Here is a 115,343-nt window from a genome sequence, read left to right on the forward strand (position 1 = left end):
GCATCAAGCGTTTGACTTCAAAGAAAAGGCCCCAGTCCTGAATGATAAAGGCGTCGGCGCCTAAGGCTGCGCAGCGGCGGATAAGCTCAAGCACATCGCCCATCTCTTCGTCTTTAATGGCGATATTAACCGTGACGTATACACGTGTGCCGGCGAGATGCGCCATACGGCAAGCTGCCTCAAAGGTATCATCGGTAAAGTTGTCGGCTTTGCGACGGGCGTTGAATTCACCCATGCCGCAATAGATGGCGTCGGCGCCCGCGGCGACGGCTGCCGCAAAGGGCTCCGGTCCGCCTGCAGGGGCAAGCAGCTCAGGGTAGGTGGGGGCTGTGAGGTGTGTGCCGCGCGGGGCGGAATTCATGGTTGCCATGCAGCTCTTTTCACTTGAATTTGTACAGTGAAGTATACCGTTTTGCGCTACTTGGGCGTATTATCCCAAGGTATCGTCACGAGCAAAAGACAGGAGCGATCATGTCCAAAGAAGCAGTTATCCCCAACAATGCCCCCGCACCTTTGGGACCTTATTCCCCGGCAGTTAAGAGCGGCAACATGCTGTTCCTTTCCGGCCAGCTGGGCATCAACCCCGCAGATGGCAAGCTTCCCGAGACAGCGACCGAGCAGGCCGAGCAGTCGCTGAAGAATATCGAGAACCTGCTGGCCGCTGCCGGAGCTACGACCGACAACGTCGTTAAGACCACGGTCCTTCTGGCCGACATCGCCGATTTCGCTGCGGTGAACGAGGTCTATGCCCAGCACTTCGAGGCTCCCTTCCCGGCCCGCAGCGCTTTCCAGGTTGCTGCGCTGCCTGCTGGCGCCCTTGTCGAGATCGAGGCCATCGCCTCCCTGTAGCAAGAAGGTTACAACGTGAAAAAGGGGCCCGTTGCCAATCGTGTATTTGGCAACGGGCCCCTTTGATGGTATGTGCGCGGCTCAGCCTTTAGCTGCTTGCGCTTTTGGCAAGAGCCTCAGTAAGCGTCATTCTGCCTTTCCAGTTGGGGAATACGTGGCGATAGTAGTCCGTTTGGACAATGTATTTGGCCATGCTGTAACGGTTTCGGACAAGTTCGTTCATGGATGCGATATAGGCATCTTGGTCGTCGAGGGTCACGCCCCTGGCCGGGGTAAAGGTGCCCAGGGATGCCTCATAGGTGCCTGCGCGCGTGATCCAACTGTAGCCGCCGCCATAATCGGCAAAGATCGCGACGTGCATGTCGGTGCTCACGTTGCCGGGGTCGGCGTCGGGGGCCAAAACATCGCGGCCCGATAGCAGGCGCGAATCGTAGTCAAAGCCAAAAAGATTGAGTAGCGTGGGGACGATATCCACGGCGGTGCAGGGGTCGTCGATCTTCACGGGTTCCTTCAGAGAGCTGCACCACAGGATGAGCGTATTCTTGTAGCGCGTGGTCAGGGACTCGTTATCGTTGATACCGGTCATCTCGGCATAGTAGTCCACATCGCTATTTTCGGTCATAGCATACGGGTAGTGGTCGGCGGTGAGCACGATCACGGTGTCTTCGGCGATGCCCGCTTCGTCCAGCTGGCCCAGCAGGTATTCCAACGCGTATTCGAGCTCCTGCTGGGAAGCCTTGTAGGCCAGGACGGTTTCGGAGCCCTTTTCGCCGTTCATGACATCCTTGTTCTTGCGCGACATGTCGTTTACGCTCCAGCTGTAGTTGCAGTGGCCCGAGACGGACATGTAGTAGGTGTGGAACGGCGTGCCGTTGTTCTTGTATGCGTCAATCTGCTGATCGATGGTTGCCTGCATCATTTCGAGGTCGGAGCGGGGCCAAGCATTGGTGGGGAGCTCCAGGCCGTTGCCAATACCGATAAAGTCATAGCCCAGGTTGGGATGGGTGATGTTTCGGCCGTAATAGGTGTAGGTGTTGTTGTGGTAGGCCATGGTGGTGTAGCCGCGCGTTTGGAACTGCCAGCCAAGGCCAAAGGGCATGGCGTTGTCGCCGCTTTCGGCAAAAGCGGTGTTGCCGTTGACCCAGGTGGGAATGATGCCACACATGGCCGCGAATTCGCCACCGGTGGTCGACTGGGTCCAGTTGGGCTGGTAGTAGTTGTTAAAGACAAATCCGTTATGCGAGAGCTTGTAGAGTGCGGGCGTGCGCTCTTTGTCGATGGTGGCGTAAGAGAAGCCCTCGGCGGTGATGAAGACAAGGTTTTTGTCTTTGAAATATCCGGTGTACTGATTTTGCTGCGTGGGCACCTGTGAAGCAAAATACTGATCCATGGTGCGCAGGGTATCGTCGGTATCGTTGGCGACGAGCGCGTCAAAATCGATATCGAGCGCGTTGGGTTTGTAACTAGTCTGCTTCGTCGCGCCGGAGGCGGAGGCTGCGGGGGCGTCGAACGAAGGCGTCGGCATTCCGAAGATCGAGTATTTAGCCTCAAGGCGCAGCGAGTTTACGAGGCCAAAACGCGGGATGGCGCTATTGGCCGTGTACTCGGTGGTGTAGTACTGGTTGTCATTGCCAAGGTGACATGCGACGACGTTGGCAGACTGCGCAAGCGCGAAGACAATGAGCGAGATGAAGATAAGGACAACGTGCGAGCCTGTTTGCGCGCTTTGGCTATCGGGCACAACGCGGTGACGGAAGACAACTGTCAATATTCCGGGAGCCAGCGCAAGTGGGAAGAACCAAAGATTCTTAAGGATGGCGCCCACCGCTTCACCCATGAAGTCACCGGCAACCTGTCCGCCCATACCAAGCATGTAGGCGATTTGATAGTAGATGCCAAAGAACTTCTGCACGCAGCATTCGGCAATGACGATAACACCAAGGATGAGAAGCGCCGCAGCGACAACGCCGCGCGCGACGGTTTTATGCGGAATGATGGTCGAGACGAGCCAGAGCAAAGAACCCGCGGCGAGGCTGGAGGCGATGATGCGCAGCAGCGCCGGGTCAAAGAAGGGGATGCTGGTATTTGCAATGCGCAGGAGAAGCTCGAGAAAGAGGAAGGCTCCGCTTAAGTAGAGAAGCGGGAGCAAATCGCGCGAGCTGAAAAGCGGAGTTGACGTGGCTGGCGTGGCAGGCGTTCTGCCTTGCTTCCCCGCCGGTTTCCTAGCCGGTTTTTTGGGAGCGGCGTGCTTTGGCGTCGACGTCCTTGCGTGCTGGCTCATGGCTATCTCCCCGTATGGTCAATAATGTGGCTTCGAATGGGGCTGGAACTATAACCTTAGCAGAGCAGCAGAGGTAAATGGGCATGCGTACGCTCGAATGGCGCGCATGTGTCTTAAGCGTTCGCACGATTTTGAAACGAGTTTATTGAGCTTTGGACAGGCGGCCCCGCGCCGCGTGCGGCTGCGGCGCCCGTTCCCGTCTCGGTGCGTGGCCGCGCTCCGTCGACCCTCTCCGCTCCGGCGCGCGGCCGCACCTCGTGCGCCACCGGGGTACCCCTTTCCAAATGAAGCAGAAAACCCCATTTAGATTGCATATCGACCGCGCTAAATGGGATTTCTGCTTCATTTGGAATATAGGGATGGCGAGAGGGTTCGATCCCATGGACGGGTAACAAAAAAGGTCCCAACCGAAGTTGAGACCTTAGACGTTACGAGTGGTGGAGACGAGGGGAATCGAACCCCTGACCTCTTGACTGCCAGTCAAGCGCTCTCCCAGCTGAGCTACGCCCCCAAGCAACAAAAAAGAACTATACGGGAATGTATTTGAACGTGCAAGTACTTTTTGCCAATTCGTTTAATTTTCTGCCGCGTGGCTGAGCATCCCATCGATTTTCATGGAAATGAGGTCGAAGACGGCGTCGCTTGGCTCTCCATTGGTGAGGATGTCGGCCGGTGCCTTGGTAGGTTCGATATAGCGATTGTGCATGGGCTTTACCAATGTTAGGTATTGATCGATGATGCCCTCAAGGCAGCGCCCCCGTTCCGCCACGTCGCGTCGGATTCGACGCAGGATGCGCTCGTCGGCGTCTACCTCGATAAAGATCGTCACATCACAGAGGTCCCGCAGGCGCTTGTCGGCAAGAAAGGGATGCCCTCCACGAGAATCACCGGCCGCAGCTGAACCTCGACGGTCTTATCAAGGCGATTGTGCTGGGAGAAATCGTACACAGGACTTTGGATTGCGTGCCCGCGCTTGAGTTCCTCGAGATGTTTGACGAGCAAATCGGTCTCAAGCGAATTGGGATGATCGTAGTTCATTGCCGCGCGCTGCTTAAAGGCAACGCCGACCTGCTCGCGATAGTAGTTGTCGTAGCGAAGGATCGCTATCTTATTGCCAAAGCGTCCTTCAATTTTGTTGATGAAGGTTGATTTGCCCGAACCCGAGCCGCTGGCGATGCCGATGATATAGGGCTTCATGACGTTTCCTTTTGGGTCTGTGTTGCCTGCGCGTTTGAGCATAGGAGCTCGGCAGTGCTCGCCGGTGTACAAAGTGGGACGTGGTCCTGAGGCGATTTTGTCTGGCTTTAAGACTTGCAGCATGCCGTGCGTTGTTTTGGGCTCCGATGCACGCTAGAGTTGCGCATGGCATTTGTGCAATTCGCGTCGAGAGGGAATGTATGGCCATCAAACTTGTGCTGAGCGATATCGATGGAACGCTTCTTCCGCGGGGGAATGCGGAGGTTGATCGTTGTGTCGTAGAGGCCTTTCATGCCCTGCTCGATGCCGGTCTTGCTGTAGGCCCTGCAAGCGGCCGGGCCCTTCCGGCGATTCTGCCCGCCTTTGCTGGAGACGAGGCATGTGTGGCAACAGCTCTTGCCACGAACGGCATGCAAGTGTATACCGCGGGAAAGCTCGTGCACGAGGAGTATCTTGATCGCGAGGGCTTGGTGCAACTTGCTGCTGCCGTGCGCGAGGTGCCACGCGCCGGTATGATTTGCTTCAAGGGGGCGGAGGTCTTTTTGGTAGAGGGCGAGCGCGATGTCCTCGCTCCCATTTTTCCCTCATATGCAGCTCATATCATGTCCGTGGACGCTGTACCCGATTTTCCTGTGGTTAAGGCAAACGTCTTTGTCGATGCGGGCGTTCGGGGTACGCAGGCGCTTATGGAGCGCCTTGAAGCAGTGATGCCGCGCCTCGGTCTTAATACTCCCATGGCAGGGTTTATGGAATGTGGTGCCGGTGGGGTACAGCAAGGCGACGGGCATCGACATTATCTGCCGTGAATTAGATGTCTCGCTTGATGAGGTTGTCGTATTCGGTGATGCCGACAACGACCTGGAGATGCTCGAGCACGTTCCCAACTCGGTGGCCGTGGCAAATGCTACGCCCCGCGCCGCTGCTGCCGCGCGCTGGCATATCGGATCGGTAGACGAGTTTGCTGTTTCGCAAGCCATGATGGCTATAGCGGCGGGGAAGTGGCCGTTTACCGCATAATACCGAGCGCTGCGGCGAGCGGATGCGAACTCGAGGCCGGCGCCTGGCCGCTCAAAACGGTGCGATTCGCATGGCGGGCGTTCGGGCCGTAGCGACTGCAGGCGCCGCTCGATTTTTCGAGAAACCCTGAAGCGCCTGGCGATGTGTGCAGCCGGGGCAACCAAGGGGCAGCTCAGTATATAATCCAACCCATTGCACTGCCCCCTCGTGAAAGGTCTCGCTCCATGGCAGATGTTTCCACTCCAGAAGAAGACGCGCTGTTCACGCCTCGCGGCCATGTGTCGCCCGTCACGGCCATTCCTCTGGCTCTCCAGCACGTTCTCGCCGCCTTTGCGGCAATCGTCACGCCTGCCATCATCGTGGCATCGGTCTGCGGCTTTTCTGCTGCCGAGGAGGCCCGTATCATCCAGGCGGCTCTCGTGCTCTCTGCGGTGGATACGCTTTTGCAGCAGTTTCCGCTGTTTGGCCGCATTGGATCGGGCCTGCCCATCGTCATGGGCGCGAGCTTTACGTTTGTTCCGGCGTTTCAGGCCATCGGTGTCGAGATGGGCTTTGAGGCCGTACTTGGAGCGCAGCTTGTTGGCGGTCTGCTTGTTGTCGTGTTCGGCCTGGCGTTTCGCCGCCTGCGCTTCTTGTTCCCGCCCGTCGTGATGGGAACCGTCATCTTTGTTATCGGTTTGTCGCTGTGCCCCGTTGCCGTTAAGTCCATGGCTGGCGGACAGGGGAGCGCTGGCTTTGGTGACCTTTCCAATTGGATCGTCGCCATCGCGACCTTTGTCGTTACCTTTGCCGTGGGCAACTACGCGCGTGGCACGCTCAAACTCGGTGGCATTCTTTTGGGCATCCTTTCGGGATTTGTCATCGCTGCCCTTATGGGCATGGTCGATCTTTCCGGTGTGGGCACGGCGGCCTGGTTTGCGCTGCCCACTATCTTGCCGTACAAGATTGTTTTCGACCCCGCTGCTTGTGCCATGATCGGCGTGGTCTCTATCGTCAATGTCGTGCAAGTCATGGGCGAGCTTTCGGCCGTGTCCTCTGCGGGCCTGGACCGCGAGGCAACGGATGCCGAGCTTTCCGGCGGTATGGTTGCAACCGGCGCCGTGGGCGCCGTGGCTGCGCTGTTTGGCACCATTCCCACGGTCACGTACGGCCAGAACGTGGGCATCATTGCCGAGAACAAAGTTGTGAATCGCGTGGTATTCACCATTGCTGCCCTCGTCTTGCTTGCCGGTGGCTTGCTTCCTAAGTTTGCTGCGCTGCTTACGTCTATTCCGCAGCCCGTTATCGGCGGCGCCACCATCGGCGTGTTCGCAACCATTGGCATGAACGGTGTGGTCATGTTCGCGCGCGAGGGGCTTTCCGGCCGCGATTGCACGCTCATGGGTCTGGCGGTTGCTTTTGGCGTCGGTATCGAGCAGTCTGTTGGCGCGCTCGCCGGTGCCGGTTTCCCCGCATGGGTCAATACTGTGTTTGGCACTTCCTCCATTGCTGTGGCGACCGTTGTGGCGGTCATTTTGAATCTTGTACTTCCTCGGGAGGAGAAGGCGTCCGAGTAGCGCTGGCACCGGGCGGATTTAGGCTGCGACCCGCCATTTGCTGCGATGCCTCGCTGCGGCGATGTATCCGGCATTCTGCCCGACGTCGAGCGGCTGGCAGGTGTTCGTGCGCTTTGCAATGGCCGGTGCCGCGCCGTGTGTTTCTCGAGGCCTATCGGGGGTTGGCCGCCGGGAGTCTGCGCGCTTCTCGACGACCGGCGGTTTTTCTTTCGTTCGAGAACGAATGGCGGATCTGCATGCATTCATCTTGCCGTTCGCTCCGAATGATTGGCGGATCTGCATGCGTTCCTCCGTCTTGCCGTTCCGAATGACCGGCGGTTTTTCTTTCGTTCGAGAACGAATGGCGGATCTGCATACGTTTGCGGGAGGGAACCTGCTGAATAGTGTGCGAGTTTCCGCCACTCATTTCGAAAACGTATGAATTTCCGCCACTCATTCGTCGGTAATGTCCTGGATGGATGCCGAGTTGGACAAGGGGAAGATGCCCGGCGGTTCTACAAACGTTTTGAGTCGCCGCGGTGGAATGCCTGGCGGTTCTACATACGTTTTGGGTTGCCGCAGCGGACGACTGGCGGTTTTTCGTTTGTTCTGGACTGGCTGGCAAAATCGCTGGCGGAAGTCCGCGTCTTTTCTAAATGGCTGGCGGAAAACGGTGCATTAAGCGACTGTTTTCCGCCATTTTTTGTTCGAGAAATCGCCATTCATTTGCGATTGTATGTAAAACCGCCATTCATCGGGGGAAGCGGACTCACGCCTCCAGGAGGAGCCCATCGCCTGCACGAGCTGCCGCAGCGCGGCGGGCGGACTCACGTCTGTTGATGTTCACTAAAAAGTGGTCCGAGTGATCATCGGGAAATGAGCACTGTGAGCACGAAAAATTGAGCAGTTTAAGCAAGAGGGCCGAGCTCCGGGGCCCGCGTTTCCTGTCAATTTTTTCGGCTCGCTGACTGAGAAGAGGCGACCTGAGAATCGCTGTTTAAAACGATGGAAGGTTCGCAGCCCGGTTGGGTTTTTCTTGTATCGACTCTATTGCTTATGTTGGATCCAAGACGCTCATCCCGTGTTCCCGCCATCTAACTCGGATTCCGTTCCATGCTCGTGTCCTATCTGTGCCCTATCTTTTGGCTTGGATTTTTCCGCCTGGTTTCATTTTCCGCGTTCAGAGACTGTCACCGGGGGCACCGAGACGGAGAGAATCGCTCAATGGGATTCTTGGAATGCCCGCAAGTTCCATTTTTCTATAGAGACGTTCCGGTACGTTCACGTCTTCCATGGTGAACCTCATGACCGTGAAGCCTGCTAATGAAAGACGCGATTCGCGTTGCCGCTCGCGCATCATGACGTTGAGCGCATGCTGTTCGTCATCTTCTGTCTTGGCTGCGCGGTATTTTTCGAGCCCATCGAGCTCACCGATAACGGGTTTTGGGAGGTGAGGCCAGAGGAAATCGACACGATAGGGGTTCCCTGAATGCTCGGGATCGTCGATTTCAACCTGTAGATCGGGCGTTTTCCATCCGCCTTCGATCATTACGGCGCGCGCTTTCGATTCCCCACCGTTCTCTGATCTTCCGTCGGCGTAGCGAGCAACTCTGAGCGCACATGCTTTGCCGGGTCTGTTTTTTCCGATGCATAGAAACTGGGTGTACAACTGCCTGCTATCCATGCTGTTGTTTCGCAGAAAAGAGTCGGCAACAATCAGTCCTTCCGAGAAACCTCCGCGTGCGGCGCAACAAAAGACCGTTTCTACCTCTGGGGTAGTTTTAAGTCCATTGATGGTGACGACCGAGAGCTGAGACGGACGATAGCGGACCACGCCAGTTGGCGCCTCTCCACAATGATTGGCTGGAGAGGCGATGTGGATTGCGCGAAGCTGCTTTTTCGACACCGCAAGTCCTTGGATGGCAGCGGCGCTAAACGAGCAAAACACCCAATCCGGATGTTTTGCGGCCATACTTCGCAGGACGTGGAGATAGCGTTGCCGATCACCGAGCTTGTTCCAGCAGTCGACAGGCGCGAATACTCCGGGCCGTGGCTCTACGACCTTTTTCTGGTTCATTCGTCTTTTGAGCAGCTGATAGTCGCGCTGCATGGCGGGAGCCAGACATGCCCCGCGCGCGATGGCGTCTTCGAATTGCGCCGCGAGCCGCAGCTCTGCTTTTCTGCTGTTCATGATCGCCCCTCGAGTCTAGAGTTTTTTAAGGAGCATATGCGGTCGTATTCAGCGACTTTCCCCGTTGTCTTCCAAATAGCTGGACGGCTTTTCTGCAATATCTCCCCAAAAACTAACAGCGCTGGTCAATGACCTGTTTTGTGCGATTTGCTCACGGTTGTTTGCTGGGTGTTCGGTTTGCAGCATGGATAAATACAGCTCTTTTACATAAAGACGCATGTCCGAGAGTGAATGCGCGGCGAGCATTTGTGTAAACGCTGGGGCGTCATTCCCCTTTGAGAGCCGATGACGCGTTGTTTGAAGCTGTCCTTTTGCCTGGCATGAAAGAGCGCTTTACGGTTGCTAACAGGGCTTATCTTTCGGAGCGGCGGCTTGTCTCCCGGGTTGTGCTGGATCGCGTGCGGGTCTTAGGTGTGGCTCATCTTTCAAAGTAACGCTTCCGTTGGCCGCCTTAGGGATGTCTGGTCCGGTCGTCATCCATTTGATACAGGGGCTCCTGACGGGTGCCGAGACAGGAGAAGGGGAGGCGACCGGCGGCTTTGAGTGTGTTTTGCGGTTCTTGCAGCAGATGGTTGGCGGATTTTCTTCCGTTTGAGAACGAGCGGCGGATCCGGATGCGTTTTTCTGGCCCTCTACCCCCGAACGGCTGGCGGTTTTTCATTCGTTTTTCGATGATTGGCGGGTCTGTGTACGTTTTAGTGACGAATTTAGCCGGATAGCGAGTGATTCTCCGCCAGCCATTTCGGGAACGTTGGTATTTCCGCCAGTCATTTCCGCCCGGCATCGGAAAAAGCGCGATATCCGCCAGTCATTTCGGAAACGTTAGAATTTCCGCCAGTCATCCAGCGGCGGGGACGGAGCGCAAATAAAAGAGAAAACCGTTTTAGTAGCCGTTTCAGGCAGCAGTTATTGGAGAGGTTTTCAGACAGCCGTTATTGCGTTATTGGAGAGGTTTTTTAGGCAACCGCTTTAGGCAGTCGTTTTAGAGAGCCGTTTGTGCATTGACGGGAAATCGGGCTTCGGACAGAGTTGTGGTAATCGAAAGGAAAGCCGCCGCCTGCTGCTCGCTACCAATCGCCCGCGCCCGATGCGGCACGTTGCGGATATGTGGATTTCACCTGCTTATAAAGCTTTTTGTGGCACAGGCGGTAAAACGCGCGTATAGTAACGACTGTTTTGTCGGCTCCTGTCGAGGTTTCGTCATGCCTGCTTTTAGCCATAAGGGCATGTCGTACGACAGGAGGCATGAGGACAACCCGCAGCTCACGGTTGGTGAGTTACGTGGCCAAGCCCCATGCTTAAAACCCCATGAAGGAGTGAACAATGGCTGAAGAGAAGTACGTCCCGCGTCTCAAGACCAAGTACCAGAACGAAGTCAAGCAGGCTCTGCACGACAAGTTCCAGTACGAGAATGTCATGATGATCCCGAAGTTCGAGAAGATCGTCGTGAACATGGGTGTCGGCGAGGCCGCTACCGATTCCAAGGCAATCGAGGGCGCTGTCCGCGACCTGCGCGCCATCACCGGCCAGCAGCCGATGGTGACCCGTGCTCGTAAGTCCATCGCTACCTTCCACCTGCGTGCCGGTATGCCCATCGGCGCCAAGGTCACCCTGCGCGGCGACCGCATGTGGGAGTTCTTCGATCGTCTGACCTCTGTGGCGATTCCCCGTATCCGCGACTTCCGCGGCATTTCCGCTAAGAGCTTCGACGGCCGTGGCAACTTCTCCATGGGCGTTACCGAGCAGCTCATCTTCCCCGAGATCGACTTCGATTCCGTCGATCATCAGCGTGGTATGGATATCACCATCGTGACGACCGCGAAGACCGACGAAGAGGCCAAGGCCCTTCTCGACGCCTTCGGGTTCCCGTTCAAGAAATAGGTTCATCTGCTCCGATACCGGCGGGCACGTGCAAGACGCGCGTGCCCGCCGCGGAGCGAACAATACTCAATGTGAGGAGGAAATAAGTGGCTAAGACATCGATGATCGTCAAGTGCAGCCGTGAGCCGAAGTTCTCGACGCGCAAGTACAGCCGTTGCCAGCGTTGCGGCCGTCCGCATTCGGTTTACCGCAAGTTCGGCCTGTGCCGTGTCTGCTTCCGTGAGCTTGCACTGAAGGGCGAGCTTCCCGGCATCAAGAAGGCCAGCTGGTAAGTCACTACCAGTGCATGCGGTGTGCAGCCGCAATGCAAGGAAGAACGTGCGAGGTAGGCTCAATCGCTATGGGCGAGGGAGAACCACTGCACGTGTTCATCAAGAACGAAGGAGAATCTGCATGAACGTCACAGACCCGATCGCAGACATGCTTACGCGTATTCGTAACGCGAACTCTGCGAACAAGGCCACGGTCTCCATGCCGAGCAGCAAGAAGCTCGTGGAGATCGCTCGTGTCATCTACGAGGAGGGCTTCATCGAGGGCTACACGGTGGAGGACACCATGCCCCAGAAGACCCTGCACATCACCCTCAAGTACGGTCCCAAGAAGGCTAAGGTCATCAACGGTATCCGCCGTATCTCCAAGCCCGGTCTGCGCAAGTACGCCGGCGTGAAGGACCTCCCCCGCGTCCGCGGTGGTCTTGGTACCGCGATCGTTTCTACCAGCAAGGGCGTTATGACCGACCGCGACTGCCGTGCTAACGGCGTCGGCGGCGAGATCATCGCTTTCGTCTGGTAATTGATTCGGCGAGTAGAAGGAAAAGGAGATCACCGTGTCTCGTATCGGTAATAAGCCTGTCCAGATTCCCGCTGGAGTCGAAGTGGCAGTCAACGGCACTCACGTGTCCGTCAAGGGTCCCAAGGGCACCCTTGAGAATGATTTCTATGAGAAGCTGACCATCGAGGTCGAGGGCGACACCCTGCATGTCTCCCGCCCCGATGACGAGCGTGAGACCCGCGCTATGCACGGCCTCACCCGCGCCCTCATTCACAACATGGTCGTGGGCGTTTCCGAGGGCTACACCAAGGGCCTCGAGCTCGCTGGCGTCGGCTACCGTGTCCAGCTCAAGGGCAAGGACCTCGAGCTGTCCCTCGGTTATTCTCACCCCGTCAACTATGCAGCTCCCGAAGGCATCACCTTCGAGGTGCCCGATAACACGCACATCAACGTTAAGGGCATCAACAAGCAGCAGGTCGGCCAGGTTGCCGCGGAGATCCGCAGCAAGCGCGCCCCCGAGCCTTATAAGGGCAAGGGTATCCACTACGTTGGCGAGCACATCCGTCGTAAGCTCGGCAAGGCCGCTAAGTAGTAGGTCCCACCTAATGCGCAAGTCCGATACCCCGTTAGGTGTCGGCACTGACTTCTAAGGAGTATTCAGCATGAATAAGCATAAGGCGAAGTTGGCGGGTCTCAAGCGTCGTCAGCGTCGTGTTCGCGGTAAGGTCTCGGGCACTGCCGAGCGTCCGCGTCTGCGCGTTACCCGCACCAACGCCAATATCTACGCCCAGATCATCGACGATACCGAGGGTTCCCGTACCCTGGTTTCCGCTTCGACGCTCGAGGCTGAGTTCGAGGGCATGACCACCTCGAACAAGACGGCTGCCGAGAAGGTTGGCGAGCTCGTCGCCAAGCGCGCTCTCGAGGCCGGTATCACTACCGTCGCTTTCGACCGCGGTGGCCGCATCTATCACGGCCGCGTCAAGGCCCTCGCCGACGGCGCTCGCGCCGCTGGTCTCAAGTTCTAGGAGGTTTGTAGCACATGGCTCGTAATCAAAAGCAGCGCGAGGCCTCCGAGTTCGAGGAGCGCGTCGTTTTCATCAACCGTGTTTCCAAGACCGTCAAGGGCGGTCGCCGCATGTCCCTCGTCGCTCTCGTTGTCGTGGGCGATGGCAAGGGCAATGTTGGTCTTGGCATGGGTAAGTCCGCTGAGGTGCCCCTGGCTATCTCCAAGGCTTCCCTGGACGCCAAGAAGAACATGTTCCACGTGCCCGTGACCGAGGATGGTACCATTCCTCACGAGGTCGAGGGTCACTTCGGTGCTGGCCGCATCGTCATCAAGCCCGCTGTCGAGGGTACCGGCGTTATCGCCGGTGGCGCCGTGCGTCCCCTCTTCGAGCTTGCCGGCATCAAGAACGTCCTGTCCAAGTCTCTCGGTACCGACAACGGTCTGAACATCATCAAGGCCGCTTGCGAGGGCCTCAAGGAGCTCTCCGCTCCCGAGGATGTCGCCGCTCGTCGTGGTATCACCGTTTCCGAGATGTTTACCGGGAAGGTGAAGTAGGAATGGCTAACACCATCAAGATTCGTCAGATTCGCAGCACCAACGGCTGCAAGGACGATCAGGTTAAGACCGTTCGCGCCCTCGGTCTTCACAGGATCCGTGAAGAGCGCGAGATCACTGATAACGAGAGCGTTCGCGGTATGCTCTTCAAGGTCAAGCACCTTGTCGAGATTGTAGAGGAGTAGCAATGCAGCTTCACGATCTTACTCCCGCACCGGGCTCTACGCACAAGCGTAAGCGTGTCGGTCGCGGTAATTCTTCCGGTCACGGCACCACTGCCGGTCGCGGTCAGAACGGCCAGGGTTCTCGTTCCGGTGGCACCAAGGGCGCTGGTTTCGAGGGTGGCCAGACCCCGCTCGCGATGCGTCTGCCTAAGCTCCCCGGCTTCCGCAACCCCCGTCGTATCGAGTACAGCCCGATCAACATCTCCGCTCTCGATGCCCGTTTCGAGGACGGCGCTGTGGTCGACGGTGCAGCTCTGAAGGCCGCTGGCCTCATCAAGAGCGAGTTCGAGCCCGTCAAGGTGCTCGGCAACGGCGAGATCAGCAAGAAACTCACGGTCAAGGTCGACAAGGCTTCGGCTTCTGCCAAGGCTAAGATCGAGGCCGCCGGAGGGTCGGTCGAGCTGCCGTGCTAACTGGTCTTAAAAACGCATTCTCTATCAAAGAGCTGCGCGGCAAGATCATTTTCACCATCGCCATGCTTGTGTTGTACCGTCTCGGTGCGCACATTCCCGTGCCCGGTATCCCCTTCCAGGGGATAACGGGCCTTTTCTCGAATACCGGTACCTCGGTGGCTTCGGGTGCTATGGCCCTGCTGAACTTGTTCTCCGGTGGCGCTTTGGCGTACGTGTCGGTGTTCTCTTTGGGCATCATGCCCTACATCACGAGCTCGATCATCCTTCAGATGCTTCAGGCCGTGGTGCCGTCTTTGCACGAGCTTGCTCGTGAGGGCGAGGTCGGTCAGACTAAGATCACCCAGTATTCGCGTTATCTGACGCTTGCTCTCGCGATTCTGAACTCGATCGGTTATCTGTTCCTGTTCAAGAGCTTCGGTATCAGCTTCAACGGCGCCGACGCTCCCGAGATCATTTTCGATATCGTGATCGTGGGCACCCTTGTCGCCGGCGCTATGCTCATCATGTGGATGGGCGAGCTCATCACTCAGCGTGGTATCGGCAACGGCATGAGCCTTATCATCTTCGCCAACATCATGGCGGGCCTGCCCCAGTCGATTTACTCTAGTGTTGAGAACGGAAGCAGCGGCATCCTGATGACCGTTATCGTTTGCGTCGTCATCTTGATCGTCATTCCGCTGATCGTCTACATCGAGCGTGGTCAGCGTCGTATTCCGGTGCAGTATGCCAAGCGCGTTGTCGGTCGTCGTATGATGGGCGGCCAGTCCACGTATCTTCCTATTAAGGTCAATACCGCGGGCGTTATTCCCATCATCTTTGCGAGTGCACTTCTGTACTTCCCGGCGCAGATCGCTGTGTTCTTCCCCGGTGTGGCTTGGATTCAGGTCGTCGCTGGCGCGCTGTCTTCTGGTTGGCTCAATTGGGTGCTTAACGTCGTGCTCATCGTGTTCTTTGCGTACTTCTACACCTCTATGGTGTTCAATCCCGAGGATACTGCCGACAACCTGCAGAAGCAGGGTGGCTTTATCCCTGGCGTGCGCCCGGGTCGCGCTACTGCTGCCTACATCAAGAACGCGCTGTCCAAGATCACCCTGCCTTCTGCCATCTTTTTGGCAATCATCGCCATTGTGCCTTCGATTGTGTTCAGCTTCACCGGCAACACTCTGATCCGTGCTTTTGGCGGTACTTCCATCCTTATTATGGTGGGCGTCGTTCTCGATACCATCGCCAAGGTGGAGAGCCAGATGAAGATGTACGATTACGACGGGTTCTTTAAATAATTCGAGAAGGAGCATCTCATGAATCTCGTACTTTTGGGAGCACCCGGTGCCGGTAAGGGCACGCAGGCTCAGCGTCTTGTTGCCGAGTTTGGCGTGGCTCACATCTCCACGGGCGACTTGCTTCGTGCTGCCGTCAAGGGTGGTACCGAGCTGGGGGTTCAGGCCAAGAAGTACATGGATGCTGGCGAGCTTGTGCCCGACCAGTTGGTGATCGATCTGGTTAAGGAGCGCCTTGCTGCCGACGATGCCCAGAAGGGCTTCATCCTCGATGGCTTCCCGCGCAACACCGCTCAAGCCGTGACGCTCGATTCCGAGCTCGCTGCTATGGGCCGCTCTCTTGACTGTGCCCTGCTTGTGGACGTTCCTGGCGATGTTATCATCGGTCGTCTGTCTTCGCGCCGCACTTGCCGTGACTGCGGCTACACCGGTACCGCTTCCGATACCGTGTGCCCCACCTGCGGTGGCGATATGTATCAGCGCGATGACGATAAGCCCGAGACCATCAAGAACCGTCTCGATGTCTACGAGAAGAACACCAGCCCGCTGGTCGAGTACTATCGTGGACAGAACATCTTGAAGGTCGTTGACGGTGATCGCGATGCCGATGTCGTTTATAACGAGGTCAAGGACGTCCTCGGTCTATGATCAAGATCAAGACCGCAGCACAAATCGAAGAGATGAAAAAGGCTGGAGCGCTATCTAAGATGGCGCTCCGCCATGTTGGAGCCATGGTGCGCCCTGGCGTTTCCACCTTCGAGCTCGATCAGCTGGCAGAACAGATTATCCGTATGCATGGGGGCAAACCTGCCTTCAAGGGATACGGTGGGTTTCCCGGAACCATCTGTGCCTCTGTTAATGATCAGGTGGTTCACGGAATTCCCAATCCCGATGTCATCTTGCGCGATGGCGACATCTTGTCAGTTGACACCGGTGCTGTCGTCGACGGTTGGGTAGGGGATAACGCTTGGACGTTCTATTGTGGAACTCCCTCTGCCGAGGCACAGACCTTGTGCCAGGTTACACGCGACTGCTTGATCGCAGGCATCAAGCAGGCAGTGCCTGGTAACTCCATTGGGGATATCGGCTATGCGATTCAATCGCTTGCCGAGTCTCATGGATTTGGCGTCCTGCGCGATTATGTCGGTCATGGTGTTGGCCGTGACATGCATGAGGAGCCTAACGTTCCCAACTTTGGTAAGAAGGGGAGGGGCGTGCGCCTTCGTGCGGGTATGGTCATTGCCATCGAGCCCATGATCACCTTGGGCTCCAATCACGTTTCCACGGGAGCGGACGGTTGGGTGGTCTCTACTCGCGATCACCTATGTGCCGCCCACTTCGAGAACACCATTGCCATCACAGAAGATGGTCCTGTGGTTCTCACTGCCGACGAGCACGGCGCGTGGTGCAGTCTCCAAGGTGGCTGCATGTAATGTCAATAACGCATTTGTTGTGGAGCGATTACGAATCTTTTACTGCTTCGCCCATTGTGTTATAGAATTCTCAATTGCTGTCGTTTTATAGAGAAAGATGATTGCTTGTGAAGAAGGAAGATGCTATCGAACTCGAGGGTACGGTAACTGAGCCGCTCCCCAACGCCATGTTTCGCGTCGAGCTCGAGAACGGTGCAACGGTTCTGTGCTCTATTTCGGGCAAGATCCGCATGAATTACATCCGTATTCTTCCCGGCGACAAGGTTGTCGTGGAGATTTCCCCGTATGACCTGACGCGCGGGCGTATCACCTATCGCTATAAGTAGCGATAAGCACAAAGTGCATGTCGTCGATCGCAGGAGTGCTCAACCCGCGATCGCGTTTGCATGTGTATCCAGCCTATCGTTTTTAACGCCTGCGGCTGGGCGAGTAGATATAGTACGTTGTAGTTTGAGCACTACCGAGAGGAAGAACGATGAAGGTACGTCCTTCGGTCAAGAAGATGTGCGATAAGTGCAAGATCATCCGACGCCACGGCAAGATTCTCGTTATCTGCGAGAATCCTCGCCACAAGCAGCGTCAGGGCTAAGAGAGGAGACCAACGTTGGCCCGTATTAATGGTGTCGACCTTCCGCGCGAGAAGCGTGTTGAGATCGGTCTGACCTACATCTACGGCATCGGCCGCACTACCGCCACCAAGATCTGCAATGAGTGCAACATCAATGTTGACACCCGTGTGAAGGATCTTACGGAAGACGAAGTCGATGCAATCCGTAAGTACATCGACAACGCCCAGCTCATGGTTGAGGGCGATTTGCGCCGTGAGCGCAACATGAACGTCAAGCGTCTGATGGATATTGGCTGCAACCGCGGCCTCCGTCACCGCAAGGGCCTCCCTGTCCGTGGACAGCGCACCCACACTAACGCTCGTACCCGCAAGGGTCCGAAGCGTCAGATCGGTGCCAAGAAGAAGAAATAAGGGAGACTGACGCATCATGGCTACTGCTAAGAAGAACGTTCGCAGCGCCCGCATCAAGCGCTCTGATCGTAAGAACATCTCTGTTGGACAGGCGCATATCCGCTCCACGTTCAACAACACGATCGTTTCCATCACCGACGCCCAGGGTAATGTCATTGCCTGGAAGTCTGCCGGAACGGTTGGTTTCAAGGGCTCCCGTAAGTCCACCCCGTTCGCTGCTCAGATGGCTGCCGAGGCTTGCGCCAAGATCGCCATGGAGCACGGTATGCACAAGGTTGCCGTCTTCGTTAAGGGCCCTGGTTCTGGCCGCGAGACCGCAATTCGCTCCCTCCAGGCCGCTGGCCTCGAGGTTTCGAGCATCCAGGACAAGACTCCCATCCCGCACAACGGCTGCCGCCCCAAGAAGCGTCGTCGCGTGTAACTGAAAGGATCGATAAACTATGGCAATCGACAGGACTCCGGTTCTCAAGCGCTGCCGTCAGCTCGGGATCGATCCCGCTGAGCTTGGTTACAGCAGCAAGAAGGAATCTATCCGCCAGCCCAAGCGCCGTCGCAAGGAATCCGAGTACGGCATGCAGCTGCGCGAGAAGCAGAAGGTTAAGTTCATCTACGGCGTGCTCGAGAAGCAGTTCCACAGCTACTTCGTCCGTGCTCGTAAGATGAAGGGCGTTACCGGCGAGAACCTGATGATCATTCTCGAGACCCGTCTCGACAATGTTGTTTTCCGTCTGGGCTTTGCCCGCACTCGCAAGGAGGCACGTCAGTCCGTGCGTCACGGTCACTTCACCGTGAACGGCCGTCGTGTTGACATCCCGTCCTATCTCGTCAAGCCCGGCGACGTTGTCGCTGTCGGCGAGAAGTACCGTGATCTCCTTCCCATCAAGGAGGCTCTGATCTCCTCCGAGCGTTTCGAGGTCCCCGGCTGGCTCGAGGTCGATATCGAGAAGCTGTCTGGTAACGTGCTCGCTCTGCCGACGCGTGAGCAGATCAGCGGTGATATCCACGAGCAGCTCATCGTCGAGCTCTACTCTAAGTAGTCCATTCGGGCTGCTGAGGCTGGAGGTAATACATGTCAGAATTCATTAGGCCCCAGGTTCAGGTCGAGGAAATCAACGAAACGTCTGCGCGCGTCTCCGTTGAGCCTCTCGAGCGTGGTTATGGCGATACGCTTGGTAACTCCCTGCGTCGCGTCCTGCTTTCCTCGCTCGAGGGCGCTGCGGTTGAGGCCATCCAGATTGATGGTGCGCAGCATGAGTTCATGACTATCCCCAACATGGTTGAGGATGTCACCGATATCGTCCTGAACGTCAAGGGTCTGGTGTTCCGTTCGCTCGGTACCACCGATGAGGCTACTGCGACCATTTCGGTCGACGGTCCTTGCGAGGTTACCGGTGCAGACTTCTTCATTCCTTCGGAGTTCGAGCTCGTTAACCCCGAGCAGCACATCGCTACCCTCAACGAGGGCGGCCACCTCACGATGAGCATGCGTATCGGCTATGGCCGCGGCTATGTCTCCTATGAGTCGAACAAGCGCGACAGCGATCCCATTGGTGTTATTCATGTCGACTCGCTGTACTCGCCTGTTCACCGTTGCGCCAAGCTCGTTGAGGCTTGCCGCGTGGGTCAGCACACCGACTACGATCGCCTCGTTCTCGAGGTCGAGACCAACGGTGCGCTTTCTCCTCGTGACGCCGTCGTGCAGGCTGCCAATATCATCAACCAGCACATGGCTGCCTTTATGAATTTGGCTGAGACCCCCGAGGAGGAGGAAGAGATTTCGATCTTTGCTCCCGAGCAGACCAGCGACAATGCTGAGCTCGACAAGCAGATCGAGGATCTTGACCTCTCGGTTCGCTCCTACAACTGCCTGAAGCGCGCGAGCATCCACTCCGTGCGTCAGCTGGTGGAGTTCTCCGAGAACGACCTGCTTAACATCCGTAACTTCGGTGTTAAGTCGATCGAGGAAGTCAAGGACAAGCTTGAGTCTATGGGCCTGAGCCTCAAGGCATAGTGCCCTGTTTTTAGAGGAGAAACCAGACAATGCGTCACAACGTCAAGAAAGGCCTTAAGCTCGGCACCGACGCCAGCCACACCAAGGCCATGAAGAAGAGCCTCGCTAAGGCTCTCTTCGAGAACGATCGCATCAAGACCACCGAGACCCGCGCCAAGGCCCTGCGCTCTTTCGCTGAGCCTATCATCACGTGGGCCAAGAAGGGCGACCTGCACTCTCGTCGTCTTGCTATCGCCAAGCTTGGCGATAAGCAGCTTGTGGCTGAGCTCTTTGACAAGGCTGCTCAGGGCATGTGGGCCGACCGTAACGGCGGTTACACGCGCATCATGAAGCTTGGCCGTCGTAAGGGCGACAATGCCGAGATGGTCATCATCGAGATCGTTTCCGAGCCCGTTGCCAAGAAGGCTCCCAAGAAGGCTGCTAAGAAGGCTGCTGCCCCCAAGAAGGTTGAGGCAGAGGTCGAGGAGACCGTCGAGGCTCCCGCAGCTGAGGTCGAAAAGGCCGACGCTGAGTAGCGTCAAAGATCATTTGATCAAATTTAAAAGGGGTGCGCGCATGCGTGCCCCTTTTTTCGTATGATGGGCCGATGTGCCCGCAAGGCGTAAGGATGCCGCGATCGATAGCTGGGGGTGAATATGCTCGAGGTAAGACACGCTGCTGTTTCGCTGGGTGATACCGGTGGGTCTCGTTTTGCTCTGCACGACATCTCGTTGAGCGTTGCTCCCGGTCAGATTGTCTCCTTGGTTGGCTCCAACGGAAGCGGCAAGTCGACCCTTGCTGCATTGATGTGCGCTGTGCGTCTTAGCCATGAGGGTATGGTTGTTGTTGACGGGTTCGATCCCGCTGCGGATGAGCATTCTCGTCTCGAAGTCCGTCGTCTTGTGGGGCTGGTGAGGCAAAACCCCCTTGATCAAATTGTATCGACACTCGTTTTTGATGAGGTTGCTTTTGGTCCGCGCAACCTAGGCTTGCCCGAGCTCCAGGTTCGTCAGCGCGTTATGGAGGCTCTTGAGCAGTGCGGTCTTGCGGGCTTTGAGAGACGCGATACGACGGCACTTTCGGGCGGGGAGCAGCAGCGTTTGGCTCTTGCTGGCGTGCTCGCCATGCATCCGCGTTATTTGGTTCTTGATGAAGCAACTTCGATGCTTGATTCTGCCATTCGATCTTCGTTTCGCACGCTTGTTTTCCAGCTGGCACGGGAGCAGGGTATTGGCGTGGTTCAAATCACCCACGAGCCGCAGGAGGTGCTCTCGAGTGATCGCGTTGTGCTGATGCACGATGGCGAACTTGGCTGGGAAGGCACTCCGCTAGAGCTTTTGCGCCATGAAGGAGATCTTCCGGGCGATCCTCTTCGGGACAGCGGCTTTGTTAGGGCACTGAGAGCCGCTATGCGCCTTGGATTTAAGCCGGGCGCGAGTGTTACACCTAACACCATTAAAGAGTGGCTTATTTTGGCTCTGGAATCCCGTGCGATTCGTAAGACTGACGTTTTGTCTGTGATAGAGGCATGCCGTGCACGTGCTCATTCTTATGAGCGGGGGCCTGCTCCCGAGCAGCCCGGAATCGTGGCAGAGCACATCGTTCATTCTTATGAGCCCGGCAATCCCGTTCTAAATGATGTTAGCCTCGAGGCACCGGCCGGTACGGTCACCCTCCTTGCTGGTGCTTCGGGCGGCGGTAAATCGACGCTTTCGACGATTCTCGCGGGCTTGGTTAAACCTGATTCTGGTGCCGTGAGGATCTGCGGTGCACGCCTGACTCCGGGTGTGTGCGGCATGTCTTTCCAGCGACCCGAAAATCAGCTGTTTCTCAATTCTGCGTATGATGAAATTGCCCTTGCGCCACGTTGCGCGCATCTTGATGCGGCGGATGTGGACAAAGCGGTGCGTCATGCGGCACGCCTTGTTGGTCTTTCCGATGAGCAGCTCGATTTCTACCCTTATGCGCTTTCGGGCGGGCAGCGCCGTCGTGTTGCCATCGCATCCGTTCTATCTATTGGCGCGAAAGGCTATCTTTTTGATGAGCCGACGGCCGGTTTTGATGTTCAAGGCCGACACGACATGCATCGCTTGGTGCGAGAGCTTGCCAATGCGGGGGCGCCGGTTGTTGTGGTGAGCCACGACTTGGAGGAGTGGCTGGCCGTTGCCGACCGCGTGGCGTTGCTTTCTTGCGGCAGCATGCTATGGCAAGGCGATGCTGCAGAGGTGTGTTGCCACTTTGAGCTGTTTGAACGCGCGGGCATAAAAGCGCCCGAAAATGTCGTGCTGGCACAGGCGCTTTCCGATGCCTTGCAAGCTAGTAGCGAAGCGGGGGAGGGCAATGCGCACTAATCCATTGGGCTCTTTTGTTGCCGCCGATACGCCCCTTTCTCGCATCGATGCCCGCGTCAAGCTGCTCTTGCTTCTTGTATTCACCGCGGGAGTTTTTGCCTGCCAGGCGGCATGGGCGATTGTCGTTTGGTTCGCGCTGCTGGCCTTGGCGATGCGTGCCGCGCGCGTCGAGTGGAGATCGCTTGTGCGCGCCGTACGACCGGTGACGGTCATCTTGCTGTTTACTCTTCTAGCAAATGCCTTGGTGTTGGACGGGCACGGCGATATTACGATCGTGGGTCCGCTTGGCATCAGTACCGCTGGCGCGGTACGAGGCGCCTGCGCCGTTTTGCGTATCGTGCTTCTTGCCGGGTTTGCCTGTGCGGTTTCGGCGTCGACCACGCCGCCGGAGATTTCCGATGCATGTGTGCGCCTTTTGCGTCCCCTGGGTGCTGTGGGGGTGTCGGTTGCCGATATCGGCCTTGTTCTTTCTTTGGCGTTGCGCTTTATTCCCATTGTTGCCGAGGAATATGGCCGTATCCAGATGGCCCAGCGCTCGCGAGGGGTTCGCTTTGACGAAGGCGGCCTATTTGAGCGCGTTCGCGTTTGGGCGTCGGTTCTCACGCCGCTGGTTGTGGGCCTCTTTCGTCGGGCGGACAGCCTGGCGGAATCCATGGCGTCGCGCTGTTATGCGAACGGTTCTTCTATAGAGATTCCCGCGCGCAGTTTTTGCCGGAGTGATTGGGCTCTTTTGATTGCTGGTATTGTTGTGACGTGTTCCATGGTGCTTACGGGCATCATGGGCTGGTAGACGACGTTTGGAAAGGAATGCCGTGATGGGTCGGGAAACGCGGGAATTCGATGCCCCCGAGGTGCTTGATGGGACCATCGTCTTGCAGCTGGGCTACGACGGTTCGGGCTACAGCGGATTTGCCGAGCAACCGGGTCAGACGACCGTTGCGGGCGAGATCCGTCGCGCGGTGGAGACCTTTTTGCGTCGCCCAATCGATCTGACCTGTGCCGGCAGAACCGATGCCGGCGTTCATGCCATTAGCCAGTACGTGAGTTTTCCCGCCACGGCGGCGGAGCTCGAGATCACGCGCTCACGTTGGATGCGCGCGCTGGTGGCGCTGTTGCCGCGCGATATCGCCGTGCACGAGGTGTGGCATGCAGCGCCGGGTTTCTCGGCACGTTTTGATGCGCGTTCGCGTACGTATACGTATCGCATTGCTACAGGAGATGCACCGCCGTTGCTCACGCGCAGTGTGACCTGGTGGCACAGGCAGGCGCTGGATGTGGAGGCGATGGATGCGGCTGCTCAACGTATGTTGGGGGAGCGCGATTTCAAGAGCTTTTGCAAAGCGTCTTCTGCCGAGGGCAAGCCGACGCATCGCTGCGTGATCTCTGCGGGGTTTGGTCACGAAAGCAGCTTGGGAGAAGACTGCATCACCTTTACCATTTGCGGAAACGCCTTTTTGCACTCGATGGTCCGAACGATTGTGGGGACCCTTGTTGAGGTGGGCATGCATCGGCGCGAGCCCGAATGGATCGATGAGGTTCTTGCCGCCCGTTCTCGACAGGCGGCTGGCCCCACAGCCCCTGCGCAAGGTCTGTGCTTCATGGCGGTGGAATATGACGAGGGCGTATTGACGCAAGCTGAGTAGGCACGTTGGGTAGTCAGCGGCTCCAAACCGTTCCAGCGTGCTGTCCTACCGTTTAATGGTGTTGTTATTTTGCACATGTGCGGCGCGACGGGGGACAAGGACGGCAACGTGGGTAGAGATGCTACCATCAGATGCAATTGAGGTCTGTATCGGAGGGTCTGCTCTTGGCTCATCGCGAATCAAAACGTCCGCTTGTCTCCGTCGTGATGGTGCTGCATAACGACGCCGATACTGCTGTGCGCGCGATCGAGAGCGTGCTCAACCAGTCGTTTGAGGACTTCGAGCTGGTTGTAGCGGATTGCGCCTCGAGCGATCGGACGCCTTCGATTTGCGAACGTTTTCATGACCGCGATATCCGTGTTGAGTACATCCACCTGGATACCGACAACCTGGCGGTTGGCAACCATACCGCCTTGTGTGCGGCGCGCGGCTCGTACGTTATGATGCTGCGCCCCGGCGACTGGCTGGGCGGCGGGCTCTTGTACGATGTGATGCCTTTTATGCGCGCCAACGATTTGCAGTTGGCCATTCCCACGCAGTCGTTCGATGTCTATTCCGGGCGCAATCACGAGCGCTCTTCGAGCGTTACGACGTTTAACACAATGACGTGGAAGACCGCTGCCGATTTTCATCATGCGGTGGGCGAGCTGCTGATGCTGGGTGTCCTGGACGATCCCTTTGGGATGATCATCGATGCCGATGTTATGCGCTCGTTTGTTCTTTCTCATATGTCTGAAAAACCCCTCGATGTCGTTATCGCCTGCCTTGAGCGCGTGGAACGTGCGGGCGTGTTTGCCGGCCCCAGTTACCATGTGACGAGACAGGTGCCGGCGGCCCTGTCGTTCGATCCAGACCGTTATCCTTCGTGCGAACGTGAGCATACGGAGCTTTTGGATCTGTTTCGTAGCTGGGGTTTCGATCTGGATGCCGAGGAGATGGAACCCGTTTATCGGCGTTACTTGTTCGATGTCATCAGCTGTATTGACAATGCCTGCATTGGCCACAGTTCCGTATCGTCTGTGGAACGAACCCAGCGCGTGCAAGATATGCTTGATGACGAGGCTACGCAGCGTGCGGTACAGAGGATGAGCCATGCCGCTCGCGAATTTGGCTGTATGTACAAGCCGATGGCAAAAAAGAACGCCGCTGCCTGCTGCATGGGCTCGAGGCTACGCGAGGTGGCGCGCATTTCGCATATACCTTTGGGACCCATCGTGCGTTAGCGTCCGCTCATACGTAAATCTGGCGTTACTGACTGGATATATTCGTTTTCTTGCACATTTTGATAAAAGTATGCAGCTATAATCATTCCGTTAAGATGCACCCCTGTGGTGCATTTCTCTTTTCAAAAAAACGGAGAGGACGCGTACAGGCATGGCAAAAAAACGCAATGGGCGCCAGGACGCGATTCGCGACATCGTGCGTAATCGTGATGTCCGCACGCAGCGCATGCTTGTGGATGAACTCAAGGCCGAGGGTTTCGATTGCACACAGGCGACGGTTTCGCGCGATATTGCCGAGATGGGGCTGCGAAAGCTTCCCGAGGGCGTATACGTGCTGGCAGAGGACCTTCATCTGCAGCGCATGGTTTCCGAGCTCGTGGTGGATGTGCATCGCGCGGATAATATGTTGATCGTCAAGGCGCAGCCGGGCACAGCAAATGGCATCGCCGCAGCAATCGATGCTGCCGAGCTGCCCGATGTTTTGGGTTCGCTTGCCGGAAACGACACCATTTTCGTGGTCTCGCAAACAGGGGAGGACTCCCAGCGCCTGGAGGCTCTGCTTCAGAAGTTGAGGTGTGCCAAAAGTTAAGGGATTCCCATCCGGTATCGGGATGTGACAGAGTTTCTGCGAGGGGCGCGGGCGTTGATGCCGGCGCCCCTCATACGTTTGAATGGGTGCGAAGTGCTGTTGCAACGCGCCCACGAGATCAATGCATCGAGCGATAAAAAATCCCCCAGCGATAAAGCTGGGGGATAAAGAAGCTGGCCTTATGAAGTGGTTCCGCCTGTACCGGGGTCTGGCGTAGGAGCCGGGTCCGGAGTAGGCGTTGGCGTGGGATCCGGAGTTGGCGTCGGCGTGGGCTCCGGAGTGGGCGTGGGCTCCGGAGTGGGCGTTGGCGTCGGCTCGGGTGCCTCGCCGCCGCCGGTGCCGTCGCCGCTGGGAGTATCGCCTTCCGTCTCCTCGGGGCTCTGCTCTTCCTCTTCCTCCTCATCCTCTTCGTCGTCTTTCTTGGCGCTGCCGCCAACGAAGGTCCAGGAGGAGTTGTCCTTATAGGAAGGCGTTTCGCCCGTGGGGAATTCCTCGCGAGCAACGCCGGCAAGAACCGTATTCATGAACTTGCGGAAGATGGGCAGGGTGATCTGTGTGTTGTGCCAACGCGTGATGGCGGCGTTGGAGTTGGAGCGGCCTGCCCAGATGGCGACGGAGTACTGCGGAGTGTAGCCGCAGAACCAAATGTCGCTGGTGGTGCCAGCGTCACCGGCGGTACCGGTCTTGCCGGCAACAGGCTGATTGACGGAGAGGGCGCCGGAGCTGCCCGTGCCGCCGCTTTGCATGACGGTCTTAAGTACGTTGGTTACGGCCTGGGCTTCGCCGGTGGTGAGCACCTGGTCGTACTTGTCCTCGTGCTTGTAGAGCGTGGCGCCCGAGCGCGAGGTGATCTCGGTTACGGCAACGGCATTGCGATGCTGCCCGCCCGAGGCGAAGGTCGCATAGGCTTCTGCCATCTCAAGCGGGGTGATGCCTTGTGCCATGGCACCCAGGGTAAGCGAGAGAACGGAAGGATCCATGCCCGCGGCCTCGGTATCGATGCCAAGGTCCTTGCACATGGAGATGATCTTGTCGTTGCCGATAGCGAGGGCCACCTGGGCGTAGCCCGTGTTCGAGGAGACCGCCGTTGCCTGTGCAAGGGTTTTGGTGCCGTAGTTGGTGCCGCCATAGTTTTGCACGGTGTAGCCATCGGCGATTTTCATAGGCGAGGTGCAGTTGAGCGTGATGTTGGGGTTCATACCGTCGTGGATGGCGGCGGCCAGCGTGAGGCCCTTAAAGGTCGAGCCCACTGCGCGGCGCGAGGTGGCATGGTTGATGTGGCTGTCGTTGGCGTAGTAGTCGCGGCCGCCTACCATGGCGCGGATATAACCGGTCTGAGGCTCAATGACGACCATGCCCACGTCGAGCTCGTCGGCGCCGGCGTCAACGAGCTGCTGGACGGCCGCATCCTCTGCTGCCTTCTGAATCGTGGGGTCGATGGTGGTCTTGATGGTCAGACCGCCCTTGAAAAGCACGTCGGTGGAGAACTGCTCCTGAAGCAGGCTGCGCACGTAGTCGACAAAGTAGGGGTAGGCGATGGTGCCCGACTCGCTGATGCCCGAAACGTTGAGTTTGAGCTGCTCGGCCTTGGCGGCATCGGCCTCTTCCTGCGTGATGGTTCCCAGGCGCAGCATGTTGTCGAGAACCTTGTCGCGACGGGCGAGGGCGCCTTCGGGGTTCACCGTGGGATCGAGGTAGGAGGGCGAGTTGGGCAGGCCTACGAGCAGCGCCGCTTCGGCGAGCGAGAGCTCGCTGGCATGCTTGGAGAAGTACATTTCGCTTGCGGCCTCGATACCGTAGGCGCCGTGTCCGTAGTAGATCGTGTTGAGGTACATGGTGAGGATCTCGTCTTTAGAGAAGATCTTCTCCATTTGCAGGGCGATCCAGGCCTCGCGGACCTTACGCTCGATGGTGTTGTCGAACTGCTCCTCAGACAGAATGGTGTTACGCACCAGCTGCTGGGTGATGGTCGACGCGCCTTCGGAGCGACCGGAGAGCTGGCTTAGCACGGCGCGGCCGATGCCGATAAAGTCGACGCCGTTATGCTCGTAGAAGCGCTCGTCCTCAACGTCGACAGTGCCCTTAAGCACGTATTTGCTAATCTGGTCTTTGGTGACGCTGTCACGGTTTTGCACGTAGAGCATCGCGATCTGGTTGTTGTTGGCATCCAAGATCGTGGTGGGCTCGGAGGCAAGGTAGGCGTTGGCGTCGGTATAGTCCGGAAGATCGGACAGCCAACGCGAGACATTGCCCACCATGCCCACGGCAAAGGCGATGCCGCAGATCAACATGAACCCGAAGAACGAGCCCAAGATGATGGGGATGGTATGTGTCTTGGCGCGGGTGCGTGCGTGTCGCTCGCGAGGACCCATGGAGTACCTCCTGTGGATGTGACGGGGCGCGATTGCGCTCCGAGAGCATACGGTCATGCATACTCAAACACATTAGCGCAAAGCGCGTCCATCGTCCTCGTGTATCCTTATTAGTGCTAAATTCCAGACCGACTGCATACCCGGACGCACTGGCGCCGGTATGCCTCGCAAGCGATAGCCAGGTGAACATGAATCGACCCTTACCAGAGCTTTTGGCCCCTGCGGGCTCTATCGATGCGCTCCTTGCGGCTGTTGCCGCGGGTGCCGATGCCGTCTACTGCGGGCTTGGCGCTTTCAACGCCCGCGCGAGTGCGAAAGATATCGAGCCCGTCGAGTTTGCGCGCGCGGTGCGCTTGGCGCATGCGCATGGGGTGCGCGTGTACGTGACATGCAATGTTTACCTGCGCGAACATGAGCTCGTGCCCGCGCTGGACCTTGTGCGTGAGGCCGATGCCGCGGGCGCAGACGCCTTCATTGTCGCCGATGTCGCACAGGTGCGGGCAATCCAGCGCGCCATTCCTCATGCCGAGATTCATCTCTCCACCCAAACGGGGGTCATGTCGCCCGCGGGTGTCGAATACGTGCGTGAGCACTTGGGGGTCGAGCGCATCACGGTCTCGCGCGAGCTCTCCTTGCCCGAAATTGCGAACGTATGCTCTGTCGGCATGCCCATCGAGGTCTTCTGCCACGGAGCCATCTGCATCTGTTATTCGGGCGCGTGCGCGGCGTCCGCTTTGCGAAGGGGGCGCTCGGCAAACCGCGGAGACTGTACGCAGCCGTGTCGCTTTACCTACGATTTGCAGGATGGGAAGGGGAACTCCGTTAACGTGCAGGAGGGGGAGCGCCTACTGTGCCCGCGCGACTACTGCTCGATCGATCATGTGCGCGAGCTTGTGGAGGCAGGTGTTTCGGCCCTCAAGATTGAGGGGCGCATGAAGAATCCCGATTACGTCTTTAACGTGGTGGGGGCCTATCGCCGCGCGCTCGACGCCGTGGGTGCGGGCTCGTGGGACAGCGATGTTGCCGCTGCATGCAAACGCAAGCTGGGCATGTCGTTCAATCGCGGCTTTACCGATGCGTATCTGCGGGGAGCCTCGGGTGCAGAGCTCATGAGTTTCGAACGCGCGTGTAACCAGGGACTGTGTGTGGGAGAGCTCGTCGAGCGCCGGTATGAGGAGGTTTCCGTTCGCCTGTGCGCCGCCGTGCGCGCGGGTGACATGCTTGAGATTCGCTCCACGCCCGGCCCCGACGCTCCGGCAGATGTCCCCAAGCGCTGGCCGCAGGTTCCCTGCCCTGTCGATGCGAAAGCTGGCGAGGTAATCGACGTTCATTGCAAGCGCAAGGTCGAAGTGGGGAGCATCGTCAATCGAATTAGCTCGGTTGAGGTGCTGGAACGCACCGATGCCGCGCTTGCGCGCATGCGCACCGAGTTGGAGTCCTATTCTTCCGATTATGTGCCGGCGCATGTCGGTCGGTGCGTTTCTGAGCCTTTGGGCCTGTCGGTTGAGCCTGCTGTTCCTACCGCTAGGGGCGCCTGCCTTTCCGTGGCGGTCGATACTCCCGTGCGAGCGGCGGCCTTGCTTCACGACGTTCGAGTTGACGAGGTGGCCGTGCGCCAGATGGCTCTTGACGAAGACGCGGATGCATGGGAAGACCTCTTGCCGCGTCTTACCGTCATGCTCGACGAGCCTTCGCGTATGATCGATGAGGCGCGCACGCGCTACCTTTGCCGTCGTGCCCGCAAGGTCATCTGCCGCAATTACGCGCATATGCAGATGGCAAAGGAGGCGGACGTTCCTTTTGATGTGGCCGCTCCGCTTTCGGCGACCAACGGGCAAAGCGCCGCGTGGTTTGGACGGCGCGGTGCGAGCTGCGTTTGGCTGCCCGATGAGCTCTCTTTGGACGAGGCGCGCGAGGCGGTGTGCCGTGCTACTCGCGAGGAAGTGCGCGTTGGCATGCTTGTCTGCGGATATCCGCAACTGATGGTGACTGAGCATTGCCTTCTTACTGCCGAAGGCCCGTGCCCGCATTCCTGCGTCGCGTGCGAGCGGCGTCGGCAGGAACGCTATCTGGTGGAGGCTTCGGGCGCACGCCTGCCGGTTCGCGTGGATGCCCATGGCCGCACGCGCACCTTTGATGCTTGCATGCTCAATCGCACCGAGGATGTCGATACGCTGTTGCGCTTTGGCACGGGCGGATTTGCCATCGATGCCATGCTGCTTGGCGCAGACGAGCTCGAATGCGCCATCGGCACTCTTGCTGCGGCATGTGCCGCTGCCAGCGAGGCGTGAAGCTTGCTCATGTCGGGTAAATGACCTCGCGCAAAGCCTCGGTCTTCGCTACAATCAACGAGTTACCAACAGTAATCAGCACCGCTCTATCGGGGTGAGGGCGCTATAACCATTTAAAGGAGAAGCGATGCTTCCAGTCGACGAACAGATGAAGATCATTACCTCGGGTGCCGCCCAGATTATTCCCGAGGCAGACCTGCGCAAGAAGCTCGAGAAGGGCACGCCGCTCAATATCAAGCTCGGCGTCGACCCTACCTCTCCCGACCTTCACCTGGGCCATGCCGTCCCGCTGCGCAAGATGCGTCAGTTTCAGGACCTGGGCCATCGCGTGACCCTGATCATCGGTAACGGCACCGCAACCATCGGTGACCCGTCGGGCAAGAACACCACGCGTCCGCAGCTTTCGCAGGAGCAGGTTGAGGCCAATGCCGAGACCTACGTCTCCCAGGCGATGAAGATCCTCGACCCCGAGAAGACCACCATCGTTCACAACGGCGACTGGATGTTCCCCATGGGTCTCAAGGAGCTGCTCGCCGTGGCATCCAAGTTCACCGTTGCCCGTATCCTCGAGCGCGATGACTTCACCAAGCGCTATCAGTCTCAGACCCCCATCGCTTTGCACGAGTTCCTCTATCCCGTGATGCAGGCTTACGACTCGGTCATGATTAAGTCCGATGTCGAGATGGGCGGCACCGATCAGCTGTTTAACCTGCTTGCCGGCCGCGAGCTCATGGAGAAGATGGGCATGGAGCCGCAGATCGCGCTCACCATGCCGCTGCTCGAGGGTACCGACGGCGTGCGCAAGATGTCCAAGTCCTATGGCAACTACATCGGCCTGACCGATGAGCCCAAGGATATGTTTGGCAAGACCATGTCCATTCCCGACGAGATGATTGGCAAGTACTACCGTCTGGCCAGCTCCTTGTCTCCCGCTGAGGTCGATAAGATCGACGCCGCCCTTGCCGATGGCTCTGCCGACCCGTACGAGCTCAAGCGCGCCCTTGGCCGCGACCTGTGCGACACCTATCATGGCGACGGCGCGGGCGACGAGGCGCAGGCCGAGTTCGATCGCGTGTTCAAGGAGGGCCAGCTCGCCGACTTCCCCGAGAAGCACGTTGAGCTTACCGTCAACGACGAGGGTATGATCTACCTTGCGGGCCTGCTCAAGGACCTGGGCCTTTCTGCCAGTGCAGGTGCGGCTCGCCGCGACATCGACGGCGGCGGCGTGAAGATTAACGGTAAGACCGTAGCACCCAAGAGCTACAACATCGACCCGTCTGAGCTTAAGGTGGGCGATACCCTCTCCGTGGGCAAGCGCAAGGGCTTCAAGCTGATTTAAGGACGGGCTTGGCTTTTCTTATTTGAGCTGCGACAGCGAAGCGGCGCCACATCGGTGGCGCCGCTTCTTTTTTGCATTGCTGTTGGGTTTTAGGTGTCGCCGCGGCGCTATAGGACGTCGACGTCCGCGGCGGAGCAACGCTCGAGAAAATCGGCGGGCATGTTGCCGTCGGTGACGATGACGTCAAACTGGTCGATATCGCAGATGGCAAACGTCGAGATTTTGCCCAACTTGGTTGAGTCGAGCAGCAAGACCTTCTGTTCTGCCTGCTCGAGGCATGCGCGCTTGAGCTCGGCTTCCTCGTCGGAGCCGCAGGAGAGCCCTGCCGTTTTACTGTATGAGGCGGCGCCGATGAAGACCTGGTCGAAGCGCAGCTTGCGAATCTCGCGGATGGCGCGGCTGCCATGCAAGCACATGTTGCAGCGGTTGAGGGTGCCGCCCGGTACGATCACGTCGACGGTGTCAAAATGGCCGAGCTCCATAACGTTATAGATGCCGCAGGTGAAGACCATGAGGTGCTCGTCGGGTAGCGCGGCGGCGAATTTGGCGAGCGTGCTGCCCGAATCCAAATAGATGGTGGTGTTGGGACGCACGAGCTTTGCTGCCTTTGCCGCGATGGTCGCCTTGGCATCGACATTTTGATTGCGACGCACGTCAAAAAGGCCGTCGGCGCCCACAGCGAACTCGAGCGAGCGTACGCCGCCGTAGACGCGCACGAGCTTGTGCTCACGGTCGAGAGCCTTGATGTCGTTTCGAATGGTCATCTCGGAGACCTCGGGGAAAGCCTCTTTGAGCTGTGCGATGGACACGCTGCTCATCTTGTTGACGAGCTCTACGATGGCACGGCGACGTTCTTTCATGGGATCTCCCGGTTTAGAAACTATAACGATTGATGTTTCTTATTATAGTTTTTACAAAATAAAAGACTCTAATAATCAAATTCTAAAATAGAAATTTGAGAAATTAGCCGTTTAGCGCGGTTTTTCAACCGTTTGCAGAGCCAAGTTTTACAGTTTCTACAATCAAAACTATATATTTCTATAGTCATAGGTGAGCAGAGAGGTGCTCGCGCGGCTGGACCGCGAAAGGGAGGGTGCGGCCGTCCGAAACGAGGCAAAGGAGACTGATCCGTATGCTCGAGCCCATGAAGGACTTGCTGGTGGAGGCAAAGCGCGGTGGCTACGCCGTGCCTGCCCCCAACGTGTTTGACAAAGAGAGTGTCGAGGCGGCGTTTAACGCGGCAGAGGAGCTCGACTCGCCGGTGATTCTTAATGTTGGCTATGCCATGGGCATTGAGGAGACGGGCATGATCGCCAAATACTACGGTACCAAGCATCCGCGTATTCCCTGGGCGCTTAACCTCGATCACGGCGGCCCGTTTGAGCATGTCATCTTGGCTATTCGCTCCGGTTATAGCTCCGTGATGGTCGATCGATCGACGCTTTCGTTCGAGGACAACGTGGCACAGGTTGCCGATGTGGTTCGCATTGCCCATGCCGTGGGCGTCTCCGTTGAGGCGGAACTGGGTCATGTGGGCCAGGGCGTCGAGTACGAGGCGACGCGCGATGCGGGCCTCACGCATCCCGAGGAGGCTGCCGAGTTCGTCGAGCGCACGGGTGTCGATTGTCTTGCCGTGGCGGTGGGCACCTCGCACGGTGTCTACAAGGGCACTCCGCATCTTGAGTTCGACCTGTTGTCAACCTTGGCTAGCGACCTTGAGATTCCGCTTGTGCTCCACGGTGGTTCTGGCACCGGCGACGAGAATCTCCGGCGTGCAGTTAAGACGGGCATCCAGAAGGTCAACCTGTATACAGATCTGGGCGAAGCCTGGCTGCAGGCCCTCAAGCGCGAGATCGCCATTCACGAGGGAACCGCCGAGGAAGTAACCGAGGACGAGTTCAAGAACGCCAAGAAAAAGATCACCCAGCTTATGGAGGATAGCTGCAAGAACGGCTATCAGAAGAGTCTCATGCACTACATGGAGCTCTTTGACTCTGCCGGTCGCATTTAACTCCATTCCCGGAAACCTATCATTTGCCCCACACCTGCGTGCGGCACCGACGACACCATCTTCGATAGAAAAGGGGAAACCATGAAGCCCATCGTTACCGAAACCCGTACCGCTATCATCAACGCTGCTCACGACGCACAGATCGTCGTCCGCCCCATTCACGATTTGGGTGAGCATGATGTACTCATCAAGATCTTGTCCTGCAACCTGTGCACGTCTGAGTACGGCCTGTGGAGTGGCGCTCGCACCAATAAGCCGCTGCCCATGACCTTTGGCCACGAATGGGCAGGCGAGATCATCCAGGTGGGCGAGAGGGTTTCCGGCCTTGCCGTGGGCGACTTCGTGGGTGGCTCCTACACCTTTGACCCGTACTCTACCGAGGCGCTCGAGGGCCGCACCTCCGAGGCGCCCGGCGTGAAACCCTATGACACCCAGTGGCCCGACGGCTACTATGGCCGCTATGACGGCTGTGCCGAGTACCTGGTGCAATCGCAGGAATCCATCTATAAGTTTGAGAACAAGATTCGTCCCTCCGAGGCGGGCTTCCTGGAGCCGCTCGCCACGGTGATCAACGGCATCAAGAAGCTCGATATCAAAAAGGGCGAGACCGTAGTGGTCATCGGCGGCGGCACCATGGGCGTGCTCAATGCGCTTGTCGCCAAGCAAAAGGGCGCTCGCGTGATTGTCTCCGAGCTCATGGAGAAGAAGATCCGCGTGGCAGAGCAGCTTGGCCTCGAAGTTATCGACGGATCCAGGGTCGATCCTGTCGAGGAGGTACGTGCACGTACCGATGGCCGCGGAGCTGACACCGTGATCTTGGCAGTTGCCGCGACGGCAGCAAACAAGCAAGGCTTCGCTATGCTCAAGAAACTGCATGGTAAGGTTTTGATGTTTGCCGCGGGCTATCCCGCACCGGAGGTGGGCGTCGATGCTAACAAGATTCACTACGGCAAGATGCAGATCTTCGGCACCTTCTTGGGCGAGTTTGCAGACTTCAAGGAGTCCTGTCATCTGCTGGGCTCGGGCGAGATCGACGTGTCACCGCTGGTTGATAAGGAGTATCCGTTCGACCAGATTCAACAGGCGTTTGAAAACGCGATCATCCCGGGCGGTTACCGCACGACCGTCGTCATGCAGTAAGGAGGCTATCCCGTGGCACGTTTGTTTTTGACGCCCTCGCGCATTGTATCCGGGCAGGGCGCGCTCGACGATTCGCTCGACATCCTGCGCGGTTTGGGAACCAAGGCTTTTGTGGTGACCGACCCCATGATGGTCAAGCTTGGCAACTGCAAAACGGTAACCGACGCCCTTGAGCGCGCAGGGCTTGGCTTTGAGGTGTTCGACCAGATCACGGGCGAGCCGAGTGACATTATGATCGAGGCGGGAATCGCCGCATTCAAGGCGTCGGGCTGCGATATGTACGTGGGCCTTGGCGGCGGCAGTCCCATCGACGCTATGAAGGCCATTGCCATGATGACCGCTTGCGATGGCGACATCGACGAGCAGATGGGTGTTGCCCTGGATTTTGATCGTCCGCCGCTTGTGGCCATCCCCACTACGGCGGGCACGGGTTCGGAAGCCACGCAGTTCACGATCATCAACAACACGCGTCAGGGCATCAAGATGCTCCTTGCGGGTGCCAAGGTTTTGCCCGACGTTGCCATTGTGGACCCGCAATTCACATGCACGGCGCCGGCGAGCGTCACGGCAAACACAGGTGTTGACGCTTTGTGCCATGCGCTCGAATCGGCTACGTCCAAGAAGATGCAGCCCATGAGCTACACCTTCTCGATAAGTGCCATCAAACGTATCTTGGCACATCTTTACACGTGCTATACCGAGCCCGAAAACGTTGAGGCGCGCACCCAGATGGCCATTGCCGCGACCGAGGCGGGTGTTGCCTTCAACAATGCGAGCGTGACCATCATCCATGGCATGAGTCGACCTATCGGTGCACTCTTCCATGTACCGCACGGCCTCTCCAACGCCATGATTATGCTGGAGTGCCTGCGCTATGTGGTGGACGGTGCCTATCCGCAGTTCGCCGCCGTGGCGCGTGAAGTGGGTGCATCTGTTGCAACAGATGACGAGACGGCAGCAAATGAATTGCTCGATGTCATCGCCGAGCTGCTGCGAAAGCTCAACATCCCCACGCTTGCAAGCTATGGTATCGATGTCGATGAATTCCGTGCTCAGATTCCCAAGATGGCAAAAGACGCTATCGATTCGGGCAGTCCGGCAAATACGATTAAGCCTTTGACGGCTGCCGATCTTGAGACGATTTACGAGCGTTTGATTTCTGCCTAGCGCAGGCCTGACGCCACGCTAACGTTGTCCCCCTTTTTCGCGTGCGCCCGCTTGTGACGATTGTCGCAAGCGGGCGCATTGTAGCTATGGTGCTAATGCGAAATGGGTATGCTGGGCGTGAGAGAAGGTTGTTGCACAGGTTGTTTAGGAGGCCCTGTTCGCATGATCAAACTTATTGCTTCTGACATGGATGGTACGTTGCTCGATGAGCACGGTGAGGTTCCCTCTGAGACGTTTGAGCTTATCGAGGCTCTGCGTGAGAAGGGCGTTCATTTCGCCGCCTCTTCTGGCCGTCGCTATGATCGCTTGTGCACGTTTTTCGAGCCGGTGCGCGAACACATGGATTTCGTGGCATCAAACGGCGCGCAGGTCTACGCGGACGGCCAACTGATCGATCGCGAGGTGTACTCGCATCTCGCTATTCGCGAGCTTGCCCGTGTGATCGAGATGTTCGACAACCTGCACCTGGCGTTGTTCGACCGTACGAAGTCCTTTTTGCTTGACGACGAGAGCAAGTTCGTGCGCGAGGTGGACAAAGACCTTCCCAACGCTGAGCGCATTTGGGACCTGCCCGATCCCGAGGTGAATATCCTTAAGGCATCGATTTTTTGCGATGACGGCAACGTGATGGATAACGCGTACGTGCTTCAGCGCGAGCTGGGCGACAAATTTGTGTTCGCACCTTCCGGCAACGCATGGATCGACGCTCTCCAGCTTGGCGTGACCAAGGCTTCGGGCATCGCTCAGATCATGGATTACTATGGCATCAAGACCGAGGAAGTCATGGCTTTTGGCGACTCCATGAACGACTACGAGATCGTGCGCATGGTGGGCTGCGGTTGCGCTATGGCAAACGGCCGCCCTGCCCTTAAGGCCGTGGCCGACCGCGTGGTGGGCTACAACTACGAGCATGCCGTTCAGGCCGAGATGCGCCGTATTTTGAACGAGCAGAAGTAAGTTTCCGTGCTTGGGCGCGCAAGGTCCCGATGCGCATCGGGGTCTCGCACGGCAGCCTTTGGCAACTTGTTTATTTCTCACTGCAGCTCCGTACGCCGACATCTCTCGACCGCTGCCGAGAGCTATGGGCAGGGCGCACAAAGGGGAATCTCATCTTTCCCGTAGAATCTCATAGCAGCTATGGCAAGTGCGTGAGAGTGGGTGCGACTATGGGATACGTAGACGAGCCAGACTATACGGAGCTCAATCAAATCATCGAGCGGCTTCAGGCCCATATGATGCGCGGTGAATATGCACTTGCGTATCCCGTGGCCTGCGAGGAACTCGCGTGCGCACGCTCTGTCTGTGCGCCGGGGGATGTGCATCTGGCCATTGCTTTGAACGATGCCGCTTCGGTCGAGCGCTATCTTGGCCGCTATGACGATGCTCGCGAGCACTTTATCGAGGCTGGGGAGATCTTACGCGAAGCGTGGGGCGAAACAAATTCCGAGTATGGTACGACGGTCAATAACCTGGCTGGTCTTTACCGTCTCTGCAGAGATTTCGATAAGGCCGAGGAGACGTTCAAGCACGCCCTTACGATCTATCAGGCAAGCTTGCCTGAGGACGACTGGCGCACCATCAGCTGCTACAACAACATCGGCCTGCTCTACCAAGACCAGGGTCGCTATGATGAGGCGCGCGCGTGTCATGAGCGCGCTTTGGCGCTGCTCGAGGGTTCGGCTGCCGGCACCCAGCATCCCAATTCTATTGCAACAACGCTTATGAACCTTGGCGTCTGCCTGTGGCATGCGGGCGATGTCACGCGTGCAAAAGACCTTTTTGAGCGCGGACGCGCTATGACGCTCGAGCTTAACGGCCGCGTCAGCGCCAGTTACGCGAGCGCTCTTAACAACGTGGCGGGATTCCTTGCAGATCAAGGAGAGCCCGAGCATGCGCTTGAGCTTTTTGAGGAGTCGCGCGAAATTGCAGGTGAGCTGTTCGGTACCGAATCGCGCGCCTATACGATAGTCTGTCAAAACATCGAGCGCGTGCGGGGGGACCTGAATGCAAGGTCTTGAGCTGACGCGTGAATATGCCGCCAAGGTGGCTTTGCCCGAGTTGCGTCGCGGCCTGGGAGACGAGGCGTTTTCTCGCATTGCCGTAGGCAGCGTGGGCGACGGATCGGATCGCTTTGGCTTTGACGACGAGGTCTCTCGCGATCACGACTGGGGCGTTTCCCTGTGCGTTTGGGCCCGCGACGGAGAACAGGCGCTCGCCGCCTCCGCCGACCAGATCATGCGCGCGCTTCCCTCGAACTACTGTGGCTATCCCATCTTGGGATTTCATGCCCGGGCTCCTCAAGGGAGGGCTGGTGCATGGACCGTGGCAACTCACTACGCGTACTTTACGGGATGCTCCGAGGGCCCTTGCACGCTTGCCGAGTGGGCACATACGCCCGAGCACGCCCTCGCGGCAGCCACGAACGGGGACGTTTTTTACGATGGGCCGGGCGATTTTTCGCGTATACGCGAGCGCTTGCTTTTGGGATACCCCGATGCCGTGCGACTGCAGCGCATCGCGCAGCGATGCATGGACTTTGCTCAAGCGGGCCAGTACAACCTAGTGCGTGCTGCGGTTCGTGGCGACGAAGCTGGCTGCTGCTTGGCCTATGCGCGTGCCGTCGAGGCCGCATGCCTGCTTGTGCACGAACTGTCGCATCGCTTTTGCCCGTACTACAAATGGGCCCTTACCTCGTGCGAACGCTGTTGCGGAGAGCTGGGCCGTGCGGTTGCGGCGCATCTGCGCGCTGCCGGGTCGTTTACGGGTGCGCTTGGAACTTGCAACGCGCGCGCCCTTCAAAACGAGCTTGACGATGCAGCCGCGCTGATCGTGGCAGAGCTGGCGCGTCAGGAACTTACGGATGATACATCGGTCTTCTTGCTTGACCATGTGAACACCATCAGGACATTGGGCACCGCGGCGGGAATGGCGCCGTGCGCGATGCCGCGCGACTAGAGACGGGAGTGACTATCATGTCCAGAGCAGAACTTATCGACACAATCGTACGCATCGAATGGGAGGACTTCCTGCATGTGAATAACGAAGGTGGTGTTGCGTCTTGTCAGCGGCGCCCCGACACCTTCAAGATCATGCGCACCTCGCTTTTGCAGACCTATTCGGACGAGCTTCTCGAGTCGTATCTCGATGATGTCTCGACCGCTTCGGCAACTGGTCGTTCTTTGATGACCGAGAAGTACGCCTGGATGATGGAAAACACCGACGACACGGCGTTTAAGCAGATCGCCTCTCAGCTTCCGCTTCTTCCGTATGAGGTATGTGAGCGCATCGAGCATATCGTCAAGTTCTTCCTGGTGTGGCAGGCGCAGGCAAATGTTTTGTTCCCGCGCATGGCCGAAGGCGGCCGCCCGCTTCTTTCCGAGGACGACAAGCCTGATTCGACTTCGTTTGAGAGCTACCTGCGCGGCGAGCTCAAGAGCTATTCTGCCCGCACGATCGCGATTTACGAGCGCTATGCAATTTCGTGCTGGCATAACGGCGTAAACCTCGCCATTGCGAACATGGATAACATCGCGCGCCACTACGGTTATGCCAACGCTACCGACGCCGAGCACAACAGCGGCAGGGGGAAGTGAGGCTTCTCGATGTATGCGGCGGTCTGCGGAATGGCTTGTTTCGCGACCGCCGTTTTCTTGCAGGCGCTTATGGGCGGCTGCTGCGACAGCATTTGGACTCCAAATAATTCTGACGAGTGGCGGCTTTTCAATCATTTTTAGATGAGTGGCGGCTTTTAAAGCGTTTTGAGCTCGAATGTGGCACCAGGATGCACAATTATCCGCCACTCGTTCGAAAACGTTTGATTTTCCGCCACACATTTGCGTTTCAAAAGGGGCGCCTGGATCCACGCGTTGTCGTTAGCATGCAGTGATGCAGAAGGCTCCGGCTCGATTTTGCTGAGCCGGGGCTTTTGAGTGCATCTGGGTTTAGAAGGCAGCGGCGCTTACCGTCCGAGCTTTTCCATAATCACTTTGGCAACGCCGTTTCGATCGTTGTAGTCGGCAACCAGGTTTGCGGCCGCGATGTCTTCGGGCTCGGCGTTTTTCATCGCCACGCCGCAGCCCGCCGCTTCGATCATCGAGATGTCGTTGATGTTGTCACCAAAGGCAACCGAATCTGCAACGTCTATGCCCAGGTGTCCGCACAGCCAGGTAAGGGCGCCGCCCTTGGTTGCTGCAGGGTCGGAAAGCTCGATGTTATTGGGCGCGGAGCGTACGATGGCGAGCGTGGGGTCTTGGCTGTAGACGGCTTTGAGCTCGGCGGCATCGCGCTCGTTTTTCCAATAAATGGTAATGCGCTCAAAATCGTCGTGCTCAGCAATGAACTTCTCGCAGGGCTCGTCGTAGGGCGTGCGGTTGCTCTGGAGCGACTCCAAGGTGGAGAGCTCGCCGGCGAACTCGGCAAGGCGATCGTAGCGTGCCCGCTCAGAATAGCAGGCGCCATTGGAAAAGATGTCGAACGTGATATCGCGATAGCCGCGGGCCACCTGGTAGATGTCAAGCACGTGCTGGCGCGTGAGATGCACGGCGTGGATTTGGGCCTGCGTTTGTAGGTCCACAACCGAGGCACCGTTCGATGCCACAACGTAGCGCACGGACGGATGCGCCAAAAGCTCCGCCGGCACGCCGTTGAAGGCACGCGCTGTGCAGGGGACGAATTGCATGCCCGCATCGTGAATCGCGTCGAGCGCAGCCCAGGTTTCGGGCGTGATGCGCTTGTCGGAGGTGAGCAGCGTTCCATCCATATCGGAAAAGAAAATCATGGGATCCTTTCGGAGGGCAAAGCGAAAAGCCTACTGACGTTCGTTGATGGGCAGATAGGTGACGTCATCCAGCACCGATTGATAGCCCGGGCGGATGATGCGATGCGCGCAGAAGAGCTCCTCCATGCGGTGGGCTGCCCAACCTGCCATGCGTGAAACGGCGAACATCGGGGTGAAGAGCGTCTCGGGGATGCCAAGCATTGAGTAGATAAAGCCGGTGTACAGGTCGATGTTGGCGCAGATAGGCTTGGTGATGCCGCAGACATCGCGCATGAGCTGCGGCGCGAGACCCTCGATGCGCTCGATGAGCGCAAACTCATCGCCCAGGCCCTTCTTTTGCGCAAGACTGCGCGCATAGGTGCGGCAGAGCTCGGCACGCGGGTCGGAAAGCGTGTAGACGGCGTGGCCCATGCCGTAGATGAGGCCGGAGCCGTCGAACGCTTCGCGCTTGAGGATGCGCGTGAGGTACGCGGCGAGCTCGTCTTCGTCCTCCCAGTTCGAAACATGCTTGCGAATGTCCTCGTGCATGGCAACGACCTTGGCGTTGGCTCCGCCGTGGCGCGGACCCTTGAGGGAGCCGATCGCGGCGGCATAGGCGGAGTAGGGGTCGGTTGCCGAGGAAGAGAGCACGCGGCAGGCGAACGTCGAGTTGTTGCCGCCGCCGTGCTCGGCGTGCAGCATCATCATGACATCGAGCAACATGGCTTCGTCATGGGTGAAATCGTTTCCGCCGCGCAGGACCTGCAGGACGCTTTCGGCGGTGGAGAGGTCGGGGGAGGGCTGGGGAATCTGCGGCATGCGCCCCTCGCGCTGGGCGACACGTGCCATGTGGGCGAGAGCGGCGATGCGCGGCAGACGCGCGATCATGGACATGGCGACGTCGATCTCGTGTTCCGGCGAAATCTCGTCAGGCTCGGCGTCAAAGCGGTATAGCAGCAAGACGGCACGTGCTAGCGTGTTCATGATGCTTTTGGAGGGCGTGGTGAGCGGGAACTCGTGGATGTAGTCGCCGGAGAGGTGGCGGAATGCGCTCAGACGCTCGCAAAAGCCCGTGAGCTCTTCTTTGCTGGGAAGGGAACCGGTGAGCAGCAGGTAGGCGACTTCCTCGTAGCCAAAGCGGTCTTCTGCTTGGGCGTGATTCACCAGGTCGTCGATGCTGTATCCGCGCAGGCTCAAGCGGCCCTCGTCGGGGACGACGCGACCGTCGATCCGGTTGTAGCCGTGGACGTCGGAGATGCGCGTAAGGCCTGCGACGACGCCGGAGCCGTCGGCATTGCGCAGGCCGCGCTTGACGTTATGCTGCTCGAAGAGCGATTCGTCGTAGGGCGCATTGGGAAAACCGTGGTACAGGCGTTCACTGTCCTCGTCGATCTGGCGGCTTGCCTCGTAGTCGAGCACCAGGCGGCTCAGATAGTCGTCGAAGCGGTAGTAAATCTTTTTAGCGTCATATGCCACGGTTGAGGCTCCTCTCGCAAGGCGCTGTTTAAATGTCGTTGGAATACCGTAGGGCTTAGAGGCGGTACATGAAGTTAAAGACGTCCTCGCGCTGAATGTTCACGGTTACGCCGGAGAGCTCGCCTGCTTGGACCAGTGCTTCTTGCAGGTCGGTGAAGTCGAGCGTGGACTCGGAGCAGTCTGCGAGCATGGTCATGGTGAAGATGTCCTCGAGGATGGACTGCGTGATGTCGCGGATGTCGACGTTGGCCTCGCCCAGCACGCGGGTGACGCCGGCGACGATGCCGGGGCGGTTTTCGCCCAGGACGGTGATGACGATACGGTTGGAGGCGGTCTCGGCCATGAGAGTCCCTTCGACGTGTGCGCAAGGCGCGGCGCCGCGCACAGAGATAACAATACTCACCATTGTAGATGTACCGGCGCGCTTTACGCATGCCATTCACGCGGGTAACACGGCAGAAATCGGAAGGGGGAGAGCGGCTCGTGCCCGGGGCGCGCCGTGCGCGAGTATTGGCATGGTGCTTTTGTGGGCTTGGCGAGCTCGTTGGGGTCTGTGCTATCCTAGGCAGGCTGTCTTGTCTTGGTCGGAAACCAAGACACCCCTAGTTCTGGTCGGAAACCAGGACGCGATTCCAGAGGAGCCCTGCCATGAAGCAAGGAATTCATCCGGAGTACGTCGAGTGCACCGTCCGCTGCAGCTGCGGCAACGTGTTCAAGACCCGCTCCACCAAGCCTGAGATTACCGTCGAGCTCTGCAACGAGTGCCACCCGTTCTACACTGGCCAGCAGAAGTTCGTTGACACCGGTGGACGCGTCCAGCGCTTCGCCGACAAGTTCGGTGGCGCCGCCGCTGCTCAGCTCAAGAAGGCTGAGGAGGCCAAGGCTGCTAAGGCCGCTAAGGCTGCCGAGGCCGAGGCTGCTCGCAAGGCTGCCGCTGAGGCTAAGGCTGCCGAGAAGGCAAAGCGTGCCGAGAAGTTCGCTGCTGAGGCTGCCAAGAAGGCCGCCGAGGCTCCCGCTGAGGCTCCGGTCGACCAGGCCGCTGCTGAGGCCGAGGCCACCGAGGCTGCCGAGTAGCATTTGCTGCTTGTAACAAAGTGCACGTATGAGGGCTGCGATTCTGTGGGTCGCAGCCCTTTTTCTATTTCGAACGGATGATGCCACGGGTCAGATGATCGGCGGCTGATGCACGGTGGCCGACGGTCGGCGGCTGACAGTTGGTGGCTGATGAGTGGCGGTTTTCAAACGTTTTTAAATGAGTGGCGGTTTTTGAAACGTTTTGAGGAGGAAATCGACGAGATTGCGCGTGTTTATCCGCCACTCGATTCAAAATGAGTGATTTACCGCCACTCGTTTTAAGGGAGGCGCGCGTGAGAGCCGGGAACGGTCACCGCTTTGGGACGTCAGGCCGCCGTCTTGGGGTTGAGATAAAGGGGACGTTCTCGATAATAATTAACAAGATGTAATAGTCTGTCCCCATATGTCGGGCGACATCGAACGAAAGGAGCATGCCGTGCAGTACAAGATCCTTGGAGGAACCTTCCCGGTTGTTACGTGCAATCTTGCCGATGGTGAATCGATGATCACCGAGAGCGGCGCCATGGTTTGGATGACCCCCAACATGGAGATGTCTACCACGGGCGGCGGGCTTGGCAAGATGTTTTCAAAGGCCGTTTCGGGTGAAAGCATGTTTCAAAACATCTGGACCGCGCACGGTAGCGCAATGATCACGTTTGGCTCGTGCTTCCCGGGCCGTATCGTTCCGATCGAGATCGGTCCCAACAAAAGCTGGGTTTTGCAGAAGCGCTCGTTCCTTGCTGCCGAAAGCGGCGTTGAGCTGAGCGTTCATTTTAATAGAAAGGCAAAGACCGGCATTTTTGGCGGCGAGGGCTTCGTCATGCAAAAGCTTACGGGCAGCGGCATCGCTTTTGCCGAGATTGACGGCGACCTTGTTGAATATCAGCTTGCCCCGGGGCAGCAGATGATCGTCGATACAGGCAACGTTGCCGGCTTCGAAGAGACGGTCAAAATCGATGCACAAATGGTCAAGGGCGCCAAGAACATTGTCTTTGGCGGCGAGGGCCTGTTCAACACCGTGCTTACGGGCCCGGGCCGTATCTGGTTGCAAACGATGCCCGTCACCAATCTTGCGGCGGCTATCGCGCCGATGGTCTCTAGCGGCAATTAAGGCAATTAAGAATAGACGCGAGGCGAGCCGCTGCGGGTTTGCCTCGCGTTGGCGTCTCGCCTACCGCTTGGGTGCGCGCTCCTTGGCCGAGAGCGTGTCGACATCGATGCGAAAGATCGCGACGCGCGCGAGCGCATCGGGCATGAAGACAGGGGAGGGCATATCGGGCGCCGCGTGCGCCATGATGAGACGAAGGGCCTGCTCCTTTTCTGCCGGATCATCAACCGCAAGCACGATGCCCGACCCCATGATGGAACGATATGAACGCGAGTATGCGCAGGCAAATGTGCCTGTGATGTTGCCACGGTCCTCTTCAAGTTCGATCGCTACGCGAACGCCGCCTTTGCCGCCTGCGAAGAACGCCTCGGCTTTGCGGCCTTCTCGTGCCGAATGCAGGTAGAGTGATAGGCTTTCCGCTCCGTCCTGCTCTTTGTGCCACCGGTAGCCGTAGTTCACGGGAACGACGAACATCCCGTCGTCATCCATGGCGCCAACGTGCAGCACCTGCGCGGAATCTACGATGTCCTTGATTGCGTCGGCGTCGGTTACCTGACGCTTGATGAGCCTCATCGGTCGCATTGTTCCTCCTGGCTTGAGCTCGTCTGCCACGTGCGGCTTTGCATGTGGCTGATCGCCACATGATACGCCTGCGGCATGTTCTATACCGAGCATGGTTTATACGTGGGGGAGCAATATATGACTCTGTCAAGGTGCAAATATGGCTAAAGTAAAATCAACTGTGTATTCATCGAGCTTATTTGGCTCGGTTAAGTAAAGGACACCGTCTATGGGTTTCATGTCTAAGCTGCTCTCGTTTGGCTCCGACAAGGACATTAAGCGCTACGAGAAGATCGTTGAAAAAATCAACGACCTCGAGCCTGATTTCGTCAAGATGACCGACGAGGAGCTGGCGGGCCAAACGGTCAAGTTCCGCGAGCGTTACGAGGCGGGCGAGACGCTTGACGCGCTGCTGCCCGAGGCATTCGCCACCGTTCGCGAGGCTTCCAAGCGCACGCTTGGCATGCGTCATTTCGATGTGCAGCTCATCGGCGCCATGGCGTTGCATGAGGGCATGATCGCCGAGATGAAGACAGGCGAGGGTAAAACGCTTGTCTCCACGCTCGCCGGCTACCTTAACGCCATTCCCGCCAAGGGCGTTCATATCGTTACCGTTAACGATTACCTGGCAAAGCGCGACTCCGAGTGGATGGGCAAGATCTATCGCTTCTTGGGCATGACTGTGGGCCTGCTGCAAAACGGCATGCCGCTCGAGGACAAGCTGCCCGCCTATGCCGCCGATGTCACCTATGGCACCAATTCCGAGTTCGGCTTCGACTATCTGCGCGACAACATGGTGGTACGCGCCGGTCAGCGCGTGCAGCGCGGTCACGCCTACGCCATCGTCGACGAGGTCGACTCCATCCTTATCGATGAGGCGCGTACGCCCCTCATCATCTCGGGCGCTGGCACCAAGTCTGCGAGCACCTACAAGGACTTCGCCCGCGCCGTGCGCGGCCTGGAGCGCGGCGAGGAAGTCCAGCACGATATGCTTGCCTCCGTCGAGCCCCAGGAGGAGACCGGCGATTACGTGATGGACGAGGCCAAGCACACCATCGCGGCTACCGAGCGCGGCTTGAAGAAGATCGAGCAGCGCCTGGGCATCGAGGACATCTACGCCGACCTGTCCGGCCAGCTGGTCAACCACTTGCAGCAGGCGCTCAAGGCCCAGTACATGTTCCATCGCGATAAACAATACGTCGTGCAAAACGGCGAGGTTAAGATCGTCGACGAGTTTACCGGCCGTATCATGGAGGGCCGTCGTTACTCCGAGGGCCTGCACCAGGCTATCGAGGCAAAAGAGGGCGTGCTCGTGCGCGAGGAGAATCAGACGCTCGCCACCATCACCCTGCAAAACTACTTCCGCCTGTACGACAAGCTTTCCGGCATGACCGGTACCGCTTTGACCGAGGATGCCGAGTTCCGCGAAATCTACAAGCTCCCCGTTCAGGTGATCCCTCCCAACAAGCCCGTTATCCGCGTGGACCACGATGACTTGGTCTACCGCACTATCGATGCCAAGTTCAACGCTGTCGCCGACGACGTTGAGGCTCGCCATGCCAAGGGCCAGCCTGTGCTGGTGGGCACCGTTTCCATCGAGAGCTCCGAAAAGCTCTCGCGCCTGCTCGATAGCCGCGGCATCAAGCATGCCATCCTCAACGCCAAGTTCCATGAGCACGAGGCTCACATCGTCGCTCAGGCCGGTCGTTATGGCGCCGTGACCATCGCCACCAACATGGCTGGCCGTGGTACCGACATCCTGCTTGGCGGCAATCCCGACGAGCTCGCGCGCGAGATGCTCGCCAATGCGGGCATCGAGATGGCCGACGCCACGCTCGAGCAGCTCGAGAGCGCGCGTGAGCAGGCCGTTGCCACCTGCAAGGCCGAGCGCGAGCGCGTGCTTGCAGCCGGCGGCCTGACCGTCATTGGCACCGAGCGCCATGAGTCCCGCCGTATCGACAACCAGCTGCGCGGCCGCTCCGGCCGTCAGGGCGATCCGGGCGAGACTCAGTTCTATCTGTCGCTCGAGGACGATCTCATGCGCCTGTTTGGCGGCGACAAGATGGACCGCATCTCCAACATGATGATCTCGGCAGATATGCCCGACGACATGCCTATCCAGCACAAGTTTGTGTCCAAGGCCGTGGAGAGCGCCCAGCGCAAGGTCGAGAATATCAACTTCTCCATGCGTAAAAACGTCCTTGAGTACGACGACGTCATGAATAAGCAGCGCCAGGTTATCTATGCCGAGCGCAACATGGTTCTGGACGGCAAGGACCTCAGCGACCACGTCTCCGATGTCATCAAGGATACCGTGGCCCGCTGCGTGCAGGAATTCTGTGCCACCGATAGCCATGAGGGCGAGCGCGACCTTGAAGGCCTGCACAAGTGGGTCGTAGAACTTACGGGCAACGTGAACGCTCCCCAGTTTGCCGACAGCGCTTATGACGAACTCAACGCCGAAGTGCTGGCGTATGTTCAGAAGTGCTACGACGCCAAGGCCGAGCGCCTGGGCGATGACCTCATGCGTGAGCTCAACTGCCAGGTTATGCTGCGCGTAATCGACACCCGCTGGATGAACTACCTGCAGGAGATGGACTATCTCAAGACTGGCATCGGCCTGCGAGGCTTTGGCCAGCGCGACCCGTTGGTCGAGTACAAGTCCGAGGCCTTCGCTGCCTTCCAGACGCTTGTCGACACCATGTATGAGGATTACCTGCGCACCGTTTTGCGCATCGAGATCAAGAGCGCACCTGAGCCTGCGCACGACGCTCCCGCCGAGCTCGAGGGCGCCCAGTACTCCGGTCCGGGCGAGGTCGATGGCGATGACGCATCTGCAACTGTTCGCCGCGAGGCCGCTGTTCGCGCCCGCACTGCCGTCACGGGCGGCTCCGGCGCTGCCAACTCCTTTGGTCACGTGCAAACCTATCGCAAGGACGAATCGGACGACCCCTATGTCAACGTGGGCCGCAACGAGCCGTGCCCTTGTGGCTCGGGCAAGAAGTTCAAGAACTGTCACGGTAGGAACCGCTAAGTGTCAACCGAAGTCATGACGACCTCGACCGAGGCTCTGGACGCTCTGAATGCGCGTCTGGCCGAGGTCGAGGCCTATCTCCATTTAGATGAGAAGCGCGCCCGCGTGGCAGAGCTTGAGGCAAAAAGCGCCGAGGCTGGTTTTTGGGACAACCCCGATGCCGCCCGAACGCTTATGGCCGAGCTTTCCAGTTGCAAAGAGGACATCCAGGCTGTGGCGGATGCGCGCGAAGGCATCTCCGATGCTCTTGCCGCGCTCGAACTTGCCGACGAGATGGGCGGCGACGAGGAGTTGCTGGCCGAGGCAGCGTCTACCGCGCAGGCCCTTGAACGCAAGATCGACGATATGGAGCTCTCCAGCTGGTTTACCGGCGAGTTTGATCACGGCAATGCGATTCTCACTATCAAGCCCGGCCAGGGTGGTCTTGAGGCGCAGGACTGGACCTTCATGCTCTTTAAGATGTACATGAAGTACTGCGCGCGTCGCGGTTGGAAGGTGACGGTCAACGACTGCCCCGCGGCAGAGGTTATCGGCATCGACCGTGCCACCATCACCGTTGAGGGCAAGAACGCCTTTGGCATGCTGCGTGCCGAGGCGGGCGTGCACCGTTTGGTGCGCATTTCGCCTACGGACGATAAAAAGCGCCGCCAGACTACATTTGCGGGCGTTGAGGTCATCCCGGTGCTGCCCGATGATATCGAGGTCGAGGTCGATCCCGGCGACATCCGCGTGGATGTGTACCACGCGAGTGGCCCTGGTGGCCAGGGCGTCAACACCACCGACTCTGCCGTGCGCGTCACGCATATCCCCACAGGTATTGTGGTCACCTGCCAAAACGAGCGCAGCCAGATACAGAACAAAGCCGCATGTATGCAGATCCTCAAAGCGCGCCTCTACGAGCTGGAGCTTCAAAAGCGCGAAGAGGCTCTCGACGAGATTCGCGGGCCCAAGCATACGATCGGCTTTGGCAATCAGATTCGAAGCTATGTGCTCTATCCGTATCAGATGGTCAAAGACCTGCGTACGGGTGTAGAGACGGGCAACCCCGATGCTGTTTTGGAAGACGGGGACCTAGATCCGTTCATCTTTGGCTACCATCGCTGGGCAACCGGCAATGCCGAGGGTCCGTCTGCAGAGGATACCTTGCTGGACGAATAGCCTACGCTGACGGAAGGGGCGGTGTTCGAGCCGCGCTTCATCCGGTACAATCGAGCCGTTGAAGCCTAAGGGGGCGCACCGCGAACGTTGCGATGCGTCCTTTCTCATGAGGAGGAATAGTGGGGCACCGTTTGGATATCAAGCGCATCATCCAATCGAACTTCGTGCGCGATCTGCCGATGGTCGTGCTCGGCTGCGCTATCGCGGCGTTCGCAACCGACATGTTCATGATTCCCAACGGTCTTGCCGCGGGCGGCGTTACCGGCGTGGCAACGATCATCCAGGAGCTTGGCGCCCGCAATGGCCTGACACTTCCCGTTGGCATGCAGACCATCGTGATTAACGCCGTTCTGCTGCTGGCGGTGGCACGCGCCGGAGGCCTGCTCTACGTTATTCAAACCGTGACGGGATTTGTTTTGCTCGGTGTGTTCACCGACCTCTTTGCGCCTTTTGTCACGCCGCTTGGCGGCGAGGAGCTGATGCTTTCGGCTCTTTGGGGTGCGCTGGCGTGCGGCTTGGGTTACGGCTTGGTGCTGCGCTGCGGCTCCAATACCGGCGGGTCGGATACCATCGGCCAGATCATCTCGCGCAAGACGTCGCTGCCGGTGGGCGCTACCACCATGGTCATCGACGTTACCGTCTGTGCGCTTTCGATTCCCGTGTTCTCGCTCATCAATGCGCTTTACGCTGCGCTCGCCATGGTGCTCATGGGCATCGTAGTCGATGCCGTGGTCGACGGCGGCAACAAGCGCCGCATGGCTTTTGTCATTTCCGATAGCTTTGACGATATCGCGGACGATATCTTGCACGGCTTGGGGCGCGGCTGCACCAAGCTGAGCGCGACGGGCATGTGGAGCGGTAACGACAAGCCAGTGCTCATGGTGATTTTGGAGCGTCGCGAGCTTTCGCCCCTAAAGGCTATTGTGGCTGAGCGCGACCGAGACGCCATCGTCATCATCTCCGATGTCACCGAGGCGTTTGGCGAGGGATTCAAAGAGCTGGGCGTGTAGTGCAGCGGCGGGTGTGCGATGCCCGCCGCTGTTTTTTACATGAGTGAAAAAACGTTTGCGCCCACTGGCCGATTGATAACCCCGTAGCGCAGTTGTGCCTGGCAACGGGAGACGCTTGGTTCATAATGGGGAAGCGTACGTGTCGCTTTGCAAACCAAGACGGCGCGGACGTATTCGTAACCGACGACACAACGTGCGAAAGGAAGGCACCATGAGCGATGAAGAGCTCAAGCACCTTGCCAACGAAGTGAGGAAGGGAATCGTCACCGGTGTCCATGCGGCGAAGTCGGGACATCCCGGCGGCTCGCTTGGAGCTACGGAGATCATGACCTACCTGTATTTCGAGGAGATGAATATCGACCCGGCCAACCCACGCCGTGCCGATCGCGATCGCTTCGTGCTCTCCAAGGGCCACTGCGCGCCCGCCCTCTACGCCGTACTTGCCGAGCGCGGCTTTTTCCCCAAGGAAGACCTGCTTACGCTTCGCCACATTGGCAGTCACCTGCAGGGCCATCCCAACATGAACGATACCCCGGGCGTGGACATGTCCACCGGCTCACTTGGCCAGGGCGTCTCCGCTGCCGTGGGAATGGCACTTGCCGCTCAGCATTGGGGCGATACCTATCGCACCTATGCCCTGTTGGGCGACGGCGAGATTGAGGAGGGCCAGGTGTGGGAGGCCGCTATGTTTGCGGGCAACCACGCGCTCGACAACCTCTGCTTGATCGTCGACCACAACGGCTTGCAGATCGATGGCACCATCGAGGAGGTCAACTCCGCGATGCCCATCGCCGACAAGTTCCGTGCGTTCAAGTTCCATGTGATCGAGGTCGCCGACGGCAATGACTTCGCCCAGCTGCGCGCCGCCTTTGCCGAGGCCCGCGAGACCCACGGCATGCCCACGTGTATCGTGTGCGAAACCACCAAGGGCAAAGGCGTCTCCTTCATGGAGGGTCAGGTTGGCTGGCATGGCAAGGCTCCCAACGACGAACAGTATGCTCAGGCCATGGCCGAGCTCGACGCTCATGACAAGGAGGGCGAATAATGGCAGACGTGAAGAGAATCGCCACTCGCGCGAGCTATGGTGAGGCCCTGGTCGAGCTGGGTGCCGAGCACGACGACTTTGTCGTATTCGATGCCGACCTGGCGGCTGCTACCCAGACGGCAAAGTTCAAGGCGGCCTATCCCGATCGCTTCTTCAACGCCGGCATCGCCGAGTCCAACCTGATGGGCATGGCTGCGGGCGTGGCCACCACCGGCCGCGTTGCCTTTGCGAGCACCTTTGCGATGTTCGCTGCGGGCCGCGCTTTCGAGCAGGTTCGCAACTCCATTGGCTACCCGCATCTCAACGTCAAGATCGGCGCCACGCACGCCGGTATCTCGGTGGGCGAGGACGGAGCTACGCACCAGTGCAACGAGGATATCGCCCTTATGCGCACCATTCCGGGCATGACGGTGGTTGTTCCTGCCGACGATGTCGAGGCAAAGGCGTGCGTACGTGCCGCCTATGAGCTCGATGGCCCTGTCTACATGCGCTTTGGCCGCTTGGCCGCCCCCGTCATCAACGACCCCGAGACCTATGAGTTCAAACTGGGTCGTGGCATCCTTATGCGCGAGGGCTCCGACGTGACTATTGTCGCCTGCGGCCTTATGGTCTCTGCTGCTCTCGAAGCCGCCGAGGCCCTTGCCGAGCGCGGCATCGATGCCGAGGTCATCAACATCCACACCATCAAGCCCATCGACGCCGATATCATTTTGAAGAGCGCCGAGAAGACCGGCCGCGTGGTGACGGTCGAGGAGCACTCCGTGATCGGTGGCCTGGGCGATGCCGCTGCCGACGTCTTGGTCCAAAACCACCCGGTTCCCATGAAGAAGATCGGCGTGGAGGATGTCTTTGGGTACTCCGGTCCCGCGCTCGACCTGCTCCATGAGTTTGGTCTCGATGCTGAGGGCATCATCAAGAAGGTTGCCGCCTTTATGGCGTAACACCCGTTCTCGCTGTCATCGCAAAGCGGTTTTATTGGGCTTCGTTCGTCTTTTTTGGCGAGCGAAGCCTTTTTGATGGCGCACGGTGGCGTGCCTTTCGTGCAAATGACGTTCAAACATATGCCACTTTGATGACGCGCCAAGTGTCTTGCTACAATAGGTGCGCTCATGTAGTTTAAACGCACGACGTAAAGGAGCTTTTGTGGGTAACCACTTCCGTAAGCCCGGAGACGGGCAAGCGGCGCCGAAGGTCGAAGACCCTCGGTTGTCGGTTGTCTCGGCAGACGATATCGTCGCTCCGGAAGACACGGGCTTCGAGCCCGTAACCGATCCCTTTGCATACACTCCTGCACCCGACGTGACCGCTCCGGTGGCCCCGCTCGATATGGCCGATGCCGTCGATGACATCACCATGCCATCTTTGGATGCCGATATGGACCCGCAGGTTACGCAACCCGGACTTCTCAACATCCCTTCACCGACAGATCCCGTTGCCCCGTCTTCCGCGGGTGCCTTCATGACCTCTGCCGGTGCGGTCGATCCCGCATCCACGGATGTTTCCGAGCAAAAGCAGGTTGCCTCGCTTGACGCCGCCCTGCAGAATCCAGACTTTACCTCTGTCTTTGCTCCGCAGGTGGATTCGCGCAAGAAGATGGCCCGCGATGCGGGTGTCGAGCCCGTTATCCTGATGGAGCACCTCACCAAGATCTATGCCGCGCAGCCCAATAAGCCCGCGCTGGACGATGTGAACATCGAGATTTACCCCGGTGAGTTCGTTTTCCTCGTCGGCCACTCCGGCTCCGGCAAGACCACGCTGCTCTCCACCTTGATGCGTGATGTCAAGCCCACGTCCGGCCGCGTGCTCGTGGCCGGCCAGGACCTGATGCGCATCAAGAACCGCAAGGTCCCGTTCCTCCGCCGTCAGATCGGCGCCGTCTTCCAGGACTTTAAGCTTCTGCCCAACAAGACGGCTTACGAGAACGTCGCCTTTGCCCTTGAGTGCATCGGCAAGCCGCGCGGCGTCATTCGCAGCCAGGTTCCCGAGGTGCTGCGTCTTGTTGGCTTGGCAGACCAGATGGACTCCATGCCCGATCAGCTCTCCGGCGGCGAGCAGCAGCGCGTTGCCGTTGCCCGTGCTATGGTCAACCGCCCGCCGCTGTTGATCTGCGACGAGCCTACCGGTAACCTCGACCCCGCTATCTCGCTTGGCATCATGAAGCTGCTCGAGCGCATTAACCGCACGGGTACCACGGTTATCGTGGCCACGCACGACCGCGCCATGGTCGACTCCATGCGCCGTCGCGTCATCGCGCTCGAGGCCGGTCATGTCATTCGCGACCAGGAGAGGGGAGGTTACGGCAACTATGGCGCCTAGCAATCTGGGTTATTCCATCAAGGAGGCCAATAGGCACTTCTTCCGCAACTGGACCACGTCTCTGGGTGCGGTTATCACCATCTTCCTGTCGCTGTTCATCATCGGTCTGTTCATCGTCGGTTCCGCGATGGTCAATGCCGCGATCGGTACGGTGGAGCAGGAAGTTACCATCAACGCGTTTATTTCCGACGACGCCGCCGACGATGATATCAAGGCATTCGAGTCCGAGCTCAAGAGTTGGGATAACGTCAAGAACGTAACCTTCAAGACCAAAGAGGATGCGCTTTCCGACTACAAGAGCAAGGTGTCCAACAACGCCGATGCCACTATGTCGGCGCTCGACGGCGAGAACCCGCTGCCGCGCTCCTTTGTGATCGAGATGGAGGACCCTTCGCAGGTTGCCTCCACCGCCACAAAGATCAAGCAGAGTTCGAGCTTCCGCAAGATCGTTGACGACGAAAACACCGAGGTAGACGATAAAGATGCCGATGTCGAGGCAAGCGTTTTGTATGGTCGGGAGGAGGTTGGCCGTCTGTTCCAGGTGACCAACTACATCCGCATCGCCGCTATTGTGGTCGTGGCGCTCCTCACGTTTATCGCCTTCATCTTTATCAACAACACGATTCGCCTCTCGATCACCGCGCGTCGTCGCGAGATCGCCATCATGCGCCTTGTGGGCGCTTCGAACGGCTTTATCCGTGGGCCGTTTATCACCGAGGGCGTTTTGCAGGCACTGCTGGGCTCTGCACTCGCCATTGGCGTGCTGGAGATTATCCGCAACGTAGGCATTCCCGCGCTGCAAAACAGCGTCAAGTTCCTCACCTTTGCGATTCCTATCCAGATGTTTTTGGCCACCTATGGTGCGCTGCTTCTTGTCGGCGTGGTCATTGGCCTGTTTGGCTCTGCCATCGCTATGAGGCGCTACCTTAAGGTATAGCCCGAGGGCCCAAAGGGGTACACGATAGGGGCGGGTCGCATTGTGCGGCCCGCCCTTTGCTGTTTTTTGTGGATCGATTGGAGGTTCGCCTTGGGGCGTAAACATAAGACGAACGGGCGTCGTTCTTCCGTGCGTTCGCGCCGCGTAGCGGGCCTTTTGGGCACGGTGTGCGTGACGGGCGGCATCGCTACCGTAGAGACTGCCGAGGGCGTGTTCAGACTTACCGAGCGCGGTATGCGCGAGGCCATGCCGGGCGACACCGTAACGGTGAGCTTGCATCGCGGGCCGGGCGGCGAGCGCCGCGCGCAGGTCGAATCGGTGGAGGAACGTTCCCAGACCGTCTTGGTGGGAACCTACCATCAGGCGGGGCCGCTGGGCGTCGTGCGCCCGCTGGACAAACGAGCCAAGCTCGATTTCTTTGTTCCTCCGCGTGACCAGTCGCCTGAGCGCCTGGGCGTGACCGATGGCGACCTTGTCGCCGCGCGGATTGTGAGCTATCCCACGCGCATGGAGTCGGGCGTGGTGACGATCGAGCGGCGCATCGGTGGAGAAGACGCCCCGGATGCCGGCATACAGACTGTCATGGCGCGCTACGACTTGGCCGACGGCTATGCGCCGGCTGCGCTTGCGGAGGCCGAGTCGCTGGAGCTCGATGTCGAATCCGCGTTGCAAGATCCGCTGCGCCGCGATATCCGCAATCGCTTTTTGCTGACGATCGATCCGGTGGATGCGCGCGACTTTGACGACGCCATCTCCGTTGAGCGCACGCCAGCGGGCGGTTGGAAGCTTGGGGTGCATATCGCCGACGTGTCGCATTACGTGCTATGGGAGAGTTCTATCGATCTTGAGGCTCGTATGCGCTCTACCAGTGTTTACCTGGCCGATCGCGTGTTGCCCATGCTGCCCGAGCGTCTTTCGAACGATCTGTGCTCCTTGCGGCCGCACGAGGATCGCCTTGCCTTTACCGTGGATATCGAACTCGATGCGCGCGGGCGCGTGGTATCGAGCCGTGCCTATCCGAGTGTGATTCAGCCGCGCGTGCGCCTTGATTACGATGCAGCCGATTGGTTGCTTCGGGGTGAAGAAGCAGCGAGCGATGAAGGCGAGGCCGAGGATGTCGATTTGGCATGCGCGGAGCGTGCCGAGAGGGCGCGTCGAGACGCTGCTGCCTGTGGGATCGAAATCACTGCGTTTCTTCGCGATGCCGACGAGCTTGCGCGTGCGCGCCAGGGGGTTAGGCGTCGCCGCGGTGCTATCGATTTCGAATCAAGCGAGGTCCATGTGGTCCTTGACGACGAGGGCGTGCCGGAGCGCATCGATGTGCGCCGCCGTACCGCTGCGACGTCGCTTGTGGAAGAGGCCATGCTTCTTGCCAACGAATGCGTGGCAAGAAAGCTGGTGGCGGCTGGGGTGCCTGCGGCGTTTCGCGTGCACGAGGATCCTTCGCCCGACGAGTTGACGGCTGCGGCAGAGGTGCTGATCGAGGCTCAGACGATCGACCGCCAAGAGGCGCTGGGCATCATGACCGGTGACTCCCATGCTATCGAGGGCGTGCTGGAGCGCAGCGCCCAGACCTCTCAGGCCCCTATGGTGAATGCCTTGCTCTTGCGTGCGATGCAGCGAGCTGTGTATCGTCCACACAACCTGGGGCACTATGCCCTGGGCGCCGATGCGTACTGCCACTTCACGAGCCCTATTCGTCGCTATCCCGATCTACTTGTCCATCGTGCCCTTAAGATGCTGCTTGCGCGCGAGCGGCTGGGTGCCCGCGCGGCGCGCGAGCGGGCACCGCGGTTGGTGGGCATGGGTTCTCAAGATATGGAGCACATTTTGCCGGCGCTCTGCCGGGAGGCGTCTTCGCGCGAGCGCATCGCCGACGCTGCCGCGCGCGACTCTCAAAAGGTGAAGGTCGCCCAATACTACGCTCAGCGTGTGGGCGAGCGCATGGCGGCAACCGTTACCTGGATCGACCAGATGGGCGCTTTCGTGCGCGTGGACGAGACCGCGGCTGAAGGCTTGGTGCGTATGAGCGCGCTGGGCGGCAACGAGTGGTGGGAGTTCGATGAGCGTCGCCTTACTCTTACCGGCGCGTCTTCGGGCGAGGTCATCTCGCTTGGTCAGCGGGCAATCGTGGAGGTTGTGGGCGCCGACTGCATGCGAGGCCACCTCAACTTCAAGCTCATACATACCTTGAGCATTTAGGCTACACTGAGAAACCGAACCGAGACTCAGGAGGACATGTGGAAACGCCGATTTCCGAACAAGATATCGAGTACGCCGAGACGTATCTGGCGGCGGGCGACATTTCGACGGCATCGCAGATGCTCGAGCGCTATCTGGAGCTTGTCGAGGATTACATTGCAGAGATGTGCCAGGCCACAGACGAGGTGCAGTACTTTAGCTTCCAGGACTCCTTTGAGCGTCTATGCTATGCGCGCGTTGAGCACGATCCGCGTCGTATCGTTGCGGTGCCTGCTCCGTTTGATCGTCTGTATTCCGATGTGGCATACGTGTGCATTCAGCAGCAAGATTACGAGCGCGCACGCGATGCGCTTGTTCAAGCGGTGCGCTGGAACCCCATGAACTGCAAGTATCGTCTTGATTTGGCCGAGATTTTCCGCGCACTGGGCGATATTCAGGAGTGGGCGGCACTCTCCAACTCTGTGCTCGAGCGCGCCTCGGATGGTCGTGTCGCCGCGCGCGCCTATTCTAATCTGGGTCAGCTCTTTATCGACCAGGACAACGCCGTTGCCGCTTCTGGGTGCGCGCGCCTGGCCGTGCGCTTGGCTCCTGCCGATGCGCGTACGGTAGCGCTGATGGACCGCCTTGCCAAGGAGCATCCCGAGGTTGCCAAGGATTCCGACGACCATGTTTTGGGCGAGCTCTCGATCCAGGGCATTCCCACGAGTCCTTCGGCCGATGTTGCCATCTGCCTGCTCATCTGTGCGTCCGATGCCGCAACGGCGGGGGACCGTGCTCAGGCTGCCGAGTATACGGCACGTGCAAACGGGCTTATTGGCAAGGAGGCTTGCTCCGCGCTGATTAAGATGATTCGCGAGACAGATAACGAGGGTGGCGCCAATGCCCAGTAAGAAGGAGCACAAGCTCATCTCTAAAAACCGCTCGGCGCACCACGAGTATTTTATCGACGAGACCATCGAATGCGGTGTTGAGCTTGCCGGTGCCGAGGTGAAAAGCATTCGCGAGCGCGCCTGCCAGATTACGGACACCTTTGCGATTATCCGTGGGGGAGAGTGCTGGCTTGTGGGCCTGCATATTCACCCGTATAGCAACGGTGGCGTGTGGAACCGCGATCCCGATCGTCGCAAGAAGCTCCTGCTTCATCGTAAAGAGATTGATTACCTGGATGGCAAGCTGCGCAATCGCGGCTATGCGCTTGTTCCACTGGAGCTGTACTTTAACGATTCGGGCCGCGTGAAGCTGCTCCTTGGTCTGGGCCGCGGCAAAAAGCTCTATGACAAGCGCGAAGATATGGCCAAGCGCGATGTGCAGCGGGAGATCGACCGAGCCCTCAAAACACGCCTGCGCGGCTGAGATGCCGCACCTCGGCGCTCAATCGTCGGGCGCCGCACGCAAGGCGTGCGCCCTCCTCTTTCACACCGATCTGCGGCATCTCAGCCGCGCAGGAAGGGCGACGGGGTCGGGCGCAGAATCTTGGCGTCCAATCGTCGCTTACGTACCTTGTGTACGCTGCGCTCCTCTTTCGCGACAACCTGCGGCACCTCAGCCCCGCAGGGGTGCGAATGGGGCAGAGCACCGCACCTCGGTGCTCGGCAATCTGCGGCACCTCGCTCATGTGTAGGGGCGGGCGGTATATCGCTTCAATTGCGGCTTCCTTTGGGAGGCCGTTTCTTTTTGCTCAAGTGGAATAAAAAGGCTTGCATTTAACAAATAGGAATTTATACTATTAATAAATACACAGCCTGTTCTAGGGAGGACATCATGGCTGAAGAGAAGAAGACCTACAAGTTTGTCTGCACCGTTTGCGGCTACGAGGTCGAGGTCGATACGCCCGAGCTGCCGGAGGACTACGTTTGCCCGGTATGCGGCGTGGGCCCCGATCAGTTTGAGCGCGTCGACGAGTAGCATGTGCTAGATACATCATGCGTTTCCCAACGCGGGGCGAGGCCATAGGGTCTCGCCCCGCGTTTGTTTTTTGCGTACGCGTTACGCATATGTTTCGAAACAGCAGGGAAACATCTCCGTAAACCTACCGCCGTAGTATGGAGCCCTCACGCACTACGTGAATGCTGTGTGCGCGTGATAGAGCTAGAAGCTATCGGGGAGGTAAACGATGCAGGAGCAGGGAAATCCCGCTGACCAGCACCATCAGGGACTGTATCGTCCTGAGTTCGAACACGACGCGTGCGGCATTGGCGCGCTCGCTAATCTTCATGGACAAAAGAGCCATCAGATTTTGGACGATGCGCTCTCGGTACTTGTTAATTTGGAGCACCGTGGCGGCACGGGTTTGGAGAAAAACACCGGCGACGGCGCGGGCATCCTCTTTCAGGTGCCGCATCATTTTTTCCGCAAAGAAGCACAGAAGTGCGGCCAGATTCTGCCCGCCGAGGGCGATTACGGCGTTGCCATGCTCTTTTTCCCGCAGGACAAATGCGGTGTTGAAGACGCGCGTCGTGTCTTTGAGGAAGGCTGCGCCGAGGCCGGCGTGCCCTTGCTGTTTTGGCGTCGCGTCCCGGTAGATCCGCATGATCTGGGCGAGACGGCCCGTGCCTGCATGCCTACGATCCTGCAGGCATTTTTGGGTCGCCCCGAGGGCGTTGAGGCCGGTGACGACTTTGAGCGCCGCCTGTACGTTTGCCGACGCACCGTCGAGAAGCGCGCCGATGCCGAGTATTCCCTGAAGGGAAAGATCTTCTACGTTTGCTCCATGAGCTCGCGCACCGTGGTCTACAAGGGCATGCTCGTGGCCACACAGATGCGCCGCTTCTTTATCGACCTCAACGATGCTGCGGTCAAGACGGCGGTGGCCCTTGTCCATTCCCGTTATTCCACCAACACCACGCCCAGTTGGGAACGCGCGCACCCCAACCGCTACATCATCCACAACGGCGAGATCAATACTCTCAAGGGCAACGTCAACTGGATTCGCGCCCGCGAACCAAACCTCTACTCGCCGGTGCTCCAGCACGACCTCGAGCGCGTGCTGCCTATCATTAATCGCGAGGGTTCCGACTCTGCCATTCTCGACAACGTCCTTGAGTTCCTGGTCATGAACGGGCGACTCCTCACGCGCGCTGTTTCCTTGCTGCTGCCCGAGCCGTGGGACCACAACGCGAATCTGTCCGAGGCGCGTCGTGCCTACGACGCCTACCAGTCCATGCTCATGGAGCCTTGGGACGGTCCTGCTGCAATCGCCTTTACCGACGGTCGCATCTTGGGCGCCGCGCTCGATCGCAACGGTCTGCGCCCGGCTCGCTACTATGTGACGCGTGACGACCGCTTCCTGCTCTCCTCCGAGGTGGGCACCATCGAAATCGATCCGGCAAATGTGCTTACGGCGGGCTGCCTGGGCCCGGGCGAGATGCTCGAGGTCGATTTTGCGCAGGGCCGCGTGAAGTACAACGACGAGATTCGCCGTGCTCTTGCCATGCAAAAGCCCTATCGCGACTGGATTGCCGAGGAGACACTCGATGTCGAGGACCTCGATGCCGCCAAGACCGAGGCTCCCTGCGAGGACGCGGATGTTCCCGAGGTCGTACGCATGGCCCGTTTGGGTTACCACTGGGACGATGTCGACGAGGCGGTGCGTCCCATGGCACAGGCTGGCAAGGTGCCCCTGGCTTCCATGGGCATCGATGCGCCGCTTGCGGTGCTCTCCAAGAAGAACCGCTCGTTCTTTGATTACTTCTATCAGCTGTTTGCGCAGGTTACGAACCCGCCGATCGACGCGCTGCGTGAGAGTTTCGTGACCTCCACTAAGCTGTACCTGGGCAACCACGGTAACTTGCTTGAGGATTCCCGCGCTGCCTGCCAGCTGGTGCGCCTGCCGCGTCCGCTGCTGGATAAAGAGCAGTTCGAAGCCATCTGCGCTATTGATCGCGTGGGCTTCAAGACGGCGCGCTTCCGTGCGGTCTATAAGCGCGACGACGCTCCCGGCGCTCTGGCTCGTGCACTCGACAGGCTGGCGCAAGACGTTGAGTCCGCTGTTCGCGATGGCGTGAATATCGTGGTGCTTTCCGACCGCGCTGCTGCAGGCGAGGTGCCCATCCCGTCGCTTTTGGCCACGGGTGCCGTGCACAACCATCTGATCCGCGCCGGTGTTCGCACCTTTGCCGACCTGGTGGTCGAGACGGGCGATGCCCTGTGCGCACACGACTTCGCAACCCTGGTGGGTTACTCCGCAAGCGGCATCTACCCTTATATGGCGCACGATTGCATCCGCGACCTCGCTGTGCGAGGAGACCTGGACGTCTCTGTCGAGGAGGGCATTGCCAACTACAACCGCGCGGTGACGGCGGGCATCGTCTCCATCATGTCCAAGATGGGCATCTCCACGGTGCAGAGCTATCACTCCGCGCAGATCTTCGAGGCTGTAGGCTTTGACGATGCGTTTATCGAGCGCTATTTTGCCGGCACCGTCTCGCGCGTGGGCGGCATGGGCATAGCCGATGTCGAGCGCGAGGAGAACAAACGCTACGACGATGCACTCGCTATCTTGAAGACCGCAGCCCCCGACCAGCTGCCCACCCTTGGTCTTACCAAGTGGCGTCCCGTGGTGGGCGAGGACCATCTTATCGACCCGCAGACCATCTATTTGCTGCAGCGTGCCTGCCAGCGGGGTGATTACGATCTGTTCCAGGAGTACAGCGCTCACGTGCACCGTGCTGGACGAGCTGTTCGTCTGCGCGATTTGCTCGACTTTGACGCGTCCGGCCGCACGCCGGTGGCGCTCGACGAGGTGGAAAGCGCGCGCGACATCGTCCGTCGCTTTAACACCGGCGCCATGAGCTATGGTTCCATCAGCCAAGAGGCACACGAGTGCATGGCCATTGCCATGAACCGTCTGCATGGTCGTTCCAATTCCGGCGAGGGCGGCGAGGATCCGCGCCGCGAGACGCCGCTGCCCAACGGTGACTCCAAGAACTCCGCCATCAAGCAGATTGCTTCGGCGCGCTTTGGCGTGACGAGTCGCTATCTGTGCTCGGCCATCGAGATCCAGATCAAGATGGCTCAGGGCGCCAAGCCCGGCGAGGGCGGTCACCTGCCCGGTAAGAAGGTGTACCCCTGGATCGCCGAGGTGCGTCAGTCCACGCCCGGCATCGGCCTTATCTCACCTCCGCCTCACCACGACATCTACTCCATCGAGGATTTGGCCGAGCTCATCTTCGACCTTAAAAACGCCAACCCGGGCGCGCGCGTATCGGTCAAGCTCTGCTCCGAGGCGGGCGTGGGCACCATCGCCACAGGCGTTGCAAAGGGCGCTGCCAACAAGATCTTGATCTCTGGCCATAACGGCGGCACGGGCGCTGCTCCGCGCGATTCCGTCTGGCATGCTGGCTTGCCGCTCGAGCTCGGTCTTGCCGAGGCTCAGCAGACGCTGCTGCAAAACGGTCTGCGCTCCCGCGTGGTGCTTGAGGCCGACGGCAAGCTCATGGACGGCACCGACGTTGCCGTGGCGTGTCTGCTGGGTGCCGAGGAGTTTGGCTTTGCCACCATGCCGCTCATCACCATGGGCTGTCTCATGCAACGCGACTGCCAGCAGGACACCTGCCCCGCCGGCATCGCTACCCAAAACTGCCGTCTGCGCGGCGGCTTCCGTGGCAAGCCCGAGTACGTTGAGAACTTCATGCTGTTTGTGGCCGAGCAAATGCGCGAGGTCATGGCTCGCCTGGGCTTCCGCACCGTTGAGGAGATGGTGGGTCACCCCGAGTGCCTGCGCCAGGTTGAGGTCGAGGGCAACTGGAAGGCGAACCTGCTGGACCTCTCCGCACTGCTCGCTCCTGGCGAGTGCACCTTTGGTGCCCATATCGAGGGCGCCGATGGTAAGCACTATCTGCCCGAGATGGCTGCCGATTCCGGTCTTGAGCGCGCGCTTGATTCCACGCTTTTCGTGCCACTCACGGCCGACGCCCGCCGTCATCTGCGCCCGATGCACTTCCGCGCCGATATCGCCAACGTCAATCGCTGCGTTGGTACCATCCTTGGTAGCGAGGTGACGCGTGCGCATCCCGAGGGCCTGCCGGAGGGCTCCATCACCATCGACTGCGATGGCTCTGCCGGTCAGAGCTTTGGCGCCTTTTTGCCCGCGGGTATCACGCTCAACGTGCGCGGCGACGCCAACGACTACTTTGGTAAGGGCCTTTCGGGCGGCATCGTCTCGGTGCGTCCCAAGGAGAGTGCGACCTATAAGTTTGACGAGAACATCATCGTGGGCAACGTTGCCTTCTTTGGTGCCACCTCGGGCCGCGGCTTTATCAACGGCCTTGCCGCCCAGCGTTTTGCCGTGCGCAACTCCGGCGCCACCGTGGTGGTGGAGGGCTGCGGCAATCACGGTTGCGAGTACATGACGGGCGGATGCGCCCTGGTGCTTGGCGAGGTGGGACAGAACTTTGCCGCGGGCATGACCGGCGGCGTGGCCTACGTCTTTGACGAGTATGGCACGCTGGTCTCCCGCTGCAACCAGGGAAGCGTGGAGCTCAAGGCCCCGACCGATGCCGAGCTCGAGCAGATCCGTGCGCTCATCGAGGAGCACGTGCGCTACACGGCGAGCCCGCGCGGCATCAAGTTGCTCTACCGTTTCGCTGCTCTTTCGCGCCACTTTGTGAAGGTTATCCCCACCGAGTACGAGCGCGTCTTGCAGATCGTGGCCGACGCCGAGCGTGCGGGTAAGACCCATGCGCAGGCCGAGGAACTTGCATTCGAGATTGTCACGCGCGGTGCCGCCGCACCCGCACCCGCACCCGCCGCATGCCCCGCATGCGCTATGAACCAGAAGGAGGGACGCTAGTTATGGGCAAGCCAGGAGCGTTTCTTGAGCATGATCGCGCCACCCATGCGCTGCGTCCGGTAGACGAGCGCGTGCGCGATTTCGATGAGCTGTATGTCGAGCTGGACGACGAGGCGCGTCGCATCCAGGCGAGTCGCTGCATGATGTGCGGAGTGGCCTTTTGCCAGATGGGCGCTTCGTTTGGTAAGGCGCGTCCTTCGGGCTGCCCGCTGCACAACCTTATCCCTGAGTGGAACGAGTTGGTGTATCGCGGGCGCTGGAAAGAGGCCGCAGAGCGCCTGGCGCTTACAAGTCCGCTGCCGGAGTTTACGAGCCGCGTGTGCCCAGCGCTTTGCGAGGCCGCCTGTAACCTGGGTTCGGTGGACGGCGAGCCCACGACCATTCACGATAACGAGCGTGCCATCTCCGACCATGAGTGGGCGACGGGCGGTCCGCGCCGCTTTGAGCCTGCGGGTGAGGATGCTCCGCTCGTATCCGTGATTGGCTCCGGCCCCGCCGGCCTGGCGACGGCATGGGAGCTTGCACGCCGCGGTGCTCGTGTGCATGTAATCGAGCGCGACGATCGCCCCGGTGGCCTGCTTATGTACGGTATTCCCAACATGAAGCTCAAGAAGGACATCGTGACGCGCCGTTGCGACCTTATGGAAGAGCTGGGTATCGAGTTTGCCTGCGATACCGATGCGGCAGATCCTGCGGTGGCAAAGGAGCTTCTTGAGCAGAGCGATGCTGTAGTTGTTGCCGCGGGTGCTCGTGCGGCGCGCGGCCTCGGCGCCCACAATATCGATGCACCCGGCGTGGTCTACGCGGTCGATTACCTTACGGCGTCCACCAAGGCCGTTCTCGATGGGGGAGAGCCTGCCATTAGCGCCAAGGGTCTTGACGTCATCGTCATCGGCGGTGGCGACACGGGCAACGACTGCGTGGGCACGGCCGTGCGTCAGGGTGCCAAGAGCGTGCGTCAGTTTGAGTTCTTGCCCGCCGCACCCGATAAGCCGCTACCCAACAACGCGTGGCCCGAGTGGCCCAACGTCAAAAAGACCGATTACGGCCAGCAGGAGGCCATCGCTCTTATGGGCGGCGAGATGCGCGAATGGGCTATCGATACGCTTGAAGTCGAGCTTGACGAGGCGGGTGCCGCACGTGCCCTGCGCGTGGTCGATCTGGATTGGAGCCACGGTAAGCCAGAGCGTCTGGATGATACCGAGCGCGAGTATCCCGCGCAGCTCGTGCTCATCGCCTGCGGCTTTACCGGCCCCGAGCACGACGTCTTCGACGCTCTGGACGTCCAGATGGCTACCGAGGGACGTCCCCTGCCCGTGACCGAGCCCGCCACGCATCGGGCGCTCCGCACGGCCGAAGCAACCACTCCTGTCTACGTAGCAGGCGACGCCCGCACCGGCAGCTCCCTTGTAGTCAACGCCATCGCCGACGCCATGGCCTGCGCCGCCGAGGTCGCCACCCGCCTCTCCCTCTAATGTGACAAAAAGTCGACAGGTTTAATTTGTCACATTTTGCCGCGCACGGCTCCAAAACGACCGTTCACGGCCGATTGTTTACGGTCGCCCAGCAGCAAAAAGCCGCCTCGCAGGTTCCAAAGAACATGCGAGGCGGCTTGCTCTGCCTATGCCGCGCGGCGCTACTTGATCACGCGGACGCGATAGATTGCGGGAATCTGCTTCAGGGCCTCGATGGTCGTGGCATCCAGGTGCTCGTCGGTATCGAACATGGTGTAGGCGTTTTCGCCGGCGCTCTCGTTGACCATGCGCTGCACGTTGGCGTTGTCCTTGGCAAGGATGGCCGTGATCTGGCCGATCATATTGGGCACGTTTGCATGCAGGCAGGCAATACGGCTTGCGGCACGCGCCTTGCCCATGCTGCAGGCGGGGTAATTAACGGAGTGGACGATATTGCCGTTCTCCAGGTAATCCTTAAGCTCGGAGATAGCCATATCGGCGCAGTTTGCCTCGGCCTCGCCGGTGCCGGCACCCGAGTGAGTGGTAATAAACGTATTGGGCATCTTGACCGTCTTGGGCGTGGCAAAGTCGCAGGAGAACCAGGAGAGCTTGCCCTCGCGCAGGGCAGCGTCCACGGCGTCCTCATCGATGATGGTCTCGCGCGCGTAGTTGATGAGCACAGCGCCGGGGGCCAGCAGGTCAAGCTGCTCGGTCGAGATCATGCTAATGGTATCGGCCTTGCTGGGTACGTGTACCGTCAGGTAATCGCAGCCACGGCAAAGGTCCTCGAGGGTGCCCACACGCTGAACGCTTTGCGAGAGCGCCCACGCATGCTCAACGGAGATAAACGGGTCGTAGCCATATACGTCCATACCCAGGTCCACGCAGGCGTTGGCCACCTTGGAACCCACGTTGCCCAGGCCAATCACGCCGATGCGCTTGCCCTTGAGCTCACGGCCCACAAAGGCCTTCTTGGCCTTCTCGGCATTGACCAGGATGTTGGGGTCCTCGGCGTTGTCGCGCACCCATTGCATGGACTGCACCACGCCACGGCTGGAAAGGATGAGGGCGGCAAGCACGATCTCCTTCACGGCGTTGGCGTTGGCGCCGGGGGAGTTAAATACCACGACGCCGCGCTTGGCATACTCCTCGATGGGGATATTATTCACACCGGCACCGCAACGAGCGATGGCGCGAATGCCTTCGGGCAGCTCGTAGCCGTGCAGGTCGGTCGAGCGCATGAGGATGGCGTCGGCGTCCTCGGCCTTGTCTACAAACTCGTAGCCGTTGCCAAATTCGACCGCGCCGTCTTTGGTGATGTCGTCGATGGTTTTGATTTTACGCATGGAAGTCTCCTTGTGAGGAACGCCGCGCGTGGCGGCAATGGTGATACAGCTTAAGTGGGCCTGCGTTGTTGCAGGCTACAAAGATCGCGGAGACGGTGCGTGCTCGGCTTCAAACTCGTGCATGTAAGCGGCAAGCGCCTCGACATCTTCCATGGTAACGGCGTTATAGACGCTTGCGCGCATGCCGCCTACCAGGCGATGCCCCTTGATGTTCTCGATGCCGCGCTCGTGCGCGCCGGCAACAAACTGCGCGTTGAGCTCGTCGGAATCGGTGCGGAACGTGACGTTGGCGATGGAGCGGCTGTCCTTTTGCGCCGTGCCATGGAAGATCTGGCTGTTGTCGAGCAAATCGTAAAGCAGGTTTGCCTTTGCCCAGTTGCGCTGCGCCATGGCCTCGAGGCCGCCGGTTTCTTCCACCCAGCGAAAGACCTTGCCGCACACATAGATGCCAAAGGTGTTGGGTGTGTTGAGCATGGAGCCCTTTTGAGCCTGCAGGCGCAGGTCCATGTACTGAGGCGTCTGTGCGAAGGCCGGGCCGTCTTCCAGCAGATCGTCGCGCACGATGATTACCGTGACGCCCGCGGCGCCGGCATTTTTCTGCGCGCCCGCATAGACCAGACCGTAGCGCGAAATGTCGAGCGGCTGCGAAAGAAAGCAGCTCGAGACGTCGGCAAAAAGGGGAGCGTCACCGCACTGGGGCAGCTCGTGGAACATGGTGCCAAAGATAGTGTTGTTTTGGCAGATGTAGACGTAATCAAGGTCGCCTGCGGACGCGCGCTCACGCACGGGGGCAAGCGCGGGGATACGGTCGAAATCGGTGTCTTCGCTTGAGGCGAGCTTGACGGCATCGCCGTACTTCGCGGCCTCTTTCCAGGCCTTCTTGGCAAAGTTACCCGTGACCACGTAACCGGCGCGACCGGTGCGCATGAAGTTCATGGGGATGCCCGCAAACTGCAGCGTGGCGCCGCCCTGCAGGAAGATCACGCGGTAGTTTTGCGGAATATCGAGCAGGCGACGAAGCGAGGCCTCGGCGTCGTCGATGATCTGCTGATACATACTCGACCGGTGGCTCATTTCCAAGACGGACATGCCGCAACCCTGGTAATCGAGCATCTCGTTTGCAATCTGTGTCAAGACGCTCTCGGGAAGCGCGGCGGGGCCGGCCGAGAAGTTGTGCACGCGGGCCATAAAACAAACCTCCAAAAACAGACTCTGAGGTACGGCCACTTTAGCATGCTAATCCGAGTATTTCTCTATGGTTTACGATTCTGTTACATGGCGGGGTGGGACGAGGCCGGCTTTCAAGTGCAAGGGCGCGGGTGGCGGCTCGCGTTTGTTGCTCAACAAGTCCAATTGGTTTTGGGCTTATGCTCGTCTTGCTAGCAATGCTGCTGTGGCTTGCGGGAAACGGATTGACGGTTGGTCCTCGAGCTGTCCGCGACCCGCCCGTCAATATATCCGTAGCCCGCTCGTCGACCCCGCACTCGTGGGGCTTGGTAAACGGGTATCATGGAGCGATGTCTTAACGACAGGTTATTATCCCCACAGTAAGTAGATGACTTCCGGAGCGTGAATCGTGGAAATACCCGCGAAGAAAAACCGAGGAGGGTCGCTCACCAGAGAGCAGTTCCTTTTACCGGAAATGCGCATTGTCGCAAGCCTGCGCCAGCAGGGGGTTGACGATGAGGCTATCGTCGCCCGCGTTAAAAACGAGAACCTCTTTCAGTATCCCACCGAGCGCATGCTCGCAAATCGCGCCATTGTATGCATCAAGCGTCTGGACGCCTTGTTTCCCGGTGAGGTGCAGTGCGCTTTGCGTGGGGTTGATCCCCAAACGGCGTTCGATGCAGTCCATGCGATAGTTGAGCTCATTGCCGTGGGTGCGCCAAGCCAGGCGGCGCAGGCCAATCTGTATGCCATGATGTGCCGCTACGACCTGATAGATGAGCTTATGAGGGTCGAGATAGGCGAGCGCCTGGCATGTTTTGATTACACCTTCACGCCCATGGACCTCGATGCATTTATCACGCGCTTCCAGGTTGAGTATGCCGATGCCGCCAAATGGGCCGATTCCACGGTATATCGCATCAAGTCTACCTTGATGAGCTGCCTGTACCAGGTGGGTATTGCCGCCGCGCACTCCGATGACCTTCATCCCGTTTTTATGGAACCAGATCTGCAAGATGCTATTGAGGCCTTGGGCGACGTTGACGCTGTCCGGGCATTTACGGGGCAGGTGATGTAGCCATGGCCATCAAACCGCGAACGCACGGGGAGCGTGCGCGCGAGGATTTCGAACATCGCTGCGAGGTCTTTCGCGAGCGCCTGAGCCAGCCGGACTTTTTGGCAAATAAGGGCATTGGCAACGAGATAGGATTCTATACGTTTTGCTATGACCCATCGCTGGAGTTTGAGCTGCGCGCCTATATCGAGGGCCTGATGCGCGATGCCGAGCACGGGGCGCTTCCATGCCGCCTCAAGCTCATCAATCTCTACGACGCCTTTTTGGCGATGTGCGAGAACAAACGCATCCTCAAAGCCATCCCAAAGCAGGAACTCAAAACGGGAACGCAGCGCCAGCGCGATCAGCTGCAAAAGATCTGCAGCCCCGCGGCGTTTGCCACATACATTTTGGAACAAACGCAGCCTCATGAGCCCGGCGACGTCGTTCTCATTACGGGCGTGGGCGAAGTCTACCCCTTTCTGCGTGCGCATGACCTCCTTAATAACATGCTTGCAGATTTTGGCGACTTACCGGTGGTCATTGCATACCCTGGGTCATTTAACGGGCAGCAGTTTAAATTGTTCAATCGACTGGGCGCCGATAATTATTACCGTGCGTTCGATATTTCTTAGGAGCATAAATGGTTATCCGCGACCTTTTTGCAAAAGATATCAATCGCTCCATCAACGGTGTAGTCAAGGTGCAGGACGATAAAAGCGAATCCGTGCGCCAGGAGCTGGAAGAGTACGTGGTGACGCGCGAGCTTCAGCGCCACTTCTCCGATTTCTTTGAGATGTACGAGCGCTCCCTCGACGTCCCCACCGATAAAGTGGGCGTATGGATCAGCGGCTTTTTTGGCTCCGGTAAATCGCACTTCCTCAAGATGCTCTCGTACCTGCTGGCCAACAACGAGGTGGCCGGCAAGCGCGTGATCGACTACTTTGATGGCAAGGTCGCAGATCCCATAGTCGCTTCGAGGATGTGCCGCTGCTGCGATGTTCCCACCGAGACCATCCTGTTCAACATCGATACGATGGGTGGCCGCTGGAAAGAGGGCGCCACGATAAAAACGGCGCTGCTGCGCGCATTTGAGCGCGTGTTCTTTGAGCACCGCGGCTTTTTTGGCGAGGATCTCAAGCTCGCCAAGCTCGAAGATTACATCGATTCGTGCGGCAAGACCCAGGAGTTCCGAGATGCGTACGAGCGCATGTGCGGCGGGGCATGGATTGACGAACGCGAGACCTACGAGTATCGCGAAGACGATATCGTCCCCGTACTCATGCAGGTCATGGACATGAGCGAGCAGGCCGCGCACAACTGGTTTGATGGCACGGAAGACGACGCCATTGCTTCCGACCGCTTTGTGCGCATGGTCAAGAACTATGTGGATGCGCGCGCGGCGCAAAACGGCGGGAACTTCCGCCTGCTGTTTATGGCAGACGAGGTGGGCCAGTTTATCGGCGACGACGTTAACCTCATGCTGAGCCTGCAGACCTTGGTGGAAGAGCTGGGATCCAGCTGCGGTGGCCGCGTGTGGGTTATGGTCACAAGCCAAGAGGCTATCGATGAGGTGGCCATGGTCGTGGGCGACGACTTCTCCAAGATCCAGGGCCGCTTTAACACGCGCCTTTCGCTTTCGAGCTCCAGCGTAGACGAGGTTATCCAGCGCCGCGTTTTGGATAAGACGCCGGTGGCGGCAACCTCTTTGTCGGCAGATTACGAGGGCTCCTCCACGGTGCTTAAGAACCTCTTTGCGTTTGACGGATCGCGCAACGATCTTATTGGCTACAAGAGCAGCCATGACTTTACGTCGAGCTACCCCTTTGTGAATTACCAGTTCAAGGTGCTGCCCGATGTCATGACCGCCATTCGCAAACATGGCGTCAAGGCCAAGCATATGTCTACGGGTGAGCGCTCCATGCTCTCGGCCTTTCAAGAGTCCGCGCAGGCGGTGCAGGACGTAGAAGTTGGCCCGCTCGTTCCGTTCTGGCGCTTCTTCGACGCTATCTCCAAGGACCTCGAACATGGCGTGATTCGCGTGGTCGAGCGCGCCAGCCGTGCCGCCGAGGACGGCCATGGCCTCAAGCCGTGCGACGTGCGCGTCTTGAAGCTGCTGTATCTCATTCGCTATATCGACTACATAAAGTCCAATGTCGAGAACATTTCCATCCTCATGATCGAGCAGATGGATGTTGATAAAGCCGCGCTCAAAGACGAGGTCAAGGAGTCCCTCGCGCGCCTGGTGCGCGAAAACTATGTGGCGCGCCAGGGCGATACCTACAACTTCCTAACCGACGAAGAGCAGGATATGGCTCGTGCCATTTCCGAGACCCAGGTGGACACCGCCCAGGTAGTGGAGAGCATCAAAAAGGTTCTCTTTAGCGGAGTATATAGCGCTAAAAAGCTGCGTCACGGGGCTAATGATTTTCCTATCGACCGCTATGTTGACGGCTCGATTTACGGAACTTCAAACGGCGGCATGACGCTCAATATCATCACGCTGGCAGACGATCTTTCGCGCGCGTCCGACGCCGAGCTTGCTCTTAAGTCCAGTGGTCAGGCATTGGTGGTGCTCTCAAACGAGGCCGACTACTTTGACGTGATCATGAACGCCGCCAAGATTCGCAAGTATGCGCAAACCCTCAATCGCGATCAGCTTCCGCCCAGCACGCAGCAGATTTTACAGAACAAGCTTAAAGAGGCGGCCTATAACGAGAAAGAGGCTGCCGGCCTAATCGAAGAAGCACTGCTGCACGCCCGTTGCGCTGTCGATGGCCGCATGGTCGAGAATCGCTTTATCAAGCCGGCCGACGTGATTGATCAGGTTTTGGCAAAGATTGCAGATACCACCTTTAACAAGGCCGCCTTTATCACCGATCCCGTCCAGACGGACGATGACATTCGTCGCACCCTTTCCGGCCAGATCCAGCAGACGCTTGATGGCATGGATGAACCTAATGGCCGTGCCCTCAAAGAGGTTGCCGATTTCCTTAAGGTGCAAAACCAGATGCATCAGCCCACGACCATGGGCGACCTTCAGCGCAAGTACCAGCAAAAGCCCTTTGGCTGGCGCGAGATCGACGTGGCACATGTGGTGGCCCAGCTGGTGGCTACACAGCGTGCGACGGTTTGCGTGGGCGGCGCCGTGATCGCCGCAAACGATCGCAGGATGCTCGATTGCCTGCGCAAGCAAGCCGATAAGGCACAGGTGCGCCAGCGCGTGCGCATGTCTGACACCTTGATCAAGGCTGCATCCGATATCCTGCGAGACCTTACCGGCACGCCCAATATCCCGCGTGGCGAGGACGAACTTGTTGCCTTTGCCGCAGACGCGCTCCAAAACCTGCGCGACGCATGTGGGGAGCTGTTTAGCGCCCACTTTGTGGGGGTTGCGCCCGAGTATCCCTATCCGGGGCGCGACGTGGTGGAGCAGGGCGTCTCGCTTATGAATCGTGTTCTTGAGGCACAGCACGACCCGCAGGCGTTTATACAGGAGCTGGTGGACAGCGAGGACGATTTGCTGGATTGGCACGAGGACTTCGAGCCCGTCGAGGCGTTTTTCACCAACCAGAAGCTAGCATTCGATAAGGGCGTGGAGTTCATGTCGCTTATGAAGGGTGAGGGCTTTTACCTGGAGTCTAACGCTCAGGCGTCGGATGCCGTGAAGCGCATTGGTGAGATTCTAAAGTCCCAAAAGCCCTATGGCGAGATTCGCTGCATTGGCGAGCTTGCCGCCCCTGTGCTGGAAGCTCATAAGGAGCTTGTTGCAAAAAAGCGCAATGAGCTTTTGGCAGATATCGAAAAAACGCTCGAAGCTGTTAGGCAATACGCAAACGAGCAAGAGGGCTTCTCTCGCGTGGCGCTCGACGCCGCAGGCGACGCCGACCGCGCTGCGGCTTCCATTCGCTCCAATGCACACAGCGCGACGACGGCGGTTCGTATCGATGCGCTCAAGCAGCAGCTCAATAGCTGGCGCGATGGCGCGCTTTCCAAGATCGATCGCGCCGTGGCAGTCGAGCAGCAACGCATCGAAAACGAGCGACGCCGCATCCAGGTGACCGAGGACGGCGAGCGTGTGACAAACATCATGCCCGCGCGCCCCGAGGCAAAGCCCAAGCCGGCGGCCAAGGTCAAGCCCGTAAAGCTCGCTTCCGTGGCAACGGTGTGCAAGCTTTCGAACGAGCAGGATGTTGATGCCTATCTAAAGCAGCTGCGCGAGCGCTTGCTCCATGAGCTCGACGGTGTCGACGCCATTCGTTTGAGCTAGGAGAGGGTGTGGACAGCATGAACGATACCGCCATCAAGAACTACTGCACCTGGGCACGCACCGCGCTTATCAAGGGCGTGGCGCAGCGCATGGAGCGCTACAACATCTCTGAGGGGGCCGAGGCCGGCCTTGCCGCCGTGGGCCCGCTCGTGCTGAACCCGCAGGAGGCCGCCCAGCGTGACGAGCTGCTGCGCCTGTGCCACGAGGAGGGGACCGAGCATCTGCGCGACCGTGCCGCCTACACGTGGTTCAACCGCATCGCCGCCGTGCGCTACATGGAGGTGCACGACTATCTGCCCAGTCGCGTGCGCATGTTCACGCGTCCCGCGGCCGCGGGCACCTGGGAGCTAGGGAGCCAAGCCGTGGACGAGGCACTCGATGTTCAGATCGAGGGCGTGGACCCCATGCGCGTGGCCGAGCTCAAGCAGGCGGGCGAGGACGAGCCTCTGTTCCGCTACCTGTTCTTAGCGCAGTGCGACGAGCTCTCGGGCTGCCTGGCGGGCGCCTTCCAGCCCGTCGATGCCTGCATGGCGCTGCTGTTGCCCGCCAACCTCATGGATGCCGATGGCGTCATCGGCCGTATGGTGGGCGACATCGACGAGGCCAGCTGGGACGACGTCCAGGTCCTGGGCTGGATGTACCAGTACTACAACTCCAAGGTCAAGGATGCTTTCTTCGCCTCCAAGGCCAAAGAGACCCCCGACACCATCGGCCCCGCCATCCAGCTGTTCACGCCCGACTGGATCGTGCGCTACATGGTGCAGAACTCGCTCGGGCGCCTGTGGATGCTCAACAATCCCGCAAGCCCCCTGCGCGAGCAGATGGAGTACTATATCGAGCCCGATGCCGAGCACGAGGATTTCATCAGGATCGACGGCCCCGAGGACATTACGCTGTGCGACCCGGCGTGCGGCTCGGGCCACATCCTGGTCTACGCCTTCGAGCTGCTGGCCAGGATGTACCTGGAGCGCGGCTACCGCGAGCGTGACATCCCCGAGCTCATCTTGACCAAGAATCTCGCCGGCATGGAGATCGACCCGCGCGCCGCCCAGATCGCGAGCCTGGCACTTGCCATGTGCGCCCGCGCCTACGACCGCCGCTTCTTCGGCCGCGGCGTGCAGGCGGACATCGCCGTGCTCGCGCCGGTCGCGCTGGAGGAGGGCGATGTCCCCCAGGGCAGCGCGCTCGAGAAGAGGAAGGACCTCGTCGGCGCCCTGGCGCACCTGGACGAGGTGGGCTCGCTGCTCGCCCCGGGCGAGGGCGACCTCGAAGCGCTCCGCGAGGCGATAGTGCTCGCCGGCGACGGCGGCCTGTTCGGCAGCAGCTCCAAAGAGAGGCTCCAGCGCGCCCTCGGAACCTGCGAGGCCCTGGCGTGCCGCCACGACTGCGTGGTGGCCAACCCGCCCTACATGGGCAGCTCCAGCTTCGGCCCCTTCATGAGCAAGTGGGTCAAGAAGAACTACCCCGACTCGAAGAGCGACCTGTGCACGTGCTTCATCGAGCGCGGATTTAACCTTGCCAAAGACCGCGGCTATGCGGCCATGATCACCATGCAGTCATGGATGTTCCTGGGGAGCTATGAGAAGCTGCGCGAGAAGATTCTGCGTGACCACTCAATTTCCTCAATGGCCCATCTGGGGACCAGGGCATTTGGTGCAATTGGCGGTGAGGTGGTTTCGACGACGGCAACCGTATTCACCAACGCTAAAAACGATGGCGACGGGACCTACTTCAGGCTCGTTGATATGGGATCAGAAGAAGAAAAAAAGGCAGGAATCTTGGAGGCCCTTGCGGACCCCGATTGCGGCTGGTTCTACCGCCGCGACGCCGACACCTTCAAGCAAATCCCCGGCACCCCCATAGCCTACTGGATGAGCGAGGGATTGTTTAATGCTTATGAAAAAGGAGGTCGTCTAGGCGACGTTGTTGATGCGAGGGTTGGAATGATTTCCGGTGATAACAACCGTTTTCTTCGCATGTGGTTTGAGCCGTCAGCCGAAAAAATAGGGTTTGGAGGGTCTTATTTATCGCCCTGTTGTAAGAAATGGAATCCAATCCAGAAGGGCGGGGAATATCGTCTCTGGTATGGAAATCTTGACCATGTTATCAATTGGGAAAATGATGGCTGGGAATTAAAGGAAGACAATTTCGACGGAAGTCGCGTGCGTTCTCATAACTACAATGGCGAGATGGCTTTTCGGCGTGGGATAACCTGGAATAGCATCACATCGGGGCGCTTTCAGTGTCGCTATTCGGATGAAGGGTTTCTATTTGACGCTGCAGGGCCGCTTTGCTATGTGAACGACCATGCAATGATTCCGTATGTGTTGGGTCTGATGTCTTCATCGGTATTTGTTGAGACCATGGGTATTGTTAACCCCACTTTGAACTTTCCCCCTAATTACATCGAGGATACACCGTTCATTTTTGAATCCGATTATCAGGATGTCGTTGACAATGCCGTTTCCGTTTGCGTGAAAGCCGAGAAATCCGACTGGGACTCGCTTGAAACCTCCTGGGATTTCAAGCGCAACCCTTTGATTTAGTCGGAGTGAATATGGAATCCAGCCTTCTCTTAGATTTTATTGACAGGTTTTCCTATTGGCCTGAACTGATTACCTTGTTAGGCTCGCTTGCTTTGACGCTGGCTACGTCTAGGTTGACTGCCAGATCCGAGGTTCTAAAGGCGTATAGAGATAAGCGTGTTGAAACATACGATGAGCTGATCATGTTTCTCGATGCCTTTCGAGAGAATCCAGATTCTGCGCTTTGTCCCGAATTCTACTCGAAGTCTTTGGCGCTCAGCAATCACGTGCGCGTATATGGACCGAAACGCGTCTTGGATGCGATGAAGACGTCATTGACATCCCTCAGTAAAGACTACAGGTCTTACAAAAGCGCTTCCGAGCAGTTGTATGCTAAGTTTTTTACGTAAGATCTCATCAAGTTAATAACGAGCAATCTCCGGAATACATGGAGCAGACGGATGATCCGGACGCCTACGATATGGAGGAAAGCAGGCTGCAAGAATCTTATCGAAAAACCGAAAGGGAGGTGCTTGATCTTGTCCAGCCTGTTTTAGAGGCAATTCGAGAATCCATATATTCGGGAAGGAAATGATTGAGGTTAAAGGTCGGCTTGCTACCCGTGAAAGCTGTGCCCGATTTGGATATCTTTATGGTTTGGCGACGGCCACGGCCAAACTTCTTGCCGATATTTGTTAATAACGATTTCGATATCTGCACATTATGAGCAAGGGAGTCGTACCATGAGTGCAATTTTACTGGGCAACGGTTTGAATCGGTGTCTCAAGGGCTACCCTTCTTGGGTCGACTTGTTGCAGGGTATCGAAAGTGAGTTCTTTAGCAAATTGGGCTCGTCGGTCAATTCATTGCTGAAGTATGATGCAATCCTTTGCGAGGCAAAGGGCCGCTATGGTGACGACAGCGTATCGAAAAGAGTGCTAGATTGCTTGAAGCGTCTCGACACCGCTCAGATTGCAATCGAAAACTCTGATCTTTTCGTTTCCATACTCGATTCTGGCGTCAAAACAATTTTGACGACTAATTATGACTACAACCTTGAAAATGCTCTTATTCATGGGGCCTCATCTCCCTTATTTGGCAAACAAATTGAAGAACACTACACGTTTGAGACGAGGGCAAGCGATAAGAGAAATAAAGTAATCGACGCTTTTGACATCCATCACATTCATGGGGAAATCTCGTATCCAAAAAGCATCTGCTTGGGTATTACTAAATATATTGATAATTTGGCTAAAACAATGGAATTGCTATCTGACGGTGAGTCTAGTCAGGACGGTTCAAGTCTTGGTCGTCTGATTGATTCGAATGTGCTTACTAGGGGGCCTGGCTGGAAAAAGACTTGGGCCGAACTTTTCTTTAACTCTAATATCTATATTGTCGGCTTAGGTCTATCGTCGGACGAACTCGATATTTGGTGGCTTCTCATGAGGAGAGCCCAGCTGTTAGCTGATCGGGATATGTGCGGAAAAATAACGAATCGAATTATCTACTTCCCTCTTATTGCCGAAGAAAGACCATATGATTTTAGTCCTTTCGATGTCCTTCACGTCGAGTGCGAACCATGTAAAGTAATTGGCGGTGATTGGAAAAGGCATACTGCAAGATTTGGGAAGAGATTAGGCGGCTTGAGGAGTAGACCAGCCCGAACATGCTTCGACGGTCCTAACTTCCTTGCGTTTTTGAAGTGCGAAGTGCAAAATACCTGTCATAAGAAAAACGGCTCGACCGTTTTGTAGGGGGCTTCTCTGAAAGAGACGCCCCCTATTTTTATGTCGCGACAATCGGAAACTATTGCATTGGCGGCCGCTGCGCACGTCTCGGTCGCGTTGAAGCGCGCTTGCGCTCGTACCGGCTTCGTTTGGACTCGCCCTTTCTGGCCGTTTAGGACACCTTCTCAACGTAGGAAACTGCTCCGTAGGCACCATAGAGGTAACTGTTGATGAGGCTTTCGTCCTTTCTTGGGGAGAAAGAGGAGAGCAGATAGATATCGGAAGAACCGCTCTGCTGATCTTTCTCGACAAACCAGATTTGGTCGCGACGAAGCTCGCCGCACAAATTTCCTATTTCCGGCAATGGAGCAGTTACAGAAGGCCTAGATGCATCGAAGCTCGTTCAGCTCCGCAAAAAGACGTGCCCCGGCTACCTCAGCTGGCCCAGTGGGCTATGGGGGGGTGCCGGGGATCTGTTTGAAGACATCGGCGTCACGGCGGTAGAACCATCCACATTCAGGGCCCACAAGGGCTTCCAAGATTCCTGCTCATTACCTACCGCGGCAAAAGGTACCGAATGGAGCGACCTTGGCCTCCGTTGGTTGTTAGAGCGCCCAGTTTCACCAGCTTCTTGATGCGTCGATTCGCAGTCGATCGCGATACCCCAAGCACCTCCGAAATCTCGGATGATGCAGCCGATCCATTTGCCCGGACAAAATCCAAGATTGGGTCAGATTCGCCTTTCGCTGCGCCTCCAAGAGCTTTCGAAAAAGAGGGGGCCGCACCAACGCCGGCCTTCTTTCTCATGGTTACCACGAAGAGGGAGATACTGTCAGCCGGCTCGGCCGGATTCATCCCCTGGTTTTTGAGCGCGGCCTGAATCTGGACAAAGCCCGTTCCTTTGTTTTCGACGACATAGCCGTGCTCCGGAGAATCTTCCGGATAAGGAGTGCTCTCCAAGATTCGCGAGAGGAACTGATTCCTGCTGGAAGACGAGCCATATTCCCCTATATTGTCGACGGTCACGGTTCCGTAAAGCCCGCCGGGGCTAACCACTTCGATGCGATCGTCGAACATGTTCACCTGAACCTGGGACGCCATGCCTTCCTGCGAATAGTCGCGATGCATCAGAGCATTTGCCACGGCTTCGCGGATTGCGACTTCCGGGTATTCGGCAACATCCCGGCGCGATCCCCCTTCAACGTAGGACACAACGCGCATGTTGCGACGCATCGCGGCTAGCGTCTCGGATACCATGACGGGTATGGGGCCTATGATCGTCCTTGAGTCAAGGAAGCGAGCACCATCCTGGGAGAGCTCCTCCTTCGAATTCCCCGGGAAGACCGCGAAGGTCACGTTTGCTCTGGGGAAATGCTTCTGGGGGTGCCTGCCGAGCGCCATGAGACCGGCAAGCGTCGGCTTCAATTCTCCGTCAAGCCCGCGTCCCGTCGCCCCCATGGTGAGAAGTGCGTCCTCATTAGACAGCCGGGCGAACACGCGGGGTGATGCGGCGCGCTCTCGCCTGAGAAAGCCGTCTACCAGCTCCGAGTCAAGCTCCGATACGTCGGCGCCTTCCACCACCTGGGCGTCGTATCGGGGTTGCCGGCGTTCCTCCATGAGTCGATCGACCTCGTAACGGGATAGCTTCCTGTCGCCTTCGCCCGTCCTGAAGAACGAGCCGTCGTAAGGGCCGCGCGCCTTGATGTAGCAGGGCTTTCTGAATGGTTCGATTTCAGGAATATGCGCCACGACCAGAAGCGAATCCTCGAACTCCTCGATCTGGATGTTCGCACGCACGGGCGGCTCCATCTTGTCGGCGCACGCTTAGGAAAGCGCTTCGGAAATTCTCTTTGCGTCAAAGCCCTCGACTGGAACGAACCCCTCCTTTTCGGAGAGGCCGCACACCACGGTTCCACCCGAGCAGTTTGCGAAGGCGGAAAGCGTCTCCACGATGTCTTTGGGAAGGGCCATCGACGCCGTCTTAACTTCGACATCGGCAGTATCGCTGTTGATCCTCCTTGCGAAGCTGACGAATTCGTCGATATTAAATCTTCCGGTGTTCATGGTTCCTCCCATCTGTTTCGGCTCATTTTAACTAAATCGGCTCATAATCACATCATTTTGAGCAGATTTGATTCGAAACGCGTCTTGAGTGAGCAGATAGTGATTAGATTTGAGCAGATGTGCTATGAATATATCCACCGGATACTTGGAGGCCCTTGCGGACTCCGACTGCGGCTGGTTCTACCGCCGCGACGCCGACACCTTCAAGCAGATCCCCGGCACCCCCATAGCCTACTGGGCCGGAGCGGGCGCTCTCTCTTCATATGAAAAAGGAAGATTGCTTAGTACGGTAGCAAATCCAAAGGCCGGAATTACGACTGGTAATAATGATGGATTTATTCACTTCTGGTGGGAATGCTGTTTATCGAAAACTGGACGAGCCGATTCTCTAGGAGCGTCTTGGTTTTTGTGCAACAAGGGAGGCGCATATAGGAAGTGGTATGGAAATCTAGAAAATGTAATGAATTTTGATGGTAACGCTCAAGTAAAAATGTCTGAATTACCTGGATATCGACCCGTAAACCTCTCGCTGCAGGGGGAGGAGTCTGTTTCTTGGAGCGATATTACGAGTGGGGGTAATTCATTTCGATTGAACGGTCCGGGGCTGATGTTCGACCATGTCGGTATTAGCGCTTTTCCCAAGAAGGACCTTCTTTGTAGAATAGCGGGATTTCTTAACTCATCATCGGCAGAGAGTTTTCTTAAGTTTATTTCCCCCACGCTGCATTGCAATGCGGGGGACATTGCAAAGCTGCCTTATTTGGATGCTGCAAATGAGACGGGCGTTGAAATTGATGCGATGACGAACGAATGCGTGTTTGTTTCCAAACATGATTGGGACTCGCTTGAAACTTCTTGGGACTTCAAGTGCAGCCCGCTGATCTAACCTCAAAAGGCGCGATGCGAGAGGATTATCATGAAAAGAGTGCTGATAGTAGGAGCTGGAGCCGAGGTTGATCTTGGCTTCAAGTCTGGTCCGAGCTTTACTCAAGATACTTTCTACTGACAGAAAGATATCCTCTATGATGCCCTAATTGGTTTTTATCAAAACAAGCTTGACTCTTCTAGCAGCGAGCTTATTCCTGCCTCTTATAAGCCTGTTTATCTGTCAAACCCCCGTGGGGAAGCCTTCAAAAACTAGTATCCAACCTTGTTAAAGATGCTCCGGAATATCTCGTCAAGGTCCTTAATAAATCATTCAACGCGGTTAGCAATGAGATTCTCAAATCCCGGCTTCCCGAATAGACTTCTGATACTGTGAAATCATAACTTTTGCCATAAACGCCACCTATACCAAAGGATGGCGTTTGAAACCCCAGGAGGTTTCAAACGAGTCCCAGTCGGACTTAGATATAGCAACACACTCATCAACAAGCGCAGAGCCCTCAACCTCATCGCACTCGTGCAAGAGAGGAAGGGACTTAACATCCTTAACCTGCAAATTCATAGTTGGATTGAGGGCGTCAAGGCATTGTTGAGCAACATGAGAATTAAGGAACGCAAGCCAGGTTTTAAAATGATTCCCTAGACGGCAGATTACGGGACCGGACTTATCCCAAATACAACCATTTTGAATATAGCGGAAGCATGCTTTACCAGAGGTTAGCATGGTGTAAGTTATGCCGCCTTGATACCAATATTTTTCAGGCAAAAGCGTAGAGGTTTTATTATTGCAATAAAACTGACGAGCAGGATTACCCCAATCAACTACATGAATTAAGTTGCCGTACCAGCGCCTAAACTCGCCTCCCTTAGAATAAGTTCTCCATTTACCCTCTTTGCGACTTTGCGCGATTTCCCAGTGAAACCTTAGGTACTTACCGTTATCCCCTGTAATATTTGGACTGCCCGTATAGTCGGAATCTACGTCAATTGAACGTCCCTCATTAAATGCCCCTACTAAAGAAGCGGGCATCCAGTAGGCTATGGGGGTGCCGGGGATCTGCTTGAAGGTGTCGGCGTCGCGGCGGTAGAACCAGCCGCAGTCGGAGTCCGCAAGGGCCTCCAAGATTCCTGCCTTTTTCTTCTTCTGCTCCCATATCAACGAGCCTGAAGTAGGTCCCGTCGCCATCGTTTTTAACGTTGGTGAATACGGTGACAGTTGTTGATGCGATTTCGCCGCCAATGGCGCCAGGCGCTTTTGTTCCTAGGTGAGTCATGGGGGAGATTGAATAGTTGCACCGGGTCTTTCCGTGCAATTTCTCAAATCTGCCAGGTTCCCGCAAGTGCAAGGATCCTGGCATTTGTGGCCTTTGATACAGGTTGCTTAGCCTTCGCAGAACAGGGTCGAGTCGAGCGAGATGGCAGCTGCTCCGTCAGAGAGCGGGATGGCATGCGCATAGCAGCTCATCGTGATGTCCGCAGATGAGTGGCCAAGTCTCATTTGAACTGTCTTGATGTCCACTCCGCGCGAGATGAGTAGCGTGGCGTGGGTATGTCTCAGTTCATGAAAGCGCAGCTTCTCGAAGCCGTTTCTGTCGGCCCATTTCCTCCACCAGTGTTCGAAGGAGTCCATGCTGGGGCGGTGGCCATCGCTATCGCATATGATACTTTTGGGCAAAGGGTTTTCAGCATTGAGCAGCCGCAATCGCTGCCATTCTTTGAACTCTGCCAGAAGGTTCGAGAGGCTGTATCCCACTGCGACGCTGCGAATGCCGCTGGCGGTCTTGGGCGCTCCGATGACGCCGTCTGCCTTTACTGCCTTGGCGATGCTCAGCCTGAAGATGCCCTCGTCGAAGTCGTCCCATGTGAGGGCGAAGATCTCGCCGCGGCGAAGCCCCGTCGAAAGCGCGATGCACACCGCAAGCGAGAACGATGCCCGTCGCATGTTTCCTTTGGTGATCTCCCTTTTGAAGTTGTCCACCATGAGCTTTGTCAGCTTAGTCGCCTGTGGCATGGTGAGGAAGCGCGACTGACGGTAGTTCGCCTTAGGCCGGGGAACTTGCGAGAATGGGTTGCTCGAGACTGCGCCCAGGCTGATTCCCCAGCTGTAAGCCTGGCTTCCCGCCAGATGCGCTGCCCTGAGCGTTGCCGAGGACAACCCTGTACCCTTTCTGCCGCCGCTTCTTCCCAGCTCGCACAGGGCGAGCGTTATCTGCCGCGAGTCGACCTCATCCGGCACCAAGGTGCCTATCCACCGCCCGAAGAGCATCGCCTTCTGTGCGGATTTCCTTGCTGTGCAGGGCGCAACTTCCCTTAAGAGTTCTCGTTCTTGTGCCCACGCTGCAACGAGCTCTCCATAGGTCCCGAACGTTTTCTCGCGCACATTCGGCGCTGTTTCGCCATCCATCTTTCGCATGTTGTCTCCTGTGTCTATTTGTTATTGGCGAATGAACTGTCTCCCATTTCTTCGGCATTAGAAATGGGGGCTCTCTTTATGCACGCTGGTTTGGGGGTGAAGCAAATAGCGACGGTGATCGCTCTTCTTCTGCTCGCGCTCGTTGCTCAACAAATGGGGGAGCTGGTGGAGTAAGTTAATACATGCCGACGGCTAAACAGGGTTTGCTCGCAGTGGGGCTCTCAAAATGGTGCTTGCGAATGCTCTGCATAGGGCGCTTTATGCTTTGCTGTCGGGTATGCTTGTCTATGTTGACTTAACTGCGTTTGGTCGGGTTTTTAATTGACTCGGATTGGATGGAATAGAGATATGGCAACATTGCTCGCCGATAAATACGAAGCTCGCAAGACGGAGGTTAATGCTCGCTTTGAGCAGCTTCGCGCCAACGAGGAGGAGCTCAACCGAATCTTTGCCAAGATCTATAACATGGAGGGCGAGGTGCCCATCGAGGTCGAGGACAAGTACGTTTCGGTGGCGCGCATCTTCGATACGGCAGAAGAGATCCCGGAGAGCTACAAGGGCAACAAATACGTGCGCACCAAGCGCGACGAGATTGCCTCGCTCATAAGCTATGCCGTGGTCTGCATGTTTGGCCGCTATTCGCTCGATGTCGATGGCCTGGTGCTGGCAGATCAAGGCGCCGCCGTGGCCGACTATCTGGCCAAGATGCCCAACCCCGAGCACGTGACGTTTATGCCCGATGCAGATAACGTTTTGCCCATTACCGACGACGAGTACTTTGACGACGACATCGTGCGCTACTTTATCGACTTTGTGCGCACTGTTTACGGCGAGGAGACGCTCGAGCAGAACCTGGCCTTTATTGCCGAGGCCCTGGGCGGCAGGGGCTCCTCGCGCGAGGTGATTCGCACCTACTTCTTGAAGGATTTTTACAAGGACCATTGCCAGACGTACAAGAAGCGCCCCATTTACTGGCTCTTTGACTCTGGCAAGAAAAACGGTTTTACCGCACTGGTCTACATGCATCGCTACACGCCGGATCTTCTGGCGCGCATCCGTACCGACTACGTGCATGAACAGCAGGAGCGGTATCGTTCGCAGATCGGCGACGCCGAGGACGCTTTGGCTACGGCCCAAAAGGGCGAGAAAGTGGCCTTGACCAAGCGCATCAAGAAGCTAAAAGACCAGCTGGCCGAGACCGTTGCCTATGAGGAGAAGCTTCATCACCTGGCCGACCAGATGATCAAGATTGACTTGGACGACGGCGTGAAGGTTAACTACGCTAAGTTCCAAGACGTGTTGGCAAAGATTAAATAAAACCGACTTTGGGGAATTCAGATGCCAAAGATTGACGTGATGGAAGAGCTCAAGCAGCGCTTTTTGCAGCCGCTGCCGGACTTTCAGGCCCGCCGGGTGGTGACATGGCACGATGCCGAGAGCGAGTTTGCCGAGCGTTTTGAAGGGCTTTCGCGCGAGGGCTTTGATGGCGCGGGCGCCGTAGACGGTGTGATGCCCGCTGGGGGCGACTTTGCGCGCCCCGTACGCTTTGTGGAGGCGCGTGACGGTGTGATGTTTGAGGTCAAGCGCATGATTGCACGAGGCGATACCACAAGCGACATCCTGCTGTATCGCCCCTGCGCTCGCGGCTCCTTGGAAGGCGATTGGCTGGCCGATGTCGAGCTCTATGCCGATCATTTTCAGGCCGACTATCTCTCCTTGTTGGCCGATCAGCTGGGCGCAACCAACCCCGAGGCCGTGCGCGAGGTGCTGGGGGAGCACAAGGTGTTCTTCTTGGCCAAAGATCGCGTGCGCAGGTTCTCGGCGTGTATGACTGCTCCCGCAACAAAAGAGGACATCGAGCTCGGTATGCTTGCGGCGACCTTTGGCGGCGCGTCCCCAGACGATGCCTCGGCGAGCTTTATCCTGCGCAGCACTTGCGCGGAGCTGCTGCATGGCGGCCCCGATGCGCTTAGCAAGCTGCTCGATCGCTATGAAGCCCTTGGCTGTTTGTCTTCGTTTATTGCACGTCGCACCGGTTTTGCAGAGCCGCTTACCGAGCGCGATTCGTTGGAGCACCTGGCAGCGCATGTGCTGCTCACGGCGGCCTCGTATCAAAACCCTGCCGCCATGCATGGCCTGGAATCGCATATAGCTGCGGGCTATGAGCCCTATTGCATGACCGCGGTGCGCGAGTGGATGCAGCAGGGCAAAGACGCCACAGCCGATCTGTTTGAAATCTGCTCAATCGTCGAGGATTCTTGCGGCCTGCGTACTCGCCTGAAGGAGCTTTCGCTCGAGTCGAGCCTGCAGGTCGATATCTTCCCCTGCGTCAACGAGGTGCTTGTCGCAGGGCTTTTGGAATCGTTTGCCCAGGGTGCAGATCGCGTGGCCGATGCCCGCGAGGTGCTGGAGGCGCGTCGCGGCCTTGCCTGGTATGGGCGCCTGGACTGCTACTTCGATATCCTTTCTGCCATTACGGACATGAGGGCGTTCCAGCAAGAGCATGCCTCGGGTTTTCATGTGGCATATGCCAAGGACGCATGGGACGCCTACACCCAAAACTGGTGGCGCATGGATGCCGCCTATAGGCACCTGTGCTGCGCCTACGAGCGCTGCAAGCTCGAGGGCGTCGAAGCGCTGGAGGCTGCCGTCCACGCTGCCATGAAATGGGCAGAGGGCCTCTACCGCAACTGGTATCTGGTGCAAAGCAACGCCTGCTGGACCTCGGCCGCATCTGCGCAGTGGCGCGATTGCGGCTACGTGGAGGGCGCGGACCGTCAAGACGAGTTCTATTGGAAAACGCTGCCGGCGCACGCCGGTGCGGCAAAGACGTGCGTGGTGCTCATCAGCGATGCCCTACGCTACGAGGTGGCGCAAGAGGTTGCCCAAGCTCTCGAGCGCGAGCGCGGCGGCTCTGTAGTCTCCGGTAGCATGCAGGCGCTGTTTCCCTCCATCACGGAGATGGGTATGGCGGCGCTCCTGCCGCATCAGGGGCTTACGCTGGATTGGGATGCTGCAACGGTTGCCGCAGACGGCATGCCCACCGCTTCCACTCCGCAGCGCGAGGCCGTGCTGCAAAAGGTGGAGCCCACGGCGCGGGCGATGCGTGCAGAAGCGTATCTGGAGCTCTCTGCCCCGGAGCGCCGTGCATTGCTCAAAGAATCCAAGCTTGTGTATCTCTACCACAACAAGATTGATGCCGCGGGCGAAAAGATGGCTACAGAAAGCGATGTGTTCAAGGCGTGCGAGGACACGGTGGAGGAGCTTGTTTCCATCACGCGCCGCGTGTGTCTGGATGCGTCTTCTGCGCGCGTGGTGATTACTGCCGATCATGGCTTTTTGTATACCGCGCAGGAGCTGGAGGAGCATCAGTTCCTTATCAAGGCCGATCTCCCAGACGATCCTTTCTTGTTTGGCAAGCGCCATGTGGTGCTCAAGCACGGAGAGGATACGGCTCTACCAGACGATATTCGCGAGCAGTTTATCGTTATGAACATGGACGGCCTGGGTCTTGGCCGCTACGTGGGCCTGTCCCCGCGGGAGACCATGCACTTTAAGCGCCCGGGCGGCACGCATCGCTATGTCCATGGCGGTGCGAGCCTGCAGGAACTGTGCGTGCCCGTGATTGGCTATAGGCGTCTGAGCGCCTCTTCCAAGGAGTTTGAGGATACGCAAAAAGCAACGCTGCGTGTACTCTCGGAGAGCCGCCGCATCACGAGCATGCTCTTTGGTGTGAGCCTGCTGCAAAACGAGGCTGCCTGCGGCAAGACGCTGCCGTGCTCCTACGAGCTGAGCATGACCGACGCTTCTGGCAATGCGGTAAGCGATGTTGTGACGGTGGCCGCCGATAGACAGTCGGAAAACCCGCAGGAGCGCGTGACCAAGATCAGGTTCTCCCTTAAGACAGGATGCGCGTTCTCGTCCAAGGAACCCTACTTCTTGGTGGCGCGCGACGTTCAGACCGGGGCAATTGTCTGGCGTGAGGAATACAAGATCGATATCGCGTTTGCGCCTGGCGTGGACTTTGGCTTTTAGGAGGATATGCAATGGACGACACCTATACCGATGACGAGGACCTGTGGGATGTTCCCGAGGTGCCAGTGCCTGGCGATGACGGTGCTGTCGGCGCGGCCGCTGCTGCAGATGACGCCGGGGACGCCGTGGCCGCCGCGGCGGATGAAAGCTCGGAGCTGGCCTTTGATGCCGATACCCTCGACGCCAAGCTGCTGCGCCACTTTAGCGGCAAGATTGTGCGCAAGGACCTTACGTCCCTTATGAAGCGCAGCGCCAACGTGCCCACGTTTGTGCTCGAGTATCTACTGGGCATGTACTGTTCCGCCGGCGATGAAGAAGGCGTGGAAGAGGGCCTTGAGCGTATTCGCAAGATCCTTACCGAAAACTACGTGCGCCCCGACGAGTCCGAGCGCATCAAGTCCAAGATTCGCGAGCTTGGGCAGTACACCATCATCGACAAGCTCTCGGCGCGACTCGATGAATACAAGGACATCTACGTGGCGTCGTTTGCAAACCTCACCATCGAGCCGTTTGTGATTCCGGCGGAGTACGTGCGCAACTACAGCAAGATCTTGCAGGGCGGAATCTGGTGCATCATGCGCATCGAGTACCGCCGCCCCGACGCCGAGCTCGATGAGTTTGGGGCCGATGTCTTTGGCGACGAGATTCCGGCGCGCAACCGTTCCAAGAAAAAGAAGCGTGGGCCCGAGGATTCGCCGTTTAGCGTGGTGAGCCTCACGCCCATCCAGATGCCCAACCTCGATCTGGACGAGATGATCGAGTGCCGCCAGTACTTCACGCGCGACGAATGGCTCAACATGCTGCTGCGCTCTGCCGGCTACGAGCCTAACGAGCTCACCGAGCGCGAGCGCCTGCACTTTGTTGAGCGCATGGTTCCGCTGATCGAGCATAACTACAACCTGTGCGAGCTGGGTCCGCGCGGTACGGGCAAGAGCCATATCTACAAGGAGGTCTCGCCCTACGCGATTTTGCTCTCGGGCGGCCAGACCACCACGGCAAACCTCTTTGGCCGCATGAACTCCATGCGTGCCGACCGCGTGGGCCTGGTGGGCCATTGGGATTGCGTGACGTTTGACGAGGTCGCCGGCATGCGCTTTCGCGACACCAATGCCGTGCAGATCATGAAGGATTACATGGCAAGCGGCAGCTACGCGCGCGGCCGCGATCAGATCAACGCCGATGCCTCGATGGTGTTCGAGGGCAATATCAACGACACAGTGCAAAACGTGCTCAAGACCACGCACCTCTTTGACCCGTTCCCGCCGGAGTTCAACAACGACTCGGCGTTCTTCGACCGCATCCACTACTATCTGCCCGGATGGGAGATCCCCAAGATGCGCTCGAGCCTGCTTACGGGGCGCTACGGCCTTATCACCGATTGCCTGTCGGAGTTTTGCAAGGAGATGCGCCGTCGCGACTACACGCATCTTATCGACCGCTTCTTTAGGTTCAACAGCGATTTCAACAAGCGTGACGAAATTGCCGTGCGCAAGACCTTTGGCGGTCTGGCCAAGCTGCTGTTCCCCGACGAGGCCATGGATAAAGACGACGTCGAGTGGCTGCTCGACTATGCGATCGAGGGTCGCCGTCGCGTAAAGGAACAGCTTAAGATCATGGCGGGCGTGGAGTTTATCGATGTCAATCTGGGCTACATGGATGCCGACAACCCGCAGGACGTGCGCGTGGTGCAGGTGCCGGAGCAAAGCGAGGACACGCTGATTCCCGACGGTCCGCTGCTGCCGGGCCACGTGTTTGGCGTAGGTCGCGCCCAGGGCGGCGAGGTTGCGGTGTACAAGCTCGAGAACAAGGCCGTTGCCGGAGAGTGCAAGCTCAAGCATGAGGGCGTGGGCTTCAATAAGCCCGTGCACGACACGCTCGATGCTGCGTTTGAGAACTTCGAGACCCTGGGCTCGCGCGTGGCGCCGGGTATGCATATCGCCTCCAAGGATTACCTGCTGTTCTATAACGATCTGCAGGGTAAGGGCCTTTCGGACGAGATCTCGCTTGCAGAGTTTGTTGGCCTGTGCTCGGCGGCGGCAAATCGCCCCGTGATGGCGGCGCTTGCCGTTCCGGGAATCCTGCGCGTGTCGGGCACGATGGACGAGATTCGCGGGCTCGAGGATATCATGCGCGTGGCCAAGAACGCCGGTGCCAAGCGAATCGTGCTGCCCTACGCATGTATCCGCGACCTGCAGGCGGTCTCGCCCGAGATCATCACGGGCCTAAGCCCGGTGTTCTATCAGGATAACGACCCGGTCGATGCGGCCAAGAAGGCGCTTGACCTGCAGTAGGGCTACAGGACGGACAGCGGGGGTCTCTTTGCCAATGTGCGCAGGGCTCCTTGGCATCCGTGAGAGGAAGCATGGCATATGGTGGACGATGGCTCCCGCGTGTTTCGCGAACTTTGCAGTGCGTTTTGCTTGGAAAACGATGCGCTTCGTGCCTCGCTGGGGCATCAAAACGACCGGTCTGCTCTTGTAGCATTTGCGCAAAAGACCGTGCTCAAGGCGGTTGTGCAGGAGGTCGAACTTGCTGAGCGCATGGCCCGCGAGGAAATGGCGCGAGAGATTAACCACTTTGTTCTTGCGGCCAGTCAGCGCGCGCTTAAAGCGGCCCGTGCGCGAACCGGCGTGGTGGGCCCCATCCAGATGAATAGGCGCTATGCTGCGTTTTTGCATATAGAAGATAGCAAGCTGCTGCTCAAGCGCCTTGATCAGACGCTAGCGTTTATCGAGGCAAAGGTCCGAACCGACCAAGCCGATCTTGTTGCCGGCGCATATGCGGCAGCGGGGTCTGCGCTGTTGCGGGACGTGCAGCCTTTGAGCGCCATTGCGGTTTGCGAACCCGAAGCTAATGAGGCGGATGCGGCAGACCGTGAGCGCGAGCTCGTGCGGGAGGACGTCTATCGGTCGAGCGACCTTTCGGGGGCCATTGCGGCGTCGTTTAAGAGCGAGCTTGGCGATGGCAGTGCTGCAGGGGATCTGAATGACGACGAGGTATTCCATGCGCAGATAGAGGCTGCGATCCGCGCTGCTAAGTGGGCGCGGCTGGATGCTTTGAGGATGCGCGCTGCCCGGGCTCACGAGCTGGTGGGCCGCAAGGTCGAGCCTCGGATTTTGCCTGAGCCTCCGCGCATCGCATGCAAGCAAACCTATTGCACGGCAGACCTTGTGCCGCTGCTCGACGAGGTCAAGCGCGCATATGCGTCGTACCGTCGCTTTGTGCTCGACAGTGGGATGTTCAACGCGTTTGGATCGGATAATCGCCTGGGCAAGTGCTGCGGTTACGTTTCGGATTTTTCCGACGAGTACGAGGGGGAGCTGCTTATAGGGGAGTACTGCGGCACGGTGCCCGCCCGTCCGTCTTCTTCCGCGGCAATCCCTCGGGTTATCGAGGAAGCCGACGCTCCCGATGGGGATGCGCTCGATGTTGCCCTTGCCCGCATGCGCGGATTTAACAAGCGCGTCTACCGGGGCATTCTCGATGACGATCCCATCTATTTTGCAGACGTGTTTTGGTATGGCTTGAAGAAGCTCGACCGGTTTAGCGAGGGTATGGTCAAGGTTGATGAGAAGGCGTGGCAAAACTATGTAGACAACCTTGCGCGCGCCTATGCCGAGCCCGCAGAAGAGCTGGCAACGGGTATGGACAAGCAGCAGCTGGAGGGTTTCTCGAAGGCTGTGAAGGCACTGGAAAAAGGCTCCAAGGCCGCTCGGTAGGGGCGCTCGATAGGACTGCAGTTGATGCGGGGCGTTTTGCCACCTTTGGCGGCGTTGCCTTTTGCGGCCGCCCTTCGGTCTTATCGTCTTCCATTCTGTGCATAAAAATGCCGGGGGAGGGGCCGGCTCTTGAAGGCCCTTTTATTCGAGGGAGCCGATTTCCTTATGGTTCAAATTGCAGCTTCGGTCTACCGAATACGTTGGGCTTGGATTGATAAACGAAAACGGAAAGCACCTTAATCATGCAGTCCCTTTTGCTCATGGGCAGCGGGAGACATTTACGCAACGTCTCCCATAGAAAAGACGGGCTCGACGAGCTTTTCGATATCGCAGCCGAGTGCGCGTGCCAAGTTTCGAACGGTCGTTAGCTGCGCCTTATTGATGTCCTTGTTGCGCTGCTCGTACATCTGGATGGACCTAAGCGAGACTCCCGAGCGGTGTGCCAGCTCGCGTTGGCTTATGCCCAGGTTCTTGCGCAGTTGGGCAAGCTGGGTCTCGAGCACGGCACCCTGAACTCGATCGACAATGAGCTGCACCACGCGTTCCTCGGATGCCTCGTGCCAGGGGCTGTAAAGACTGAGGATCTGGAGGAAGGGAACAGCGCTAAAAAGCTGTTCGAAGCTCACGTCAAGTCGCCACTGTGTATAGGCAGAAATCCATCCTGCCCAGTACTCCGGCGTTCTATCGGGGCGAAACGCGGGCTTGGGAAAGGGACCGTTTTCATGCCCGAGCTCTTGGGAGAGCGTGATAAACAGTTCGCAGCCCGATTTGCCTGCAACCGCCCAGGGCAAGCCCATGCCAAAGGCGCGCCCAACGCGGCTAAGCTCAAAAAGATCGGCTACCTCGTCCGGCTCTGCGCCGTAGTCGTTGACGGCGTAGTCAAAAAACTCGCCGAGGCAGCACATGGCGTCTTCGAGGTAAAGCTGGCTATAGGCTCGTGCAGCAGAACTTCTAGTTGAAGTTTTTGAAGTCATCGTTTGTCATCTCCCGTGCCAGAATGTCGCGCACGTATATTCCCGTCAGGTCCGGTTCGACACGCAGCGCTTGGAATGCCTCACGCGCCTGCGAGTCTCGTTGGGCGCGCAGCGGGGCATATCGGTTCGTGTCTACTTCTAGGGCTTTGATGAAACGAACTCTTTCGAAGGCGCGCGGGCTTTTAAGTACTGTTTGGATGCCGAGCTTTCCAAGGTGCATAGCCTGTTCTAGCTGTTCGAGCGATATTTGGTTGGAGACAAAAGCGCGGGCAAAGGAAAAGTAAGAGTCGTCGGCACGATAACCGCGAATTAGATCGTAGTTTGAGATATCGAGTGAGAACTGTGTTGTGATGTAGGACGTAGCGGCTTGCGCTAGCGCTGTTGTTGCCTGGAAGATGCGATGCTCCAACAGCACGGCGAGCCAATTGAGCACGTTGTAGTCCGGTCCTTCAAGATCAAGCGTCTTTAATCCGGCAGTGTCGAGCTCGTACAGGTTCGCAAATGCACATCCGCCGATTGATTTTGCGGCCCACTCCTGCGCAAGCTCGGGGCTGTGTGTGCAATAAAAGCCCGCTCCATAGTCGTTAAAAGGCTTGCATAGCTCAATAAGGGGCGTGCGTACTATCTCTTCCGACCCGTGCCACAGCTCCATGTTTCCTCCTATATCACTGTAGTGATAGTATACATCAGAGCCTAAGACAGGGCTAGAATGAAAACCAACGACCCCGTACGGAAAAGAGGCCTCAAGCCATGTCATACACCGACGACGACAATCTCGACTTCGAGGGCCTGCGTGCCTTTTTGATGGACTACTGCGGCACGGCGTTCGCGGCAGGGGCGGGGCCGGCACTCATAGACCTTGCGCGCATTGAGCGTGCGGACCCCCAGGAGCTCTTGCGTATCGCGCAAGAGCTGGGCATAAACGTGCGCTAACGCAACGGAGGCGGCGGGCAAAACTCAATCGCCCGCCGCCTCTGTTTTTCTATCCCAGAGTGGCTATGACCACGTCGTCTCCCGGCAGCAATTGCGTATCGCCGTTGGGAATAATCGTCTCGCCCTCGCGCTTGAGCAGCACGACGATAAAACGCCGTCCCCCGTGTGGCAGCTCGTGCAGGGCGCACCCCGCCCAGTGGTGATGCTCGCCAATGTGATGCTCGCGCAGCGAGACGCCGGCGCGTTCCTCAAAGGTGGGCGCGGCAAGTACGAGCAGGTCGCCCGTCTCGATTACGGTATCGCCGTTGGGAATAACGGGTTCGGCGCCATGCCTCAATATCAAGACGACGAGCATGCTTGCCGCCTCGCCAATCTGCGCCAGGCTGCGTCCGGCAAAGGGGTGCCCGGCGTCTACCTTGAGCTTGATAAACGAAAGGTCGGTCTCCTCCTGATAATCGTTAAAGGTGCGGCCTACGTCGCCTGCTTTGTCAATCATCTTTAGACGTTTGGCCACGGCGGGCAAAAGCGAGCCCTGCATCACGATGGAGATGATGGCGACCATAAACACCAGGTCAAAAAGGTCGCGGCTGCCCGGCACGCCGGATACCACGGTGAACAGCGCAAAGACCACCGAGGCTGCACCGCGCAGGCCCGCCCAGGACACCAGACCAATCTGGCCCAGACGTCCTGGGCGCGGCGGCATGATCGCGCACACCGCCACTGGCCTGCCAATAAAGAGCATAAAGAGCACGAGGCCCAGTGCCGGCAGAATGGCCTGCGGCAGGCGGGCGGGGGTCACCAAAAGGCCAATCAAAAAGAAGATCGCCATCTCGGCCATCTCGGTGAGCACGTCAAAGACATGCACCATCTCGCGCTTGGAGGGAATGTCCGAGGCGCCCAGCACGATGCCCGCCAGGTACACGGAGAGAAAACCGTTGCCGCCCAGCTGGCTGGGCACCGCAAACGAGAGCAGCGCGATGGCGATAAGCACGATGGTTTCGCTTTGAGACTCGAGGTTCATGCGGCAGGCAAGCTTCATGCCAACCCAGCCAAACGCCAAGCCAAACGCGGCTCCAAAGACAATTTGCTGCGCGATGAGCACGGGCAGGTTGACGGCCTCGCCCAGCGCCAGGGCGCTAAACACGGCAGTGAGCATGTAGGCGAGCGGGTCGTTGGAGCCGGACTCGACCTCGAGCAGCGAGTCGGTGCCACCCTTGAGCGAAAGCCGGTGCTCGCGCAGGACGGAGAAAACGCTTGCGGCGTCGGTGGACGAGATGACGGAGCCCAAAAGGAGCGCCAGCGGCCAATCAAAGCGCAAGGCAACATGGGCAAACACCGCGGTGAGGCCGGCGGTGATCACTACGCCTGCGGTGGAGAGCAAGACGGCGGGGACGGCCACCGGGCGTGCACGCTCGATGTTGGTGTTAAAGCCACCGTAGAACATGATGAAGATAAGGGCTGCGGTACAGACGCTCTCGGTTGCCTTGAAGTCGTTAAAGTTGATATGCAGCGGCCCGCCGCTTCCCAAGAACATGCCGAGGGCGATAAAGATGAGCAGCGTGGGAAAGGGAAGTTTGGCTGCGATGGGCTTGAGTAGGATGCAGGCGATAATAACGGCGCCTACAAAGAGCAGAATCATGTTCATGCGGTCTCGTCTTTCGAGCGATGCAGCGAGGTCGCTGCCAGGGCAATACAGTCCAACGCTTTTAATCCTACCCAGATGGTCGATTGAAAACCGCTGGCACACCCATCTGGCGCCATCGTTCATGAACTCTCAACTGGATATACCTCAAACTTTGTCAACCTGCCCTTGTGCGTATACAATAACGTTCAAGTTGACGTTTAAGGATGGTGCCCCATATGGCGACGTATATCACCTCCGATGCCCACGGGCATCTGCGCGCCCTCGACCAAGCGCTCGAGCAGGCCGCTCCCGGTGCGGACGATACCGTGTACGTGCTGGGCGATATGATCGATCGCGGTCCGGAGCCTGTGGGTGTCATCAATCTGGTGCGAAGCTTGCCCAACGTTCATGTTTTGATGGGCAACCACGAGCGCCTGATGCTCAACGCCATCGAGCGCGGAAGCCAGATGGATATCTTTACCTGGGAGCGAAACGGTGGCTATACCACGTCCGCCCAGTTTGACGCCCTGCCCGTCGCGGAGTATCGCGCCGCTATCGAGTGGATTCGCGAGCTGCCGCTATCCGATGCGATTGAAGTGGGGGATAGGGCATACCTGTTGGCGCATGCCGGTATCGAGCCCAGGGCTTTTACGTGCTGGCTCGCGGGTGCGGGCTATACCGGCGAGGGCGGCTATGCGGATGTCCCCATTGATGTGCTGCGTCAGGCCATGGCGGCTCAGGATGAAGAAGATCTTCTTTGGATTCGTGAGGCCTTTTGGGGCGTTCCCACGGGGCTTGTGGGCCCCGACGGACGAGGCCCCGTGGTGATTGCGGGGCACACGCCTTCGGGTTTGCTGTTCCGCTATGCCGCAAACATGTGCGGCACGGGCTGCAATAAGGACGGTCTGGGCTGCATGGTCGAGGTGGGGCCCACGTATGATACCGGCGGCGTGGCCGACCATCTTGCTATCGATTGCTCCGCTGCGGCGGGCGCAGGCGTTGGCCGCGTGGGCGTGATGCGTCTGAACGATCGCCGCGTGTGGTGCGGAGACATCGCCGAGGGAGAGTAGTTTGGGCCGTGTTCCCGGCTACTTGTAGTGCGGCCCGCGCGCGAACGGGTCGCCGGTGGTGCGCGAGATGATGCCGCGGATGCGCACGTACTGCAGTGTGAGCAAAACGAGCAGCAATGCCATCACCAGAAGGTAGCTCAGCACGGCACCCAGCAGGCCAAAGATGCGCACCAGCACGATTGAGAGCACGATTACCGCGCCAAACGAGATAAGGTACGGCTTGGTTGCCAGGTCCTGGTGGCGCAGCACGGTGATGATCTGGTACAAAAAGTCGATTGCCGCGGTAAGGCCGCCGGCGGCCACCATGAGAAACGCAAGCATACGGTATTTGGTAAAGTCGATGCCGTACATAAAGCTCACGATGCCGATGCCAATCCATCCCATAAAGGCGATGACGGCGAGCGTGAGCACAACCACAACAGCCAGCACGGCAAGCATGATGAGGTCGAAGCGGCGACGCCTACGCGGGTTCGACCAGATGTTTGCCAGGCGCAGGAGCTGCGGCTTGTATACAAAGCCCACGGCGAGCAAAATCGCCTGCGCAGGAAAGAACAGCGCACTGAAGTAGAGCTGCGCGTCGTAGCCCATCATGCTTTCCATGGCAAACTTGGGGCAGCTCTCAATAAGGTTGAACAGGAAAAGCGTCGAGAAGAGCGGGAAGCACTGGCGAAAGAGCCCGCCCACCTCGCGCATGCGCCACGGGCCGGATTTCTCCGTCTCGAGCAGCGATAGCGGAAACGTCATGAAAACAAGGGAGAGCACGGCCACCACGCCTGTGGCAACACAGGCTACGGGCAGGCTGCGCGTGATGAAGAGCATCACGCTAAAGACCGCGACCACGGCCACCGAGCGCAGCGCTTGGCTCATGCCCGCAAGATAGAGCTTGTCTGCCTGCTGCAAACGTCCCTCGTAGACATCGGCCATGCCATCGACGATCTTGTACACGTAGATGCCCATGGAGAGCGTGAACATCGCTGCGTCGTAGCCGCGCAGCATGCAGTAGGCGATGCCGACGAGGAGTGCTAGGAGCGACGTGAGCCAGCGATTGAGCTGGTAGGAGGAAAACGAGATGGCCTCGTCGATGTCGGACACCTGGAAGGTGCGCACGCCAAAGTTCGAAAGAATCATCAGCAGCGTGCCCGCCACAAAGGCCATGGAGAACATGCCCGCCTGCTCGGCGCCCACAAGCTGGGTGCACACGATGGTGAGCAATGGGAAGACCATGCCCCAGATGCTTGTGCCCACGGTGTTCCAGATGTAGTCGCGCCCGGTGGAGCCAGATTCGTATTCTGCTTCCTGCTCGGAAAGGGACCCCTCGTAGATAGCGCCAATCAGGCGGTTCCACCATCGGTTTACAAGGCGTGCAAGAGGGGAGGGCAGACGGTTACGTTTGCGCTGCCTGCTGCCGGCGCCTGTGGTGCCCGGTCGCGCGACGGAGCGCCTGCCATTTGATGCTTTGTGGTTCGTTTGCCGTTCGTTTTGCTTCGGGCGGAGTGCCACGCTCGAGACCTCCCTTGTGTTTGTTGGGTCGATTATAACGCTTCAAACGTGTCAGCTCTGTTTCTAGGCATGATTTCGAGGAGCTATCGAAATTATTTCGGTATCCTTTTGAAGCGGATCTTTTTGAACCGGATCTGACACTCAGCGTACTGCCGAAACAAGTTCATTAGGGGGTTTATACCTATGGATGCCATGGCCTTTGTGCTTGCGCTCGTGCCGATTTTGTGGCTCGTCGTTGTCCTGCTCGTGTTTAAGTGGCCGGCCTGGAAGGCCGCGATTGGATCGTTTGTCCTTTCGTGCGTGCTAGCGCTGGGGGTGTGGAAGCTTCCTGCCGGTCAAGTTGCCACCGCAAGCCTCGAGGGTTTCCTCATGGCCCTGTGGCCCATCGTCCTCGTTATCATCGCTGCGGTCTTTACCTATAACCTGTGCGTCAAGACGGGTGCTATGGATGTCATCGGCGGCATGATCACCTCCATTTCGAGCGACCGTCGTCTGCTCGCGCTGCTCATCGCCTGGTGCTTTGGCGGCTTCATGGAGGGTATGGCGGGCTTTGGCACCGCCGTCGCGATCCCCGCGAGCATGCTTGCGGGCCTGGGCTTTGCCCCCATCCCCGCCGTACTGTTGTGCCTGCTTGCCAACGGCGTGCCCACTCCGTACGGCTCCATCGGCATCCCCACCGTTTCCTTGGCGGGTCTTGTAGGCCTCGACTCGGCTCATCTCGCCTTTGTGCAGATGGCCCAGTTGGCCCCGCTCTACATCGTCGTTCCGTTTTTGATCGTGCTCGTTGCAGGCAAGGTTGAGGGCGCGAGCGTTGCCGACCGCCTGCGCGGCGTTGTTGTTCCCACGCTCGTCTCTGGCCTGGCCTTCACGCTTCCCACCATGGCGGTTGCCGCCTTTGTGGGCCCGGAGCTCTCCGTTGTCGTGGGCTCCATCTGCGCGCTTGCGGTTACGGCTTTGCTTGCCATGCGTGCCGAGCGCTCCGGTAAGCTCGACGAGCGCTTTCACGTTGCTGTGGAGCCGCACGAGGCGCTTACGCTGGGCGCCGCCCTTCGCGCATGGTCCTGCTTCATCCTCATCTTCATCCTGCTTATGGGCACCTCCAAGCTTGTGCCGTTTGTGAACTCCGCGCTGGCCCCGCTCTCCTCGAGTGTCCAGGTCTTTAGCGGCAAGAACCCGGGCACGCTCTCCTTTATGTGGGTCAACACCCCGGGCATCTGGATTTTCCTCGCGGCCATCGTGGGCGGTTTTATCCAGGGCGCACGTCCCGCGCAGATGCTTGAGGTTCTGGATGCCACCGTCAAGCAGATGATGCCAACGGTCATCACCATGCTCTCCGTTCTTGGCTGCGCCAAGGTGATGGGCTACTCGGGCATGATTTCGTCCATCTCGGCCTTCTGCATTGGCGTTGCGGGTGCTGCGTATCCGCTCATTGCCCCCTGGATCGGCGCCGTGGGCACGTTCGTTACGGGCTCCGGCACGTCTTCGGCAATGCTCTTTGGCCCGGTGCAAAAGCAGGCGGCGGACGCTCTGGGTACCGACCCGTACTGGATGGTCGCCCTTAACATGCTGGGCGTTTCGGCGGGTAAGATGCTCTCGCCGCAGTCCCTTGCCATCGGTCTTGCCTCGGTGCGCGTGGTGGGCAAGGATGCTGAGCTTATGCGTGCCATCATTCCCTATGGCATCGCGTTTCTCGTGGTCATGAGCATCATCGCGCTGGGCGGTGCGGGGCTGGTGCTCTAAGTAACGCAGCGTGTTCTCATCGTTTGTTTTGGCGGACCCGCCTTCGATTTGCTTGCGAGCGTATCGAGGCGGGCCCGCTTTTTTATGGCGAGGAGGTTTGCTCGGGTGCGGGGTGCCGCGGTCTTGCGAATTCGGCGTATGCCTTGGGGCGCGCGTTGCAGCTCCGGGGCATGCGCCATCGTCCTGGGCATGCGAGGGGCCATGCGATGCGTTCGCCTAGCGCGGCCAGCGGCTCGCCGAGATGTGGTACGCACTGCCGCGCGCCTGGAGTACACCGGATACTGTGCTTTGAGCAATAACGCGCCCCGTGCGCGACGTGGAGAGGGTGGTTCGGATGAAGAAGGCAGCGCTCGATCAGGTTTTGGCCACATGCGGCATAACTGGGGAGGCTGCGGCCGGCGCCAAACCCGCCCGCTATGTGGACCTTCCTGTGGCTTCCCTGGTAGAGCATGCCGTTCGTCGCGATGAAGGCGAGCTTGCGTCAAACGGCGCCCTCGTTATCAAAACGGGCGCCTACACGGGCCGCTCGCCCAAGGATCGTTTTATCGTCGACACGCCCGAGGTCCACGACAGAATCGCCTGGGGGCAAACAAACGTGCCCATCGGCCAGGATGTCTATGAGCGCGTTCGCGATGGCGTGGCGGCCTATCTTTCTCGCCGCGACCTCTTTATCACCTGCGGCCTTGCCGGTGCCGACCGCAACTATGCGCGTACGTTCTTTGTGGCGTGCGAGCGTGCGAGCCAGGCGCTTTTCATCAAGCAGATGCTTGTGCGGCCGCGCGTGCGCGAGCACGTGAACTTCGAGGAGCCGGACTTCCGTGTGATGGTAGCACCCGGCTATGAGTGCGACCCCGAGCGCGATGGCGTGCGTTCCAAGGCCGCCGTCCTCATCAACTTTACCGAGCGCATGATCGTTATCGCGGGAACCGGTTTTTCCGGCGAGATCAAGAAGAGCATCTTCTCGGTGATGAACTACCTGTTGCCGCTTGAGGATAACGTGTTGCCCATGCATTGCTCGGCGAGCATGGATCCCATCAGCCACGCCACGGCCGTGTTCTTTGGCCTTTCGGGCACGGGCAAGACAACGCTTTCGGCCAACCCTACGCGACTTTTGATCGGTGACGATGAGCACGGCTGGAGCAATGTGGGCATTTTTGATATCGAGGGCGGCTGCTATGCCAAATGTGACGGCATGGACGAGTACAGTCAGCCCGAGATCTACCAGGCCATCCGCTTTGGCGCCATGGCCGAAAACGTCGTGCTCGACGAGAATCGCGATCCCGACTACGACGACCTTTCCATCACGGCAAACACGCGCGTTGCCTATCCCATCGAGCATATCGCCAATGCCTGGACGCGTGGCGTGAGCCCCAACCCCAACGTGGTCCTCTTCCTCACCTGCGATGCCTTTGGCGTACTTCCGCCCATCTCGCGCCTTACTCCCGAGGGGGCGATGTATCACTTTGTGACAGGCTTTACCTCCAAGACGCCCGGGACGGAGCAAGGTATCACCCGACCGCAGCCCACGTTCTCGGCGCTTTTTGGCGAGCCGTTCATGCCGCTCGATCCTATGGTCTATGCCGACATGCTTGGCGAGCGCTTGCGTCGCAGCGACACGCGCGTGTACTTGGTCAACACCGGCTGGATAGGCGGCGATTACGACCACGGTCACCGAATCGAGCTTGCCTATACGCGCGCTCTTGTGGCACGTGCGCTTGATGGGACCATCGAGGAGGCCGATTTCATCCATGACGAGATTTTCAACGTCGATATTCCGGTGACGTGCCATGGTGTGCCCGACGCTATTCTTGTGCCCCGCACCTACTGGAAGAGCGCGTCGCTCTACGATTCGTCTGCCCACGAGCTAGCAGCTATGTTCTGCGAGAACTTTGAGAAGCGCTATTCGCATCTGCCGGATTCCATTCGCAACGCCGGCCCGCGCGCGTAGGTTATGTGCCTGCTGTGGGAGTTGTTGACCTGTTAACACACAGTCATACAATGGTGAGCTGTCAATTCGAACTAGGGGAGGGACACATGGATACGGCATCTCGGGACGAGGCGCGCTTTGAGGACTTTACGGGGCTCATCGCGGCCATCAACAAAGAGGTGACGCGCATCAAAAGCGTGGAGAGCGCCAAACTGGGGCTCACCGGTGCCGACATCATGTGTCTGTACTACTTGGGCAAGCACCCGCAGGGCATGACCGGGGCCGAGCTTGCGCGTGCAGCCAGCGTGACGCGCGCGGCCGTCTCGCGCACGCTCGCGCGCATGGAGCGCGAGGGCTTCGTGGAGGTTCAGGCAGAGCAGGGTGCCACGACGCGTTACCGCGCCGCCGTGGTGCTCACCGAGCGCGGTCGAAAGAGTGCGCAGGGTGCCGATATCGCCATCACTCGCGTGCTCGACGAGGTGTATGCCGCCCAAAGTGACGAAGAGCGTGAGCAGATGTACGCATCGCTTCGCTCCGTGCTGGGGCGCCTGCGCATGATTTCGCGCGAGGACAGGTAGGCTCCCTTCCAAGCAGGAAGGCATCGCCGCATGGCTGTACGTATCATCACCGATTCTGGCTGCGACATCGTGGGGGCGGATAATCCGCAGCTCGATGTCCTGCCTCTTTCCATCACCTTTGGCTCAACCGTCTACGCAGACGGCGTGGACCTTTCGCACGAGCATTTTTACGAGCTGCTGGTTGAGGGCGACGAGCTGCCCAAGACCGGTCAGGTGAACCCTTATGCCTTTGCGCAGGCGATCGAGCGTGCCGAGCACGACGGGTTCGAGCCGCTGATCATCACGCTTTCGGCAAAGCTTTCGGGCACGTATCAGAGTGCTTGCATGGCGGCTTCCGAGGCATCGTTGCCCGTGCGCGTGGTCGACTCCGGCCACGTTACCGTGAGCGAGCGCATTTTGGTTGAGTATGCGCTGGGTCTGGCGAAGAAAGATCTTGGCGTCGAAGAAATCGCCACTCGTGTTGAGGCGGCGCGTGAGCGCGTTGTGGTCATTGGCCTTTTGGATACCCTCGAGTACCTGCGCCGCGGCGGTCGTATCTCGGCTGCGGCAGGGGCTTTTGGCGAGATGCTTTCTATCAAGCCCGTCATCACCATCGAGAACGGCGAGGTCAAGATGCTCGGCCGTGCGCGTGGCTCAAAGAACGGCCGCAATTTGCTCAACCAGCAGATCGAGGCGAGCCGCGGCATCGACTTCTCCATGCCGGTTGCCCTGGGCTATGCGGGCCTTTCGGACGCCTTGCTTCAAAAGTACATTCACGATAGCCGGGCGCTGTGGGAAGCGTATCCAGGCGACGAGCTGCCGGTACATACCGTGGGTGCAACCATTGGTACTCATGTAGGACCGGGCGCCATCGCGCTTGCGTATTTTGAGCCTGAACAGTAACGCTTGCCTCATTTGTATCAGTTGATGTCATGCGGGGTAGTATGGAGTTCGTCCGTACTGCCCCGTTTTCAATACATGGAGGATAGCCATGGCGTTCAAGGAACTTCCGCTCGGCGAGGTCTCGCTCAATCCCTTTACCAAGCTCGACAAGGAATGGGGGCTTGTGGCTGCCGGCAACGCGGACGCGTCCAACGCCATGACGGTGAGCTGGGGCGGCATGGGCACCATCTGGAACAAGCCCGTGGTGACGATCTATATTCGTCCGCAGCGCTACACCAAGCAGTTTGTCGACGCGAACGACCGCTTCACGCTTTCCTTTTTCGATTCGCAATACAAGCAGGCGCTGAGCGTCTTGGGAACAAAGTCGGGCCGCGATGGCGATAAGATCGCCGAGGTTGGCTTCTCGCCGGTGCAGCTAGATGGCACCACCACCTATGAGCAGGCAGACCTTGTCTTTGTTTGCCGCAAGCTCTACGCCGACACCATCAAGCCCGAGTGCTTTGTCGACGCATCTGTAGACGAGCGAAACTACCCCCAGCGCGACCATCACACGCTCTATATCGCCGAAGTCGAGCACGTCTACCAGCGCATCTAATCGAGTCCTGGGCGAGTCTTTGACGTTGTGGCCTACGCCTCGCATCCAGTTCTCCCAAATGAAGCAGAAAATCCCATTTAGGCGGTACCTAGCCCGTTCTAAATGGGATTTTCTGCTTCATTTGCAATCTGCGGCGGCGTCTCATCAACGTGATGGCACCAACTCGGTCTCCTGGCCAAGAAACTCCACGTGATAGGGCGCTGAGCGGGGCCATCCCCCCTGGGTTCGGAAGCCTGCGAAGCCCGATTTCGAACCCAGGGGGGGTGGCCCCGCGGCGGGATGCACCCTAGCGCTTTTTCATCCCATCGAGGCCGTGTCTCACAACCAGCACCGGATGCCGTAGCAGCATGCGCGGACCGGCATAGCGCATCACGTCTTTGATAGCCTGAAGCTTCTCGAGTGTATAGCAATGCACGTGGCATTGCGAACAAAACGTCTTTGTGGCCATGAAGGGGCAACGCGATATGCGCATGTCGGCGTACTCGGCGAGTCGCGCGCATTCCGGGCAAAGACTGCCACGGCGCGTGCCATGTTTGCCACGGCAATAGGCTTCGATCATATGATGGACAACGATGCGCTCGCGCGTGCGTTTGGCCTCGATCTGCTCGGCGGTCAGTTCTTTGCTCATGTCAGCTCCTTGCGGCGTGTGGATTTAACTCACGCGACCGGAATCCATAGAGTAGGTCTTGTCGGCTATGGACATTGTAGACGGGCGGTGGCTGATGAGCACGACGGCACGTTTGCCACACTGTTCGGTCAAGGTGCGCAAGATCTGCCCTTCGTTGAGCGAGTCCAGGTTGCTTGTGGGTTCGTCGAGCAAAAGCAACGGTGCATCGTGCAGGAAAGCACGCGCAAGGCCCAGGCGTTGACGTTCGCCGCCGGAGAGGGTGTCGCCTAACTCGCCGATCATGGTGTCGTAGCCTGCGGGCAGGCTCATGATGAAGTCGTGAACGCTGGCGGCGCGGCACGCGGTCTCGAGTTCCTTGTCGGAGGCATCGGGCTTGGCGATGAGGAGGTTGTCGCGAATGCTGTCATGGAACAGGTACGTGTCCTGCTCGACGAATGCCTCGGCGTCGCGCAGGGCGCTCGTGGCGACCCCGCGCACGTCGTGGCCGGAAAGAGCCACACGGCCCTTGTTCACGTCCCAAAAGCGCATGAACAGACGACACAACGTCGACTTTCCCGAGCCCGATCGCCCTTGGATGCCCACAATCTGGCCAGGCTCGACGGCTATGCTTGCATTGTCCAAGATTTGTTCGTCATCGTAGGAGAAGTCAACATGCTCGGCAGCGATGCCGCTAAAGGCGGGGTGGGCTCCGTCTTTGTTCGAGACATCGACTACCTGCGGTTCCTCGTCCAAGACTGCGATAACGCGTCTGCCGGCAGCAAGCGTGCCCTGCAAGGTGGATCCCAGATTCGCAAGTGCCACAAAGGGACCAAAGGAGCTGAACGTTGCCACCGAGGCCAAAACGGCCCCTTCTGGGTTTATGGATCCTGTCTGTACGAGATGAAGGCATAACAGCACCTGCAGGCAGCTGAGCACCATGATCAATCCCGTGGTGGCAGCTTGCCCGCGCCCAGCGTGACCGCGTAGTTTGCGCTGGGTTTTCACGAGTTGGGCGCTGCGTTCGCCGAGCTCGTCCAGGCGCTGCGTCCCCGCGTCAAATTGCAGGACTTCGTTCAGGCCGCGTAGGCTGTCGAGGACAAAACTCGAAAGAGCACCGGCGAGGTTGCGGCTGCGTTGACCCCCAGTTCCCGATGCGCGTGAGATGAGCATGGGCACAGCTGCGCCTACGAGCGCGTAGGAGGCGAGGGCGAACACGGCGGGCAGCAGCCCGGCGACAGTACCCAGAAAGCTCGCCATAACGCAAGCCATGAGCGTTGCGATGCAGATGGGGCTGATTGTGTGCGCATAGAAAACTTCGAGGAGTTCGACGTCGGCTGTGACCGTGGAGATAAGGTCGCCGCGATCGGCGCCGGCGAGCTTTGCAGGCGTGAGCCTGCGTAGCGAGGAGAACACCAAGTCGCGCACGTGAGCAAGCAGTCTAAAGGCAATATAGTGATTGCAACGCTGCTCGATAAAGTGCAAGATGCCGCGCGCCACCGCCATGATGGTCAGGATTGCCACTGTTGCGGAGAGCGTGCACGCGAGCGCACCGGATTCGAATATGCAAAGCGCGGCTTCGGCAGCGAGCACGGGGATGCCCGTAGCGCAGCAAAAACCCATGACGCCACAGGCGACGGCGATAACCATCCAGCCGGCAAGCGGGCGAGCTAGACCCAGCATGCGCCACATAAGGGCTGCATTGCCGAGCGAGTCCTTTTGAAAATTTGGCATCGTCTGTTTATTCGGCATCTTGGGCCACCTCTTTTGTGCCGGCGCTCAGACGCTCGAGAGCAGCTTGTGCCGACCATAGCGTGCTATAGGTCTCGCAGGTTTTGAGCAGCTCGTCATGCGTTCCGGTACCTGCGATAGCACCGTGATCGAGAACGTAGATTTTCTGCGCGGGCACCGCATTTGCCAGACGATGCGAGATCACGACAACGGCCTTGGTCCGAGCGAGTTCACAGACGGCGCGCATGATATCTTCTTCGGACTCCACATCTACATTGCTTGTCGCCTCGTCGAAGATGTAGACCGGAGAATCGTGGAGGATTGCGCGGGCGAGGGCTAGGCGCTGGCGCTGCCCGCCGGAGAGGTTGGCCGCGTTTTCGGTGAGACGCGTTTGGAGTCCATCGTTTTGATGCAGGAACTCGGCCAGGCGTGCGAGCCCCAGAGCGCGCCACAGCTCGGCATCGGTGGCATTCGGCTTTGCCATGCGCAGATTGTCCGCGACGGTTCCCGCAAAGAGGTGGGCCCCCAGGCCCACCACGGTTACGTGGCGGGAGAGCGCTTTCCGGTCGATTTCGCGCACCTGGTTTTTACCGAGCAGCACCTCGCCCGAGTAGCCGTCCAAACGACCCGAGAGGAGTGCGGCTATGGTTGATTTTCCGCTGCCAGACTCGCCCACAATGGCAGTGAGCCCCGTGGCGGGTATCTGCAGGCAGATATCATCAAGAACAACACGGTCTTTTTCATAGCCAAAGGATGCGTGCTCCAGGGAAAACTGGCTTTCTTGTTCGATTTTGAGCGAGCGTGCCGACGGCTCCGGCGCTTCCAAAAGCCGAAAGATCTTCTCGCTTGCTGCGATGCCGTTCATTGCAACGTGGAAGTATGAGCCAAGTTGCCTCATGGGCAAGAAAAAGTCTGCCGAGATAAGAATGATGAAGAGGCAGGCAAAGAGGTCGAGCGACCCTGCGGCCGCAAAACCGAGCGCGACCGCCATACCCGCTACAGCGCCACCGAGTGCGACGATATCCATGACGATGATGGAGTTAAGCTGCATGCTGAGCACCTTCATAGTTACGACGCGAAAGCGCTCGGCCTCGGCGTTCATGGCTTTATGACGCGCACTGTCTGCCTGGTAGATTTTGAGGGTGGTGAGGCCCTGGAGGTTCTCGAGAAAGCTGTCGCCGAGTTCTGCGTACTGGTCCCAGTAGTTACCCAGGATTTTCTTGGCAACCTTTTGCACCGCCGCGATTGTGACCGGGATGAGCGGCACGCATACTAGGAGCACGACTGCGGCCGGGAAGCACAGGGGCGCTACCATGATGAAGAGCGTGAGCGGGGCGAGCACGGAATAGAAGAGCTGCGGTAGATACTGGCCAAAATAGGTCTCAAGCTGCTCGCATCCTTCTACCGAGAGCTGCACGACTTCGGCGGTGGGAACGTACTCGGTGTAGCTGGGTCCCAGGAGCAGGAGTTTTTCGTAGATAAGTCGACGCAGCGTGCCTTTGACATCCTGCGAGGCGGCAAAGCTTTCGCGAGCCGAGAACCGCGCCGATACGGTGCGCGCCGCGATGCCGCATGCGAGCACAGGCCAAAGGAACGGCGGAATCGAATGCTTGCACACCAGCGACGAGAGGACTAGGGCAATCGTCCAGACCATGGCCGCATTGCCCAAAAGCCCGATCCATTGCCAGCCAACCGTGGCGGCCACATGCCGCATGGCCCCGGGCACTAACTTCAGCAGTCTTTTATCCATCATCGTATGCGTTCCCCGTCCCACCGCCTTGAAGCGGTCCCTCGCAAATCGATAACCGTAGCTAACTTTTAATAATAAGAGATTCTCGCTGGTCCGGCTTGCTCTTCGCAAAAAGTCAATCACTGGTTACTTCCCTTCCCACCACCAAACCCCGACGGGCCGCGATTGCAAGGCGAGGGTTCCCCTCCCGTTCCGAAAACCTGCGGAGCTCGATTGGGAAACAGGAGGGGAACCCTCGCCGATGGGACGCAACACCCCTCTTTGCTACAATGTGGGGCTGAAAATCCCTAGAACCAAGAAAGCCGGGTCCCATGATCAAAGCTGCCTTTTTCGATGTCGATGGAACGCTGCTTAACTCGTCGCACAAGATGCTCGAATCCACCAAGCAGGCTCTGGCGCAGCTTCAGGCAAACGGTATCCGGACGGTTCTTGCTACGGGCCGCGGCTCGTTTGAGCTGCCGCCGTGCATCAAGGGCCGCTTTGACTCCTATATCTGTTTTAACGGTCAGCTTTGCTTTGACAACGAGGGCGACTATCGCGATTGTCCCATCGATCCTCAAGATGTGGACGGCATCATCGACGCTGTGGAGGCGGGGGTCTTTGACGTCTACGCTCTTACGCGCACAGAAAGCTTCTTGAGTCGTGCCAACGTGCGTACCGAGGATTTTGCCACCAAGCTGGGGCTTTCCACCAAGGCAAACAACATCTCTCGGCTCAAGGGCACTGCTGTGTATCAGTTCTGCGCGATTGTCGACACTCCCGAGGAGCATCTGGTGCGCGAGGCTGCAACTCACGTGCGTACCACGCGCTGGACGCCGCTTTTTTGCGATGTGATTCCGGAAGAAGGCGGCAAGGGCACGGGGATTGTCGCCACGTTCGAGCGCTATAGCATTGCTCCCGAGGAGGCCATCGCCTTTGGTGACGGCGAGAACGATCTAACGATGTTTGACGAGTGCGGATGCTCCGTTGCCATGGGCAATGCATGGGACCTGGTGCGTGAGCGCGCGGATTATGTGACCGACGACATGGATAGCGACGGTATCTGGAACGCCTGCAAGCACTTTGGCCTTATCTAGGGATTTTGCCTAGGCGGTCTCTGTAGCATCCTCGCCTTGGGCTTTCCGCTTCTGGCAGGCAGGGCAGAGTCCATAGAAAAGTGTCTCGTGCCGCGTGATTATGTAGCCCGTTTGCTTCTCGACCATGTCGTCGAGTGCGTGGTCATGCTCGATCATGGCATCGCAGACGGCGCTGCAGCTGCAGCAGATTACATGCGCGTGCGGGTCGCAGCGACGGTCAAAGCGATTACCGCCCGGCACTTCGATGCTGATGATGTCGCCCGTTTCTTCCAGCAGGTTGAGGTTACGATACACGGTGCCGCGGCTCACCTTGGGATTTTGCTCGTGAACGTCGCGGTAGATATCCTCGGCGGTGGGGTGGTCGCCGTGGGCGCGAACGATGTCCAAGATCAGCGTGCGCTGCTTGGTGTTTCTGCGTTGCATGCGGTGCCGCCTCCTTACCCGTACATGGTTAACTATGGCAACTATATCAAATAATTGCGATTCATTCCTAATAACTTTTAGGAGGCGGTGAGGCTAGAAGCGCACCTCAAAGGAGTCTTCGGTATCTTCCAGCTTAAGCTCGCGCGCGGCAGAAAGGCAGATGTTCGCGCCCCAGCCGGCATAGCAGTCTTGCAGGTTGTCCATCAGTGCCGATATCTGTACGCTCGGACCCTGCAGCTCCATATCCACCGATCCGTCCTCGCGATTGATCACCCAACCGGTGAGATGGCGCTCGCGCGCGATGTTTTGCGTGGTCCAGCGAAAACCGACACCTTGAACCGTACCCGTATAGTGCAGGCCCCAGCGAACAGGAGAGAAGTCGCCCGCAGCGCCGCGTTCGCGCAGCTTTTGCGTGACCTCGCATTCGAGTGCGCTACGGGTGATTTTCTTGCTGCCGTCCGGTCCGGTCAGGCGGCGGAATTTGCTGAGGAACTTCATGGCGAATCTCTCCTTCGCAGGCGATGGGTGCTTGCGTTTAGGCTTGGGTGCCCGTGCGATCTGCGGGAAAGACGATGCCCGCCTGTGCGCGAGCCCGGTCCATCACGTCCATGGTGGCAAGGGTGAGGTCGCGGAAATGCGCCATGGTACCGTGGTCCCCGCATGCCGTCTCAAGTGCCGGCGTACCTGCCTGCGTCTGCTCGACCGCATGGATGAAATCGACAAGTTCGTAGCACATACTGTTATCCGTCTGCGGCAGGTCCATCTTCTCTGTGTTGCTGGAGCTCGCACGGGTCCTGGCTGCCATACGTATGGCCACACCCATCATGTCGATGCGCATATGGCTGGGCATGGAGATGGAGTCGAGCGTGATGGTGCCGCGTTCGCCCTCGATCTGCACAGGCGAGAAGTCCTGTGTGAACTTGGAATAGTGGAGCGTCGCCACGGCGCCCGGGTAGGTGCACATGATGGTTCCCGCAGCGTCGATGGGGCCATGGGTGATGTCTTGGGCTTGCGTATCGATGAGGATGGGGGCGAAGGCGATGGTCTCGGGTGCGCCCAAAAGGTCGATCATGGGCTCCACGCTGTAGACGCCCATATCCATAAGGCCGCCAGATGCCATATTGCAGTCAAAGATGTTGGTGTGACGATGCGCGAGGATATCGTCATAGCGCGAGGAGTACTTGCCAAAGCGGATGGTGACGCGTCGGATGCGCCCAATCTGCTCGAGGGCGTCCTTAAACTGATAATAGGCCGGATCATGCAGGGGACGCATCGCCTCGAGCGCAACGACGTTCGCGCGCTCGGCGGCGTCGAAGACCTCTTGGGCCTCGCGGCGGTTTGAGCAGAAGGATTTCTCTACCAGCACGTGCTTACCGGCTGCGATGAGCGCAAGCGCCTGAGGTGCATGACAGGCATTGGGGCTGCCGATGTAGACCGCGTCGATTGCGGGGTCGGCGGCAAGCTCCTCCACCGAGGAGTAGCCATGCTTACCGCCGTGCTCCTGCGTGAAGGCATGCGCGCGCTCGGCATCGCGCGACTGCGCACCAGCAAAGACGGCGCGGTCGTTGGCACGCAGTACCTCGATGAAGTTCTCGGTGATAGGACTCGTTCCGATGGTTGCGATGCGAAGCATATTGCGCCTCCTGTGGTTTGGCGAAGTTTGTTCCCATAATACCGCCCCGGGGCTCGCCGGCGGCGTTGCGTCAGTCTGCGTCACCCTCTACAAAGCCGGTGTCGACGATGCGCGGGCCTTTATCGGCAGCGACGGTGGCAAGCTCGTCGCAGCGCTCGTTGTACTTGTGGCCCGCGTGTCCCTTGACCCACAGGAAGGTAACGTCATGCGGCTCCTTGGCTGCAATCAGGCGTTTCCAAAGATCGGGGTTCTTCACCGGTTTTTTGGCCGCGGTCTTCCATCCGCGCGCCTGCCAACCGGCAATCCAGTTTTTGTTAAAGGCGTTCACCACGTACTGCGAGTCGGAGTGCAGCTCCACCTCGCAGGGGCGCTTGAGAGCCTCGAGCGCGGCGATGACGCCCATGAGTTCCATGCGGTTGTTGGTGGTGCGCTCGTAGCCGCAAGAGAGCTCGAGCACGTGCTCCTTGCCGGAAGGGGAGATGTAGCGCAGTACGGCGCCGTAGCCTCCGTGTCCGGGGTTGCCGCGCGAGGCGCCGTCGGTGTAGACGATGACTTTCAAGGTTCCTCCTGCAAGGTCGTGTGTGCTGGGGCCATTATACGGCGCTACCGTGGGCACCGTGGCGGTCGCAGCGGGGCGCCATAGGCTTTCTTCGAGTCGAACAAACTATGGGGCTTTCTGGGGTGGCAAGGCGCGTTCGGTGCGTGTCTGGGGCGTGCGGTAGAATGCTTCGAGCAGAGATAATCACGCACATACGCTTGCCGCCGCGCATATCAGGGAGTTGCTTCACATGGCCTTCGTTCACCTTCATAACCATACCGAGTACTCGATGCTCGACGGGGCAACGCGCATCTCAGACATGGTGAAGCGCGCCGTCGACCTGGGCATGCCCGCCGTTGCCATTACCGACCACGGCTACATGTACGGCGTTCCCGAGCTGGCGCTCGCCTGCGATGCAGTGAACCATAACGCGCCCGATTACAAGGTGTGGAGCCACGACAAGGCCTTCTTGGAGAAGGGCCGTCGCGATGAGCTGGAAGAGCCCGACCGCGAGGAGAACCCTCAGGGCTGGGAGCAGTACCACAAGGATATGGAGCTGTGGGATAAACAAGGTAACATCGACGAGCTCAAGCCCGCGCCCGTCATCAAGCCCATCTTTGGCTGCGAGGTCTATTTCACTCCCGACGACACTCTTGCGCGCGATCGCAAGCCCGAGCTCTACCACATGATTTTGCTCGCCAAGAACCAAGAGGGCTACGTCAACCTGATGCAGACGGTCTCCGAGGCCGCCGTGCAGGGCTTTTACTACAAGCCGCGCGTGACCCTGGACAATCTGCGCCGCCATGCAAAGGGCCTTATCTGCAGCTCCGCCTGTATCGCGGGCATCATCCCGCGCTGCATCGACCGAGGCGACATGGCCGGCGCCGTATCGTGGGCAACAACCCTGCGCGACCTCTTCGACCCCGGCGATTTTTACATCGAGATCCAGGAGCACGGTATCACCACCGACAACGGCATGACCGACGAACAGCTGTCTCATCATCTCATCGAGATTGCTCAGCAGATTGGCGTGAAGGTCATCGCCACCAACGACTTCCATTACCTCACGCGCGAGGATGCTCCCATCCAGGACGTGATGATGTGCATTGGCACGGGCTCCAAGATCGACGACCCCAATCGCATTCGCATGACGGGCTCCGAGTTTTACATGAAGACCGAGGAAGAGATGCGCGCGCTCTTCCCGTATTGCCAAGAGGCTATCGACAACACGCTCGAGATTGCCGAGAAGTGCGACGTCGAGCTTGACTGGGATTCCATCATCCTGCCGCGCTTCCCGCTGCTCGACCCGGGTGAGACGCACGAGAGCCAGTTTCGCCGTGAGTGCGAGAAGGGCCTGCGCAAGTATTACGGCGAGGATTGGGAGACACGCTCCATCAATGGCGTGTCTATCAAGGAGCGCTTCGAATACGAATACAAGGTTATCTGCGACAAGGGGTTTGCCGCCTACTTCCTGATCGTTGCCGAGTACGTTAAATGGGCCAAGGAAAACGGCATCGGCGTCGGCCCGGGCCGTGGCTCGGCCGCGGGCGCCATCGTTGCCTACGCTATGAACATCACCTCGTTTGATCCGTTGGAGAACGGCCTGATGTTCGAGAGGTTCCTGTCCCCGCAGCGTACCGAGATGCCCGATATCGATATGGACTTCGACGATGAGCGTCGCCTCGAGGTCGTGGAGCACGTGCGTCAGCTCTACGGTCCCGAGAAGGTCACCCACGTCATCACCTACTCGACCATCAAGGCAAAGCAGGCTATCAACGACTCTGCCCGCGTGCTCGATTACCCCGTGTACGTGGGCCAGCGCCTGTCCAAGATGGTGTCGAGCGACCCCTCTACAAAACTGCGCCAGGTACTTGAACAGCAACCGGGTAAAGAGGAACTCTACAACCCTGATTTTGCCGATGCCTACAAGAACGACGAGGACGCGCGTCGCATCATCGACACGGCGCTTTCCATCGAGGGTCTCACGCGTGGCGAGGGCGTGCATGCCTGCGCTGTTCTGATCTGCCGCGACCCGGTGAACGAGCACGTGCCCACGAAGCTCGATACCAAAGGCGGCGTCGAGATCACCCAGTACGAAGGCCATACGGTTGCCGACATGGGCCTGCTCAAGATGGACTTCCTGGGTCTTCGCACCCTCACCGTTATCTCTAAGGCCAAAGCCAACATCAAGGCAAACTACGGTATCGATATCGACCCCGATACCATTCCGTTCGATGACCCCGAGATCTTCAAGCTCATGGGTTCAGGCCATACTGCCGGCGTGTTCCAGGTCGAATCCGCCGGCATGACCGCCACTATCAAGAACATGAAGCCCACCGAGTACAAGCACGTCGTGGCATTGATCGCCCTGTATCGCCCGGGTCCTCTTGGCGCAGGCATGGTCTCCTCCTACATCAACCGTATGAACGGCAAGGAGCCGGCGGTTTCCTACGACCCGCGCCTGGACGACATTCTGGGCGAGACCTACGGCACCATGGTCTATCAGGAGCAGGTTATGCTCATCTCCGTCGAGATGTGCGGCTTCTCCAAGGGCGAGTCCGACTCGCGTATCCGTAAGCCCGTGGCTAAGAAGAAGATCAAGCTGCTTACCTCTACGGTCATGCACTGGGAGGACGGTTCGGATGAGACCACCTACGACCATTGGATGAACGGCGCCGTCAAGAACGGCTACAAAAAAGAGACCGCGCAGAAGATTTGGGACGACGTTTTGGAGTTCGCGTCCTACGCCTTCAACAAGTCGCACTCTGCCGGTTATGCCATTCTCGTTATGCAGACGGCCTGGCTCAAGGCCCATTACCCCAACGAGTACATGGCGGCCGTGCTTACGTCTTACACCGGTAAGACCGAGAAGATCGTGCATTACGTCTCTGCTTGCCGTCACGACGGCATCGCCGTGCTTCCGCCAGACGTTAACGAATCGGGCATCGAGTTCACCGCAACCAAGGACGGCGTGCGCTTTGGCCTTGCCGGTATCCGCGGCGTGGGCGAGGGTGTGGCAGAGGTCATTATCGAGGAGCGCACCAAGAACGGCCCCTACAAAAACCTGCACGACCTGGTGGACCGCGTGGATTCGAGCAAGGTGAACCGCCGCGTTATCGAGGCTCTCATCAAGGCAGGCGGCTTTGACTCAACGGGCTATCCGCGCCGTCAGCTCATGACGTTCGTGGACAAGAACAACCCCGAGAACATCATCGACTCGGCGGCCAAGCGCCAAAAGGACCGCGCATCGGGTCAGACGTCGCTTTTTGACATGTTTGGCGACGTGGAGGGCTCCGGCTTTGAGATTCAGATCCCCGAGCCCGATGGCCAGGAGTGGGATCGTCACATGAAGCTCTCGTTTGAGCGCGAGGTCTTGGGCATCTACGTTTCCGACCACCCGTTGCGCCCCTTTGAGTACGCGCTGGGAAAGGCACGTGAGTTCTCGCTTTCGCAGATCGATACCGGTGTGGAGCGCATGAGCCCCACGGGTGAGGGCATGGTTAACGTCGAGATTCCCGAAGGCAAGCCCTATTGGTTTGCAGGCATGGTCGCAAGCGTGCAAAAGATGGTCACCAAGAAGGGTGCCGCCATGGCAAAGGTGCAGCTTGAGGACATGGAAGGCGAGGCCAGCGTCATTATGTTCCCCAAGGTGTTCGAGGCTGCCGAGGAGTTTTTGTATGGCGAGACCGACCCCGAGACAGGTGCTGTGCTTTCCGACGCGTTTATTCGCGTGCGCGGCAAGCTCGAGCGCAGCGACCGCGGTGATCAGATCATCGCTGTGGAGGTCATGCCGCTGGAGCTTACCGAGGAGAGCAATCGACCCAAGGTCTTCGAGGTAATGATTCCTTCCAATCGCTTTAGCCAGGGCAACATGAGTCGCTTGGCTGCGGTGTTTGCGGCCAACCCCGGCGGCGACCGCGTGGAGCTGTTTGTGGAGCAGGCGGATGGTCAAACCATGCGTGCCGAGATTCCTGTTCGCGTGAATGCCAAGTCGATCCCGCTTTTGGCCGAGACGCGTGGCATCGTAGGCAACCAGGGCCGCGTTACCGTCATCTAGCCCGTGACAAAAAGTCGACAGGTTTATTTTGTCACGTGGGGTACCTAACTAATTGTCGTGGGGTCTAGAGGGGAGAGCCGGCATGCCGTTTTCTATCGTGAGGTCTGATATCGCCTGCCTGGACGTTGACGCTGTGGTTAACGCCGCGAACGAGGGACTGATCGCAGGCGGTGGCGCGTGCGGTGCGATCTTCTCTGCCGCGGGCCATGAGCAGTTGCAGAAGGCGTGTCGCAGGATCGCTCCGTGCCCCACGGGTGGCGCCATGGTGACGCGGGGTTTTGATTTGCCCGCGCGTTGGATTATTCATGCGGTGGGGCCGCGCTGGATTGATGGTCACCATGGCGAGGAAAGCCTGCTGCGCCGCGCCTATCGCTCGGCGCTCGACCAGGCAGCTCAACTGCGGGTTGCAAGCGTTGCCTTTCCGCTTATCTCTGCGGGTATCTATGGCTATCCGCCTGCCGCCGCGCTCGATGTGGCGTGCGAGGAGATCGCGCGCTTTCTGAGCGACCGTGCCGGCACCGACGCCGGTGACATGCGCGTGGTGCTTACCGTATACGACCGCCAGGCCTTTGCGGCGAGCCTCGATTGTTATGACGAGGTGGCGCTGTGCATTCAAGATGCCCAGGGTGAGGAATCTTTTTTCGCATGCGACAGCGCCGTATGCGCAGAAGCCGCGGAGAAATCTTGCGATCTCGGCTTCGGCCCCGGTTTCGACCTTGACCTTGACCTTCATGCCCTCGCTGCCCCTGCCGCGGCGCCACGCCGTCAAGCCCGTGCATGCGCCCCGCGCGCAATTGACGAGACAGAGATCGCCGAGCTGCTCAATAAACTCGATGCCTCGTTTTCGCAGACGGTCCTGTCGCTTATCGATGCCCGTGGTCTGACTGACGTCGAGGTCTACAAGCGCGCGAACCTTTCGCGCCAGCTCTTTAGCAAGATTCGCCGAGACCAAGGATACAAACCCACCAAGGCTACGGCGGTGGCGCTCGCCATCGCGCTCGAGCTCTCGCTTGACGAGTGCAATGACTTGCTCGAACGTGCCGGCTTCAGCCTTTCCACGTCGTCGAAGTTCGATGTGATCGTCCGTTACTTTATCGAGCGCGAATGCTACGACATCTACAAGCTCAACGCGATGCTCTTTGCGTTTGACCAGCCGCTTTTGGGGTCGATGTAGCCTTTTATATGACGCCTCGCGCCGCACCCCGTGCCATTGCGGCCCTGCTGCGCCGATGTCGCTTGGCAGTTTACCTCTCGCGACGCCTCGCTTTCTATCTTTGAGATAGACGGACGGGCATCGGGCCCTCCGCATATCTCAAGGAGGCAATCATGAAAAAGAACCTGACCGAGCTTGTATTCATCCTCGATAAAAGCGGCTCTATGTGGAACCTGTCAGATGACACCATCGGCGGGTACAACGCACTGCTCAAGCAAAACAAGATGATGGAGGGCGAGGCGCTCGTATCCACGGTGCTGTTCAATCACAAATCGCAGGTGCTGCACGATCGCGTGCCCATTGAGGACGTGCTTCCGTTGACCTCGCGAGATTACGTGCCGCGCGGATGTACAGCGCTTCTTGATGCCGTGGGCGGCGCGATTCATTATCACGAGCACGTGCAGCGCATTTTGCCGCCCGAGTTGCACCCTGAGCATACCCTGTTTTGCATCACTACCGACGGCCTCGAGAACGCGAGCAAGGAGTATAGCTACGATCGCGTTAAGCGTATGATTTCGGCGGCGCAGGAGCGTGGCTGGGAGTTCATGTTCCTAGGTGCCAATATCGATGTTGCCAAAGAGGCAGACCGCTTGGGCATCCGCGAAGACCGGGCTATGCAGTACGAGCCGACGTCTGAT

The 115,343-nt window shown here is 58.6% G+C and carries 103 protein-coding genes and 1 tRNA gene (2 of these 104 cut by a window edge); 73 read left to right on the forward strand and 31 right to left on the reverse strand.

Annotated features, from left to right (window positions below; all coding sequences use genetic code 11):
* Window positions 1–370 carry the beginning of a U32 family peptidase gene (locus HF320_RS02495; protein ID WP_248276553.1) on the reverse strand. It extends 2,147 nt beyond the left edge of the window, so the window shows 370 of its 2,517 coding nt (coding positions 1–370); its start codon is at window positions 368–370; its stop codon lies beyond the left edge, outside the window.
* A gap of 101 nt (window positions 371–471) precedes the next feature.
* Between HF320_RS02495 and HF320_RS02500 the strand changes: the two genes are divergently transcribed.
* Complete coding sequence (locus tag HF320_RS02500) at window positions 472–849, forward strand: RidA family protein (protein WP_022386554.1); 378 nt, start codon at window positions 472–474, stop codon at window positions 847–849.
* A gap of 88 nt (window positions 850–937) precedes the next feature.
* Here the strand turns inward: HF320_RS02500 and HF320_RS02505 are convergent, their stop codons facing one another.
* From HF320_RS02505 to HF320_RS09135, 4 genes are all read right to left on the reverse strand, one after another.
* The gene (locus HF320_RS02505; RefSeq protein ID WP_169276893.1) at window positions 938–3,130 is read right to left on the reverse strand and encodes an LTA synthase family protein; all 2,193 of its coding nucleotides are present in this window, start codon (window positions 3,128–3,130) and stop codon (window positions 938–940) included.
* Window positions 3,131–3,565: 435 nt separating this feature from the next.
* A tRNA-Ala gene (locus HF320_RS02510) sits at window positions 3,566–3,641 on the reverse strand.
* 63 nt (window positions 3,642–3,704) lie between these two features.
* Window positions 3,705–3,959 (reverse strand): nucleoside/nucleotide kinase family protein, encoded by a 255-nt coding sequence (locus tag HF320_RS09130; RefSeq protein WP_211158915.1) that lies wholly within the window; start codon window positions 3,957–3,959, stop codon window positions 3,705–3,707.
* Complete coding sequence (locus HF320_RS09135) at window positions 3,956–4,327, reverse strand: nucleoside/nucleotide kinase family protein (RefSeq protein ID WP_211158916.1); 372 nt, start codon at window positions 4,325–4,327, stop codon at window positions 3,956–3,958. Before HF320_RS09135 ends, HF320_RS09130 begins: the two co-directional genes overlap by 4 nt.
* A gap of 200 nt (window positions 4,328–4,527) precedes the next feature.
* Here HF320_RS09135 and HF320_RS02520 point away from each other — a divergent pair, with 200 nt between their 5' ends.
* The 3 genes from HF320_RS02520 (at window position 4,528) to HF320_RS02530 (ending at window position 6,900) form a co-directional block, all read left to right on the forward strand.
* A complete protein-coding gene (locus HF320_RS02520) occupies window positions 4,528–5,133 on the forward strand; it encodes an HAD hydrolase family protein (protein WP_169276894.1) in 606 nt (201 codons plus the stop codon).
* Window positions 5,090–5,344 carry an HAD hydrolase family protein gene (locus HF320_RS02525; RefSeq protein ID WP_169276895.1) on the forward strand — a complete coding sequence of 85 codons (255 nt, stop codon included), beginning with the start codon at window positions 5,090–5,092 and terminating at the stop codon, window positions 5,342–5,344. Before HF320_RS02520 ends, HF320_RS02525 begins: the two co-directional genes overlap by 44 nt.
* 224 nt (window positions 5,345–5,568) lie before the next feature.
* Complete coding sequence (locus tag HF320_RS02530) at window positions 5,569–6,900, forward strand: uracil-xanthine permease family protein (RefSeq protein WP_040221063.1); 1,332 nt, start codon at window positions 5,569–5,571, stop codon at window positions 6,898–6,900.
* Between the two features lie 18 nt (window positions 6,901–6,918).
* Here the strand turns inward: HF320_RS02530 and HF320_RS02535 are convergent, their stop codons facing one another.
* The gene (locus HF320_RS02535) at window positions 6,919–7,182 is read right to left on the reverse strand and encodes a hypothetical protein (RefSeq protein ID WP_169276896.1); all 264 of its coding nucleotides are present in this window, start codon (window positions 7,180–7,182) and stop codon (window positions 6,919–6,921) included.
* A 135-nt stretch (window positions 7,183–7,317) separates the two neighbouring features.
* Here HF320_RS02535 and HF320_RS02540 point away from each other — a divergent pair, with 135 nt between their 5' ends.
* Entirely contained in the window at window positions 7,318–7,719 is a 402-nt protein-coding gene (locus HF320_RS02540) for a hypothetical protein (RefSeq protein ID WP_169276897.1), read from the forward strand.
* Window positions 7,720–8,059: 340 nt separating this feature from the next.
* On the opposite strand, the gene HF320_RS02545 is transcribed toward HF320_RS02540, so the two are convergent.
* Entirely contained in the window at window positions 8,060–9,070 is a 1,011-nt protein-coding gene (locus tag HF320_RS02545) for a PDDEXK family nuclease (protein WP_169276898.1), read from the reverse strand.
* 1,323 nt (window positions 9,071–10,393) lie between these two features.
* Here HF320_RS02545 and rplE point away from each other — a divergent pair.
* From rplE to HF320_RS02660, 23 genes are all read left to right on the forward strand, one after another.
* Window positions 10,394–10,951, forward strand: a complete 558-nt coding sequence (gene rplE, locus HF320_RS02550) for a 50S ribosomal protein L5 (RefSeq protein ID WP_022386601.1) — start codon at window positions 10,394–10,396, stop codon at window positions 10,949–10,951.
* A gap of 86 nt (window positions 10,952–11,037) precedes the next feature.
* On the forward strand, window positions 11,038–11,223 hold the full coding sequence (locus HF320_RS02555; protein ID WP_022386602.1) for a type Z 30S ribosomal protein S14: 186 nt from the start codon (window positions 11,038–11,040) through the stop codon (window positions 11,221–11,223).
* Between the two features lie 121 nt (window positions 11,224–11,344).
* Complete coding sequence (rpsH, locus tag HF320_RS02560; RefSeq protein WP_022386603.1) at window positions 11,345–11,743, forward strand: 30S ribosomal protein S8; 399 nt, start codon at window positions 11,345–11,347, stop codon at window positions 11,741–11,743.
* 34 nt (window positions 11,744–11,777) lie between these two features.
* Entirely contained in the window at window positions 11,778–12,314 is a 537-nt protein-coding gene (gene rplF, locus HF320_RS02565) for a 50S ribosomal protein L6 (protein WP_022386604.1), read from the forward strand.
* Window positions 12,315–12,384: 70 nt separating this feature from the next.
* Window positions 12,385–12,750, forward strand: coding sequence for a 50S ribosomal protein L18 (gene rplR / locus HF320_RS02570; protein WP_022386605.1), 366 nt, complete (start codon window positions 12,385–12,387; stop codon window positions 12,748–12,750).
* A 14-nt stretch (window positions 12,751–12,764) separates the two neighbouring features.
* Window positions 12,765–13,286, forward strand: a complete 522-nt coding sequence (rpsE, locus tag HF320_RS02575) for a 30S ribosomal protein S5 (protein WP_022386606.1) — start codon at window positions 12,765–12,767, stop codon at window positions 13,284–13,286.
* A gap of 2 nt (window positions 13,287–13,288) precedes the next feature.
* The gene (gene rpmD, locus HF320_RS02580) at window positions 13,289–13,471 is read left to right on the forward strand and encodes a 50S ribosomal protein L30 (protein ID WP_022386607.1); all 183 of its coding nucleotides are present in this window, start codon (window positions 13,289–13,291) and stop codon (window positions 13,469–13,471) included.
* A gap of 2 nt (window positions 13,472–13,473) precedes the next feature.
* Complete coding sequence (gene rplO, locus HF320_RS02585; protein WP_022386608.1) at window positions 13,474–13,923, forward strand: 50S ribosomal protein L15; 450 nt, start codon at window positions 13,474–13,476, stop codon at window positions 13,921–13,923.
* Window positions 13,917–15,203 (forward strand): preprotein translocase subunit SecY, encoded by a 1,287-nt coding sequence (gene secY, locus HF320_RS02590; protein WP_169276899.1) that lies wholly within the window; start codon window positions 13,917–13,919, stop codon window positions 15,201–15,203. The genes rplO and secY overlap by 7 nt, the downstream gene beginning before the upstream one ends.
* 18 nt (window positions 15,204–15,221) lie before the next feature.
* Window positions 15,222–15,848 (forward strand): adenylate kinase, encoded by a 627-nt coding sequence (locus HF320_RS02595; protein WP_169276900.1) that lies wholly within the window; start codon window positions 15,222–15,224, stop codon window positions 15,846–15,848.
* Entirely contained in the window at window positions 15,845–16,633 is a 789-nt protein-coding gene (map, locus tag HF320_RS02600) for a type I methionyl aminopeptidase (protein WP_022386611.1), read from the forward strand. Before HF320_RS02595 ends, map begins: the two co-directional genes overlap by 4 nt.
* A 107-nt stretch (window positions 16,634–16,740) precedes the next feature.
* On the forward strand, window positions 16,741–16,959 hold the full coding sequence (infA, locus tag HF320_RS02605; protein ID WP_040221386.1) for a translation initiation factor IF-1: 219 nt from the start codon (window positions 16,741–16,743) through the stop codon (window positions 16,957–16,959).
* A 149-nt stretch (window positions 16,960–17,108) separates the two neighbouring features.
* The gene (rpmJ, locus tag HF320_RS02610; protein ID WP_016309305.1) at window positions 17,109–17,222 is read left to right on the forward strand and encodes a 50S ribosomal protein L36; all 114 of its coding nucleotides are present in this window, start codon (window positions 17,109–17,111) and stop codon (window positions 17,220–17,222) included.
* A 15-nt stretch (window positions 17,223–17,237) separates the two neighbouring features.
* Window positions 17,238–17,612, forward strand: coding sequence for a 30S ribosomal protein S13 (gene rpsM / locus HF320_RS02615; protein WP_022386613.1), 375 nt, complete (start codon window positions 17,238–17,240; stop codon window positions 17,610–17,612).
* Between the two features lie 16 nt (window positions 17,613–17,628).
* Window positions 17,629–18,033, forward strand: coding sequence for a 30S ribosomal protein S11 (gene rpsK / locus HF320_RS02620; RefSeq protein WP_040221053.1), 405 nt, complete (start codon window positions 17,629–17,631; stop codon window positions 18,031–18,033).
* 19 nt (window positions 18,034–18,052) lie between these two features.
* Window positions 18,053–18,649, forward strand: a complete 597-nt coding sequence (gene rpsD / locus HF320_RS02625) for a 30S ribosomal protein S4 (RefSeq protein WP_040221052.1) — start codon at window positions 18,053–18,055, stop codon at window positions 18,647–18,649.
* Window positions 18,650–18,681: 32 nt separating this feature from the next.
* Entirely contained in the window at window positions 18,682–19,623 is a 942-nt protein-coding gene (locus tag HF320_RS02630; protein WP_169276901.1) for a DNA-directed RNA polymerase subunit alpha, read from the forward strand.
* 29 nt (window positions 19,624–19,652) lie between these two features.
* On the forward strand, window positions 19,653–20,138 hold the full coding sequence (rplQ, locus tag HF320_RS02635; protein ID WP_169276902.1) for a 50S ribosomal protein L17: 486 nt from the start codon (window positions 19,653–19,655) through the stop codon (window positions 20,136–20,138).
* A gap of 120 nt (window positions 20,139–20,258) precedes the next feature.
* A complete protein-coding gene (locus HF320_RS02640) occupies window positions 20,259–21,953 on the forward strand; it encodes an ABC transporter ATP-binding protein (RefSeq protein WP_169276903.1) in 1,695 nt (564 codons plus the stop codon).
* The gene (locus HF320_RS02645) at window positions 21,943–22,743 is read left to right on the forward strand and encodes an energy-coupling factor transporter transmembrane component T family protein (protein ID WP_169276904.1); all 801 of its coding nucleotides are present in this window, start codon (window positions 21,943–21,945) and stop codon (window positions 22,741–22,743) included. The genes HF320_RS02640 and HF320_RS02645 overlap by 11 nt, the downstream gene beginning before the upstream one ends.
* A gap of 25 nt (window positions 22,744–22,768) precedes the next feature.
* Window positions 22,769–23,596, forward strand: coding sequence for a tRNA pseudouridine(38-40) synthase TruA (gene truA / locus HF320_RS02650; protein ID WP_169276905.1), 828 nt, complete (start codon window positions 22,769–22,771; stop codon window positions 23,594–23,596).
* Window positions 23,597–23,760: 164 nt separating this feature from the next.
* Window positions 23,761–24,819 carry a glycosyltransferase family 2 protein gene (locus HF320_RS02655; RefSeq protein ID WP_169276906.1) on the forward strand — a complete coding sequence of 353 codons (1,059 nt, stop codon included), beginning with the start codon at window positions 23,761–23,763 and terminating at the stop codon, window positions 24,817–24,819.
* A 151-nt stretch (window positions 24,820–24,970) separates the two neighbouring features.
* On the forward strand, window positions 24,971–25,408 hold the full coding sequence (locus HF320_RS02660; protein WP_022386622.1) for an arginine repressor: 438 nt from the start codon (window positions 24,971–24,973) through the stop codon (window positions 25,406–25,408).
* A gap of 179 nt (window positions 25,409–25,587) precedes the next feature.
* Here HF320_RS02660 and HF320_RS02665 read toward each other — a convergent pair whose 3' ends face one another.
* Window positions 25,588–27,780 (reverse strand): transglycosylase domain-containing protein, encoded by a 2,193-nt coding sequence (locus tag HF320_RS02665; RefSeq protein WP_169276907.1) that lies wholly within the window; start codon window positions 27,778–27,780, stop codon window positions 25,588–25,590.
* Between the two features lie 188 nt (window positions 27,781–27,968).
* Between HF320_RS02665 and HF320_RS02670 the strand changes: the two genes are divergently transcribed.
* Complete coding sequence (locus HF320_RS02670; protein WP_248276583.1) at window positions 27,969–30,071, forward strand: U32 family peptidase; 2,103 nt, start codon at window positions 27,969–27,971, stop codon at window positions 30,069–30,071.
* A 127-nt stretch (window positions 30,072–30,198) separates the two neighbouring features.
* Window positions 30,199–31,410 (forward strand): tyrosine--tRNA ligase, encoded by a 1,212-nt coding sequence (gene tyrS, locus HF320_RS02675; protein ID WP_169276909.1) that lies wholly within the window; start codon window positions 30,199–30,201, stop codon window positions 31,408–31,410.
* Between the two features lie 107 nt (window positions 31,411–31,517).
* Here tyrS and HF320_RS02680 read toward each other — a convergent pair whose 3' ends face one another.
* On the reverse strand, window positions 31,518–32,270 hold the full coding sequence (locus tag HF320_RS02680; protein WP_169276910.1) for a DeoR/GlpR family DNA-binding transcription regulator: 753 nt from the start codon (window positions 32,268–32,270) through the stop codon (window positions 31,518–31,520).
* A 272-nt stretch (window positions 32,271–32,542) separates the two neighbouring features.
* On the opposite strand from HF320_RS02680, the gene HF320_RS02685 reads away from it, so the two are divergent.
* The 7 genes from HF320_RS02685 to HF320_RS02715 all read left to right on the forward strand — a co-directional run bounded on the left by HF320_RS02685 (window position 32,543) and on the right by HF320_RS02715 (window position 39,321).
* Entirely contained in the window at window positions 32,543–33,421 is an 879-nt protein-coding gene (locus tag HF320_RS02685; protein WP_248276554.1) for a class II fructose-bisphosphate aldolase, read from the forward strand.
* 81 nt (window positions 33,422–33,502) lie between these two features.
* Window positions 33,503–34,561: a zinc-dependent alcohol dehydrogenase gene (locus HF320_RS02690; RefSeq protein ID WP_169276911.1), complete on the forward strand. Its 1,059-nt coding sequence runs from the start codon at window positions 33,503–33,505 to the stop codon at window positions 34,559–34,561.
* A gap of 12 nt (window positions 34,562–34,573) precedes the next feature.
* Window positions 34,574–35,728 carry an iron-containing alcohol dehydrogenase gene (locus HF320_RS02695; RefSeq protein ID WP_169276912.1) on the forward strand — a complete coding sequence of 385 codons (1,155 nt, stop codon included), beginning with the start codon at window positions 34,574–34,576 and terminating at the stop codon, window positions 35,726–35,728.
* A gap of 162 nt (window positions 35,729–35,890) precedes the next feature.
* Window positions 35,891–36,685, forward strand: a complete 795-nt coding sequence (locus tag HF320_RS02700; RefSeq protein ID WP_169276913.1) for a Cof-type HAD-IIB family hydrolase — start codon at window positions 35,891–35,893, stop codon at window positions 36,683–36,685.
* 209 nt (window positions 36,686–36,894) lie between these two features.
* Window positions 36,895–37,746: a tetratricopeptide repeat protein gene (locus tag HF320_RS02705; RefSeq protein WP_169276914.1), complete on the forward strand. Its 852-nt coding sequence runs from the start codon at window positions 36,895–36,897 to the stop codon at window positions 37,744–37,746.
* Window positions 37,733–38,683: a DUF4037 domain-containing protein gene (locus HF320_RS02710; RefSeq protein ID WP_169276915.1), complete on the forward strand. Its 951-nt coding sequence runs from the start codon at window positions 37,733–37,735 to the stop codon at window positions 38,681–38,683. Before HF320_RS02705 ends, HF320_RS02710 begins: the two co-directional genes overlap by 14 nt.
* A 17-nt stretch (window positions 38,684–38,700) precedes the next feature.
* Window positions 38,701–39,321: a DUF4125 family protein gene (locus HF320_RS02715; protein WP_022386633.1), complete on the forward strand. Its 621-nt coding sequence runs from the start codon at window positions 38,701–38,703 to the stop codon at window positions 39,319–39,321.
* A 365-nt stretch (window positions 39,322–39,686) separates the two neighbouring features.
* Here HF320_RS02715 and HF320_RS02720 read toward each other — a convergent pair whose 3' ends face one another.
* From HF320_RS02720 to HF320_RS02730, 3 genes are read right to left on the reverse strand one after another with little or no spacing between them, the layout of a single operon-like run.
* Complete coding sequence (locus HF320_RS02720) at window positions 39,687–40,505, reverse strand: Cof-type HAD-IIB family hydrolase (RefSeq protein ID WP_169276916.1); 819 nt, start codon at window positions 40,503–40,505, stop codon at window positions 39,687–39,689.
* Window positions 40,506–40,535: 30 nt separating this feature from the next.
* Window positions 40,536–41,960 (reverse strand): citrate synthase, encoded by a 1,425-nt coding sequence (locus HF320_RS02725; protein ID WP_169276917.1) that lies wholly within the window; start codon window positions 41,958–41,960, stop codon window positions 40,536–40,538.
* Window positions 41,961–42,015: 55 nt separating this feature from the next.
* On the reverse strand, window positions 42,016–42,303 hold the full coding sequence (locus HF320_RS02730; RefSeq protein WP_022386636.1) for an ACT domain-containing protein: 288 nt from the start codon (window positions 42,301–42,303) through the stop codon (window positions 42,016–42,018).
* Window positions 42,304–42,608: 305 nt separating this feature from the next.
* On the opposite strand from HF320_RS02730, the gene rpmE reads away from it, so the two are divergent.
* Together rpmE and HF320_RS02740 are read left to right on the forward strand one after the other, a co-directional pair.
* Entirely contained in the window at window positions 42,609–43,034 is a 426-nt protein-coding gene (gene rpmE / locus HF320_RS02735; protein WP_169276918.1) for a 50S ribosomal protein L31, read from the forward strand.
* A gap of 436 nt (window positions 43,035–43,470) precedes the next feature.
* The gene (locus HF320_RS02740; RefSeq protein ID WP_169276919.1) at window positions 43,471–44,145 is read left to right on the forward strand and encodes a TIGR00266 family protein; all 675 of its coding nucleotides are present in this window, start codon (window positions 43,471–43,473) and stop codon (window positions 44,143–44,145) included.
* Between the two features lie 60 nt (window positions 44,146–44,205).
* Here HF320_RS02740 and HF320_RS02745 read toward each other — a convergent pair whose 3' ends face one another.
* Window positions 44,206–44,715, reverse strand: coding sequence for a pyridoxamine 5'-phosphate oxidase family protein (locus HF320_RS02745; RefSeq protein WP_169276920.1), 510 nt, complete (start codon window positions 44,713–44,715; stop codon window positions 44,206–44,208).
* Between the two features lie 217 nt (window positions 44,716–44,932).
* Here HF320_RS02745 and secA point away from each other — a divergent pair, with 217 nt between their 5' ends.
* The 13 genes from secA to HF320_RS02810 all read left to right on the forward strand — a co-directional run bounded on the left by secA (window position 44,933) and on the right by HF320_RS02810 (window position 64,670).
* Window positions 44,933–47,737, forward strand: coding sequence for a preprotein translocase subunit SecA (gene secA / locus HF320_RS02750; RefSeq protein WP_169276921.1), 2,805 nt, complete (start codon window positions 44,933–44,935; stop codon window positions 47,735–47,737).
* Between the two features lie 15 nt (window positions 47,738–47,752).
* Complete coding sequence (prfB, locus tag HF320_RS02755) at window positions 47,753–48,895, forward strand: peptide chain release factor 2 (protein WP_169277012.1); 1,143 nt, start codon at window positions 47,753–47,755, stop codon at window positions 48,893–48,895.
* A 119-nt stretch (window positions 48,896–49,014) separates the two neighbouring features.
* Window positions 49,015–49,905: a YitT family protein gene (locus HF320_RS02760; RefSeq protein ID WP_022386642.1), complete on the forward strand. Its 891-nt coding sequence runs from the start codon at window positions 49,015–49,017 to the stop codon at window positions 49,903–49,905.
* A 211-nt stretch (window positions 49,906–50,116) separates the two neighbouring features.
* The gene (locus HF320_RS02765) at window positions 50,117–50,950 is read left to right on the forward strand and encodes a transketolase (protein ID WP_169276922.1); all 834 of its coding nucleotides are present in this window, start codon (window positions 50,117–50,119) and stop codon (window positions 50,948–50,950) included.
* Complete coding sequence (locus tag HF320_RS02770; protein ID WP_169276923.1) at window positions 50,950–51,891, forward strand: transketolase family protein; 942 nt, start codon at window positions 50,950–50,952, stop codon at window positions 51,889–51,891. The genes HF320_RS02765 and HF320_RS02770 overlap by 1 nt, the downstream gene beginning before the upstream one ends.
* Before the next feature lie 202 nt (window positions 51,892–52,093).
* On the forward strand, window positions 52,094–53,266 hold the full coding sequence (ftsE, locus tag HF320_RS02775; RefSeq protein WP_169276924.1) for a cell division ATP-binding protein FtsE: 1,173 nt from the start codon (window positions 52,094–52,096) through the stop codon (window positions 53,264–53,266).
* Window positions 53,256–54,203: a permease-like cell division protein FtsX gene (ftsX, locus tag HF320_RS02780; RefSeq protein ID WP_169276925.1), complete on the forward strand. Its 948-nt coding sequence runs from the start codon at window positions 53,256–53,258 to the stop codon at window positions 54,201–54,203. Before ftsE ends, ftsX begins: the two co-directional genes overlap by 11 nt.
* A 90-nt stretch (window positions 54,204–54,293) precedes the next feature.
* Window positions 54,294–56,405, forward strand: coding sequence for a ribonuclease R family protein (locus HF320_RS02785; RefSeq protein WP_169276926.1), 2,112 nt, complete (start codon window positions 54,294–54,296; stop codon window positions 56,403–56,405).
* 38 nt (window positions 56,406–56,443) lie between these two features.
* Window positions 56,444–57,295: a hypothetical protein gene (locus tag HF320_RS02790; protein WP_169276927.1), complete on the forward strand. Its 852-nt coding sequence runs from the start codon at window positions 56,444–56,446 to the stop codon at window positions 57,293–57,295.
* Window positions 57,285–57,758, forward strand: a complete 474-nt coding sequence (gene smpB / locus HF320_RS02795; RefSeq protein WP_022386649.1) for an SsrA-binding protein SmpB — start codon at window positions 57,285–57,287, stop codon at window positions 57,756–57,758. The genes HF320_RS02790 and smpB overlap by 11 nt, the downstream gene beginning before the upstream one ends.
* A gap of 408 nt (window positions 57,759–58,166) precedes the next feature.
* Window positions 58,167–58,310, forward strand: coding sequence for a rubredoxin-like domain-containing protein (locus tag HF320_RS02800; RefSeq protein ID WP_022386650.1), 144 nt, complete (start codon window positions 58,167–58,169; stop codon window positions 58,308–58,310).
* Window positions 58,311–58,518: 208 nt separating this feature from the next.
* The gene (gltB, locus tag HF320_RS02805) at window positions 58,519–63,195 is read left to right on the forward strand and encodes a glutamate synthase large subunit (RefSeq protein ID WP_169276928.1); all 4,677 of its coding nucleotides are present in this window, start codon (window positions 58,519–58,521) and stop codon (window positions 63,193–63,195) included.
* 2 nt (window positions 63,196–63,197) lie between these two features.
* On the forward strand, window positions 63,198–64,670 hold the full coding sequence (locus tag HF320_RS02810; protein WP_169276929.1) for a glutamate synthase subunit beta: 1,473 nt from the start codon (window positions 63,198–63,200) through the stop codon (window positions 64,668–64,670).
* A gap of 161 nt (window positions 64,671–64,831) precedes the next feature.
* Here HF320_RS02810 and HF320_RS02815 read toward each other — a convergent pair whose 3' ends face one another.
* Complete coding sequence (locus tag HF320_RS02815) at window positions 64,832–65,995, reverse strand: phosphoglycerate dehydrogenase (RefSeq protein ID WP_169276930.1); 1,164 nt, start codon at window positions 65,993–65,995, stop codon at window positions 64,832–64,834.
* A gap of 75 nt (window positions 65,996–66,070) precedes the next feature.
* Window positions 66,071–67,183: a 3-phosphoserine/phosphohydroxythreonine transaminase gene (serC, locus tag HF320_RS02820; RefSeq protein WP_169276931.1), complete on the reverse strand. Its 1,113-nt coding sequence runs from the start codon at window positions 67,181–67,183 to the stop codon at window positions 66,071–66,073.
* Window positions 67,184–67,571: 388 nt separating this feature from the next.
* On the opposite strand from serC, the gene HF320_RS02825 reads away from it, so the two are divergent.
* The 5 genes from HF320_RS02825 to HF320_RS02845 all read left to right on the forward strand — a co-directional run bounded on the left by HF320_RS02825 (window position 67,572) and on the right by HF320_RS02845 (window position 76,768).
* The gene (locus HF320_RS02825) at window positions 67,572–68,240 is read left to right on the forward strand and encodes a BrxA family protein (RefSeq protein WP_169276932.1); all 669 of its coding nucleotides are present in this window, start codon (window positions 67,572–67,574) and stop codon (window positions 68,238–68,240) included.
* A gap of 2 nt (window positions 68,241–68,242) precedes the next feature.
* Window positions 68,243–68,851 (forward strand): DUF1788 domain-containing protein, encoded by a 609-nt coding sequence (locus HF320_RS02830; protein WP_169276933.1) that lies wholly within the window; start codon window positions 68,243–68,245, stop codon window positions 68,849–68,851.
* 8 nt (window positions 68,852–68,859) lie between these two features.
* A complete protein-coding gene (brxC, locus tag HF320_RS02835; protein ID WP_169276934.1) occupies window positions 68,860–72,486 on the forward strand; it encodes a BREX system P-loop protein BrxC in 3,627 nt (1,208 codons plus the stop codon).
* A gap of 17 nt (window positions 72,487–72,503) precedes the next feature.
* Window positions 72,504–75,032, forward strand: a complete 2,529-nt coding sequence (pglX, locus tag HF320_RS02840) for a BREX-1 system adenine-specific DNA-methyltransferase PglX (RefSeq protein ID WP_248276587.1) — start codon at window positions 72,504–72,506, stop codon at window positions 75,030–75,032.
* A gap of 722 nt (window positions 75,033–75,754) precedes the next feature.
* A complete protein-coding gene (locus HF320_RS02845; protein ID WP_169276936.1) occupies window positions 75,755–76,768 on the forward strand; it encodes an SIR2 family protein in 1,014 nt (337 codons plus the stop codon).
* 145 nt (window positions 76,769–76,913) lie between these two features.
* Here HF320_RS02845 and HF320_RS02850 read toward each other — a convergent pair whose 3' ends face one another.
* The 3 genes from HF320_RS02850 to HF320_RS02860 form a co-directional block, all read right to left on the reverse strand.
* Window positions 76,914–77,087 carry an AAA family ATPase gene (locus HF320_RS02850; RefSeq protein WP_169276937.1) on the reverse strand — a complete coding sequence of 58 codons (174 nt, stop codon included), beginning with the start codon at window positions 77,085–77,087 and terminating at the stop codon, window positions 76,914–76,916.
* A gap of 209 nt (window positions 77,088–77,296) precedes the next feature.
* Window positions 77,297–78,538 (reverse strand): ATP-binding protein, encoded by a 1,242-nt coding sequence (locus HF320_RS09170; RefSeq protein WP_169276938.1) that lies wholly within the window; start codon window positions 78,536–78,538, stop codon window positions 77,297–77,299.
* Between the two features lie 27 nt (window positions 78,539–78,565).
* Window positions 78,566–78,805 carry an AlbA family DNA-binding domain-containing protein gene (locus HF320_RS02860; protein ID WP_169276939.1) on the reverse strand — a complete coding sequence of 80 codons (240 nt, stop codon included), beginning with the start codon at window positions 78,803–78,805 and terminating at the stop codon, window positions 78,566–78,568.
* 124 nt (window positions 78,806–78,929) lie between these two features.
* On the opposite strand from HF320_RS02860, the gene HF320_RS02865 reads away from it, so the two are divergent.
* The gene (locus HF320_RS02865; protein ID WP_169276940.1) at window positions 78,930–79,691 is read left to right on the forward strand and encodes a BREX-1 system adenine-specific DNA-methyltransferase PglX; all 762 of its coding nucleotides are present in this window, start codon (window positions 78,930–78,932) and stop codon (window positions 79,689–79,691) included.
* A gap of 402 nt (window positions 79,692–80,093) precedes the next feature.
* Here HF320_RS02865 and HF320_RS02870 read toward each other — a convergent pair whose 3' ends face one another.
* Together HF320_RS02870 and HF320_RS02875 are read right to left on the reverse strand one after the other, a co-directional pair.
* Window positions 80,094–80,930: a BREX-1 system adenine-specific DNA-methyltransferase PglX gene (locus tag HF320_RS02870; protein WP_169276941.1), complete on the reverse strand. Its 837-nt coding sequence runs from the start codon at window positions 80,928–80,930 to the stop codon at window positions 80,094–80,096.
* 141 nt (window positions 80,931–81,071) lie between these two features.
* Window positions 81,072–82,103, reverse strand: a complete 1,032-nt coding sequence (locus HF320_RS02875; protein WP_169276942.1) for a tyrosine-type recombinase/integrase — start codon at window positions 82,101–82,103, stop codon at window positions 81,072–81,074.
* 348 nt (window positions 82,104–82,451) lie between these two features.
* On the opposite strand from HF320_RS02875, the gene HF320_RS02880 reads away from it, so the two are divergent.
* The 4 genes from HF320_RS02880 to HF320_RS02895 all read left to right on the forward strand — a co-directional run bounded on the left by HF320_RS02880 (window position 82,452) and on the right by HF320_RS02895 (window position 89,857).
* Window positions 82,452–83,420 (forward strand): BREX-1 system adenine-specific DNA-methyltransferase PglX, encoded by a 969-nt coding sequence (locus tag HF320_RS02880; protein WP_169276943.1) that lies wholly within the window; start codon window positions 82,452–82,454, stop codon window positions 83,418–83,420.
* 21 nt (window positions 83,421–83,441) lie between these two features.
* On the forward strand, window positions 83,442–86,138 hold the full coding sequence (pglZ, locus tag HF320_RS02885) for a BREX-1 system phosphatase PglZ type A (RefSeq protein ID WP_169276944.1): 2,697 nt from the start codon (window positions 83,442–83,444) through the stop codon (window positions 86,136–86,138).
* Window positions 86,139–86,149: 11 nt separating this feature from the next.
* Window positions 86,150–88,429 carry a protease Lon-related BREX system protein BrxL gene (brxL, locus tag HF320_RS02890; protein ID WP_169276945.1) on the forward strand — a complete coding sequence of 760 codons (2,280 nt, stop codon included), beginning with the start codon at window positions 86,150–86,152 and terminating at the stop codon, window positions 88,427–88,429.
* Between the two features lie 78 nt (window positions 88,430–88,507).
* Window positions 88,508–89,857: a hypothetical protein gene (locus HF320_RS02895; protein WP_169276946.1), complete on the forward strand. Its 1,350-nt coding sequence runs from the start codon at window positions 88,508–88,510 to the stop codon at window positions 89,855–89,857.
* 278 nt (window positions 89,858–90,135) lie between these two features.
* Here the strand turns inward: HF320_RS02895 and HF320_RS02900 are convergent, their stop codons facing one another.
* A complete protein-coding gene (locus tag HF320_RS02900; RefSeq protein ID WP_248276556.1) occupies window positions 90,136–90,831 on the reverse strand; it encodes a helix-turn-helix domain-containing protein in 696 nt (231 codons plus the stop codon).
* Window positions 90,809–91,483, reverse strand: a complete 675-nt coding sequence (locus HF320_RS02905) for a DUF3990 domain-containing protein (protein WP_169276947.1) — start codon at window positions 91,481–91,483, stop codon at window positions 90,809–90,811. The genes HF320_RS02900 and HF320_RS02905 overlap by 23 nt, the downstream gene beginning before the upstream one ends.
* A 98-nt stretch (window positions 91,484–91,581) precedes the next feature.
* On the opposite strand from HF320_RS02905, the gene HF320_RS02910 reads away from it, so the two are divergent.
* A complete protein-coding gene (locus HF320_RS02910; RefSeq protein ID WP_169276948.1) occupies window positions 91,582–91,764 on the forward strand; it encodes a hypothetical protein in 183 nt (60 codons plus the stop codon).
* 49 nt (window positions 91,765–91,813) lie between these two features.
* Here the strand turns inward: HF320_RS02910 and HF320_RS02915 are convergent, their stop codons facing one another.
* Entirely contained in the window at window positions 91,814–93,409 is a 1,596-nt protein-coding gene (locus HF320_RS02915) for a potassium/proton antiporter (protein WP_169276949.1), read from the reverse strand.
* Window positions 93,410–93,624: 215 nt separating this feature from the next.
* Here HF320_RS02915 and HF320_RS02920 point away from each other — a divergent pair, with 215 nt between their 5' ends.
* Window positions 93,625–94,458, forward strand: a complete 834-nt coding sequence (locus HF320_RS02920) for a metallophosphoesterase family protein (protein ID WP_169276950.1) — start codon at window positions 93,625–93,627, stop codon at window positions 94,456–94,458.
* An 18-nt stretch (window positions 94,459–94,476) separates the two neighbouring features.
* Here HF320_RS02920 and HF320_RS02925 read toward each other — a convergent pair whose 3' ends face one another.
* Window positions 94,477–95,958 (reverse strand): lipopolysaccharide biosynthesis protein, encoded by a 1,482-nt coding sequence (locus HF320_RS02925; protein WP_349290690.1) that lies wholly within the window; start codon window positions 95,956–95,958, stop codon window positions 94,477–94,479.
* Window positions 95,959–96,141: 183 nt separating this feature from the next.
* Here HF320_RS02925 and HF320_RS02930 point away from each other — a divergent pair, with 183 nt between their 5' ends.
* The 5 genes from HF320_RS02930 to HF320_RS02950 all read left to right on the forward strand — a co-directional run bounded on the left by HF320_RS02930 (window position 96,142) and on the right by HF320_RS02950 (window position 101,680).
* Window positions 96,142–97,698, forward strand: a complete 1,557-nt coding sequence (locus HF320_RS02930) for an L-lactate permease (RefSeq protein WP_169276951.1) — start codon at window positions 96,142–96,144, stop codon at window positions 97,696–97,698.
* Window positions 97,699–98,032: 334 nt separating this feature from the next.
* Window positions 98,033–99,646: a phosphoenolpyruvate carboxykinase (ATP) gene (pckA, locus tag HF320_RS02935; RefSeq protein ID WP_169276952.1), complete on the forward strand. Its 1,614-nt coding sequence runs from the start codon at window positions 98,033–98,035 to the stop codon at window positions 99,644–99,646.
* A gap of 86 nt (window positions 99,647–99,732) precedes the next feature.
* Window positions 99,733–100,203 carry a MarR family winged helix-turn-helix transcriptional regulator gene (locus HF320_RS02940; protein ID WP_169276953.1) on the forward strand — a complete coding sequence of 157 codons (471 nt, stop codon included), beginning with the start codon at window positions 99,733–99,735 and terminating at the stop codon, window positions 100,201–100,203.
* Window positions 100,204–100,233: 30 nt separating this feature from the next.
* Window positions 100,234–101,085, forward strand: coding sequence for a DegV family protein (locus tag HF320_RS02945; RefSeq protein ID WP_169276954.1), 852 nt, complete (start codon window positions 100,234–100,236; stop codon window positions 101,083–101,085).
* Window positions 101,086–101,173: 88 nt separating this feature from the next.
* Complete coding sequence (locus HF320_RS02950) at window positions 101,174–101,680, forward strand: flavin reductase family protein (RefSeq protein WP_169276955.1); 507 nt, start codon at window positions 101,174–101,176, stop codon at window positions 101,678–101,680.
* A gap of 286 nt (window positions 101,681–101,966) precedes the next feature.
* Here HF320_RS02950 and HF320_RS02955 read toward each other — a convergent pair whose 3' ends face one another.
* The 3 genes from HF320_RS02955 to HF320_RS02965 are packed head-to-tail and all read right to left on the reverse strand — an operon-like array spanning window position 101,967 to window position 105,768.
* Window positions 101,967–102,308, reverse strand: a complete 342-nt coding sequence (locus HF320_RS02955; protein WP_169276956.1) for a nitrous oxide-stimulated promoter family protein — start codon at window positions 102,306–102,308, stop codon at window positions 101,967–101,969.
* A gap of 24 nt (window positions 102,309–102,332) precedes the next feature.
* Complete coding sequence (locus HF320_RS02960; protein ID WP_248276557.1) at window positions 102,333–104,036, reverse strand: amino acid ABC transporter ATP-binding/permease protein; 1,704 nt, start codon at window positions 104,034–104,036, stop codon at window positions 102,333–102,335.
* Window positions 104,026–105,768 carry an ABC transporter ATP-binding protein/permease gene (locus tag HF320_RS02965; protein WP_169276957.1) on the reverse strand — a complete coding sequence of 581 codons (1,743 nt, stop codon included), beginning with the start codon at window positions 105,766–105,768 and terminating at the stop codon, window positions 104,026–104,028. Before HF320_RS02965 ends, HF320_RS02960 begins: the two co-directional genes overlap by 11 nt.
* Window positions 105,769–106,076: 308 nt before the next feature.
* Here HF320_RS02965 and HF320_RS02970 point away from each other — a divergent pair, with 308 nt between their 5' ends.
* Window positions 106,077–106,841, forward strand: coding sequence for a Cof-type HAD-IIB family hydrolase (locus HF320_RS02970; protein WP_169276958.1), 765 nt, complete (start codon window positions 106,077–106,079; stop codon window positions 106,839–106,841).
* A gap of 9 nt (window positions 106,842–106,850) precedes the next feature.
* Here the strand turns inward: HF320_RS02970 and HF320_RS02975 are convergent, their stop codons facing one another.
* From HF320_RS02975 to rnhA, 4 genes are all read right to left on the reverse strand, one after another.
* Complete coding sequence (locus tag HF320_RS02975; protein ID WP_169276959.1) at window positions 106,851–107,264, reverse strand: Fur family transcriptional regulator; 414 nt, start codon at window positions 107,262–107,264, stop codon at window positions 106,851–106,853.
* Between the two features lie 93 nt (window positions 107,265–107,357).
* Entirely contained in the window at window positions 107,358–107,762 is a 405-nt protein-coding gene (locus tag HF320_RS02980; RefSeq protein ID WP_169276960.1) for an acylphosphatase, read from the reverse strand.
* A gap of 37 nt (window positions 107,763–107,799) precedes the next feature.
* Window positions 107,800–108,897 (reverse strand): Gfo/Idh/MocA family protein, encoded by a 1,098-nt coding sequence (locus tag HF320_RS02985; RefSeq protein WP_169276961.1) that lies wholly within the window; start codon window positions 108,895–108,897, stop codon window positions 107,800–107,802.
* Between the two features lie 70 nt (window positions 108,898–108,967).
* The gene (rnhA, locus tag HF320_RS02990) at window positions 108,968–109,456 is read right to left on the reverse strand and encodes a ribonuclease HI (protein WP_169276962.1); all 489 of its coding nucleotides are present in this window, start codon (window positions 109,454–109,456) and stop codon (window positions 108,968–108,970) included.
* A 229-nt stretch (window positions 109,457–109,685) separates the two neighbouring features.
* Between rnhA and dnaE the strand changes: the two genes are divergently transcribed.
* From dnaE to HF320_RS03005, 3 genes are all read left to right on the forward strand, one after another.
* Entirely contained in the window at window positions 109,686–113,492 is a 3,807-nt protein-coding gene (dnaE, locus tag HF320_RS02995; protein ID WP_169276963.1) for a DNA polymerase III subunit alpha, read from the forward strand.
* Between the two features lie 82 nt (window positions 113,493–113,574).
* The gene (locus HF320_RS03000; RefSeq protein WP_169276964.1) at window positions 113,575–114,666 is read left to right on the forward strand and encodes a macro domain-containing protein; all 1,092 of its coding nucleotides are present in this window, start codon (window positions 113,575–113,577) and stop codon (window positions 114,664–114,666) included.
* Between the two features lie 152 nt (window positions 114,667–114,818).
* A protein-coding gene (locus HF320_RS03005) for a vWA domain-containing protein (protein ID WP_169276965.1) crosses the window boundary here: on the forward strand, window positions 114,819–115,343 show its 5' portion. It continues 84 nt past the right edge of the window; 525 of the gene's 609 nt are visible here — the first part of the coding sequence; it begins with the start codon at window positions 114,819–114,821; its stop codon lies beyond the right edge, outside the window.

Source organism: Collinsella acetigenes, from assembly GCF_012844445.1.
GTDB classification, from domain to species: Bacteria; Actinomycetota; Coriobacteriia; order Coriobacteriales; family Coriobacteriaceae; genus Collinsella; species Collinsella acetigenes.

Coding starts and splice junctions, on each gene's coding strand:
- HF320_RS02500 (WP_022386554.1), top strand. CDS start 472: ATGTCCAAAGAAGCAGTTATCCCCAACAATGCCCCCGCACCTTTGGGA.
- HF320_RS02505 (WP_169276893.1), bottom strand. CDS start 3,130: ATGAGCCAGCACGCAAGGACGTCGACGCCAAAGCACGCCGCTCCCAAA.
- HF320_RS09135 (WP_211158916.1), bottom strand. CDS start 4,327: ATGAAGCCCTATATCATCGGCATCGCCAGCGGCTCGGGTTCGGGCAAA.
- HF320_RS02520 (WP_169276894.1), top strand. CDS start 4,528: ATGGCCATCAAACTTGTGCTGAGCGATATCGATGGAACGCTTCTTCCG.
- HF320_RS02530 (WP_040221063.1), top strand. CDS start 5,569: ATGGCAGATGTTTCCACTCCAGAAGAAGACGCGCTGTTCACGCCTCGC.
- HF320_RS02535 (WP_169276896.1), bottom strand. CDS start 7,182: ATGCAGATCCGCCAATCATTCGGAGCGAACGGCAAGATGAATGCATGC.
- HF320_RS02540 (WP_169276897.1), top strand. CDS start 7,318: ATGAATTTCCGCCACTCATTCGTCGGTAATGTCCTGGATGGATGCCGA.
- HF320_RS02545 (WP_169276898.1), bottom strand. CDS start 9,070: ATGAACAGCAGAAAAGCAGAGCTGCGGCTCGCGGCGCAATTCGAAGAC.
- rplE (WP_022386601.1), top strand. CDS start 10,394: ATGGCTGAAGAGAAGTACGTCCCGCGTCTCAAGACCAAGTACCAGAAC.
- rpsH (WP_022386603.1), top strand. CDS start 11,345: ATGAACGTCACAGACCCGATCGCAGACATGCTTACGCGTATTCGTAAC.
- rplR (WP_022386605.1), top strand. CDS start 12,385: ATGAATAAGCATAAGGCGAAGTTGGCGGGTCTCAAGCGTCGTCAGCGT.
- rpsE (WP_022386606.1), top strand. CDS start 12,765: ATGGCTCGTAATCAAAAGCAGCGCGAGGCCTCCGAGTTCGAGGAGCGC.
- rpmD (WP_022386607.1), top strand. CDS start 13,289: ATGGCTAACACCATCAAGATTCGTCAGATTCGCAGCACCAACGGCTGC.
- rplO (WP_022386608.1), top strand. CDS start 13,474: ATGCAGCTTCACGATCTTACTCCCGCACCGGGCTCTACGCACAAGCGT.
- HF320_RS02595 (WP_169276900.1), top strand. CDS start 15,222: ATGAATCTCGTACTTTTGGGAGCACCCGGTGCCGGTAAGGGCACGCAG.
- map (WP_022386611.1), top strand. CDS start 15,845: ATGATCAAGATCAAGACCGCAGCACAAATCGAAGAGATGAAAAAGGCT.
- rpmJ (WP_016309305.1), top strand. CDS start 17,109: ATGAAGGTACGTCCTTCGGTCAAGAAGATGTGCGATAAGTGCAAGATC.
- rpsK (WP_040221053.1), top strand. CDS start 17,629: ATGGCTACTGCTAAGAAGAACGTTCGCAGCGCCCGCATCAAGCGCTCT.
- rpsD (WP_040221052.1), top strand. CDS start 18,053: ATGGCAATCGACAGGACTCCGGTTCTCAAGCGCTGCCGTCAGCTCGGG.
- HF320_RS02630 (WP_169276901.1), top strand. CDS start 18,682: ATGTCAGAATTCATTAGGCCCCAGGTTCAGGTCGAGGAAATCAACGAA.
- rplQ (WP_169276902.1), top strand. CDS start 19,653: ATGCGTCACAACGTCAAGAAAGGCCTTAAGCTCGGCACCGACGCCAGC.
- HF320_RS02640 (WP_169276903.1), top strand. CDS start 20,259: ATGCTCGAGGTAAGACACGCTGCTGTTTCGCTGGGTGATACCGGTGGG.
- HF320_RS02645 (WP_169276904.1), top strand. CDS start 21,943: ATGCGCACTAATCCATTGGGCTCTTTTGTTGCCGCCGATACGCCCCTT.
- truA (WP_169276905.1), top strand. CDS start 22,769: ATGGGTCGGGAAACGCGGGAATTCGATGCCCCCGAGGTGCTTGATGGG.
- HF320_RS02660 (WP_022386622.1), top strand. CDS start 24,971: ATGGCAAAAAAACGCAATGGGCGCCAGGACGCGATTCGCGACATCGTG.
- HF320_RS02665 (WP_169276907.1), bottom strand. CDS start 27,780: ATGGGTCCTCGCGAGCGACACGCACGCACCCGCGCCAAGACACATACC.
- HF320_RS02670 (WP_248276583.1), top strand. CDS start 27,969: ATGAATCGACCCTTACCAGAGCTTTTGGCCCCTGCGGGCTCTATCGAT.
- tyrS (WP_169276909.1), top strand. CDS start 30,199: ATGCTTCCAGTCGACGAACAGATGAAGATCATTACCTCGGGTGCCGCC.
- HF320_RS02680 (WP_169276910.1), bottom strand. CDS start 32,270: ATGAAAGAACGTCGCCGTGCCATCGTAGAGCTCGTCAACAAGATGAGC.
- HF320_RS02685 (WP_248276554.1), top strand. CDS start 32,543: ATGCTCGAGCCCATGAAGGACTTGCTGGTGGAGGCAAAGCGCGGTGGC.
- HF320_RS02690 (WP_169276911.1), top strand. CDS start 33,503: ATGAAGCCCATCGTTACCGAAACCCGTACCGCTATCATCAACGCTGCT.
- HF320_RS02700 (WP_169276913.1), top strand. CDS start 35,891: ATGATCAAACTTATTGCTTCTGACATGGATGGTACGTTGCTCGATGAG.
- HF320_RS02705 (WP_169276914.1), top strand. CDS start 36,895: ATGGGATACGTAGACGAGCCAGACTATACGGAGCTCAATCAAATCATC.
- HF320_RS02710 (WP_169276915.1), top strand. CDS start 37,733: ATGCAAGGTCTTGAGCTGACGCGTGAATATGCCGCCAAGGTGGCTTTG.
- HF320_RS02715 (WP_022386633.1), top strand. CDS start 38,701: ATGTCCAGAGCAGAACTTATCGACACAATCGTACGCATCGAATGGGAG.
- HF320_RS02720 (WP_169276916.1), bottom strand. CDS start 40,505: ATGATTTTCTTTTCCGATATGGATGGAACGCTGCTCACCTCCGACAAG.
- HF320_RS02730 (WP_022386636.1), bottom strand. CDS start 42,303: ATGGCCGAGACCGCCTCCAACCGTATCGTCATCACCGTCCTGGGCGAA.
- rpmE (WP_169276918.1), top strand. CDS start 42,609: ATGAAGCAAGGAATTCATCCGGAGTACGTCGAGTGCACCGTCCGCTGC.
- HF320_RS02745 (WP_169276920.1), bottom strand. CDS start 44,715: ATGAGGCTCATCAAGCGTCAGGTAACCGACGCCGACGCAATCAAGGAC.
- secA (WP_169276921.1), top strand. CDS start 44,933: ATGGGTTTCATGTCTAAGCTGCTCTCGTTTGGCTCCGACAAGGACATT.
- prfB (WP_169277012.1), top strand. CDS start 47,753: ATGACGACCTCGACCGAGGCTCTGGACGCTCTGAATGCGCGTCTGGCC.
- HF320_RS02765 (WP_169276922.1), top strand. CDS start 50,117: ATGAGCGATGAAGAGCTCAAGCACCTTGCCAACGAAGTGAGGAAGGGA.
- HF320_RS02770 (WP_169276923.1), top strand. CDS start 50,950: ATGGCAGACGTGAAGAGAATCGCCACTCGCGCGAGCTATGGTGAGGCC.
- ftsX (WP_169276925.1), top strand. CDS start 53,256: ATGGCGCCTAGCAATCTGGGTTATTCCATCAAGGAGGCCAATAGGCAC.
- smpB (WP_022386649.1), top strand. CDS start 57,285: ATGCCCAGTAAGAAGGAGCACAAGCTCATCTCTAAAAACCGCTCGGCG.
- HF320_RS02800 (WP_022386650.1), top strand. CDS start 58,167: ATGGCTGAAGAGAAGAAGACCTACAAGTTTGTCTGCACCGTTTGCGGC.
- gltB (WP_169276928.1), top strand. CDS start 58,519: ATGCAGGAGCAGGGAAATCCCGCTGACCAGCACCATCAGGGACTGTAT.
- HF320_RS02810 (WP_169276929.1), top strand. CDS start 63,198: ATGGGCAAGCCAGGAGCGTTTCTTGAGCATGATCGCGCCACCCATGCG.
- HF320_RS02815 (WP_169276930.1), bottom strand. CDS start 65,995: ATGCGTAAAATCAAAACCATCGACGACATCACCAAAGACGGCGCGGTC.
- serC (WP_169276931.1), bottom strand. CDS start 67,183: ATGGCCCGCGTGCACAACTTCTCGGCCGGCCCCGCCGCGCTTCCCGAG.
- HF320_RS02830 (WP_169276933.1), top strand. CDS start 68,243: ATGGCCATCAAACCGCGAACGCACGGGGAGCGTGCGCGCGAGGATTTC.
- brxC (WP_169276934.1), top strand. CDS start 68,860: ATGGTTATCCGCGACCTTTTTGCAAAAGATATCAATCGCTCCATCAAC.
- pglX (WP_248276587.1), top strand. CDS start 72,504: ATGAACGATACCGCCATCAAGAACTACTGCACCTGGGCACGCACCGCG.
- HF320_RS02845 (WP_169276936.1), top strand. CDS start 75,755: ATGAGTGCAATTTTACTGGGCAACGGTTTGAATCGGTGTCTCAAGGGC.
- HF320_RS02860 (WP_169276939.1), bottom strand. CDS start 78,805: ATGAACACCGGAAGATTTAATATCGACGAATTCGTCAGCTTCGCAAGG.
- HF320_RS02865 (WP_169276940.1), top strand. CDS start 78,930: ATGAATATATCCACCGGATACTTGGAGGCCCTTGCGGACTCCGACTGC.
- HF320_RS02875 (WP_169276942.1), bottom strand. CDS start 82,103: ATGCGAAAGATGGATGGCGAAACAGCGCCGAATGTGCGCGAGAAAACG.
- HF320_RS02880 (WP_169276943.1), top strand. CDS start 82,452: ATGGCAACATTGCTCGCCGATAAATACGAAGCTCGCAAGACGGAGGTT.
- pglZ (WP_169276944.1), top strand. CDS start 83,442: ATGCCAAAGATTGACGTGATGGAAGAGCTCAAGCAGCGCTTTTTGCAG.
- brxL (WP_169276945.1), top strand. CDS start 86,150: ATGGACGACACCTATACCGATGACGAGGACCTGTGGGATGTTCCCGAG.
- HF320_RS02895 (WP_169276946.1), top strand. CDS start 88,508: ATGGTGGACGATGGCTCCCGCGTGTTTCGCGAACTTTGCAGTGCGTTT.
- HF320_RS02900 (WP_248276556.1), bottom strand. CDS start 90,831: ATGACTTCAAAAACTTCAACTAGAAGTTCTGCTGCACGAGCCTATAGC.
- HF320_RS02905 (WP_169276947.1), bottom strand. CDS start 91,483: ATGGAGCTGTGGCACGGGTCGGAAGAGATAGTACGCACGCCCCTTATT.
- HF320_RS02910 (WP_169276948.1), top strand. CDS start 91,582: ATGTCATACACCGACGACGACAATCTCGACTTCGAGGGCCTGCGTGCC.
- HF320_RS02915 (WP_169276949.1), bottom strand. CDS start 93,409: ATGAACATGATTCTGCTCTTTGTAGGCGCCGTTATTATCGCCTGCATC.
- HF320_RS02920 (WP_169276950.1), top strand. CDS start 93,625: ATGGCGACGTATATCACCTCCGATGCCCACGGGCATCTGCGCGCCCTC.
- HF320_RS02930 (WP_169276951.1), top strand. CDS start 96,142: ATGGATGCCATGGCCTTTGTGCTTGCGCTCGTGCCGATTTTGTGGCTC.
- pckA (WP_169276952.1), top strand. CDS start 98,033: ATGAAGAAGGCAGCGCTCGATCAGGTTTTGGCCACATGCGGCATAACT.
- HF320_RS02940 (WP_169276953.1), top strand. CDS start 99,733: ATGGATACGGCATCTCGGGACGAGGCGCGCTTTGAGGACTTTACGGGG.
- HF320_RS02945 (WP_169276954.1), top strand. CDS start 100,234: ATGGCTGTACGTATCATCACCGATTCTGGCTGCGACATCGTGGGGGCG.
- HF320_RS02950 (WP_169276955.1), top strand. CDS start 101,174: ATGGCGTTCAAGGAACTTCCGCTCGGCGAGGTCTCGCTCAATCCCTTT.
- HF320_RS02955 (WP_169276956.1), bottom strand. CDS start 102,308: ATGAGCAAAGAACTGACCGCCGAGCAGATCGAGGCCAAACGCACGCGC.
- HF320_RS02960 (WP_248276557.1), bottom strand. CDS start 104,036: ATGCCGAATAAACAGACGATGCCAAATTTTCAAAAGGACTCGCTCGGC.
- HF320_RS02965 (WP_169276957.1), bottom strand. CDS start 105,768: ATGATGGATAAAAGACTGCTGAAGTTAGTGCCCGGGGCCATGCGGCAT.
- HF320_RS02970 (WP_169276958.1), top strand. CDS start 106,077: ATGATCAAAGCTGCCTTTTTCGATGTCGATGGAACGCTGCTTAACTCG.
- HF320_RS02975 (WP_169276959.1), bottom strand. CDS start 107,264: ATGCAACGCAGAAACACCAAGCAGCGCACGCTGATCTTGGACATCGTT.
- HF320_RS02980 (WP_169276960.1), bottom strand. CDS start 107,762: ATGAAGTTCCTCAGCAAATTCCGCCGCCTGACCGGACCGGACGGCAGC.
- HF320_RS02985 (WP_169276961.1), bottom strand. CDS start 108,897: ATGCTTCGCATCGCAACCATCGGAACGAGTCCTATCACCGAGAACTTC.
- dnaE (WP_169276963.1), top strand. CDS start 109,686: ATGGCCTTCGTTCACCTTCATAACCATACCGAGTACTCGATGCTCGAC.
- HF320_RS03000 (WP_169276964.1), top strand. CDS start 113,575: ATGCCGTTTTCTATCGTGAGGTCTGATATCGCCTGCCTGGACGTTGAC.